This window comes from Flavobacterium sp., from assembly GCF_031423415.1.
Taxonomy (GTDB): Bacteria; Bacteroidota; Bacteroidia; order Flavobacteriales; family Flavobacteriaceae; genus Flavobacterium.
In genome coordinates this window covers 1-85,873 of record NZ_JANPFL010000046.1, presented here as the reverse complement: position 1 = coordinate 85,873, position 85,873 = coordinate 1, and the positions used below count along the sequence as shown (strand labels likewise).

Here is an 85,873-nt window from a genome sequence, read left to right as displayed (position 1 = left end):
TATTTTGCCTAACATATTGCCACTTTTTTATACCGAAATATACACTTTTTGGCGATTTAAAAGTACTGTTTTCAACTGAATTTAATCACAAGTTATTAACAATCAAATTGTTAATTCATTTTTAAGGAATGACTATTTAGTTCTCCTTTAATCCTCTTGTAAACAACATTTAATAAACTATCCATTTGAATATAATAGTTTTGAGAGCAATTAAGCATATTTACTCCTTTGTCAAGACATTCTTGGTTTTTCTTTTCTAATGCATCTATGGTTGGAATGCAATTTTGTGCTTGCATCTGAATCCCGATGAATAGTAACCAATAAAATAAACACTTCATTTTTAATATTGATTAACAGATTAAATTGTTCACACAAACAACACCTTAAATTCTCTAATTTTTCGGGTTTTTATTCTCCTAATAAAACTTCAACTTCTTTTTGTAAAACGGGCAAGTTTTTAATCACAATTCCCCAAATTACATCATCTGAAACAGAATCGTAACCGTGAATTATTCGATTTCGAACGTCAACAATTTTTCTGGAATTTGAAATTTGAATGTGGTTGTCTTCTTTAAGAATTCGGCTCATTGCTTCGCCAATAATTTCAATATTTCGTTCTACGGCTCGTTTTGTTCTCAAATCATTTTGATACACTTCAAACAATTTAGGAGTATCAACAAAATAGCTTTCAATTTCGTTTATAGAACCCAAAATATCATAAAGCCAAGTTTTAATAGTATCATCCATAAATCAATTTTTTATTTTGATTTACTGTTTTTCTAAAATAGGGGTTTTTGATGGCTTTTTCTTCAAGTAAGTCAACGTTTCTTTTTAGAATATTTTCGAGAGAAAATTTAAGATCATAATAATTGTCGCCATATTCTAAAACGTCAATGGGTTCAAAATCGACTATTAAATCGACATCACTTTCAGCATTAAATTTATCCGTTAAAACAGACCCAAATGCATACAAAGATTTGACCTTGTGCATTTTGCATAAAGTTAATATATCTTTATTTAGTTTTTCTATTAGTCTCATTTTTTGAAAAAAGTATTACCAAAAATACATAAAATAAGTTAAACTCAATTTTAAATTAATCTGTGTTTTAATTTTATGGTTTTTACACAAACAACGCCCTCAATTCCTGAGCATCTTTCGGATTCAATTTACCTGCCAAGACCAAGCTCAATGGTTTTCCGTTACATATTCTATTTAAAAGAAAAAGTCACTTTTTTCCCTAGTCCAATTTCTAAAAGTTTGTACAATGTTGAAAGTTGAATATCGCTATGTCCGTTTTCAATTCTGGATATGAAACTTTTTTTAGTTCCTGTTTTTTCGGCAAGCTGTTCTTGAGTTAAATGAGCCAGAAGTCTTTCTTCTTTAATCATTTCGCCAATTGAAAAAGCTTTGGCTTTAATTTCAAATTCGGCACGTTTTATAGAACCTACTTCACCATAACGTTTGTCCAAATGTTCTTCGAATGTTGTTGTGTTTTTTATCTTTGTTTCCATTTTATTTTTCATTAAAATATTCAACTTTTAATTTCTCGGCTTTATCAATTTCAGATTTTGGTGTTTTTTGCGTTTTCTTTTGAAAACCATTAAACAATACTACCAAGCGTCCTTCGTCAAAACAGCAAAATATTCTATAAATATTGCTGCCAAGTTCTACTCTAACTTCATAAAGACCATTGGTTCCTTCTATGTGTTTCAGGAATTTTCTTGGAACTCTTTCAATTACAGTTATTAAAAAAAGGACTTCATCTATTTTATCTTTCACTTTTTCGGATTGCTTTTCAAAGAAATCCTCAAAGTGCTTTTTATAATATAGAATTTGTCTGATTTTTTCCATGAAGCAAAGTTAACTAATTATGGAACAAGCAATGTGTTTTTTCTGTATATTTTTTAAATATTTAAAACATTGAAATAGACAAGTGTGTTTTACACAAACAACGCCTTCAATTCCGTTGCATCGTGAGGATTTAATTTTCCAGCCAATACCAAGCTCAACTCTTTTCTTCTCAAGGCGTCATTATAACGGTATTCTTCTAATTTGGTTTCGGGAATGATGTGAGGGACTTCAACGGGTTTTCCGGTTTCATCAACAGCAACAAAAGTATAAATGGCTTCGTTTGACTTGATTCTTTCGCCGGATTCGCGCTCTTCAATCCAAACATCGAGGTAAATTTCCATTGAAGTTTTGAAGGCTCTTGTTACTTTTGCCTCAATAACGACAACACTTCCCAAAGGAATTGCCTTGTTGAAAGCCACATGATTTACAGAAACAGTCACCGCAATTCTTCGCGAATGTCTTCCTGCAGAAATACTGGCCGCACGATCCATTCGAGCTAATAATTCGCCACCAAAAAGATTGTGCAAAGCATTGGTTTCGCTTGGTAAAACCAAATCTGTCAATACAGTCAAAGATTCAGAAGGATGTTTTGAAGTCATTTTTTATGTATTCTTTAACCATATAAGGCATATAAGGTCAATTAAGTTTGTTGTAATAAAAAGTATTGTACTTTTTGTTGAGCAAAACTACAAGTCTATTTCGAGTATGTAAGTCATTAATTAGTTTGTAAACCAACCTTTAACGACCTTATATGTCTTATATGATAAACCTTTTTCTAACTTAGCCAATAGACCGCCATCACGGCCGGAATAAAGTAGATAACAATTGTTCTGGCACCGTCATAATCTTTGGCCAATCGTTGTCCAAAAAGTAACATCAATAAAGTGATACTTGAAAAAACAGCGCCATACAAACCAAAAGTTCTTCCGTTGCTTACCAATAATTCGATGCAACCCACGATACACAAAACACCAGAAATTAATTCCAACACTAGAATGTGTCCCAAGGCTAAAGGCACCAGATTTTTGAGTTGTGTTTTGGCAAAATGCCCTTTTAACCAATCGAGGTTGTCTTTCCAATAAAACAGTTTGTCATAACCCGATTGTATAAAAGTGATGGCCAAAAAAACCAACAGCAAAATGGAGGCAGCGTTGTTCATATTCTTATTTTTTGTGGATTAAACGAGTGAGCTTTATAGATAAATCGGTTAGAATAATTTTAGCATTTCCGTTGCGCTCTATGTGGTAAATTGCGTCGGACAATTCTTGAAATATTTCGTGAATGTTGTTTCCATTGACAAAAGGTGCAAATTTTGCAATTGTGAAATTCTCAACCGTGGGTTCCATATAAATCAAACTCGGCGTTTCGTAATTGTGCAACAACGCCTGACGAAAAATATCGATACAATATTGCAAGAATTTCTTTTGGGTCTCTCTTCCCAAAGCGGCTATTTGTTCGCTCCATTGAATTAAATCCGCAATAACGGCGGCATTTTTTTTGGCTTGAAAAGCGGCACGAACCCAGACCACAAACCATTGTTCAAACGGAAATTCGTCATTATCGTCTAGGAGCAAATGCAAGGCTTTGTTGTAATTTCCTTGCGCTTGATGCGCGATTTTTGTGGCTAATTTTGGTTCAATATTTTCACGAGAAACCAAAGCTGTTGAAATAATTTGTTCACTCAATCCAATAAAATGCAAAACTTGGCAACGCGAACGAATCGTTTGAATAATATCTTCCTCACTTTCAGAAATCAGAATGAAAACTGTTCTTTCTGGTGGTTCTTCGAGTAATTTCAACAACTTGTTGGAAGCGGCGGTATTCATTTTATCGGCCATCCAAACAATCATAATTTTATAACCGCCTTCGTAGGATTTTAAGGCCAACGATTTTAGGATTTCCTGAGCATCATCCACCCGAATTTCTCCCTGCTTGTTTTGAACTCCTAAAACAGAATACCAATCGAACAAACCTCCGTACCGATTTTCAAGTATGAACTGCCTCCAATCCGCTATGAAATCAATGCTTTTGGGTTTTGTTTTGACATCTTCAGTGCTTACAGTTGGATACACAAAATGCAAATCTGGATGCGCAATTTTTTGGAATTTTAAATTGCAACTTTCATTCGCACCAGCGTTTTCCCCGTTTTGATTATTGCACAAAATATACTGCGCATAGGCAATCGCCATAGGCAAAGTGCCACATCCTTCGGGACCAACAAACAATTGTGCGTGGGGAATTCTTCCCAAATCGGCACTTCGTGTCAAATGATTTTTGATGTGTTCCTGTCCTAAAATTTCTGAAAACTGCATAGGGCAAATATAGGATAAAATGGACTAGACCTTAAAATTTAGTTTCTAAAATTTCTAAAAAGAAACGTTCTAAAAATTTTTAAAAAACTAATTGCAGGGTTTTTGTTGCTCAAAACCTACAAAAACAAAGAAATACTTGAAAAGAAGAAAAATTAAACTAATTTTGTTACTAAATATTCCCATTATGGCAACGGTAACCAATTTTTCTGACCTTGATTTAACAAAAGAATATACTTATTCAGACTATTTGCTTTGGCAATTTTCTGAACGAGTAGAATTAATCAAAGGATTCATCAGGCAAATGAGTCCTGCACCCAACCGATTTCATCAAGTGGTAGCACGAAATATTACGGGTATTTTTTTAAATGCATTTATAAAACATTCTTGCAATGTTTATTTTGCTCCTTTTGATGTTCGATTACCCATTCCGTCAAAAAAGAAAGATACAACAGTAGTGCAACCAGATATTTGTGTAGTTTGTGACAAAAGTAAACTAGATGATGCAGGTTGTAATGGTGCGCCTGAATTGATGATAGAAATTTTATCTCCCAACAATTCTAAACACGATGTAGATACTAAGTTCAAATTGTACGAAGAAGCAGGTGTTTTAGAATATTGGATTGTAGAACCTGTCGAAAAAATTATTTTTGTTTACACTTTGGTCAACGGAAAATACATTGGTTTAAAACCACAAACCGAAGGCGAAAATATCCAAAGTCCATTATTTCCTGATTTGAAAATTGCAATTATTGATGTTTTTGAAGAAGACTAAAAAAATGCAGAATTAGTGTAATGGTTGCACACAAGCCTTCAGAGCTTGCGACGTACCTCCAGTACGTAGGAGCGGGTTCGATTCCCGCATTCTGCTCAAAAACACGCCCGTAGTGTAAAGGCAGCACAACAGCTTTCGGTGCTGTACTGGGGCTTCCAACCCCTCGGTCCCGGTTCGATTCCAGGCGGGCGTGCTATTTAAACAAAGATACTTTCTTTATGAATGAATTATTAAAGTTGTTATCGCGTTACGAGATTGAGTCGAATACTAAAGATTTAATCCCTGTTTTGACGCATAATAGTTTTTCTGAAAAAAACAATTCAAGATACGTTTTCTTGGGGCAATTTGCTTATAGAGGAATCGTAGCTACTTGGGTTTTTGAAAATATTGCAGGAACTGGAACACAACTCCAACACTATTTGGGCAATTTACTAAGCCAAAAACGATTAGAAAGTTACTACGAAAAATGGAAGATTTCTAAAGTGAGAATAGCCAGTACAGCCCAAATCGATCAACAGAAACATATTTTTGTGTACGCTGTATTAGGCTATATAGTAGAAAATGCCTCAGAAGAACAGTTGCAAGAATTCGTTTTTAATCAATTTATTGCATCGGCAGATCATTTGTTGCCAAGTGTTTACAAACATAAAAACGAATGGGACAAATTGGTGTTTTTGTGCAAACAAGAATTCAATCAAAAACCAAAATTAATTACAACAATTAGCGATGATAAAACCAACAAAATCGAAGTATTCTTGAATGATGAAGTAATTGGTTTAGCCAGTTCTATTAGTTTTAAATATGCCAAAAAGAAAGCAATTACTGCTGCTTTGAAGCATATTACAATTGAAATTGAGAAAAAGCTAACAAAAAGTCCAGTTTATATCGAAAACGAAAAAATCAGGAAAGAAAATTTAGAAGTTGAAAAACTGCAAGTAAAACAGGTTCGACAAGAAAAACATTTGCTTCGCAACAAAACACACCAAGAAAAAATGGCAGTGCGAAGACAGTTGATAGAAAAAGAAGCCCAAGAATTAGACAGAAAGCGAAAAGAGGTTAAGCAAAAATTAAAAGAAAAAGCGTCCAAAAAAGGAGTAAACACGATTTATCGGGAATACACCGCCGAAGAAATTGCTGCAATGAGCGTCTCTAAACGGAGGAATTTGCAAGACAAAGGCATCATTTCAAAAGGAATAAACTAAATACACCAACTTTGTCACTCTGTAGGAGTCTCATCAAACCTTCGACTCCAGCTTTGTCTCGCTGTAAGCGTCTCAACGCAACTTGGCAGAGATTCCTACGGAATGACAAACAGTAGTATTGAAAATTTAAATTCAAAACTATTACTTAATTTTGATAAAAAATGATAGAATACACCGAAGGCATTTACAATTTCTATGTTTACATCATTACCAACAAAAACAAAACAGTCCTTTACACAGGTGTTACCAATAACCTGAAAAGAAGACTGATCGAACACAAAGAGAAGAAAAATCCTACTAGTTTCTCAGCTCGATACAATTCAGAATTTCTGCTCTACTACGAACATTTCGGTTGGATACAACTTGCGATTGCTCGTGAAAAAGAAATTAAGAATCTTAATCGTGAGAAAAAGTTAGACTTGATAAAAGAATTCAATCCAGAATTGAATTTCTTGAATGATTTGTTTTGAGACGATAATCTGTCCAATTTGTCACTCCGTAGGAGTCTCAACGCAACTTGGTAAGGATTCTTTCAGAATGACAAACCTGAGTACTAAAAATAAGTAGACAAACACTTTCTAGTTTCATTTGTCATTCTTAAAAAATCTCAACTCTCGTGTGTTGAGACGCTTACAGCGTGACAAACACTACTGAATGCTGATTGAAACTTCAAACTTGTCAAATCAAATTCGTCAAGTTTATTCTATCGATAACAACAATCTTGCTTCCAAGGTGTCGATCTTCGCTTGTTGAGATACATAGAGAGTAAAGAGGTTATCGATCTTAGTAGAGAGTTCTCTGATCGCTTCGATGATAGGAGCTATGAGGTTTCCGTATTGTACTGATTTGTAACCATCGGCATCAGTCAGGACGAGTTCTGGATAGACTGCTTCTACTTCTTGTGCGATCACTCCGAGTGTATCTTTTTTCTCCAATTTTGAATAGTAACTATATCCTGAGATCTTCAAAAGATTCGCAAGAGGAGAAGTCAAAACTTCGATATCTGACTTGTATCTACGATCAGAATTGTAATAGTACGCATCGGCTCTTGTGTTTCCGTTGATCTTAAGCTTGTCTGTCCCAGCACTTTCAGTAGATGCAAATCCTATAGTGAGTGAATCAGTGATAGCAGCATCTCCAGCTACATCGAGGGTCTTGTTTGCAATAGCAGTGTTGATACCTACTTTTACATTAGAGGTATAGTCATTTGTAAACGAGTATGTGGTTGGTAATCGAGTATTGATTGCGGCTTTTTTTGTAGAGCCAAAGTTTATGTTTCCATTGTTGGTAGAGATATCTAGTGCAGTATAGTTTGAACTCTGATCTATAGCAGTAGATGTACTTCCGTTATTAGCTTGTTTTACTGAGAGAGTACCACGAGATTCTACTCCACCTCCGATGAGTATAGATCTTGTACCTCCTAGATCTGGATCTTCAAGGTCAGCACTATCCATCCCGAGCAAGAGTGTCCCGTTGACAGCAGTATTACCAGCTACCGCTGCATTACCTACGACATCAAGTGTCGCTTGTGGTATACCAGTAGTATTGATACCAAGTTTGGTAGAAGCACCTTCTGCAGAAAACTTAAAAGAAGTATTTTGATCTGAAGAAGTAATATACCTGGATGTCATATTTACAATACCAGCTTCAGTATTCACATCAAGTTCTGTATAATTAGTAGATAGTTTTGCTTTAAGATTATTTCCTTGATTACCCAAAGATGCACTATTTTCTTTACGTATAAGAAGACCTCCACGAGATTCTACTGTACCAGCTACTATCATTGCGGTATCAGTTTTTGAAGGTGGGTCAAAGGCGTTTATATTATTGTCCGTTGCACCTACTCTTAATACTGACTGTGTATTGAAATCAGCCCCAACTTCTGATTCTGAACCATCTTTTTTTGCCAGAAAAATATTTCTTTCGTTACCTGCGCCAGAAGTTCTTTTGAAGACACCATCATCATTTGCTCCAGTATTTGAGACGATGACTTTACCTGTTGGATCGACTTTGAGCATACATCAAGATCATACAGGACAGTCGTATTTAGGATCTGTAAAAGTGAGATCTCATCCTACGGTAAAATTACCAGCTCCAGAGATACTACCATCAGTACCATCGAGCCATATTTTAGCTCTGGTGGCACTAGTGTTTGTATCTACTCAACTTGATGAGAGAAAAATCTTTTGGATAGTAATGACTGCATTTGATAGATTGGTTGGGATATTCAATCCTTGTGCTAGAGTGACACCTGCTCCTATTATTGATAATGTAAATACTGTACCGAGTACAAGAGCAGAGTTTTTTGAACTAAAGTGTGTGGTAGTCTTCATGAGTGTGGTTATAATAAAGAGTAAAAGTAATACTGTTTGGGTGTCATTGCGCAACGCAGCGATCTAGTCATTATATATTCAACTGAATACTAATAGACTGGTTCCTTCCTTAGTCAGGATGACGATAGATTTGTGGATTGCATCAATTGACGAGTTTTGTTAGTGGATTGCTTCGTGCCTCGCAATGACGAGTTACTAACAATACATAGAGTGTAATACTTTTTTGATAGAAATCAAAAAAAAACACTACCTGACGATAGATAGAGTTCCGTTTTTTTGTTTTTGTGATATAATTGTTTTTTGAGCAAACCCCTCTTACCTCCCCTTGTCCTCAAGAGGACTAGCCCTGCGTCGCAGGGGAAACATCCATAGGACTTCTCCTCCCTGTCAAGGGCGCTGCGAAGCAAGTGACCAAAGGAAATCCTCTTGAGGAACTCTTGGGGTGAGGGTGGGGTGGGTTTGCTAAACTAATATCGAGAGATTCCGGACCAAGCCCGGAATGACACAAGACCAAGCCCGGAATGACACAGGGGAGAAATTAGTTTTTGATAAGTTTTTTGGTTGTAGTCTTTTTATCCTCGCTCGTACTTTTGACAATGTAGTGACCATTTGCTAGCATACTGATATCGAGAAGTTCTCCTTCTTTATAACTACCATACCCTATCACCTGTCTACCAGTAGTATCGTAGATCTCTACATCGAGGGTCTCAGATGGTATATCATTGTTATTGTCCAAGGCGATAGATTCGTGAGCAGGATTTGGATACATCATGAGTTCTGGAGCTGGAGTAGTGACGAAATCATCAGTTCCCAAGTTCCCATCTGGTCCTATCTCTTGGAGATTATCAAACGAATTTCAATTAGGATCTACAGCAATTGATATCCATGAATTTTTAGCTTGATTTCGTTGAAAACCTATGCGCTTGGTTGAAATAGCAGTTGCTCAGGTATTGATATCTGCTCATCTACGAGAAGCACATATTACTATGAGTCCATCTGGTAGTGGACTACCGTCATTGAGAGTCTTTGGGAGAGTAAATTTGGAATACATCATATCGCTCAGAGTATTGTTGTCTTGTGTACTGTCTGCTCGTCCATCTTCTTGCGGGACAATGAGATTGAGCGTATTTCATGATCATCACCTAGCTATGAAATTTCTGTTATTACTTGTTTTGACAGTATTATCTCTAAACATGAAAGTGCCATTTCCGACTTGCTCAGAATCTTTTTGTGTTTCACCTGTTACTGCATTATCATCAGTATAACTATTTGCTATAGCTGGATTATATGCTATTACATTACCAGAATTATCAGAGGCTCCTGTATCGATGTTTTTTTCTCCAGTAGTGTTTGGTAATGAAGTACCATTACGGAGTACAAAAAGTTCTACTGTGGTAGCACTTGCATTATCTGTTATTCTTTTGAGGACCTGTTGTGCTTGTGTGGTTGCTACACCCGCGATGGTGAGTCAGGTAGCTAATCGGTTTTTAAGATTTTTCATGATAATTATAATTAAATAACTAAAATACACAGCGTGTATTACTTTTGGTAGTATTATATATGTTTTTTTGACTCTTACAGAGTGACAAATTTTGTGGTTAGTTTGTCATGCTGTAAGCATCCCATCAACCTCTTGTCAACAAATTTTGAGATTCCTACGGAATTACAAATGAAGAGTGACAAATAGGATCAGACAAACTTGCTCAAAAAAAATAATAATTTGCTGTTTCTTGGTTTATAGTTATGGTGTTCTATTTTTACAGTATTGTTTGTGTTCAACAAGCTTCAGGTTTTGGTAAAAAGGTTACAATCATTTATCGTGGTGTAAGAGTCGAGACTCTTACAGAGTGACAAATGGTGTATTAAAAACTTACTTTTTGTATTATGGCTTTGTTTGATAACGCAATTAGTCAAAACTTCAACTGGTATCCCTACCTTGTCTATTTAATGACCGCTTTTGCTATTTGCCTTTTCAGTTGTAATGCTGCTAAGCATCCTTTTGAATTTCCTATCTTCCAGCTAGTTATGAAGGCAACAACACCCTATAACTGCTTTTGTCTTGTGGTTTAGTTCAAATTTTTATGTAAAAGAACGTTTGTAAAATACAAATATTACGAAATGATTTTGTATTGTGCAAGTTTGCGTGTTTTTTTGTTTTCCAGTCCGCTGTAAGACTTGGCAAACACGAAACCACTCTCTTTGTCCATCCAGTTTGTCCGTCCAATTTGTCCACCCAATTTGTCACTCTGAAAGAGTCTCAACGCACAAAAGCAGGGATTCTTTCAGAATGATAAACGAACTGGAGAAGCAATTACAACGAAACCAATCTTTTTGCCCATCCAGTGCGTCCACCAAGTTTGTCACTCTGAAAGAGTCTCAACGCAATTGAGTATAGATTCCTACGGACACGAGAGCTTTACTCGAACTGGCGAAGCAATGACAAATAATACTGCCACGTTGGGCTCTCCAGAAAAACCAGTCTTTATTTGGCAATTTTGAATTTATTGCTAATCAAAAAATAGTATCTTTGCGTAGCAATATTCAAAATTTAAACTAAAATAAAAAAATAGACAATGAAAACTATTAACGATTTCGATTTCAAAAACAAAAAAGCGATAATCCGTGTTGATTTTAACGTCCCTTTAGACGAAAATTTCAATGTGACAGATGCTACCCGTATTGAAGCCGCAAAACCAACAATCGACAAAATTATTGCTGATGGTGGAAGTGTTATTTTAATGTCTCATTTGGGAAGGCCAAAAGGAGTTGATAGAAAATATTCGTTGGGGCATATTATAGAAAAGGCTACTGAAATTTTGGGTCAAATCGTTTATTTTTCTCCCGATTGTATTGGAAGTGAAGCTGAAAAAGCTGTGGCAAATTTAAAACCGGGACAAATCTTAATGTTAGAAAATCTACGTTTTTATAAAGAAGAAGAGGCTGGAGATGTTGCTTTTGCAAAAGAATTAGCTTCATTTGGCGATATTTATGTCAACGACGCTTTTGGAACAGCCCACAGAGCGCACGCTTCAACTACTATTATTGCACAGTTTTTTCCAGAATCTAAATGTTTTGGACTATTATTAGCCAAAGAAATCGAAAGCTTGAACAAAGTTTTAAAAGATTCTCAGAAACCAGTTACAGCAGTACTTGGAGGTTCAAAAGTTTCATCGAAAATTACAGTTATTGAGAATATTTTGGATAAAGTTGATCATATGATTATTGGTGGAGGAATGACTTTTACTTTCGTGAAAGCCCTGGGCGGAAATATTGGCGAGTCTATTTGCGAAGATGACAAGCAAGAATTAGCCTTAGAGATTTTGAGATTAGCCAAAGAAAAAGGAGTTCAAATCCACATTCCTGTTGATGTTGTTGCTGCAGATGCGTTTTCAAATGATGCCCATACTAAAATTGTTGATGTTCGTGAAATTCCTGATGGATGGCAAGGTTTAGATGCCGGTCCAAAATCATTGGAAGCCTTCAAAAAAGTAATTTTAGAGTCAAAAACCATTCTATGGAACGGACCACTTGGCGTTTTCGAAATGCCAACTTTTGCTAACGGAACCATCGAATTAGGTAATTTTATTGCTGAAGCTACTGCAAACGGAGCTTTCTCACTTGTAGGAGGAGGAGATTCAGTCGCAGCGGTGAAACAATTTGGTTTTGAAGACAAAGTAAGTTATGTTTCTACTGGTGGAGGAGCGATGCTAGAGATGCTAGAAGGTAGGATTTTACCTGGAATTGCAGCAATTTTGGACTAATAAATGCGTTTTTAACAATATTTAGTGAAATTTATAGTTTATACCTATTAGATTTGCAGCAAACAATTTTTTATAATTGTTTGTTGCATAATATGTTAATTATAAAAATATGAAAATAAAAAATATAGCCCCACTCCTTTTTTTGTTTTTTTCAATTCAAACTTTTTCACAAAAGTATTATGAAAACAAACCGATTACAAAAACAGAAACCCAAAACTTTTATTTAGATTCCATCAAAAAAACTTTTTTAAAAGACGATCTCGCTTCTTGTGTTGACAGTCTTTGGTTGAAGGAATTAACAAACCTCGATTTATTTAATGACCTCTCTGACGATATAAAAAATATCAATATCGACGAACAAGTAGATTATGAATTGCCTACCGAATTGCTCAAACAAAGACTGGCAGCAATGGACGCAAAATCCCCTTTTAATATTGAATACAATCCTGGTTTAGAAAACATTATTAAGGCTTTTTTAAAGAACAGAAAAAAATCTTTTGGCCGATTGATGGCTATTTCAGAATACTATTTCCCAATGTTTGAAGAGGCTTTGTCCAAAGAAAATGTGCCTTTGGAAATAAAATATTTGGCTATTGTAGAATCTGCTTTGAATCCAAAAGCCGTTTCCAGAATGGGGGCAACTGGACTTTGGCAGTTTATGTATCAAACAGGGAAGCAATATAATTTAAAAATTGACTCCTATGTTGACGAACGCAGCGATCCGTTAAAATCGAGTGAAGCGGCAGCCCAATATATGAGTAAAATGTATACCATTTTTGGCGATTGGGATTTGGTTTTGGCATCTTATAATTCTGGGCCAGGCAATGTTGCTAAAGCAATTCGTCGTTCGGGAGGGCAACAAAACTATTGGAATATAAGAAAAAATCTACCTAAAGAAACTCAAGGATATGTTCCTGCTTTTTTAGCAACAATGTACATTTACGAATACCGTAAAGAACACGGAATTAAGCCTGAAAGAGCCTTAGTACAACATTTTGCTACTGATACAATTATGATTAAAAAGCAAATGTCTTTCAAACAAATATCGGATTTGCTCGATGTTCCTGTGGCTCAACTACAACTTTTAAACCCTTCTTATAAAATGAATGTGGTTCCAGTTTATGGGGATCAAAATCATTTTTTAAGATTACCAAAGGATAAAATTGCCGTTTTTGTCTCAAACGAAGACAAGATTTATGCGTATGTACAACGTGATTTAGATTTTCGCGAAAAACCGTTTCGGGTTCAACAAGCCATTGTCTTGAATGATACACTAAATTACTCAACGCAACGAGTTACCCTCCCAAAAACTAAATATTACACCGTAAAAAAAGGTGATAATCTGAGTGAAATTGCCGATAAATATAGCGTAACGGTTGCTGACATCAAAAAATGGAATAGACTGAAAGGAAGTACTGTTGCCCGTGGAAAAAGTTTAAAAATAATGACAAATGAAAGTGTAGCACAAACGGTTAAAAAAGAATCGAAAACTACTATTGTTCCGGTAGAAATTAAATCAAATAATCAGCATATAGCTGCGTCAGAAAACAAAATTAATAAGGACGATAAGGCAACTAAAAGTGGTATAACCGATACTTTATCAACGTCGGGTGTTTCTTTATATGTAGTTCAAAAAGGAGATAATTTGACTAGTATCGCTAAAAAGAACAATGTTTCTGTCGCTGAAATCAAAGAATGGAATCACCTTTCTAATGCTCCTATTCAATTGGGAATGTCCTTGCAAGTAGCTAAAATTGAAGCAAATGAAGTGGAAGTAATCGCTTCAACAACTAAGACAGAAAATGTTGAATATATTGTTAAAAAGGGAGACAATCTTGGAAATATTGCAAAAAAATTCGGCAGTTCTATAGATGATTTGAAACAATGGAACAATTTGCAAGATAATAACATAGCAATTGGAAATTCTTTGATTGTGGCTAAAAGTGAAGTGGCGATTGAGAACAATACCGTTGCTAACACATTTGACAAAAAAGAAAGTTTAGCTTTAGCGTCAAAAAATAAAAATAACGATTATCTAGTTAAAAAAGGAGATTCATTATACAGTATTTCAAAAAAATATCCTGGAGTAAGTATTTCAGATATTAAAAAATGGAACAACATAAACGGGGAGGAACTTAAACCTGGAATGAAACTAAAAATTAACGGATAATACCCTAAACTTTTCTACATTTGGGTTTTTATATTGACACTGTTTTTTTGTGAATGGTATCATTTGTAACTAGATTATAATGAATAAAAACCTTGTTTTAATTTTATCCTTACTACCATTTTTATTTTTTTCTTGCGAAAAAAAAGAAGATAATTTACCGCGAAATGCCACTGGGAAAACGAACACAATTTCTGTAATTATTGACGATCAATTGTGGAACGGGGAAATTGGCGAAAGCATTCGAAACAAATTTGCTTCACCAGTTATTGGCTTGCCTCAAGAAGAACCTCTTTTTACTATAAATCAATATCCTGTAAAATTGATGGAAGGATTTATGACCGATAGCCGGACGATTATAGTAGTGAAAAAGGACAAAAAAACCCTATTTGAAATACAAAAAAATCAATACGCGTCGCCTCAGAACGTGTTTCATATTTCTGGAAAGACTAATGGAGACATTCTTGAAATCATTGAAAAACACACATCTAAAATCATTCAAATCATTAAGGAAACGGAAATTGCCGAAAGTCAAAGAATCAACAGACAATCCTTGATTAATCCGATAATTATTAGAAACAAATTCCAAATTGCTTTAGAAGTTCCTTATGGGTATTCGTACGCACTTCAAAAAAATAAATTTCTTTGGTTGAAAAAAGAAATCATCAGCGGAAACAGTAGCCTTTTGATATATGAAGTTCCCATAAAGTCGATTAGAAATAATGCTACTACTATTACCAATATTATCAGAATACGAGATTCTATTGGCAATTTATACATTAGTGGTGCCGAATTAAACACACCAATGATGACCGAAGAAGGATATTCTCCATATCTCTTTAAATTGAAGCTAAACGGCAAAGAAACTTATGAAACTAAGGGAACTTGGGAGTTGAAAAATGATTTTATGTCCGGTCCATTTGTCAATTATGCGATTGTAGATGAGCCACACAACCGAATTTTGATTTTAGAAGGATTTTGCTATTCTCCATCTAAAAAAGAGCGGGATTTAATGCACGAATTAGAGTCTATAATAAAATCTGTAGTTATTTTAAAGTAATATGGAAATACATTGGAAAATTAAGCCTTTCGAAACTCTTTCGACAAACGAGCTTTATGATATTTTGAAATTAAGAAGCGAAATTTTTGTGGTAGAACAGAATTGTGTTTACCTCGACTTGGATGGAAAAGATAAATTAGCATTGCATCTTATTGGCGAATTCGAAGGTAAAATTGTAGCCTATTCAAGGCTTTTCAAATCAGGAATTACTTTTGATAACGCTTCGATAGGAAGGGTGGTTGTTGATGCTAATTATCGTGATAATAAATGGGGCCACGAATTGATGCGTGAAGCAATTGCTGGGATCAAATCGCATTTTGGCGAAAACAAAATTACCATTGGTGCCCAATTATATCTTAAAAAATTCTATGAAAGTCACGGATTCGTGCAAACAAGCGAAATGTATTTAGAAGATGATATTCCGCATATTAAGATGAAAAGGGAATAGTTATTTGTTTTTATTCGGGTTTTGTCTAGTGTCAAAAATTCTGTTGATATAAATTTTTGTTTTCCCTTCACGATAGGTTATTTTACAATGACCATCAATAAGTTTTCTGTAATTTCTTTTTAAGTGAGTAAATTCAGTGTCTATTTGACCTATTTCACTAAAGTCATACTTTGGATTTTCTAATATTTCAGTGCCTTTTTGGATTTTGATAGCTAATTGCACCGCTTTCTTAAAACCATACAACAAGGCATTAAATCGAGTTGTTTTTTCTAAATCCTTAATTGCTCTAGTAGTCCAGAAAACGGGTTTAATTATTCTTTCCAACTTTCTATTATTTTTCGAACTTCATCTTGGTTATGTATTCTTCCGGACTTAATATCTTCTTCCGATTCGGCAATCATTTGGCTATTTTTCGATTTTTCGATATAAGCAGTAATAATGGCATAAAAACCTTCTACCAGATTCGTGTCGCTGTTGTCTATAATTTGATGTAGTTCATTTTTTAATTCTAAAGTACTCATAAATAAGAGGCATTTGTTTTCACAAAATTACAAAAATAAAGTTATGAAGATTATTTATAATTGAGTTATATAAAGTTCCACCCGTCTATCTTGAGCGGCTTCCTTTCCTAGCGGAAAACGATTTCCATAACCTTTGTAAGACATTCTATAAGGACTTATTCCTTTAGAGCGGAGATACATAAATACATTTCTAGCTCTATTTCCAGAGAGATCTCTGTCCTGAGTTTCCTTATCTATTGCATCAGAGTTTTTACCCGAGGTGCAACAAACGTGGCCCTTGACTTCGAAACGTACCGACTTGTGTTTCTTCAATAAAAGGACAGTTCGGTCTAATTCTATTTTTGCATTTGCTGATAGTTCGCTCGAACCTATGTCAAATGTAACGCCTTTTAAAATCACAACGTCTCCAATTTTTGGATCTTCAGGAAAAGTATAATAATCACGCTCTTTTTCAAAGATAATATCAACTCGTCTGTTTTTATACCGTATTTCTTCCAAATTATTTAGGGTGTCTGTTTCTAAAGTTACTTCACCTCGACCTTCGGCTATAAAAATTTTCTTTGGTTCAGCCCCTTTAGAAATTAATATTTTTTGAATATAAGTGACTCTGCTTTTTGACAATTTATCATTATATTCAATACTTCCTCGGTCATCACAATATCCATAGAGACGAATAGATTTACAAGTTGAAAAATCGATGGTTTCAAACGACTTCTCCATTTGCTGTATTTCGACTTGACTTAAAACTGATTTATCAACCTCAAAATATACGGATTGAACACTATTTTCTTGAGCTGTTAGACAGCAAAAATAAAAGAGAATAAGTATTTGAAACCCGTTTTTCATCACATTTTCAAAATGTTTTTATATTGAGCGCTACTATTCAAAACGCTGGTTGCTTTCTTGATTGCGGAATTATTTTTAAGATAATATTCATACAAACCTTCTTGATATTGGTAACGTTTAATTATTTCGTCAACGATTAAATTTTTGATTTCCGCTTTATTTTTATCCAATAAATTTTCTTCACTTTTTTGAAGCGCCAAAAATAATTGCTGGTATTCAGCGGCAATACTTTCGTCAATTTTATCTTTTTTGGCAACGGCCAAAGTGTTTTTCAAAGCCAGTTCTGTTTCCGTATCGAATGCAAATTTTTGGGTTTTTAAAAACTGTTTAAAATCTAAAAAGTCAGCGTCTGAAACCGTAGGGATAGTATTGCCAAGATTAGGGTTTTTATAATAGTAATCAGTCACATAATTGAAAATCCCATCGTTTTTTTGCAGAGCTTCGGTTATCGGACTCAATTTAGCCTCTTCCAACTCAATGTCGGGTTGAATACCACCGCCGTCATAAACGGTTCTTCCTTTTCGGGTTTTGAAGGCGTTATAATTTTTAGCTTCGGTTTTTATGGCGATTCCATTTTTGTCTTTGTGGGCATAATCTAATGCTTGAATACATCTTCCCGAAGGTGTGTAATAACGAGAAATGGTGACTTTTAATTGGGTTCCATAAGTCAAATCAATGGGTTTTTGCACCAATCCTTTTCCAAAACTTCGACTGCCAATAATTACGGCGCGATCTAAATCCTGTAAAGCTCCTGAAACGATTTCAGACGCCGAAGCACTTTTTCCATCAACCAAAATCACCAACGGAATTTCAGTATCTACAGGGTCTTTGTTGGTTTTATAGGTATTATTGTGTTTCTCGATTCTTGATTTTGTAGTTACAATAACTTCATTTTTAGGAACAAATAAATTACAAATATTAACCGCTTCATTCACAAGTCCTCCGGGATTTCCTCGTACATCAAGAACAATTCTCTCGGCACCTTCTTTTTTTAATTGCTCCAAGGCTTGTTTAGTTTCATAGGATGCTTTTTGATTGAAACGTGCCAAAACAATATAACCTGTTTTGTCATCTATTTTTCCAAAAAAAGGCACCGATTTCACTTCTACTTCATCTAGAACAATTTGAGCAGTGCTGGTCTTACCTTGACGGATGTATTTAACCACGATTTTGGTGTTCTTAGCTCCTCTAAAAAGTTGTGAAGCGTCATCTTTGAAATCAGATAAAAGGATATCCCCTATTTGAATCACTTCGTCACCCGCTTTTAAACCTGCTTTGTCGGCAGCAAAATTTTTGTAAGGTTCGCGAATGATTAACTTATCATTTTTTCGAGAAATTATAGCGCCAATTCCGGTGTATTCACCTGTGTTATTGATTTTGAATTTAACTACATCTTGCTCGTTAAAATATACAGTATAAGGGTCAAGGCTTGCCAGCATTGCCTTAATAGATTTATCCATTAAATCGCCTGGATTAGTCTCGTCGACATAGTTTTTGTTGAGTTCTTTAAAAAGCGTTGTGAATATTTCGATTTGCTTGGCAATTTCAAAAAAATCGTCTTTGAAACTAACGCCTACAAACAAAAACGCCGAAGCTATAACAGGAAGAATGTATTTTTTTTTGAAAAGAGAAGTCATAATTAGGGTTGGCTAAATTTTAAAGCACTAAAGTAGGAATTATTTATGAATATCAACATTTAAGTAAAAACAAAACGCTATTCCTCGTTTTTCAACTTTGAAACAAACTTTTCAAAGAGTTGAATGGTTTTGGTGTTGATTTCTTCGTAAGACAATCGTTCTTTTGTTTGGTAAAAAAACATAAAAGCATATTTTTTGTCCAAATTATCAATCAGGATGTGTTTGTTCAATCGATAGGTTTCGCGAAGTACTCGCTTGAAATAATTGCGATCTACGGCGTGTTTGAAGTATTTCTTAGAAACCGAAACGCCCATTTTTAACTTTTGGTCTGAATCTTCGGGAATGCCATAATCACTTTCTACAAAAACCAGTCGCAAAGGATATTTGGACACAGATTTGCCTTTGGAAAAAAGCAAATCTATTGTGATTTTGCTTTTAAGCTTTTCGGTTTTTGGATAAGTGAAATTCATTTAGTTTTGAAAAATAACATAGATCTTAAGGCGCAAAGGTACAATCTAAATCTAAAAAAAAAACATGTGCAAAAGTTGATTTTTAGATATTGAGCCGCGTTGCAAATGCTGCAATTTGTTTTCTAATGTAAAGCGGTACTGTTAGCAGAGCAGTTCAACGTGGATAAACGATTACCAATTGGAGCATTTTCATTTTGACATTGCAACTATGAAAATTGATTCGTTAAGTGACAGAAATACTTGCAGATACTTGTCAGTTTATTTCTCTCTTATATGTTTATTGAATCATAGATTTTTTGCAAGAGAAACAGTAACATTAGTAATTATTTAGGAATAAAATGTTACGTTTGTGATATTCTGGGAGACGTTTAGAGGTCAAAATCAAGAAAAATCTTAGAATTAAATCGCCGTCTCTTTTTTAGTAGTTTTGTATAACATTATTTTAACATCATTTTTAACCATGAAAAGTTTTCTAACATCAATATTATCAATGGCAGCGTTGCTTTTAATGGGTTTTCAAAGTAAAACTACCAATACCGATCCTTTTTATAAAGCCCAATGGATTGGGATGACAGAGCTAGATAACAGCATGAAAGTTGTGCCCGCCGTGCACGGTAAAGGAGATAAATTAGGCAATAAGGCAATTGAACGTTCAATTGTTCCCATGTTTCGAAAAGACCTTTATGAACCGAACGATGTTAAAAAAGCAACAATTTACATCAGCGGCCTTGGTCATTATAAATTATTTGTAAACGGCAAAACCATTGGAGACCAATTTTTAGCGCCTGGCTGGACTTTATATGAAAAAAGATGTTTGTACAATACTTATGATATCACTGAACAAATAAAAAAGGGAAATAATGCTATAGGAGTACTAGTTGGAAATGGCTTTTTTAATGTAAATCGCGAACGCTACCGCAAGATGGTTATTGCTCACGGTTATCCCCGACTAATTTTTAATATTGTCATTGAATTAAAAGATGGAACAATTAAAAATATCAGTTCCGATGCTACAACTAAAGTAACTCCATCGCCTATAACATTTTCAAGTATTTATGGTGGTGAAGATTATGATGCAAGGTTGGAGCAAATGGGCTGGAACGATGTTGGATTTAACGATTCTCAATGGAATAATTCAGTGGTGTTAAAAGATGCAATAGGAAAACTTTTCCCTGAAAAAGATAATCCACTTAAGATTATGCAGACATTTGAACCAAAAAATAGTACCGCCTCAAAAACAGGACGGAAAATATATGATTTTGGACAAAATGCTTCAGCAATTATTGAATTAAAAGTAAAAGGAAACAAAGGCGCAAAAGTAATTATTAAACCTAGTGAGCTACTTGACAACGATGGCAATGTAACTCAGGTTAGTAGTGGTATTGGTTATGAGTATAATTACATTCTAAAAGGAGGTGAAGAGGAAGTATGGCGGCCAATTTTTTCGTATTATGGTTTTAGGTATGCCGATGTAGAAATTATAGAACCCGAAGGTGCTACTACAAAAACTGAAATTGTCGAATTAAAAATGCTTCATACCCGCAATTCTGCCCCTGTAGTAGGTTCTTTTACTTGTTCAGATACACTTTTTAATCAAATATTTGAACTCATCAACTGGAGCATAAAAAGCAATATGGCCAGTGTTGCAACTGATTGTCCACATCGGGAAAAATTGGGATGGCTTGAAGTACCCCACCTTATTGGCGCTTCAATGCATTACAATTATGATATTCACACTTTTTATTCTAAGATTGTCGACGACATGATAGATTCTCAGACTGACAATGGATTGGTGCCGAACACTGCTCCCGAATATCATCAGTTTACTTATAATAAAGGATTTAGAGACTCGCCCGAATGGGGCAGCGCATCAGTAATTGTTCCGTGGTTAGTATATAAATGGTATGGTGATAAAGAAGTATTGGCCAAAGCATATCCTATGATGGAAAAATATATGAGCTATCTACAAAGCAGAACGAAAGATAATATCCTGAATTACGGATTAGGCGATTGGTATGATCTTGGCCCAAAAAAACCTGGCGAATCACAATTAACCCCCAAAGCAATTACTGCAACAGCTATTTATTATTACGATTTAAAGTTGCTTGAAAAAATGTCAGTGATTTTAAAAAAGAAAGAAGAAGTTAAACGGTATAATGAATTGTCTACAAAACTAAAATCTGCATTTATTGAAAAGTTTTACAATACAGAAAAAGGCGTTGTTTCAACGGGCAGCCAAACCGCTTATGCAATGGCGCTTTATATGGGTTTAATACCCGATGGTGATAAAGAAAAAGTATTTGAAAATCTTGTTGAATCAATTGCTAAAAATGAGTATCGACTGACTACTGGCGACGTAGGATATCATTTTTTAGTTAGTGTATTAAGCGCTAATGGTCGATCAGATATTCTTTTTAAAATGAATAACAGGTCAGATGTTCCAGGCTATGGATGCAATATAAAAGAAGGGGCAACTGCGCTTACTGAAAGCTGGACTGCAATTAAAACAGAATCTAATAATCACATGATGCTTGGCCATCTAATGGAATGGTTTTATAGCGGACTTGGAGGAATTTCACAAACAGAAAATTCAATTGCTTATAACAATATTATTATTGCACCAAAACCTGTTGGGGATCTAAAATGGGTTAAATGCTCTTATAAATCACCTAAAGGTATTATTACATCCAATTGGGAAGTAAAAGACGAGCGTTTTTATCTCAATGTAGAAATACCCAAAGATGCTAAAACCAAAATATTTATTCCTGTACAATACAGTAAAATTTCGTGTGTTGTTCAGAATATGAAATCCAATAAGCTAGTAAAAGTTAAAATAAAAAATGGGTCGTTTTCTATTGGTGCAGGCACATATCAGATTGTAGCACAGTAGTATTGGGAATTTCTTTGAATTTAATGGTGGTGTTGAATTACGAGTATGTTTCAAGTTGGTATTGTTTTAACCAAAAATTTTAATGTGGCATTATGTGTGAATTGTTAAGAATAATGGTTTAATTCTAAAATTAACAGCATTTAAAAATTTAAGTATTTGCGCGTTCCGCAAGCGGCGGGCTCTATTTAAACCATTTTATTAATTCGTCAGCAATCAGTTCGTGTCCTCGTTCATTTGGATGATTGACTTGAGACATATATTGGCTGAGTTGTACTTTGTCTGAATATAGAAATTCGAAAGCTTTATAACTGTCGACCAATGCAATTTGATTTTCAGTTGCAATCTTACGAATCTGATTGGTGTGCTTTTTCAACTCATTTTCAGGATTATCAAAATTGACAGTTTGGTCTGGTGAAGGTGTCAACAAAATAACTTTAATTCCCTGTTCCTTTGCTTGTTTAATCATAACATTCCAAGCGGAATATGCTTTTTCTAATCCAACTTTACGATCATTTAAACCGTAATCAATCATTATTAGATCAGGTTTATGAATCAATACATCCCTTTCAAAACGTTGCGCTCCCTTAACTGAATTTTCTCCACCAATGGCGGTAACGATTATGTTTATAACTGCGAATGGATAGATTTCCTTTAGTTTTTTTAGCGTCAAGTTAGGATAAGCTTGTAGTGTATTTACATTGGGTGTTTTAAAGTATCCTGCAGGAACGCTATGTCCGTGAAAAACAATGTTAATCGTTTTGTTTTTAGGCCATTCTATTTGCATTTTTGATTTCAAATCACTTAAGTAGGAATTCGAATCAGCAATTTGAGCATTTGACCAATAAGTAATAAGAACAGCTAATAAAATTAGAAATTTTTTCATAATGATTTAGTTTTATTTAAGTTCAATATTTTAACGAGGTCTATTAGGCCCGATTAATAGATATGTAACATAGTTCCTGTCAAGAATAACGCGGATTTGAAATCCGTACCCATTCCTGTAAGCCACAATAACAAATCTAAAACAATTTTTTAAAAAAGCTGTGCCGTTTTATAGATAAAGCTTTTTTGATTTGTTTTATGTGATCAACTTTGTGGGCACGGAATGCAATTCCGCGCTATCGCAGCTGAGAAAATTTATTCATATCCGAGCCATAGGGGGAATTCATTTATGTATTATTCGGATAATTTTGAAAGCAAAGGTACAATTAAACAGTAAACAGCATAATTGTGCGGTATTAAAATCTAGCGCTAAAATTATTTTATACTTTTGTTCCAAATTCAAAATGAATGAAAAAAGTTTTTTTGTTTCCAATATCACTAGTCTATTACTTTTTCTTTTTAATTGTAATGTGTGCATTTCAACCAATACTTTGGTTGTGTAATAAAATATTTGGATACCAAGGACTTAAAAAAACGTTTGATTTGGTTACTTTTTTATCCTTAAAATGTTCTCATATTTTAGGTTGCCGTTATACTTTTGAAAACATGGATTTCATTCCAAAAAATGTCCCAGTTATCTTTGTTTCTAATCATCAAAGCTTATCTGATACCGCAGGAATGAATTGGTACTTGCGTCGATTTCATCCTGCCTTTGTTACCAAAAAAGAATTAGGAAAAGGGATTCCAAGTCTCTCCTATTATGTTCGAAATGGCTCGTGTGTAATGATTGATCGAAATAATCCCAAACAAGCCATACCACAAATAAAAGCATTGGCAGAATACATCGAAAAGCATAAACGATCAGCAGTTATTTATCCTGAAGGTACACGGAGTAAAAATGGAGAGCCTAAAGAATTTGCGCAAAGCGGACTCAAAATATTATGTAAATATGCACCGTCTGCCTTTGTGGTTCCAATAACTATAAACAATTCCTGGAAAGTATATCAATACGGTTACTTTGCATTAAGTTTGGGACACCATCTAATTTTTACAGTCCACAAACCTCTGAAAGTCAATAATTATCTGTTTAATGAGTTGATGGCAAAGACTGAAAAAACTATTGTAGATGGGATTAAATTATAAAATATAGCTTTACAATTCTTGTTTTATGTTATTCAGTTTTTGAAATTACAGTTGTAATTGATAGTAACAATTAGGTGTTTTTGTAAATAGCTCAAACCCAAAAATATTTCTTATTTTTACCAAAAAATAATACAATGCAAAAAATTATATCGTATCCAATATCCTTTATTGCAATTCTATTGTTCTTATTAACTTTAGTGATTTTTCATCCCATTCAGTGGATTTGTTTCACTGTTTTTGGCTACCAAGCCCACAAAAAAAGTGTTGATTATCTTAACTTTGTTTTATTGAAAATTGGACTTGTTTTAGGAACTACTTTCAAAATCGAGGGAAGAGAAAATATTCCAATTGGAGTTCCGATCATTTTCGTCGCCAATCACCAAGGAATGTATGATATCATTGGAATGATTTGGTTTTTGCGAAAATTTCATCCAAAATTTGTTAGCAAAGCTGAATTAGGCAAAGGAATTCCGAGCGTTTCTTATAATTTAAGACACGGAGGCTCTGTGCTAATTGATAGAAAAGAACCAAAAACAGCGCTTCCAATTATCAAAGGTCTATCTGAATACATCGAAAAACACAAACGTTCAGCAGTCATTTTTCCGGAAGGAACCAGAAGCAAAACGGGTAAGCCAAAAGAATTTGCACAAAGCGGATTGAAAATATTGTGTAAATATGCGCCTTCGGCCTATGTTGTGCCCATTTCCATCAATAATTCTTGGAAGTTTTTTAGATTTGGTGCTTTTCCGTTTGGTTTAGGAAATCTTATTACCTTTACCATTCACGATGCTATGGCGGTAAAGGACTATCCTTTTGAAGAAATAATAGAAAAAACCGAAAATACTATCGTTCAAGGGATAAAACTTTAAAAATATACTAACTTTGCAGATTCTTGGGTAAATTGCAAGCCCAAGAAACAATAAACCAGAAATACAGATGTCAATTAAAAACATAAGATTAGAAGTAATGCAACTTCTAGAGAAAAACGTTAGCCACTATGTTGACCAATATTTGATTCCAGTGGAAAAAATATGGCAACCCTCAGACTTTTTGCCCAATTCAGAAAGCGATAATTTTCTAGAAGAAATAAAAGAATTGAGAGAAATCTCCAAAGATTTACCTTATGATTTTTGGGTGGCTATGGTAGGCGATATGATTACCGAGGAAGCTTTGCCAACCTACGAAAACTGGTTGATGGAAGTAGAAGGAGTTGATAATGAAGGAAGAAACGGTTGGGCCAAATGGGTTCGCCAATGGACTGGAGAAGAAAATCGTCACGGCGACTTGTTGAATAAATACCTTTATCTTTCGGGGCGTGTGAATATGCGTGAAATCGAAATGACAACACAACACCTTATTGGTGATGGTTTCGACATTGGAACTGGTAGAGATCCGTATAAAAACTTTGTTTATACGAGTTTTCAAGAATTGGCGACTTATGTTTCTCACAACCGAGTTTCACAATTGGCTAAAAGTTATGGAGACACCAAATTAGCAAAAATGTGTAAAATGATTGCTGGAGACGAAATGCGTCATCACCTTGCCTATAGCGAATTTGTAAACCAAATTTTCAAAATTGATCCAAGCGAAATGATGCTCGCTTTTCAATATATGATGAAAGCTAAAATTGTGATGCCAGCGCATTTCTTGAGAGAATCAGGGCAAAAAATAAGTTCTGCTTTCGAACATTTTTCGGATTCTGCGCAACGAATTGGCGTCTATACTGCAAATGATTATGTAGCAATTATGCAAAAATTGATTGAGAAATGGGAAATCGATAAAATAGGTAGTTTGACTGACGAAGCCGAAAAAGCCAGAGATTATTTGATGAAATTACCTGCTAGAATGGCTAGAATTTCTGAAAGATTGGTGATTCCACAAGAATCATTTCAATTCAAATGGGTAGAACCGGCGAGACTTTAGGTTTCAGATTTTACCATTAATATTGATTAAAATATTAAATTGCTGATTTTTAATGTAACATTTTAAAAATCAGCTTTTTTTATATAACCCTTCAAATATGAATAATGTAGATTTAATAAAAAAAACCATTCTTTTTGTTAAGGAAAAGCTAGAGAATGCCGAAGGAGGACATGATTGGTTTCACATTGAAAGGGTGTATAAAAACGCCCTGCTAATTGCCGATGGTGAAGTTTGTGATGATACAGTGGTAAAATTAGGAGCTTTACTTCATGATATTGCCGATAGTAAATTTCATAATGGAGATGAAACTATCGGTCCAATAATTGCCCGAGAATTTCTAGAAAGAGAATATGTTGACCAAACAACAATTCAACACGTTATAAATATTATAGAAAACATCTCATTTAAGGGCGGAAACACAGAAAAGACCTTCTCGTCTATCGAATTAGATATCGTTCAAGACGCAGACCGTTTAGACGCTATTGGCGCCATTGGAATTGCTAGAACATTTAATTATGGAGGATTTAAAAACAGACCTTTATACAATCCGAATATTGCTCCAAAGCTGAATATGAGCAAGGAAGAATATAAAAACAGCCAAGCACCAACCTTGAATCATTTTTACGAAAAATTATTGCTCTTAAAAGACAAAATGAATACCGAAACAGGAAAACAAATTGCCAAAGAACGGCATCGTTATATGGAAGGTTTCCTTTCTCAGTTTTATGCTGAGTGGGACGGGGAAAGATAGTGTTCAGTTTTTTAGTGTTCAGTATTCCGTTTTTGACTTTTCAGACTAACCACTCTTTATATTCCAACCACTGACCGCTAATCCCTAAGCTTCGGGACTGAGCACTGATCACTTTTCTCAAAGACCTTTTTCCTTCATTTCCAAAATCACATCCGAAGCTTTCTTAAAAGTCGGTGTTTGTTCGATAATACTTCCTACACGTTTTTTGTTGAGTTTAAAAGTGATATCGTTTTCTGTGGTGAATAATAATGCAGTCAAAAACGGATTGTTCATATACGGTGATAACACAAAAAAAGCTTCTTCCAAGGAATGAAAACTTTCTATTTCTTCGGTTTTATATCGTGCCGTAATTGAAAGGCTAAACACATCGTTTTCTAATAAAACAGGACGAACGTAAATGTTTTTCAATTCGGTGTTGCCAATGGTTTTTGCCAAAGTTAATTTGGCGTAGGTTCTATTTTCGATGCTTTCTTTTACTTTTTCCCAGAATTGGGCAAATACAGGTTGGAAGGACATAACAGTTATTTTTTAAATTTTAAATTATTGATTTTCAAAACAAATCTATGAGGTTTTAAAAGCATTATAGGTTTTTGGGGCGACCGCAAATAATCCCAAAAACTTCATTTGTAAATAACTTGAACGGTTTATAATTATTCAATTTCAGTGTGTTTTTATTTTTAGATAATCAACTGTGGCATATTGGACGTTTTTTTATTGATATGTTTCTTTAAGTTAATTTTTATAAATCGAACGGTCAGTTTGTAGATAGTCAAAATCACTTATTTTTTATTGATTTGTAACTATAAACATAACCAAAACTAAGCTCGGAGAAGTCAGCTTGCCCTAAGTTCGCATTAATGTTAGCGGCGACAAAAAAATTGTGAATAGGAGCTTTTTTGGTATCAAATGCGTAATACCTGAAACCCAAACGTGAAGATATTATTTGTTTTAATTTAGCGTTAAAATTTTGGTTTTTAACAACATAAACACCATTTTTCAAACTGCCATTATTTAAATACCAGTCAAATTTGTAACCCGGTTTGTATATATTTAGGCCCAATTCTGTTTCGACACTGAAATGATTCATTAATAGTTCAAAGTTTGAAAACACTCCAACAGCAGTAGAATTTTGAAACGGTTTATTTTTCAACTCAGAAAATTCTTTGTTAATAATCGCCCCGTTTTGTTTGATGTAATCATAATAGTCTTCATAAAAACGAAAATAGAATCCAACTCCATATTTATAAGTTTTATTTTTTACTTTACCTACTGCAAATGAAGCAGTGTACACATTTTTAATATTGTTATAATCTCGAGCCAATACTTTTTGTCCAAAACCAAATCGAGTCGAAAAATAGTTATCGGTTTCAAATTTGCTTATTTCACTTGTGTATAGTGGTACTATGTTTTTGTTTTTAACAAAATTGAATTCTGTTTTTATAGTTGACAAAATAGAATTTAAACCGTGATTGGGCAGTCGGGTATGACCATTCGAAAAATGAGTGAGGCCAGCGCCAAGTTTGATAGAAAAATCTTTTTTCTGAATAATATCGTAGTAAATAAAGGAACGAAAAGCCCAATTAAAATGGGTTGAAATACCAAAATTACCACGATTTGTAACTTTGTCGTAAATCACATTGTTATACGAACCTCCAAGACCCAATTGAAAACGTACTCTTTTGGTAAAACTATTCATAACCCCAAATTCTAAAAATGGAATTACAGATATTCCATAACCTACCTGTTTTGGGTTTCCAAAATCAGCGTACGAGAGTAAGAAACCACTTTTAGGATAATTCAATAGTTTTGCCCAAGTTTGGTTTTCATATGTTGTATTGCCAATAGTTAAATCAAAACTTTTTTGATTTTTTGTGTCTGGAAAAATGCTAATTGACGGAAGCGTTTTCCCCACGGAATATCCTAATCCTATGAAATTAAAGTTTTTTCTTGTTGCAAGGTCACTTTTTTGAGCTTCAGTTTTAAAGCAAATTATAAAAATAAATAGTAAAAATATCTTTTTTAGAATCATAACTTTTTTTTCGAAATTAGGCAAATATTGGTTCGAAGTAAATGGTTTAATTTTTTTAAATTGCAAACAATTGGTTAATTATACAAACCTATGAGGTTTTTATTTTAAATCAAATAATTCCAAAAATTTTCCTTGTGAATGACTTGAGTTGTTTTTGGATGGTACTTTTCTGTGAAAGATTTTGTAAAAAGCACTTTTTGATTCGGATTGTATTTGATTTCAAAAGCTTCGATTTCGTTGTTTTTCACTTCCAAATAATCAATTTCGGCTTGTTGTGTATTTCTCCAAAAATAAGTGTCTTTGAATTGATTTTCATATGATAATTTCTTTTTGCGTTCGCTGATAATAAAGTTTTCCCATAAAGCACCAACATCGTCCCGAAGTTCTATTGGATTAAAATTCTTGATAATTCGATTTCGTAAACCATTGTCCCAAAAATATACTTTTCTGCCTTTTTTGAGTTCGTTATCATGGTTTTTACTGAAAGCATTCAAACTAAAAACGATAAAGTTTTTCTCCAGAATACCAATGTATTTTTCAACTGTCAATCGGTTTATTCCTAAGTCGTTGGCGAGGGAATTGTAACTAATTTCGCCACCTATTCGATACGCCAGCATTTGAACCAACCGTTGTAATGTGGTTGATTTTTTTATGCCTTCCAAGTTCAGAATGTCTTTATATAGAAAACCTTCGACCAAATCATTCAGGATTTTTTCTTCTTTACCAACATTGGTAACCACTTCTGGATAATAGCCAAAAATCAAACGATGTGGAACTAGACGGGTTTCTTCGACAAAATTAGTGTGTTTGACCATTTCGCCATAACTTAGAGGAAAAAGTTGCAATTCCTGTTTTCTCCCAACCATAGATTCTTTGGTTTTGTCAGCCAATTCAAAGGCGCTACTTCCCGAAGCAATTACCTGAATCTCGGGATAATTATCGACCATCCGTTTAATTAATAACCCAATATTATGAATCATTTGCACCTCGTCTATAACCAATATTTTGTTATCTCCAATTAAAGCTTTTAGCCTATCGGCAGTGATGTTTTCTAATAAGAGTTGGGTGTCGGGTTCATCGCCATTGAGCCACAAATAGGATTGGTCTTTGATGGTGTTTTTTATCAAGGAGGTTTTGCCTACTTGCCTTGCACCAAATACCAAGATGGCTTTTCCTTTAAAAAGATAGCTGTCAATTTCGGTTTGTGCGGTTCTGTTTATCATTTTTGCATCCAATTACAATGCAAATATATAATAATTTGATATTACAATATCAAAAAAGTATAATAATTTGATATTACAATATCAAAAAAGTATAATAATTTGATATTTTACACTATAAATCTAATTCAACAAGGCGCTAATCACTAATTCCGATAGCTATCAGAACTGACCACTGATTACTTAAAATTAGCTTTTCTTTTCTCTAAAAAAGCCGTTGTTCCTTCTTTAAAATCTTCGGTAGCAAAACAGTCACCAAAATTTTTGATTTCGACATCAAATCCATTTACGCCCGAAATAAAGTTGGCATTTACCGCTTCGATAGCTTTAGAAATAGCAACTGGAGAATTTTTCATAATTCTTGTGGCAATGGTCATATAAGCCGAAAATAAATCTTCTTGTGGCACAACGTGATTCACTAATCCGTACATTTTTGCAGTATCAGCATCAATCATTCCTGCGGTTAGAATCATTTCCATCGCTCGGCCTTTGCCAACCAATTGAGCCAAACGTTGCGTTCCGCCATAACCCGGAATCACACCAAGCGAAGTTTCTGGTAATCCCATTTTGGCATTTTCGGAAGCGATTCTAAAATGACATGCCATCGCCAATTCCAATCCACCGCCAAGAGCAAATCCATTGATGGCAGCAATTACAGGGGTTTTCATTTTTTCAATAAAATCGAATAAAATTTGTTGTCCATTTGCAGCTAATAATGCTCCTTCTTCGGCAGAGAAATGAGCAAATTCGGCAATATCGGCTCCAGCCACAAAAGCTTTTTCTCCGCTTCCAGTAATAATAATCACACGAACATCGGGATTATTATCAATTATTGCTAAGGTTTCATGAAGCTCTTGAATCGTGGCTTTGTTTAATGCATTTAATTTTTCGGGACGATTGATATAAAGTGTAACAATGCCTTTTTCGTGTTCTAAGATGATGTTTTCCCGTGCCATAATTCAGTTTTTTATGTATTGATTATTGGAAGCGAAACAGTAAATGTTGTTCCTTTTCCTATTTGTGATTCAAGTGTAATGGTTCCTTTATAATTTTCGATAATATTTTTGATAATCCCAAGACCTAAACCCATTCCGCTAGATTTTGTTGTGAATTTAGGTTCAAAAATCCGACTGAAATCTTCGGATTTAATGCCAATTCCGTTATCGGCAACTGCAATAATGACATTGCCCGAGACCTTTTTGATGTTTACACAAACAGCTTTATTTTCTTGATTTTCTGGAAAGGCTTGAATGGCGTTTTTGACTAAATTGGTAATAATTCGAATGAGTTGCGCTCTGTCGATTTTCGAAATAATTTCTCCTTCTTCGGCTTTAAAATGGACGTAGTCCTCATTAAAAATATCCATTGTCAATTCGACAACTTCTACCACATTCAAGGTTTCATTTTGTTGCGCTGGCATCGATGCAAAGTTGGAAAATGCCGAAGCTACGGAACTCATTGTATCAATTTGCTGAATCAAGGTTTCGGAATAATCGTTGATTTTTTGTTTGAGATTAGGGTCGTTCGCATCAAATTTTCGCTGGAAACTCTGCACTGTCAATCGCATTGGCGTCAGCGGATTTTTGATTTCGTGCGCCACTTGTTTGGCCATTTCTTGCCAAGCTTCTTCTCGCTCGCTTTGGGCTAATTTCAAGGCACTTTCTTCGAGTTCATCAACCATTGCGTTGTAGGCATTAATCAAAAGGTTGATTTCTTTGCTACTCGCTTCAAGAACAATTTTTTCGTTTTTTTGGTTCAACGTAGTTTCGCTCAATTTATCCGAGATGGTTTTTAACGATTTTGTAATGTAGGAAGACAGAAAATAAGCCACTCCAAAAGCCACCAAAAGCATAAACGAATAAACCTGTGCTAATCCCATCAAGAAATTTTGCAATTCGGTTTGATAATAACTATCGTCTTCTACATAAGGCAAATTCAGGATTCCAAGAGGTTTGAATTTATCATCTTTAATAAGACTATAAGAAGAACGATTCTTTTTTCCGTCGCTGTTTTTGATATCGACATAGCGTTTTTCGATAGAAGATTGAACCAGTTTTAGAATGTATTTCGGAACTGGCGGAGCAGCAGCATCGATAGAAAATCTCGATTTAGAAGATTTTAACAAATGCCCATCTAAACTGTAAATGTTAATTTCAAGATTGTGAATATCCGATAATTCGTGAATTTTATCTTTGAATATGAGTGCTAAATTATCGGGCGTAAGCGGATAAGTAGTGTTGCTAAGTACATAATTGATATTCTCTTTTATGGCGTCTTCTTTGTGTTCTAATCGTTCCTGATGGTATTGTTTGGCTTCATTCTTGAATTGAATAATCGAAATAGATGCTAAAACAATTGATGCTACAACAATCAATACAATCATCGAAAGGAAAATCCTGATTCGCAACGAAAGCATTGATATTTTGAAGTTTTTTAACATAGTGTTCATTATTCAGTCATCAGTGTTCGGCAATTAGTGTTCGGTTAGCAACTTGCGTTCCATTTTTAGTCCTATATCAGAACACTAAAAAACTGATTACTGACCACTATTTCGCTCTCGAATTCGTTTGTAAAATTTAAAGCCTAACATTATCAAAACCGAAAACAATACAATTCCGACAACACCATAAATCCAGTTTACGGCGTTTTTCAGAATGACCAAAAACACAACGGCAAACAGAATAATGGTAGCGCCTTCGTTCCACAAACGCATATAATTTGTGGTGTATTTTACTTGGTCATTTTGCAATTCTTGGTATATTCTGTGGCATTTATAATGGTACAAATACAGCGCAAAAACAAAGCTAAGTTTCACGTGCATCCAAGGCATTTGCAACCAAACTTTCCCTAAATCGGTAAAAAACAACATCCAAAACGCAAAAAAACTAGCCAAAACGGCTGACGGCCAAGTGATAATGTACCACAAGCGATAGGTCATTATTTTGTATTGTTTTTGCAAGATTTCTTTTTCGGGCGAAGGTTTGTCGTTGGCTTCAATTTGGTACACAAACAAGCGAACAATATAAAAAAGTCCTGCAAACCAAGTGATGACAAAGATGAGATGAAGAGATTTTAGGTAGTTGTAAAGTTCCATTTAAAGTCTATTTTCTATCTATTCACTTTTAGTTCTTTCTTTGAAAATTCTCAATCCAACTCGCTACCACATTACACCATTCTTCCTCATCATTTAAGCACGGAATTGCCAGAAATTCTGTTCCACCATGATGTAAAAACTGTTCTTTAGCTTCCATGGCAATTTCTTCTAGGGTTTCTAAACAATCTGACACAAAAGCCGGCGTTACTACTGCTAATTTCTTGATACCTTTCTCAGGCATTTTGTTGATTTCAACATCAGTATAAGGAGTCAACCATTTGTCACCTGCCAATCGAGATTGAAAGGTTTGGCTGTATTTATTTTTAGGAATATTCAAATATTCTGTCACTAGTTTTGTGGTTTCATAACATTGATGGCTGTAGCAAAACTCATGTGCTGGCGATGGTGTGCTGCAACAAGTACGATCTATTTTGCAATGCGATTGGGTAATATCGGTCTTGCGAATATGTCGTTTTGGAACGCCGTGATACGAAAATAACAAATGGTCATAATCAAATCCTTCCAAGTGTTTTTGAATGCTTTCGGCCAAAACTTTAATATAATCCGGTTTATTGTAAAATGCAGGGACAATGGTAAATTTCATATCCGGAAAATGTTTTTGGCGCAGTTCTTCAGCCAAAACTAAAATTGTTGTGGTTGATGCCATAGCGTGCTGCGGATACAAAGGAAAAAGCATTACTTCATTTACGCCCTTATCGTGCAATTCTTGCAAACCTTTTAGAATAGTTATAGTCCCATATCGCATCGCCAATGCAACAGGTATTGCTGATTTCGCAGCCACTTTTTGATGCATTTTTTTCGAAAGGACAATCAATGGCGAACCTTCGGGAGTCCAAACTCGGCTATAAGCCTCAGCCGATTTTTTAGGTCTAGTTTGAAGAATAATACCACGAACTAGCAATGCTCGCAACAAAAACGGGACATCAATCACGTATTTATCCATTAAAAATTCGTCTAAATACGGTTTTACGTCTTTTGCAGTTGGACTTTCTGGTGAACCGAGGTTGACTAATAGTACTCCTTTCATATTGTGGATTTAATTATTTGATAAAAGTAAACAAACTTACTTTTTGTAAATTGTGATTAACTATTTTTTATTGATTGTTGAATATAGTAAGTAGATTAATTTAGTAATATATCTCATTACATATTCGGATTAATAGCCATCAAATATTTCTTTGGTGTAGTTCCGAATTTTTTCTTGAAAGCCGCAATAAAATGACTTCCTGTGCTGTAGCCAATTTTCAATCCCACTTCGTTGACATTATAAGAACCGCTGTCTAATAATTTCCGAGCGGAATCCATTTTGTAATCAAAAAGAAAACCATAAACAGTGTCGCCATAAATTTGCTTGAAGCCCATTTTCAGTTTTTTCAAAGTCAGTCCCACTTCGTCTGCTAATTCCTGCAAACTTGGTGGTTCGATCATATTAGCAAGAATAACTTCTTTAGCTTTTTTTATTTTTAAGACGTTTTCTTCGTCAATCAAAAACGGACATTGCTCTGCGTTTGGATCTTCGGTTCGGTTGAAATACAAACTCAACAATTCGTATCCTTTTCCTTTGTAATACAAGTTTTTTATGGATGGATGCAAGTTGTAATGAAACAATTGGGTAAGAACAATTGCCATCGAAGGACTGATGTCTCCTTCTTTATAATATTTTTTGTCTTTATTGTCCTCACTCAAAAAAGTGATATAATTGGCTTCGGAAGAAAACAAATTATGAAATTTTTTAATAGAAATAATCACCGAAATTACCCAAGAATTGGGAGCTATTTCTAGGTTCAAAGGAAGTTCTTTTTGAGGGTTGTATAGCAATAATGACTTCTCTTCTTTTAAGTCTAAGGCGTAACTTCCTTGATTGAAAAGAAATTTGGCTTTTCCTTTTAGACCAAAGTGAAATTGTATCAATCCGCTTTTGACTTCACGTTGGGTACAATACACCTCGTCACTGTCATTTTGAAAACGAAGTAGGGTAAAATCGTCTTCAATTGTTATAATATCCTGTGAACTCATTGCGACATTTTTTTTATTTAATATAATAATTATCAGGGTTTTGTTAATAAATAAAATTTACAATTATTTTATAAAAGCCTGATTTCATTACAAAAATAGTGTTTTTTAATTAATTTTTATGCTTATAAACAAAAATCATTTGGCGACACAAATAGTACTTTGAGCGTTGTTTTAATAAAAATTGTAGTTCTAACTTTGTAAATTCTATAACTAATATATACTTATGCAAAACCTAAACCTGGCTAAACACAAAACTTTCTACTCTGTAGGATTAAGTTACAGGAAGGCAGATGCCGAAGTAAGAGGTAAATTTAGTTTAGATGCCAAAGCAAAAACCAGAGTTTTACTTCAAGCCAAAGAGGAAGGGATTGAGAGTTTAATCGTGACATCAACCTGCAATCGTACCGAAATTTATGGCTATGCCGATCACCCTTTCCAATTGATTAAATTGATTTGTGATAATAGTAATGGAACTGTCGAAGAATTTCAAAAAGTAGGTTTTGTGTATAAAAGCCTTGAGGCAATAGATCACATTTTTCGCGTTGGAACAGGTTTAGACAGTCAAATTCTTGGAGATTTTGAAATTATTGGCCAAATAAAAAACAGTTTTGAAGAGTCTCGTTCTTTGGGTTTAATCAATGCTTTTTTAGATCGATTAATCAACACCGTTATTCAAACCAGCAAAAGAATAAAAAACGAAACCGAAATTAGTTCCGGAGCAACTTCTGTTTCTTTTGCAGCTGTGCAATACATCATCAGAAATATAGAGAGCATTGGAAATAAAAACATTTTGCTTTTTGGAACTGGGGAAATAGGCAAAAACACCTGCGAAAATTTAGTGAAACATACTAAAAACGAGCAAATCACTTTAATAAACAGAACAAAAAGTACCGCCGAAATTCTAGCAGGAAAACTGAATTTAATCGTGAAAGATTATTCCGATTTACACCTCGAATTACAAAAAGCCGACGTTTTAGTTGTGGCAACTAGCGCACAAAACCCAACCATAGACAAAACATTATTGAATCTTAAAAAAGAGTTGCTGATTTTGGATTTATCCATTCCGAAAAATGTGAATGCCAATGTGCAACAAATTCCAGGAGTGACTTTAATTCATATGGACTATTTGTCTCAAATGACAGATGATACACTCGAACGAAGAAAACAACATATTCCCGCCGCAGAAGCCATTATCGAGGATATGAAAATGGAATTGAATACTTGGATGAATGGCAGAAAATATGCGCCAACCATTCACGCATTGAAAGCTAAATTGAACGATATTGTTGCCGGAGAATTAACGTTCCAACGTAAAAAATTATCTAATTTTGACGAGGAACAAGCGGAACTAATCACCTCTAGAATTATTCAAAAAATTACCAATCATTTCGCCAGTCACCTCAAAGACGAAAACACTTCGGTTGACGATAGCATCGAGTTTATTGAAAAAGTTTTCCAAATAGGATTGCAAACTCCGCAGAAAACAACTTCTCCAATTGAAGAAAAATACAAAATCAACCTGTCTTAGTAAAAATCTTAATGAACCTTACTATCTCTATGGTTTAAAAAAAAGAAAAAAGGTTTAATGAATTCAAAAAAAACAATACGAATAGGAACTCGCGAGAGCGAATTGGCGCTTTGGCAAGCCCATACCGTTCAAAAAAAACTAAACGATTTAGGCTACAAAACCGAAATTATTGCTGTAAAATCGCAAGGCGACCTCCTACTCGACAAACCTCTTTACGAACTCGGAATCACCGGAATTTTCACAAAAACACTCGACATCGCTATGCTAAATGGCCAAGTCGATATCGCTGTGCATTCAATGAAAGACGTGCCAACGGCTTTACCTATTGGGATTGTTCAAGCAGCTGTGCTCGAAAGAGCCAGTACTTTGGATATTTTGGTTCACAAAGGAAACCTCGATTTTCTCGAAGGAAACGGAACCATCGCCACTGGGAGTTTGCGTCGTCAAGCGCAATGGTTGAATAAATATCCCAATCATAAAGTAGTCGGTTTGCGTGGAAACGTGAACACTCGAATGCAAAAAATAACAGAAAGCGATTGGAGCGGAGCCGTTTTTGCAGCTGCAGGTTTAGAAAGAATAGGCCTCACCCCCAGCCCCTCTCCGAAAGAGAGGGGAGCCAAGCCTGATCTTGATTACATTAATCTTGATTGGATGATTCCAGCTCCAGCACAAGGCGCAATGGTAATTGTTGCGATGGGCAAGGATGATTTTACTTTGGATGCCGTTTCTCAACTCAATGATATCGAAACTGAGATTTGCACTTATATCGAAAGACAATTCCTGAAAACACTCGAAGGCGGTTGTACTGCGCCAATCGGAGCATTGGCAAGCTATTGTGAATTAGAAGATAACTTTACTTTCAAAGGTTCTTTGTTGTCTATTGATGGGAAACAAAAATTGGAAATCGAAAAAATTGTTCCAGTTGAAGAATGGAAAAAATTAGGTTTCAATTGTGCTAATGAAATTTTGGAAAATGGCGGAACGGAATTGATGAAAACTATTAAGGAAAGTTTGAAGAAGTAAAGGAATACTAAAATCATTCGGATTTAAAAGTATATAATTAGAATTAGAAAATTAAATGTGGGAGATTATTATGTTTTATTTGGCTTAACAGTATTTTTAGTTGTTTATTTTTGGATTGATAAAAAAAATCTTAAAGGATTTTTTTGGAAAGATTCATATGAACAATTTAATGCTGTGAGATTATATTTCATATTGATTGTAGCAATAATTGTTTTAACCTTAAAAATTTTAAAACCTTTTTAGATAAAATTTTATTTTATTTCAAACCAAAAACACGCATTGCAATAAAAATGAACAACCTAATCACCATTCTCTCCACAAAAATACTTTTGAGCCATCAAAAGCAAGCCTTGCGGGATGCAGGTTTTTCAGTTACTGAAGCTAATTTTATCAAAACCGAAAACTCAGATTTTGATTTAAATGGAATCAAAGACAATTTGATTTTTACCAGTCAAAATGCGGCTCAGAGCGTGTTGCTTCATCCAAAAGTTGAAGTATTAAAAGCTGCAACTGTGTTTTGCGTAGGCATAAAAACCAAAGCTTTATTAGAAGAAAACGGTTTTAATGTTGATGTTTACGTTGATTACGCTTCTGATTTGGCCGAAATTATCACCTTGATTTATTCTACTGAAAGTTTTACTTTTTTCAGCGGGAATTTGCGAAAAGAAACCTTGCCAAAAGCACTGAAAGCCGCCAAAGTCAATTTCAATGAAATTCAAGTATATGAAACGACTTTAACGCCACAAAAAATAAAAATGGCAGTTGATGGAATTCTGTTTTTCAGTCCGTCTGGAGTGGAAAGTTATTTGCAAGACAACAAAATAAAAAACGAAATTTGCTTTTGCATTGGCGAAACCACGGCAAGTGCATTAGCTAAAGTAACCAGAAATGTAATAGTCGCTCATCAGCCTTCGGTTGAGAATGTAATTGAGGATGTAATAGAGGAATTTAAGTAACTTTAAAAAATGAAAAAAATAATTTACCTATTTCTATTTTTCAGCAGTCTAGCATTTGGTCAAGTTACTTTAAAAATAACTCAAGTTCCTGCGAATACACCACAAAACTCCATCATAAAAATGCCGTCAAGCCTTAATAATTGGAATGCTTCAGAAACTCCATTAGAATCGTTAGGAAACGGACAATATCAAATTGTAATTCCAGAAGCAACTGGAACCGTTGATTTTAAATTCACTCGTGGCAGTTGGGCAACTGTAGAAGGTAATGCGAATGGCGGTTATTTACCAAATAGAAGTTTTACTTTTAATGGAACTCCTCAAGTTATAAACTTAACCATTCAAAGTTGGGAGGATTTGGGAGGATCAGCAATAAGCACAGCTGCAAGCAATGTATCTGTTTTAAATGCAGCTTTTTATATGCCACAATTAAATAAGTATCGAAAAATATGGCTTTATCTTCCACCAGATTATTATACTACAACAAAAAGATATCCCGTGCTTTATATGCAAGACGGACAAAATCTTTTTGATAATATAACCTCATTTTCTGGTGAATGGCAAGTTGATGAAACATTGAATTCATTATTTCTAAAAGGAAATTATGGCGCTATTGTAATAGGAATTGAGAATGGAGGCGGTGATCGTTTAAATGAATATTCGCCTTGGAATAATCCATCTTATGGCGGCGGACAAGGAGATTTATACAGCCAATTTATTGCCGAAACTTTAAAACCATTCATTGATTTAAATTATAGAACAAAACCTGAACCACAGTTTAATGCCGTTTTAGGAAGTTCAATGGGCGCATTTATTTCGTCTTATATAGCTGCAAAATATCCAGCTGTATTTCAAAAAGTAGGGAATTTTAGTTCAGCTTATTGGTTCGCAAAGCCACAATTAATAAATTATATCGCTACAAATACTCAAAATTACTCCACCTCGAGAATGTATTTTGTTGCTGGCTCAAATGAATCTTCAACTATGGTTTCGAATAATAATGAAATAAAAAACACGTATCAAAACAAACTATTGGCTACAGAAAACACTATTACCAAATACGATAGTTATGGTACCCATTCAGAGAGTTATTGGAGAGGAGAATTTGAAGCAGCCTATTTATGGCTTTTTCAAAACGAAACATTAAATTCAAACTACTTTCAAAAACAAAAAACCACAATTTTTAAAACGGCAACAAATGAACTTTTTGTTGCTGGATTAACTAAGCCAGAAACCGTAACTATTTATTCGATAGAAGGTAAAAAAGTAGGTCAAATGGCCTTAAACAATGGTGTTAATTGCATAAATCTAGAATTTCAAAAAGGCATTTATCTATTGAAAAATGCTGATATAAATATAAAAATAATTTTTTAAGATGATCAAAAATGACTTATTCCTGAAAGCATTAAGAGGAGAAACTGTAGAACGTCCACCAGTTTGGATGATGCGTCAAGCTGGAAGATATTTACCAGAATTCATCGCTTTGAGAGACAAATATGATTTTTTCACCCGTTGCGAAACGCCAGAATTGGCAGCAGAAATCACCGTGCAACCCATTCGTAGAATTGCGCCGGATGCTGCGATTTTGTTTTCGGATATTTTGGTTGTGCCAAGAGCAATGGGAATTCACGTGGAATTGAAAGACAATTTGGGACCTATTATCCCCAATCCAATTCGCACGATGGAACAAGTAAACCAGGTTTATGTTCCAGATGTAAATGAAACTTTAGGCTATGTTTTTGATGCCATCAAATTGACCAAAGAAATGTTGAATGATGAAGTACCATTAATTGGTTTCGCAGGTTCACCTTGGACAATTATGTGTTATGCAGTAGAAGGAAAAGGTTCAAAAAGTTTTGATACTGCCAAAGGATTTTGTTTCTCAAACCCAATAGCAGCGCACACTTTATTGCAAAAAATCACAGACACGACCATTTTATATTTAAAAGAAAAAGTAAAAGCAGGTTGCAATGCCATCCAGATTTTCGATTCTTGGGGCGGAATGCTTTCGCCAGTAGATTATCAGGAATTCTCTTGGAAATACATCAACCAAATTATAGAAGCTTTAGCGGATGAAACCCAAGTCATTGTTTTCGGAAAAGGATGTTGGTTTGCGCTTGGAGAAATGGGGAAAAGCAGAGCTTCGGCATTGGGTGTAGATTGGACTTGTACGCCAAGAAATGCCCGTTATTTGTCTGGAGGAAACATCACGTTGCAAGGAAATTTCGACCCATCAAGATTGCTTTCACCAATTCCTGTAATCAAGAAAATGGTTCACGAAATGATTGACGAATTCGGAAAAGATAAATACATTGCCAATTTAGGTCACGGAATTTTACCAAACATTCCTGTAGATCACGCCAAAGCATTTGTGGATGCGGTAAAGGAGTATAAGCAGAAATAAGAGTCATAGTTTTCAGTAAACGGTTCCTGCAAGGTCTTTTTTGACCTTGTAGGTGTTTTTTGACCTTGTAGGTGTTTTTGAAAACCCCGATCTAAAAGGAATACCTACAAGGTTTAAAAAAAACCTCGCAGGAGATAAAACCTAATTATTGAACTATGAAATTAGAAGTTTTAGAAAAAGAAGGTTATTATCATATTTATAACAGAGGGATAAACAGTTGTTTAATCTTTGAAAACGATGAAAACAAAAAATTCTTTCTGAAGCAACTTGCAAAATATCTATTGGGTAAAATCTCAATATTTGCTTATTGCTTAATGGATAATCATTTTCATCTGGTTATTCGATTAAATGAAGAAGAAAAAACAGTTACACAGGCGTTTTCTAATTTTTTTAATTCCTATGTAAAAGCTTTTAATAAAGATGTTGATAGAACAGGAAGTCTTTTTGAAAAACATTTCAAAAGAATAAAATTGAATGACGAAAATTATTTGAAACAATTAATAATCTACGTTCATTTGAATCCAAAACATCATTTAGATTTAAAATTCGAAGATTACAAGTATTCATCCTTTCAGGCTTTTATTTCAGATAAAGAAACTAAAATTCAAAGAGAAGAAGTATTGAGATTGTTTGGAGGTTTAGAAAATTTCGTTTTTTGTCATCATCAAAAGAATGATATTTTAACTGAAAAACATACATTTGAGTAATGAGATTCTCCTGCAAGGTCTTTTTCAAACCTTGTAGGTATGTTTGAAAAAAATTGAGCTAAAAAGTAATACCTACAAGGTTTGAAAAAGACCTTGCAGGATTGAAATTCAAAATGAAAAATAAATTCTACCAATACATACAAAACCTTCAAGACCAAATCTGTAAAGGATTGGAAGCTGCTGACGGTACAACCAAATTCCGTGAGGATGTTTGGACTCGAGTCGAAGACGAACAGGGCGAAGCCAAACGAGCTGAAGGCGGTGGCGGACGAACACGCGTAATAGAAAACGGAACTGTTTTCGAAAAAGGCGGAGTCAATATTTCTGCAGTTAACGGAAAATTACCCGAAAGTATGCAGAAATTGTTCAATGTGGGCGAAGCTGATTTTTTTGCCTGCGGATTGAGTTTGGTTATGCATCCAAAGAGTCCAATGGTGCCAACGGTTCACGCCAATTGGCGCTATTTCGAAATGTATGATGCTAACGGAAACGTAATCCAGCAATGGTTTGGTGGCGGACAGGATTTAACGCCTTATTACTTGTTTGAGGAAGATGCAAAACACTTTCACCAAACCTGTAAAACCGCTTGTGACAAGCATAATTTGGATTTTTATCCAAAATATAAAAAACAATGTGATGGGTATTTTTGGAACGCTCATCGCAATGAAGGGCGAGGAATTGGCGGATTATTTTTCGATTATTGCAAAGCGAATGAGCAAATGTCAATGGAAAATTGGTTCAACTTTGTAACTGAAATCGGCAACAGTTTTTTGGAGGCTTATGTTCCAATTGTCGAAAAAAGAAAAAATTTATTATATTCGGAAGCCAAAAGAACTTGGCAAGAAATTCGTCGCGGTCGTTATGTCGAATTTAATTTGGTACACGATAAAGGCACGTTGTTTGGTTTAAAAACTAACGGCAGAATTGAAAGCATTTTGATGAGTTTGCCGCCGCATGTTCAGTGGGTTTACGACCATCATCCAGAATCAGGAAGCGAAGAAGAAAAATTATTGAAAGTATTACAACAACCAAGAAATTGGATTTAGATTTCAAAAATCTAAAATCTAAAATCTAAAATCTAAAAATAATATGTTCCCACTACAAAGAAATCGCCGTTTAAGAACCAACGAAAGCATTCGTTCTTTAGTTCGAGAAACAACATTAAGTCCAACCGATTTTATGTTTCCAATGTTTATTGCCGAAGGCGAAAATATAAAAGTTGCCATTCCATCAATGCCAGGAATTTTCCGCCGTTCAATTGATTTAACAGTTGAGGAAGTCAAAGAAATTTATGCTTTAGGAATTCGAGCCGTGAATATTTACGTAAAAGTAGGCGAGAATTTGAAAGACAATACTGGTGTCGAAGCTTGGAATCCCAACGGATTAATGCAGCAAGCTATTCGCGCCATCAAGGCGGCTTGCCCCGAAATGATTGTGATGCCCGATGTTGCGTTAGATCCCTATTCTATTTATGGACATGACGGAATTATTGCCAATGGAGATGTCGAAAATGATTCTACTGTTGCCGCTTTGGTAAAAATGGCGGTTTCTCATGCCCAAGCCGGTGCCGATTTTGTAGCACCTTCAGATATGATGGATGGTCGCGTTTTGCGTTTACGCGAAGGATTGGATGCAGCAGGATTTCACACTGTTGGAATTATGAGTTATTCAGCCAAATATGCTTCGGCATTTTACGGACCATTTCGTGATGCTTTAGATAGTGCGCCACGCGAAGCTGAAGTAGAAGTGCCTAAAGACAAAAAAACCTATCAAATGGATTATGCCAACCGCATCGAAGCCATTAAAGAAGCCTTGTCAGATGTTGAAGAAGGAGCTGATATGGTGATGGTAAAACCCGGAATTGCCTATCTTGATATCGTTCGCGAGGTAAAAAATGCAGTAAATGTTCCTGTTACCGTTTTCCACGTTTCTGGCGAATATGCAATGATAAAAGCCGCTGCCGAAAGAGGTTGGCTCGATCACGACAAGATTATGATGGAACAATTAATGTGTATCAAAAGGGCTGGAGCGAGTTTGATATCGACCTATTTTGCCAAAGAAGCTGCTATCCTTTTAAAAAAATAAATATGGAAAAAACAGTAGTAGTATCAGTTCTATTAGCAGGAATGCTTTCGTTGGTTTCTTGTAAAAAAGAAAGCTCAGATGAATCTTTTGGCAAACCTGAAAACACCTCCGAAATTCAAAAACCAGAAGATTTAGGAAAGGAAATTTTTAACGGAAAAGGCGCCTGTATTGCTTGTCACAAACCCGATGTAAAACTTATAGGGCCAAGTTTGCATGACATTGCAAAGATATATAAAGAAAAAAACGGTGATATGATAACTTTCCTTAAAGGCGAAGGTGAACCCATTGTAGATCCGACCCAATATGAAATTATGAAGACTAATTTTGCAATCACAAAAGCGATGTCCGATACCGAATTGAAAGCCATAGAAGCGTATGTTTATTCAACTCTAAAATAGACATTTAATAATAAGGAGCTATTCCTGCTATCCGCTGTATCCACGCTGAAAAAGCGTGGGATGCCGCTTCTATCAGGGCTAAAAAAACAATAGCAGTAAACAAAACCAATAGTTTTTGCGATTTAAACAAACGTATCTTCATAAACTTTGTGCCTTCGAAGAAAACTTTGCGGTTATTTTTTTACTTTTATAAAATGGAAACCACTTATATCAAAACACCTCTAGGAATTGCAAAAATAACAGGCGATGAAGAAGGTATTTCCGTAATTTCCATATCGGATGAAACAGATTCTTCTCCAACTATTCCAGTTGTTTTGCAAGAATCTGCTTCCCAACTCAACGATTATTTCGAGGGGAAAAGAACTCATTTCACCTTCAAATTAAATCCATCTGGTACCGAATTTCAACAGAAAGTTTGGAAAGGATTACTCGAAATTCCTTTCGGAAAAACAATGTCTTATCTTGAATTGTCGAAAAAATTAGGCGATGTCAAAGCGATTCGCGCAGTGGCGTCGGCTAATGGTAAAAACCCGTTATGGATTGTAGTTCCTTGTCACAGAGTCATCGGAACCGATGGTTCGCTAACAGGTTATGCAGGTGGTTTGTGGCGCAAAAAATGGCTGCTCGAACACGAAAATCCTGCTACACAACAAAGTTTGTTTTAAAATTTGTGAATAATTACTTTCAAATTTTATCAACAAACAATAAATTTATGTAAATTCGTGGAAAAGATAATCTGCGTTAGTCTGTTAAATCAGCATCATCTGCGTTCCAATATTTAACTTATGATAGAAAAAATCAACCTCAACAACATCCTGTTTCTTGACATAGAAACCGTTCCAGAAGTAGCCGATTTCAACTCTTTGGACGATGAAATGAAAACACTTTGGGAACACAAAACCCAATACCAACGCAAGGACGAATATACCGCCGAAGATTTTTATGAACGAGCCGGAATTTGGGCCGAGTTTGGGAAAATTGTCTGTATTTCCGTGGGTTATTTTACCATAAAAGGTGACATTCGAAATTTCCGGGTGACCTCTTTTTTTGGTGAAGAAATGAAAATACTGCACGATTTTAGCAACCTTTTGAACAATAACTTCAACCAACCGCAGCACGTTTTGTGTGGTCATAATGCCAAGGAATTCGATATTCCGTTTATTGCTCGGCGAATGATTATTAACAATATTGCCATTCCCAATAAACTCAATTTATTTGGCAAAAAACCTTGGGAAATCCCCCATTTGGATACATTGGAATTATGGAAATTTGGTGATTACAAACATTTTACTTCTTTAAAATTGATGTGTAAAGTCCTTGGAATCCCATCTCCAAAAGGCGATATCGATGGTAGTCAAGTAGGTCACGTTTTTTATGTAGAAAAAGACATCGACAGAATTGTAACTTATTGTGAAAAAGACACTATTGCCGTGGCACAAATTTTCTTGCGTTTGCGACGGGAAGATTTGCTGATTGAGGAGGAAATTGTTCACGTTTAATTCGATATTTAACCCTGACAGGGTTTTGAACCCTGTCAGGGTTAAACTAAATTATTACATTTACAAAAATTAAATATTATGGTCTTGAGTAGATTTTGGTTGGTAATTTTTATTTCGTCAATTGCATTTGTAATTTTCAGTTTGTTTTCTGGTAACAGCTACACCATAGACAATGTTTTAAATGGAAAAAAAGACGACCCTATTCTAATTTCTGAAAAATATATCGATCAGATTCCGCCTTTTATAAAAGACAGCATCAACAAATCGGACGATAAAACCTTTATAATCAATAGAGATACATTAAACGCTGATACTACTTATGTTTACAAAAATAAAACCGTTAAAATTTTTAGCGGCGTCCAGAAATCAGATGGTTTATTACCCACTTGCAAAAGTACCTTACTCGATTTGATCTTGCCACTTATGGCTTATTTGGCTTTTTTCTGTGGACTGATGGAGCTTTTAATCATTTCTGGGGCATCAGAAAAACTAGCCAAAGGATTGAGTCCAGTATTTGTAAAAGTGTTTCCAAGTATTCCTAAAAATCATCCGTCTATTTCATATATGACTTTAAATTTTGCTGCCAATTTCTTAGGATTGGATTCTGCGGCAACTCCTTTCGGATTAAAAGCGATGGAAAGTTTACAAGAAATAAATCCCGAAAAAGACAAGGCGAGTGATGCCCAAATTATGTTTATGTGTTTGCACGCTTCGGGACTTACTTTAATCGCAACTTCAATCATTGGTTATCGTGCTGCTGCTGGTGCTACTAATCCTGCCGATGTGATGTTGCCTTGTATCATCACTTCTTTTATTGGTACAATTGCTGCATTCTTGATTGTTGGTATTAAACAAAAAATCAATTTCAAAAGTGCTTCTTTGGTTATTGGATTAATGGTTTTAATTGCTGCCATTATAGGTTTGTTGATGTATGTAAACCATTTGGATTTAATTGGTAAAAACTATTTCACCTCTAATCTTTCAGCTTTGATATTGGTTGGAATTATTGTTTTTACTTTAATCTTTTCATTTATTAAAGAGAAAAAATTCACAGAAGCCAATACGACTGTTTATGAGTCTTTTGTGGTTGGAGCCAATAATGGTGTAAAAACTGGCGTCACCATTTTTCCTTATGTTTTAGGGATGTTGGTTGCTATTTCTTTATTCAGAAACAGTGGTTTATTTGAAATTATTAGCAACTGGATTGCTTTTGCTTTTTCTAATATGGGAGTTAGTAAGGAAATCACCGATGCTTTACCAGTAGCTTTACTTAGACCCTTTAGTTCTGCAGGATCACGAGGGTTTTTGATAGATTCGATGAATACTTTTGGTGCTGATTCTATGACGGGAAGATTAAGCAGTATTTTTCAATGCAGTGCCGAAAGTACTTTTTATGTGATTGCGGTTTACTTTGGTTCGGTCAATATAAAAAACACCCGATATGCTTTAGGGACTATGCTTGTGGTTGATTTGATTTGCGTGATTACGGCGATTTTTGTGGCAAGCTGGTTTTTTTAGTTTTTATGCTTTGACAACTGGACTGAAGTCCAGCCTTACAAAATGTTTCGAGCCGATGGCTCTGTAAAATGTAAAAGTTCCGTAGGAACGACAAATATTGTAGCAACGGATTTCAATCCGTTGATGATATCAAATAATAAGAAATTGAGTTCCATAGGAACGGTACATATAAATATGGCAAACACCTATCATCAAGTTTATATTCAAGTTGTTTTTGCTGTTAAATACCGTGAAGCTGTTATTACTAATGAATGGAAATCTTTAGTATTTGGTGTAATTGGTAATTTAATAAACGAAACAGGTTGTAAAACCATTATTGTAAATGGAGTTGAAGATCACGTTCATTGTTTTATAGGGTTAAAACCAACGGTTTCCATCTCGGATTTAATGAAAACTGTAAAAGCAAAATCATCCAAATATATTAATGACCATCATTTGACTAAATCAAGGTTTGAATGGCAGGAAGGTTATGGTGCATTTTCATACAGTCATTCTCAAATTAATTCTGTTTATAAATACATAGTCAATCAAGAAGAACATCATAAAAAACAAACATTCAAGGAAGAATACTTGGAGTTTTTAGATAAATTCGAAGTTCCTTTTGATGAAAGATATATTTTTGAGGATTTGAAATGAACCGAGCCTACGGCTCTCATTTGGATAGATTAGTTAGGTAACTGGACTAAAGTCCAGCCTTACAATATGTGTCGAGCCAATGGCTCTTTAAAATGTAATAGTTCCGTAAGAACGATTTATATTGTAGCAACGGATTTTAATCCGTTGGAATAGGAACAATCCATATTATAGCAATGAATTAATTTCCGTTGGAAAGTTTTAATTTATAACAATTCTAAAGGATAAGTTGACATAAATCACAATGAATTCCTTCTATAATTCTTATATTTGACGTTCTAAAAAAACTCGTATTATGGACTTTATATACTCGGATCCTTATCCAATTTTAAAAGACGATACCAAATACCGCAAAATCACTTCTGATTTTGTAACAACCGAAAAACTAGGCGAAAGAGAAATCTTGATAGTTGACCCAAAAGGGTTAGAATTGCTTTCGCAAGAAGCGTTGAAAGATGTTTCTTTTATGTTGCGAACGGCACATTTAGAAAAGCTAAAAGCCATACTTGACGATCCAGAAGCAACAGACAACGACCGTTTTGTGGCTTATAATTTATTGCAAAATGCCGTTGTTGCCATCGACGGTGAATTGCCTTCTTGCCAAGACACCGGAACAGCGATTGTAATGGCCAAAAAAGGGGAAAATGTATATACAGGAGTCGATGATGCCGAATGGCTATCCAAAGGGATTTTTAACACCTACCAAGAAAGAAATCTTCGTTATTCCCAAATTGTACCGATTAGTATGTTTGAGGAAAAAAACTCCGGTTCGAATCTTCCGGCTCAGATTGATATTTATGCCAAAAAAGGAGCTTCTTATGAGTTCTTATTTCTAGCAAAAGGTGGAGGTTCTGCCAATAAAACCTATTTGTACCAACAAACGAAATCTTTATTGAATGAAAAATCTTTGGATGCTTTCATCCGTGCCAAAATAATGGATTTGGGAACTTCAGCTTGTCCGCCGTATCACTTGGCTTTAGTGATTGGAGGAACTTCTGCGGAAGCGAATTTGGCCACGGTTAAAAAAGCATCCGCAGGTTATTTTGATCATCTTCCAACTTCTGGAAATATGGCAGGTCAGGCTTTTCGTGATTTGGAATGGGAAGAAAGAGTACAGTTAATTTGCCAGCAAAGTGCTATTGGAGCTCAATTTGGCGGTAAATATTTCACGCACGACGTTCGGGTAATTCGTTTGCCGCGTCACGCTGCTTCTTGTCCAGTTGGATTGGGAGTTTCCTGTTCAGCCGATAGAAATATCAAAGGGAAAATCACCAAAGACGGTATTTTTGTGGAGCAATTGGAAGTAAATCCACAACGGTTGTTGCCAGAAACAGCACCACATTTGGAACCCGCTGTCGAAATTGATTTGAATCAACCAATGGCTGAAATTCTTAAAAAATTATCACAATACCCCATCAAAACGCGATTGAAACTAAACGGAACGTTGATTGTAGCTCGTGATATTGCCCACGCTAAAATTAAAGAATTATTGGATGCCGGTAAACCAATGCCGGAATATTTTAAAAACCATCCTATTTATTATGCTGGGCCTGCAAAAACACCTGAAGGAATGGCCTCGGGAAGTTTTGGACCGACGACTGCCGGTAGAATGGATGTTTATGTCGAAGAATTCCAAAAAAATGGTGGCAGTATGGTTATGCTAGCCAAAGGAAACAGAACCAAAGAAGTAAAAGAGGCTTGCCTAAAATATGGTGGATTCTATTTGGGTTCCATTGGAGGCCCAGCAGCAATCTTAGCAAAAGAGAACATCCTTTCAGTTGAAGTAGTTGATTTTGAAGAATTAGGAATGGAAGCGGTTCGAAAAATCACCATTAAAGATTTCCCAGCTTTTATTATCACAGATGATAAAGGAAATGATTTCTTTGAGAATTTGTAGATTTTGATTAAATAAATGCATCAATACTTTCTATTTTTGTACAATTCTGAACTTTTAAAAGTAAATGCTTACAAACCAATTCAATTATTTAACAACTAAATTTTAACATAATGAAGAATATATTTATTACAATGATTATTGCTTTCGTATCGACCACATTTTGTCTAGCTCAAAAAATTGATGTCGAAAAAGTAGCAGGCGGTCATAAATTTTCCCAAAATGGAGTTGTACTGACTATTGATAATCTGTCTAGTAAAGTGGCATCTAATGAAGAATCCTTACGCTTGATAAATAAAGCAAAATCAGCTGGTACATTCGCAACTATTTTAGGATATGCTGGTGGTGGGCTTATTGGTTGGCCATTGGGAACTGCCATTGGTGGTGGAAAAGCAAACTGGGGTATTGCAGGTATTGGCGCTGGCCTTGTTGCAATTGCCTTTCCCATTGCAGCAGGTGCTGACAAAAAAACCAAACAAGCTGTAGAATTATATAATGCTTCTTTAAATCCTACTTCTTATTTTCGCTCCAAGGCGGAATTCAATGTTGTTGCTAATGCTAACGGAATAGGACTTTCGATGAGTTTTTAATACTAATTAAAAAATTAATTATGTGATTTAAATGAAGAGTTTTAAATCGATTTTTTGATTAGAAAACGCAATCTACTAAAACGATTTGTTTGCTTAAATGATGCTTTTAGAACTGGTTTTTAATTTCCTAAAATAGTATAAAAGCAACGTGCCAAATTCAAAAGTATGAACCAACATCTTTGTTTTAGGATTGTTTTGTCAGTAGCATTTCAAGGATTTCTCCTTCGACAATTTGATTTGATTAGGTGGAAGCGATTTTTAAGCACAAAAACGCAAAGTTCACAAGGATTTTTAACTGCAGATTGCTTCGCCTATTCGCTATCGCTCAGGTCGCAAATAATTTCAAAGTTTTTGAGATTTAAAATTTGCTAATTTGCGGTTTTTAAATCGCCTCAAACAACTTCCCTGGCAAGGGTCGAATCACGCCTTTCAGTTCCATATTCAAAAGCATTCCCGAGATTTTATAAATGGGGAAATCACATCGCAAAGCAATAATATCCATCAATTCTTTTCCGTTTTTTAAGAGATAATCATACACTTTTTGTTCATCAACTTCGAGTGTGACAAACAATTGTTTTTGCACGGGTTTTGTTTTGCTTTCAATATCCCAATTTAAGATATAAATCAAATCGGCAGCACTTGTTAGCAGGTTTGCTTTTTGGATTTTGATTAGATTATTGCAACCTTGACTGTATTTATCAGTGGTTCTTCCCGGAACAGCAAAAACATCGCGATTGTAATCGTTGGCAATATTTGCCGTAATTAGCGAACCTCCTTTTTCGGCTGATTCGATGACGATTGTGGCTTCTGAAATTCCTGCTACAATACGGTTTCTTCGAACAAAATTCTCCTTTTCTGGGTTAGACGAACTCCAAAATTCCGTCATAAAACCTCCATTTTCTTCGACTTTGGCAACATATTTCTTGTGCGTTTTAGGGTAAATTTGATTTAACCCGTGAGCCACAACGCCAATCGTTTGCAAATCGTGTTCCATCGCCAATTGATGCGCAAAAATATCGACTCCATAAGCAAAACCACTTACGATTACAGGATCAAGCGGCGCCAAATCTTCAATCAATTTTCGACAAAATTCCATGCCGTAAGACGTGATTTGTCGCGTTCCAACGATACTGATGGTTTTTTTATTCTTCAAGTCTATATTTCCCGAAGTAAACAGTAAAACCGGTCCATCGATGCAATGTTTTAACCGTTCTGGATAATTTTCATCAAGAAAATAAGCGACATTTATTTCGTTGGATTGGATGAATTGAAGTTCTTGTTGTGCTTTTTCGAAAATGGTTTTATCTTTCAATTTTTGCAATAAAACAGATCCAATTCCATCAATAGCAGCGAGTTGGGAAGTTTTGGTTTTGAAAACTTCGGTAGCATTTCCGCAATGATTAATTAATTTTTTGGCCACAATATCGCCCACGCCTTCTACTTGTTGCAGTGCCAATAAATGAAATAAATCTTGGTCAGTCATACTAATTGTTTGAGGCTGAAATGTATAAAATTTTAGGCGGATTGTTAATAAAAATTGTGAATAAAATTTTGATAACTATTTTCAATGTATAACTTTGTAACTATGAACATCGAACACCATATCTCACAGCTTTTGTACCGTTACCAATGTGTAACCGTACCTGGTTTTGGCGCTTTTTTGACTGAAATTCAGTCGGCTCAATTAATTGAAAGTTCCAATTCGTTTTTCCCTCCAAAGAAAATGATTTCTTTCAATGCCTATCTCAAAAACAACGACGGATTATTGGCCAATCATATTGCACAAGCCGAAAAAACTTCTTATGAATATGCCGTTAGCGCCATTCAATACGAGGTTCACAATTGGAAAAAATCGTTGCAAGAAAACGGAATATTTTCCATAAAAAACGTAGGAAATTTTTCGGTTAACGCTGATAAAAATTTGATTTTCACTCCTTATGACCACATAAATTATTTGACAAATTCTTTTGGTTTAAGTGCCTTTGTTTCTCCAATGGTAAAAAGAGAATTATTCGAACAAAAAATCGAGGCGCTTGAGGAAAATATCAAGGAAACTGAAGTAATTGCTTTAATTCCAGAAAGAAGAAAAACCAGTGCTTATTTGAAATATGCAGCTGTTTTTGTTTTGGGATTAGGTTTAACGGGAGCAATTGGTTATCCTGTTTACCAACAACAAATTGCGAATGAAACTATACTTGTTGAAAAATCGGTTCAGAAACAAGTTCAAAATAAAATTCAAGAAGCTACTTTCTTTATCGAAAATCCTGTTCCTGCAGTTACGCTTACGGTTAAGGAATCAAAAATGTCCTATCATATAATGGCTGGCGCTTTTAGAGAAGAAAGAAATGCTCAAAAAACGTTTGAAAAATTATCTAGGCAAGGCTATAAAGCGCGACGCATTCCACAAAATAAATACGGGTTATTTCCCGTTCTTTACGGAAGTTATGCCACTTTTGCTGAAGCCGAAAAAGCAAAACAAGAAATTCAAAATACGGTTAATCCTGACGCTTGGGTTCTGGTTGAATCATTATAAAAAAAGAAAGCCATTTTTAATCGAATGGTTTTTTTATGCTCATTTAATTTAAAATCGCTCTAAATATTTATATTTCGTCAAAACGATAAGAGCGTATATCCATTAAAACAAAGGCAAGAATGCTAAATAGCATAAAAAAAGTAGAGACAAAAATATTAGACATCAAAAAAGTTCTAAAAACAATGTACGCAGTTACGCCTGAAAGCTTTCTGATAAAAGTGACTTAATTTGTTTGTTGACCCCAATTAAATAAATTGATTCACTAACAATTTGAATTACAAACTAATCATTTTTTAAGTTTTTATAAAATGAAATCCACGAGAGAAATATTCAAAACCAACCCTTCCCTACTCGACGAACCAGAAGTAGTACAGCTTTTAGACTATTGTGAGCAACTGCAAGATGAAATCGTTGAATTCAAATTTCAGAAAACGAACAATAAAGAATTGGCGATGCTCGATATGCTCAAAGAAGTCATCAAAGGCTGCAAAACCATACAAAAAGAACAAATGGAACATGAGCGTTTTGGTTTTGAAGCTCCTGCTTATCAAGAAACTATTTCAAACTTGCAACGTTATATTTTGAAACGTTGTCAGGATGAGAAAATTTATTTGTGAACGAAATTATAATAAAGATTTCCAAGCTCGAAGTAGATAAAAAAACATTACGGAATTTAACCTAAACGGTATTCAATAATGAATCTGAACTCCTTGGTGGTTGATGTCCATTTCTTTAGCTTTTAATAAATGTGTGTTTGACTTCACCATTTCGCCTATGCCTTTGTTTCCTAATCCCATCAAATAATGACAATGAATCTTATTTCGGAAGGTTAAGTCATCATCCCAAATCAATAAATCTGGTAATGAAACTGCAAAATAATCGAGTTTCACCGTTTCATTCAAATGTTCTTGTCCAAAAGAAATCAAGGAATTAAATCGTTGTTTTGCTTCCTCACCACGATTTAATTTTAATAAAGCCAAACCTTGATAAAATATTTTATCTGGTTTCTGATCATTATAAAAAATTGCGGCGGCAGGTTCTGTATTTCCGCTTTTTGCCAACTCCCAATATCTATTTGCTTCATCTATTTGATTTAATCCTTCATAACAACAACCCAACCAATAGTTAAAATCATTTTCTTGTGCTCCAGAAAGTCTTCCTTCTCCTAGACTGTCTGGATATTGAAAACATTCTTCCAATAATTCTAGGGCAGATTCGTACTCGTTTTTTACTAACTTTTGTTTTGCCAATTCTACTCGTGCCAACTGATATTGTGCTGTTACTTTGCCTTCACCGCCTTCCCATGGGTGAAAAATCCGATTGTTAATCAAATCCATTGCTCTAGAGAAATTCCCTAATTGATTGTTGAGCGTTGCATATTCTAAATACACGTCATCACGTTGCACAACTAAATCTAAATGTTTTTCTAGAAACAACAATCGTTCTGCGTGGGGTTTGCAAATACGTTTGTACAATTGATCCAACTCCATTAAGATTCTAGAGTCACTGGCATCTAAAGAAAAAGCCTTTTCCAGATATTCAACTGCTTTTTCTTGCTGTTGCAATTTATTGAAATATCCTAACGACAAATTTCTTAATACCGTGGGGAATGTTCCGTCAATTTCTGCCGACTTTTCCCAGCAAGCAATAGCTTCGGGATACTGGCGCTTATCATACCATAAATTTCCTAAATAATAAGGCGCTTTTGAATCTTTTGGGTTCACTTTTTGAGCCACTTCTAATGCTAGTATGGCTTCTAAACGATTAGGAAAACAATATTCTGGTGCGTGAGTTGCAGCTATTTCAAATACGTCCTTAGAATCATCATTGGCTAAACTTAATGCCCAACCCATATAGTAATACGTCATTGGCGTAGTTGGACAAACTTTGATTCCCTCCTTGAGCAAACGAACTGCTTCGTCATACATTCCTGCTGCAATATAATCTAAAGCAACTATTTCATAATTATGTATTTCGCCGCGCATCAGCGTATTCATTTCCACTAAAGCATTTGCCGAATTTAATATCAGATAATGTTCAAAACGACATCCAAAATTGAATAAATCTATTTGTAGCGAAGCGTCTATTAGTGCTAAAGCCTCTTTTTCCTTTCCTAATTTTCTAAAAATGGCGGTTTTCAAGGAACGAGCTTTATGGTTGTGCCAATTGCGTACTAACGATTTATCAATCTCAAGAAGTGCATCAGTTAGATTGTCATTTTTAAGTGAAATTAAAGCACAAGCAAAATATCCTATATCTTGCATAGCCGCATTCCAACAGGATTTATAGAAAGCAGCATAAGCCTGTTTGCTTTTGCCTTGAAATTCTAATGCCAAGCCAAGATTATAATGCGGCTCACCATCATAAGGATTTGGATTCGTTTGTAATTGTGTATCAATGGCGGCTTTAAAATACTTTTCGGATTCGGCAAATTTTCCTCTGCGCAGCAGCCATAGTCCTAAGGCGTTGCTATTTCTTAAATCGGAAGGGTCGCGTTTCAAGGCTTCCTTGTAATAATCAGTAGCCACGTATGTAGCGTGCCTGTATTGTTCTAAGTGTAAACCTGTTAAATACAATTGCTCGCAAGTTGCCGTTTCTTCTGGAGTAAAGGCTGCTTTGGCAGGATTTGGAGTTAGTTGTATTTCTTTTTTTTCTGATTTTATGCTTAATAATTCCCTTCCGTTTTCTTGAAGTACTTTTAGACATAATTCTGAAAATGGCACATCGCCCACATCGATTTTTTTCTCATAAACTAGTTCTGGGGTTAAATCTATGGTTTCATCTAAAAAACCATCCAAAATAATTCTGGCCTTTTTCTGCAATGAGGTTGCAAAAATCTTAATTATGGCTTTGTCTCCTTCTTTGTCTAGATTTAAAAGCAAATCTTGTGAAGCATTTTTCACTATGCCCAACTCTCTATAAGGTAGAAAATATTGGGTAAATGTTTTTTCTTCATACGGTTGCATCCAACTAAAATCAGGTTGATTATCTGTAAAAACACCCGCCATCAATTCGATATAAGGTCCATCTTCGTCAGTAAGGTTTCTGTCCCAAGCTTTTCCAAAATCTCCATTTCCCCAAGTCCATTGCTTTTTTCCGGGTGAAATATGGTGATTGGCAACATGCAGTACTCCGGCTTTAGTGTCATTCTCGTAGCCACCCATAAAATTAAATTCTGAATTGATAGCCATATACGATGTTGGGACAGGAATATTTTTATAATTCGAAATATCAACTCCTGCAGAATAATCTACTTTATAATAAGTTCCTGTTGCAATAGGAAATGTAGAAACGTCTCTTTTACCATGATCGAAAACCGCATGCACATCAGGGGGGAAAACCGATTGATAATGCTCGTTTACTGCTACAGCGGGATTTGCCCACCAAAGAAAAGTCTGAGGAACAGGTGTTGGATTATACAATTTTCCTGTAATTTCGAGATAAGCTCTTCCGGGATGTAACGTAAATCCCGCCATTCCTTTTTGGTGAAACATTTTTTCGTTTTCACTCACCCAAACAGTCACACTACCATCTGCATTGTTTTCAATAGTGTGATCAACTGGTAGAAAGGTACTCGGACGATGGTGCTGAGGCCAGTTAAATTCTATTCCGCCCGAAATCCAAGGCCCTGTAAGCCCAACTAGTGCTGGTTTGATTACTTGATTGTAATAAATAAAATGACGTTGTTTGATTTTGTCATAAGCCATTTGTACGCGTCCGCCCAATTCAGGCAGAATCATTACTTTGATGTATTCATTTTCTAGATAAACCGCTTGATATACTTTGTCTGATTTTTTATCTTCTATCTTTTCTACAACTGGATAAGGATATACTACACCACTACTGCCTTGATATACTCTTTTTTCAAGAAAGATTGGATTCTTTTCCGGTTTCCCTATTTCGTAAGTCGGGATCATTACCGATTCTTGCCAGGCTTTAACACTCATTTCTTTTATTTAGAAGTCATTTTTTTTATTATTTCTATATCAACTGCTACTAAAGGGTTGAAGTCTTTGCTTGCCATATACTTTGTCAAGCTAAAAAGCAGTTGTTGTGCTTCAGGACGTTTTTCCATATCCTGATTGAAATCAATTCCAGAGACAAGTAACTTTCCTTTGCCTACTTTTACTTCAAATAGTAGCGCTAATGAACGGTTTGTGACCCAATCGTCAATTACTCGCACTATTGGTTTTATTTCTGTTGAAATTGGTTCAAGCATAATTGCATTGGAATGAGTCATCGCATCCCACCACTGCCAATTACTATGATATTCGGTTGGGAATGACGCTAAAGCTTTATCATTTGGATTACATAAAATACCTAGTGTAGTAGGTTTTTGACCACCTGTCCAAGCGGTATTCCAAAAAATACTCGAAAACCCTATTCCAATTTCGCCGCCAAATTCTGGCTTTAAAGCTCCTTTCTTTAACGTAAGTAGCACTGTTCCTCCTTTTTCGAGGTATTGTTGGCTTAACGAATCAAAAGATGAAATTACTTTTATAGTTTCCGAATCTTTAATTACTTCTTTTTGGGCAGGATAAACCCAAAAATCCCAGTTATTAGAAAAGGTTCCTACGCTAACTTCAAGAATCAATTTTTCTGGATTTTTGATGTCTGTCAAAGAAACTGAAATCGTGCCCAATGGAAAACAATTACCTAATTCGATAGTCGCTTTGGGTAAAAAGCCTGAGAAAAATGTTTTTCCAGCACCGTTTGTAATCTTCCAACTAGGAATGACATCTTGCATCGACCTGTCGCCATAATGAGCCACTTCAACATTTGCAGAAATTGTTTCGTTATTAGTGTATATCAGTTTATCTAATCGAACTAAAGGCACAGTCGAATTGCAAAATTTACTGTATTCTTGGGGCGAAATATATCCTTTTTCATCCCAAAAAGCATCAAGTACTCCCACTAATGCTGTTCCTTGTCCGGGAAAATCATGAAGATCGAGTAATTGGAAACCGCCGAAATCTTTGGTGCGTAATGCAGCCTCAATATCTGCTTTGTAACATAAGGCCTGTAATTTTCCGGAAGCCAGTAAAAAACTATCCCCTAGTTTCTCCATGCCATGCTCTTTTAATGTTTCTTGAAAAATCTCAAAGTTTTTAGCTCTTACAACTCCTGTATATTTTTTTATTTCTTTAAAATTCGGATATACACACCATTGACCAATTTCGTGGCTTACCATAGGCTGTGTAAATTTGGTAATTCTAGACGACCAGTCAATTTTAGTTGACGGAATTTGTGAATTGATACTGCTTTTCAAACCATCACCCCATCGTTGAATTCGTGGATTTGGATCACTCAAAAAATCATTTTCATTTAAGTTTGGCCATCCTGCTCCAGAGGTATAAATTCTTCTTGTGTCTTTATTTTTCCAAAAACTAACGAAAGAGGATAAAAACTTTTTGAAATTTTTACCTCCAGGTTCATTGCCATAAGCCATCATACAAAACGAGGGATGATTGCCATAGGTTTCAATCATTCTCTGACTTTCTTCATATAAATAGCTGTCAAGTGGCTTTCCGTCTCCTAAAGTTGTCGATTGATTTGCCCATGAGGAACATTCGATTTGAAGATAAAAACCGGCTTGATCCGCTGCTTCAAATGCAGCTTCAGGCGGACACCAAGAATGAAAACGAAAATGGTTCAATCCGTGCGCTCGAGCTATACTGAAAATACGAAGCCATTCTGCTTTATCGGTTGGAGGAAAACCAGTTTTAGGAAAGATAGCACATTCCAGTGTCCCACGTAAAAATAGTGGCTTCCCATTTATTAGTAGTTGTTTACCGCTTACCTTAATTTCACGCATTCCAAAACTAGTATTGTATATATCACTAGATTTTTTTGCGATTATTTGGGCTTGTAAGTTATAATTACTAGGATGAAACTCACTCCAAAGCTGTATGTTGTCACCCATTGGAAATTCTATATTCAATGAGTCTATGCCTGTTGCAACAATTACTTTATAGCTTTTGGTTAACATTCCAGAGTTTCCTGAAACATTCAAAGTAATAGTTGCATTTTGTTTTTTGGTAGTTGCATTGTCGATTTTAATCTTCGCAAGAACTAATTTTCTCTGAACATCCGGAAACAACTGGATGTTATTTATTTTGATTCGTGGTTTTGCTTCAAGATAAAGTTGACCTACCATACCGTTCCAATTGGTTTGCGTATGATCAGAAATACTATGTGAATTATGTCCTGGGTCAATTAATTTAGTTCGATTGTCCACACAAATAGTGATTCGATGTTTTCCCGGACTAAGAACATCCGATAATTTATAAATATGTGGCGTGCCTAATGAATTTCGCATACCAATTTCTTTGTCGTCTATCCAAAGTCGGGTTTCCCAATGGCACCGTTCCAAAAAAAGTGAAATACTTTGATTTTTCCATTGTTCGGTTATTTCTATATCTTTTTGGTACCAGGCTGCTCCTACATAATACCTAACAGGTTGTAACCAAAATGGCATTTTTATATTTCCAGAGACTCTATATTTAGCGTATTCCGGTTTTTTATAGTACGAACTGTCTATTAATTGAGCTGTAAATTTTGTAGCAACAGTTACTTCTTCTCCTTTACCATTGGTAGCCATAGAACCCGGTAGTTGTATTGTTTCGGATAGTGCCTTTTTGAACCATTGTTCAGAAATGCCTTTATCAGTTGGGTCAATAGCAAATTTCCATTCTCCCGCTAAGTTGATTCTTGATTGAGAATGCACCATATTTATTGGAATCAAAGCCAATACAAATAAGATTAAAAAAGATATTTTATTCATAGCATTATTTTATTCGTTTCTCTTAACTTTTTTTTACTTCACTAATTCATTCTCAATCTCTTCCAAACTTTTACCTTTTGTTTCGGGTAATCTTTTTAAAATAAATAAAAATCCTAAAAAGCATAGTACTGCATACAGCCAGAATGTTCCCGACACACCAAATCCTTGGTTTAAAAGTGGAAAAGAATAAGTGAGAATAAAACAGGCAATCCATAAAGCAAAAGTCGCCAAAGCCATAGCCGATCCTCGAATTTGATTTGGAAATATTTCAGATAATATAACCCAAGTAACAGGTGCGAGCGACATAGCGTAAATACCAATACCCATAACTACCACAGACAACACGGCTATCCCTTTTAGTTCAAAATAAAAAGCACTACCAAGTAGAATATAGATAATAGCAAGACCAACCGAGCCAAAAATCATCAATTTTTTACGTCCCCATTTGTCAACCATAAATATGGCTATTAGGGTAAAAATTAAATTGACGCTTCCTGTAATTACAATATTGAATAAGGTGTCACTTACACCGTATCCTGCGGCTGTAAATATCTCATCGGCATAATTGAAAACTATGTTGATACCGCACCATTGCTGAAAAACAGCTAGCACAACACCGATAATTAATACCTTTCTATACTTTGAATTCAGTAAGGTCTTAAAATCTACTTTTTCAGAAACATCATTCAACGTTGCTTGAATATTCTTGATTTCATCCTGAGCATATTCAACGCTTCCAATTTTTTTTAACGTAGGGAACGCTTTCTCTTGCTTACCCACTTTCATTAGCCAACGAGGGCTTTCGGGAAGGGCAAACAATAGTAGAAAAAAAGCAACAGAAGGAACAGCACAAGCAAAAAACATCCAACGCCAACCCGTTTGTCCGTTCCAAGAATCACGAATAAACACATCTGAAACTCCAACTGGAACTTTCTCAGCAATAATCAAATTGACAATTTGTGCGGCAAGAATACCAATAACTAAGGTCATTTGATTGATTGAAACAAAACGACCTCTTAAATGCGAAGGAGCAACTTCTGCAATATACATTGGCGAAAGTGCTGATGCTAATCCAATTCCTACTCCGCCAATTATTCTAAAAACAACAAATAAAAAATAACTTGACGCAAATCCTGTTCCTAGTGAAGCCACTGTAAACAAAAAAGCAGAGAGTAGTAACGGCCATTTGCGCCCAAATTTATCACTGATTACACCTGATACCACTGCCCCAATAATACAACCAATCAAAGCGGAACTCATAGCCCAAGCTTGAAGGTTTGGCAATGAAGTAATATCAAAAAAACGTTCATAAAAAGGTTTTGCACCGCCAATTACGACCCAGTCATAACCAAAAAGTAATCCTCCCATAGCCGAAACCATAGAAATAGCAAACAAGTAATAGTTGTTAAACTTCTTCATCTAGTATAAAATTATGAAATACAAATTAACTATAAATTGTAATTCACTCAAATAGAACAAACCACTATAAATATGGATTATATTATTATATAATGCCTAAAAAAGCTATTTTTGAATAAACCTAAAAATATTCGATGATATGGCACAAATTAAAAGCGGATTTATGGGAGAACGTGCTATTGTTTTGCCTATTTCAATTATTGATGAATACAAAAAAACCGAACTAGGATCACTATTACACATCACAGATATAGGGTTTTATCCTAAAGCAAATTTTCACTATAGAAAGAGAACCAAAGCCGAAGTTTCCCAGTATATTTTAGTTTACTGTGTTGAAGGTGAAGGATGGTTTGAAATAAACAATCAGGTCCAAAAGGTTCAGGCCAATCAAGCATTCATTTTGCCGAAAGAAGTGCCGCACTCATATGGGAGCAAAAGCAAAAAACCATGGACGATCTATTGGGTGCACTTTGATGGAGAAAAAGCAGGTTTTTTTGCCGATGGCTTTGATAAACCATTGCTTATATTACCAGAAAAAGACTCTAGGATTGAAGACCGATTTAAGTTATTTGAAGAAATCTTTTCTACTCTAAAAAAAGGATACAGTAAAAGTAATCTGGATTTTAGTGTAACTTCTTTGTTTTACTTTCTTGGATCTTTAAAGTATTTAGGCACTTATCGCGCTTGCAATAATCAAAACCAGAATACATTGCAAAGAGACATAATTGAAGAAGCCATTCATTTTATGCGCGAAAACGTAAGAAAACGTATTACTTTGAAAGAAATAGCTCAATACGTAGCATATTCACCTTCGCATTTTTCAGGCTTATTTCAACGAAACACTGGTAGTTCTCCTTTAAATTATTTTATTCATCTTAAAATCCAAGAGGCTTGTCACCAACTTGACTTTTCAGATATGAAAATTAACCAAATTAGTATGTTGGTTGGCTTTGAGGATCCGCTGTATTTTAGCAGAATGTTTTCCAAGATTATGGGTAGTTCTCCAAGTGCATATCGCAAGAAGAAAAAAGGATAAGTTTTGTACTAATTTCATTTAATCTTTTGTTTATAGCGATAGATTTACGACAACACTAGAGCAATAATTTTCTCGACAGAAATCGTTCGCATTGCACTTTCATAACCTGCCACTATTTTATTTCCGTACACTGAGGTGGGTAATTTTGGAAACAAATTTCTATCCGAAACCAAAGCGTTTTCCAAAGGCTGATTCAAAGGCGAAAATCCAGCAAACGGATGTGTTGCGCCCCAAAGTGTAATGGTTTTTACACCTAACATCGCCGCAATATGAGCATTTCCGGAATCCATCGAAAGCATTATATCAAGATTAGAAATCAGTTGCAACTCCTGCTGAAAATTGAGTTGCCCGGCTATAACAACTACATTCTCTTTGCCTCTTGAAAGCGAATCCAAAAGTTCAATTTCCTTTATTCCACCACCAAAAAGTAAGATTTTATGAGTTTTGTTTTCTGCTAATTTATTAATAACTTCCTGCATTAAATCCAAAGGATAGATCTTGGAATCGTACTGGGCAAAAGGTGCAATTCCAATTTTAATTCCCGCGAAATCGGGAATCCTTTCATTTCCAACTAGCATTTTCAAAATATCATTCGATAAAACTGCCTTTTTAGGGAATGTTGGATTGGACAAATCTACTGTAAAACCGAGTTCATTAAACACTTTTACATGTCTTTCGAACATCGTGGGTAATGGTTTGAAAATTTTATTTTCAGCTCGTGTTAAAGCTGCTTTTTCAGCTCTTCCTTTATCAACAAAAGCAGTTTTTTTTCCGTTCAGGGCGAAAAGTGTTCGAACCACTTTAGATCGCAAAACGTTATGTAAATCGGCAAAAGCGTCGATGTGTAATGCTGATAAATCATGGAACAATCGCAACAATCCAATAAATCCTTTGTGACGCTGTCTTTCGTCGAAAGCAAAGAAAGATAAATTGGGAATTCCGTCAAAAAAAGGTTGGAAAAACGGTCTAGAAATTACTGTGATTTTCACATCCGGATTTTGTTCTACAAAAGCCCTTAAAACAGGAACCGTCATAGCGACATCTCCCATTGCGGAAAGTCTCATGACGGCTATATGTTTGATTTTTTTTGACAATTTAAACTTGTCGAAACTTACTTTTTATTTTGATACAAAACCGGATTCAAATCATCGTCGTTGTACATCTTCATTTGTTTGTACACTTTCATGAATTTATTTCCATTTTCGATGTCGGTTAGCAAGTCTTCAATTGCTGTGAACAAATCGGTTCTTTGCTCTAATAAAATGTTCAATTTTGTTTGGCATTTGTCTTTGTGCTCTTGCGAGGCTTCTGCTCGAGTGGCTTCTTCTTGCATATGATAAATTTTCAAGGCTAGAATAGACAATCGATCAAATGCCCAAGCGGGACTTTCGGAGTTAATTTTAGCATCATTTTTAACTGCAACCTGAGCATATTTTTGAAGAAAATAACCATCGATATATTCTACCATATCGGTACGTTCCTGATTAGAAGCGTCAATTCTTCTTTTTAAAGTCAATGCTGCAACTGGATCAATATTGGGATCACGAATAATATCTTCGAAATGCCATTGAACAGTGTCAATCCAGTTTTTTAAATATAATAAATGCTCTATTTTTTCTTTTGGAAAAGGATTATTGATAGGTTGATCTACATTATCAAATTGATGATAATCTTGAATACTTTGTTCAAAAACGGAATAAGCTAATTTTGAAAACATATCTTTTAAATTTTATAAATACAAAGATAGTTTTTATACATTTACAATGAAACTTTAGACTTTAAACTTTAAACATCAAATATGCAAACACATTATTTATCCGAAGACAATAGTATTCTGAATCATTTTTTGGGACAAATTAGAAACGTGAATGTTCAAAATGACAGCATGCGCTTTAGAAGAAATATCGAACGAATTGGCGAAGTGATGGCTTATGAATTGAGCAAAGATTTGCAGTATAGAGCTATTGAAATTCAAACACCGCTTGGTATCAAAAAAACCACCGAAATCGAAGATAAATTGGTGTTGTGTTCTATACTTAGAGCTGGTTTACCGCTCCATTTGGGGTTTTTAAATTATTTTGACAATGCCGAAAATGGTTTCGTTTCTGCTTACAGACATCATCCCAACAACGATGCGTTTTTTGATATTTTAGTCGAATATCAAGCCGTTCCTACTATTGAAAATAAGACCTTGCTTTTGATAGATCCTATGCTTGCCACAGGACAATCGATGGTGGCTGTTTTTAATACATTATTAGAAAAAGGGTTGCCAAAAGAAATTCATATTGCCGTAATCATTGCTGCTCCAGAAGGAATTGCCTATCTTGAAAAGCATTTGCCAGATTCCTGTCATCTGTGGGTTGCCACTTTGGATGAAAAATTAAATGATAAAAAATACATTGTTCCAGGATTAGGCGATGCTGGCGATCTAGCTTACGGGAACAAATTATAATTGGGAGAAAAATGCAAACAAACTACAAAGAATTAGTATTCCTAAAACCAATTCTTGTTTTAGTTGCAGTTGCTTCACTTCGATGTGGCTCGTTGCCATTATTGACAACGGCGCAATAGTATAAATCAATAAATCATTGCTTTTGTTCGCCGATATTGCAAAAATCACTATTGCAATAAAAAAAGAAGCGATAATTTTTTTGTATGACGAAAGTAAAAATAAAAGTTTGCTCGAAAGTGATGCAAACATTGAAATTACAAAAAACAAAGCAACAGTCAAATAAATTGAAAAAGCTACGTTCTGATACGTATTCGTAAAATAATCACTATCGAAGTTGATAACAGCATTTTCAGTAATGTATCCAATAATATTTTTGCTAAACAGTAATGAAACGCCTACAGAAATTATTCCCACAGCAAAAAAAGCGATAAACGGCAAAACCCAGTTTCTGTAATCTCTTGCAACGTGAAAAATGATAGATATAAAAACTAAAACTATATAGAGAATGCTCCAGAAGTGGAATAATGCTGCAACAAAAATCCATAACGAAGCGTCAAATATTTTTTCTTTCGATGCTTTTAAGGATTGCAAAGAAATCAATCGTCGAAGTGCTAATAAAATAAAAAAATTAGATAAAAGTAAATTTATGTTACCAAATACTGAAGGAAAAAAAAGCAAAAACAAAAAACAAAAAAACATCGTATAACTACTGTCTTTGCTTAATCCGTTTTTCTTGGCAACAAAATTTGTAATAAAAATAGAACCCAGCAAAATAAAGAATAAACCTCCTTTTTTTACTATTAAAGCCCCTGAATTTATCCAAGGTAAATCTTGAAAAATCTTAATGAAAAAGAAAACTAGCATTAAAATTACAACCAAAATTAAATTTAATGGTGTAGATTTTTTAAAAACACTTGTTATCATAAGGATATTTTATACTTTTGTGACTGTAAATATAATACTTGTACAAAGATGAAACGAGCCAAGTAATTTTTTTTTCAATAAAATAAATACAACTGCGAGTTACATTACCTATAATTAATTAATAAAATTAAAAAGATGAAAGCATTTTTTGAAGGAATTCAATGGTTATTTGAAAACGTTTTATTCATACTACACAATTTTCTAAGAGAATTAGAACTCAACCACTGGTTCTTAGCTAATATCATTAACTGGGGATTTATGATAATCTGTTCAGTTGCCATCGTATATTGGTGTAAACAATTAAAATTGCATGAAGACCAAGGCGAAGAAAACCAAGATACCACAGCTCACTCTTTCTTGAAATAATATTTTAAGAAATTTGAAACCATACATATTGGGTACTATTTTAAATCGTTTCCAATATCTTTTCTAAAATACATCTTATCAAAATGTAGCTTTTCTATGTTTTGGTAGGATTTTTTTATGGCCTCTTCAAAATTGTCTCCGTAAGATGTCACGGTCAAAACTCTTCCACCATTGCTCACTATATTTCCGTTATCCAGTTTTGTTCCTGCGTGAAAAACAATTGAATCCTCAATAGTGTCTATTCCCGAAATCACTTTTCCTTTCTCAAAATCTTCCGGATAACCGCCTGAAACCAACACAATTGTTGTGGCGCTTCGTTCGTCAATTTCTAGTTCAAATTCATCTAGTTTTTCATTGGCTACAGCCAAAAATAATTTCACCAAATCCGATTTCATTCTTGGAACAACCACTTCCGTTTCAGGATCGCCCATTCTCACGTTGTACTCAATTACGATGGGTTCGTTGTTCACGTTAATCAAACCAATAAACACAAATCCTTTATATTCAATTCCATCCTTTTGAAAACCTTCAATTGTTGGTTTAACAATGCGTGTTTCGATTTTCTCCATCAAAACGACATCTACATAAGGAACTGGTGAAACTGCGCCCATTCCGCCTGTATTCAAACCGGTGTCGCCTTCGCCAATGCGTTTGTAATCTTTGGCCGTTGGCAAAATTTTATAACTTTTTCCGTCTGTCAAAACGAAGCAACTCAATTCAATTCCGTCTAAAAATTCTTCAATTACCACTTTAGAACTGGCTGCACCAAATTTTTGGTTAACCAACATATTTCTTAATTCTTCCTTGGCTTCAGCCAAATCGTGAATGATCAAAACGCCTTTTCCTGCCGCCAATCCATCAGCTTTCAAAACATAAGGAGATTGTAAAGTTTCCAAGAAGTCGCATCCTTCTTCAACAGTTTCAGCCGTAAAACTATCGTAAGCCGCTGTTGGAATATTGTGTCTGAACAGAAATTCTTTGGCAAACTCTTTACTTCCTTCAAGAGTTGCACCAAGTTTTGATGGCCCAATAACTGGAATGTTATTTAAATCGTTGTCATTTTTAAAAAAATCAAAAATTCCTTTTACCAATGGATCTTCGGGCCCAACAACTACCATTTCTACTTTTTCCTGAAGTACGAATGCTCTTATAGCCTCAAAATCCGTAGGGCTTATGTCAACATTGTTGGCTATCGAAGCAGTTCCAGCATTTCCAGGAGCTACAAAAAGTGTTTCGCAAAGCGGACTTTGAATCATTTTCCAAGCAAAAGCGTGTTCCCTTCCTCCTGAACCTAAAAGTAAAATTGTCATCGTGTAGTGGTTAATTTTGGCAAAAATAATTGCTTTTAAACTGTAAAAATAATTAATTTTTAAAAAGTTGTTGGTTGTTGGTCATTAGTGGTTGGTAAATATTATTTTTGGTGAAATATTTTTGCAATAATGTTTCCACTTTTTGATTTTTCGCTAAAACTAAATGGTTTCCCGATGAAGGAAGCCAAAGCCGAGTTGCAAAAAATTCAGGCTGTTCCCGAGCAGGTATTTGAAACTTTTATTGAAAATAAAAAACTAGAAATTGTTGATTATCATTTAAAAAATAATTCATCTTATAAAAAACTCTTTGGCAAAACCCCTTTCACTACTTGGAACGATTTGCCAATAATGACCAAGAAAGACTTTCAGAAACCATTGATCGAAAGACTTTCAAACGGTTTTTCTCTTGCAACTGTTTACGTCAATAAAACGTCTGGTTCGAGCGGCGATCCTTTTATTTTTGCCAAAGACAAGTTTTCACACGCTTTAACTTGGGCAAACATTATCAACCGTTTTGGCTGGCACGGAATTAATTTCAATTCGTCTTACCAAGCTCGTTTTTATGGAATACCGTTGGATTTTATAGGCAACAGGAAAGAACGCTTCAAGGATTTTTTGACCAATAGATTTCGGTTTTCAATTTTCGATTTATCGGATAAAGTTTTGGAAGAGTTTTTGAAAAAATTCGAAACAAAAAAATTCGATTACATCAACGGTTATACGAGTTCTATTGTTTTGTTTGCCAAATTTTTACAGCAGAAAAATATTGTTTTAAAAGAAATTTGTCCAACTTTGAAAGTCTGTGTAGTCACTTCAGAAATGCTTTTTGAAGAAGACAAAATCCTGTTGGAAAAACAATTTGGTGTTCCTGTTGTCAATGAATACGGCGCTTCTGAACTTGATTTAATCGCTTTTCAAAATCCTGAAGGAGAATGGCAAGTGAATTCCGAGACTCTTTTTGTGGAGATTTTAGATGAAAACAATACTGTTTTGCCTTACGGAAAGGAAGGTCGAATTGTAATCACTTCCTTGTTCAACAAAGCGCATCCGTTTATTCGATATGACATTGGCGACATTGGGATTTTAGATGAAAAAAGCACACCGAAAAAACCTATTCTTCAGCAATTAATTGGTCGGACCAATGATATTGCTATTTTACCAAGCGGAAAAAAATCGCCTGGACTGACTTTCTATTACGTGACCAAAAGTATCATAGAAGATGATGGCAATGTAAAAGAATTTGTCGTCAAACAAACAAAAATCGATACTTTTGACATTGAATATGTAAGCAAAACCGAATTAAATTTGGAGCAAATCCAAAAAATTGAAGCTGCAATTGCCTTATATTTGGAAAAAGGATTGGTTTTTAAATTCATCAGAAAAGAAAAACTGGAACGAAACAAAAGCGGAAAATTGAAACAGTTTGTTTCGAGCCTCACCCCAACCCTCTCCTTTGGAGAGGGAGTTATAAGTAAATAATCGGATGTCACAAAATGTAATCTCCAAATTCAATCTTGATGTCACAAATTGTGACTTCAAGACGTTCAAGATCACAATTTGTGACCTTAAAAATTATTAAAGAATACTTTATGGAAAACGAAATACTACTTTCTGAAGAATTAATTTCTAATAAAATTTACTTTATTAGAAACCAAAAAGTGATGCTGGATCGTGATTTAGCAATGCTTTACGGTATTGAAACCAGAGTTTTAAAACAAGCCGTAAAAAGGAATATATCTAGATTTCCCGAAGATTTTATGTTTGAATTGACTGAATTAGAATATAATTCTTTAAGATCACAATTTGTGACCTTAAAGAAAGGAAGAGGTCAACATCAAAAATATTTACCTTCCGTTTTTACGGAACACGGGGTTCTTATGTTGTCTAGTGTGCTAAATAGCGACAAAGCTATCCAGACCAATATTCAAATTATGCGGATATTTAGCAAAGTGAGACAAATGCTTTTAGACACCGCCGATTTAAAAATAGATATTCTCCAAATTCAGAAAAAATTAGAAAATCACGACAAGAACATCGAGTTGGTTTTCTCCTATTTGGATGAGTTATCCGAGAAAAAAGAAAATGAACCGCCAAGAACAAAAATTGGTTACAAAAAATAACATCCAATGAAAATCACCATAGTTGCAGGTGCAAGGCCTAATTTTATCAAAATCGCACCCATTATCAAAGCGATTGAAAAAAAGCAAAAGGAAGGAGCGAATATTTCCTATCGTTTGGTACATACAGGTCAGCATTATGACAAAAACCTCAGCGATACTTTTTTCGAGGAATTAAATATTCCGAAACCCAACAGCAATCTGGAAGTAAAAAGTGGTTCGCAAGCCGAACAAACAGGAGCCATTATGGTCGCTTTTGAAAAAGAATTGCAGCAACATCCTTGCGATTTAGTTTTGGTAGTGGGCGATGTCAATTCGACGATGGCTTGTGCAATTGTGGCCAAAAAACAAAACCTAAAAGTCGCTCACGTTGAGGCTGGAATTCGCTCCGGCGATATGACAATGCCCGAAGAAATCAACAGAATTGTTACGGATAGTATTACCGATTATTTTTTTACGACCTCAACCACAGCATCAGAAAATTTGTTGAAATATGGCGTTGAAGAAGCTAATGTTCATTTCGTTGGCAACGTAATGATTGACACTTTATATCAAAATTTAGAAAGAATTATTAAACCTGTTTTCTGGAATGAATTCCAATTAGAAACTGCGAATTACATCATTCTTACTTTGCATCGCCCTTCAAACGTAGACGAAGAACAATCGCTTATTCAATTGCTTCAAGGCATAGATAAATTGGCTGGCGATAAAAAAGTGGTTTTTCCGATTCATCCAAGAACAAAAGCAATTTTAGGCGAAACCAATCTAAAGTTAAAAAACATTCTTTTTCTAGAACCGCAAGGGTATTTAAACTTTATGTACCTCATCAAAAATAGTTTTGCCGTGATTACTGATTCTGGTGGGATTTCGGAAGAAACTACCGTTATGGGAATTCCGTGTTTTACGATGCGAAACAACACCGAAAGACCCGAAACACAAAGCATTGGGACGAATACTTTAGTAGGAACTTCTATAGAAAGTTTAGAAAAATTATTTGGGAAATTTATTATAAATGGAAAACGAAAAGCAGGAATTCCAGAACTTTGGGACGGAAAAGCTTCAGAACGAATTATTGATATTTTACTATCAAAATGATAAAAGATTAAACACGAATTTCACTAATTTACACGAACTTTTAATAACTAAAAATTTCACTACTTCGTGAAATAATTAAACATACTTGAATTAGTGTCAATTCGTGAAATTTGTGTCAAAAATCTGAAATAAATTCAGTTTAACATATGGAGCAGTAATGGAAAAAATCCTCATTATATCAAATTATTATCCGCCTGAAAAAGGAGCTGCGGCTAATAGAATTGAACAATTGGCACTGAAATTACATCAAAATAATTATAAAGTTACTGTACTTTGTCCATTAGGTAATTACCCAAAAGGGGAATTGTTTCCAGAATACAAAGGTAAATTTTTAGTAACCGAAAAGCTTCAAAATATTACCGTAAAACGACTTTGGATTTATCCTAGCGTCAGCAAAAATATCTTTAAGAGAACGCTTTCGGTTTTGTCTTTTGCGTCGGTATTGTTTTTCTATTTATTATGCAAAAAAACACCAAAAAAAGTTGTGGTTCAATCGCCGCCACTATTGTTATCGTTTGTGTCTGTTTTGGTACTTTCGCTAATGCGAAAAAAAATAATATTAAATGTTTCCGATTTGTGGCCTTTGGCGGCTATTGAATTAAAAGCTTTGAAATCAGAGAGTTTTTCGCATCAAGTTTCTTTGTTTTTTGAACGTTTCATTTATAAAAATGCCACTTTAATCTTTGGTCAGTCCAACGAAATCATAGCACACATTCATTCAATTTTTCCAGAAAAAGAGTGCCATTTATATCGTAATTTCCCTGATCATCAAGTAGGCAAAATGGATTTGGTCGCTAATGCCAATGAACCTATAAAACTATTTTACGCAGGATTGTTAGGTGTTGCGCAAGGTGTTTTTGACTTGTGCCAAAAAATCGAATTACAAAATCTAAACATTGAATTACACATTTTTGGAGATGGTGCAGAAAAAACTCAAATTGAAGAGTTAATCAGCAATAGTCCAGAGAAAAAAGTCTTTTTTCACGGAATGCTAGAAAGGAATATGCTACATGAAAAACTCAAAACTTTTGATATTGCCATTATTCCATTAAAAACAAGAATTTACGGCTCTGTTCCCTCCAAAATATTCGAATATTGTGCTTTGGGATTTCCTGTACTTTATTTTGGTGGTGGTGAAGGTGAAACGATTGTTACAGAAAACAATTTGGGTTGGATTGCCCCAGTAGGAAAATTTGAAAGCCTAAATTCCTCTTTAATCGAAATATCAAAAACAGGAAAAAGTGAAATCCAAAAAATGAAACAACATGTTTTTGATACTGCGGAAAACCATTTCAATCTGGATTTTCAAATTAAAGATTTAATCCTCAAAAACGTGTTTTAAAAGGCTTTTTCGTCTCCTTTTATAATATTATAAATGGTTTTGAGTATGATTTCGATATCTAATAAAATAGACCAATTTTCCATGTAAAAAATATCATATTTTACTCTATTGATGATATCTTCGTCTGTTTCTACTTCGCCGCGAAAACCCTTTGTTTGCGCAAGTCCTGTGATTCCTGGTTTAACAAAATGACGTACCATAAATTTATCTACTTTTAGAGCATATAAATTAGCAACACTTACCATATGTGGTCTTGGTCCAACTACTGACATTTCGCCTAAAATAACATTCAAAAACTGAGGTAATTCATCAATACTGGTTTTTCGGATAAATTTGCCCACTTTAGTTATTCGGATGTCATTTTTTGATGCCAAATCCACATCGGCTTTATCGTTAATAAACATCGATCGGAATTTATAACAATTGAATTCTTTGTAGTGTAATCCATTTCTCTTTTGTGTAAAAAATAGCGGTCCTTTTGATTCAAATTTTATTATTATGGCTAAAATTGGCGTAAGCCACGACATTACTCCTACGATAATCAAGAAGGAAAAAACAATGTCAAAACCTCGCTTGATTATTTTGTTTATCGTTTCGTCTTGCAAAATATTCCGTAGCGAAATAACAGGAATATAATCGTAGTATTCGAATTTAGCTGTTCTTGAAAAAATTTGTTTTTCGTCTGGAATAAATTTTAAGGTTTTCAAGTTATTATCGGCAAAATCTATAACATCAGTAATTTGACTCTGCGATAAATCAGCCATCGAACAATAAATTTCATCGGTTTGACTAGAAATCACATAGGAAAAGCATTCGTTAATTCTTTCATTTTTATGGTTTTCCAGCGTGAATATTTTCATCAATCTGTATCCATAATCTGGGTTTTCAGTAAAAAAGTTTTTTAACGGGTTAATACTTTTATTATTTCCCAATAAGACCACACTTCGTGAATTTCCTCCGTATAAAATTCTAATCCGTCTTAACAAAAAATAAATAGAAAGTTTGAAGAAAAGAATGATTGCTATTGAAACAAATACGAAGAAAACAACTCGTTTTTGAAAATAAAAATCCGAATAAAACAGCTCTAAAGCCAAACAAAATAAGGAAAATAAAATGAACTGCTTTAATGCGCAATTTAGGATTGCAATAACCTTTGTGTAACGATACACTTCATAAAAACCGAGGTAAATAGCTATAGCAATCCAAGCAAAACTGATTAAGATGGAATAAACAATTTCGTTAGAGTGAAAGAAAAATATATAAAAAGCCGCTACATTGATGATTATCAAATCAATCAAGTATGAAAATGGCCTAATATATCCTGAATATCTTCCCGTTTTAGTTTTCAACTATTTGATGTACTTAGAAAAATCTTTGTGCTCTTCTTTTAACAATTCTTCGGTTGACAATGATTTGAAATAGTCATAGGTAATCTTCATCCCTTCTTCTCTTGAAACCTTGGCTTCCCAACCCAATAATTCCTTGGCTTTGGTTGTATCTGGCTGACGTTGCAGAGGATCATTTATTGGCAAAGGATAATATACTACTTTTTGAGTTGTTCCTGTAAGTTTTATAATTTCATTGGCAAAATCCTTGATGGTAATTTCGTCTGGATTTCCGATGTTTACAGGAAGTGAATAATCAGAATGCAATAACCTGAAAATGCCTTCTACCTGATCATCGACATAACAAAAAGAACGGGTTTGCATTCCGTCACCAAAAATAGTTAAATCCTCACCACGAAGTGCTTGTCCGATAAAAGCTGGAATAACTCGACCATCATTGAGACGCATTCTTGGTCCATAAGTATTAAAAATTCGAACAATTCTAGTTTCAACACCGTGAAAAGTATGATAGGCCATGGTGATGGATTCTTGAAAACGTTTGGCTTCGTCATAAACTCCTCGTGGCCCTATGGTGTTTACGTTTCCGTAATATTCTTCGGTTTGTGGATGGACCAATGGATCTCCGTAGACCTCGGAAGTAGATGCAATAAGAATTCTGGCTTTTTTGACTCTTGCCAAACCTAAAAGATTGTGTGTCCCCAATGAACCTACTTTCAAGGTCTGGATTGGAATTTTCAAATAATCTATTGGACTTGCTGGTGAAGCAAAATGAAGAATATAATCTAAATTGCCGGGAACGTGCACAAACTTGGTAATATCGTGATGATAAAATTCGAAATGTTCTAACTTGAACAAATGTTCTATGTTTTTCAAATCTCCAGTAATCAAGTTATCCATCCCGATAACAAAATAGCCTTCTTTAATAAAACGGTCACAAAGATGTGAACCCAAAAAACCTGCTGCGCCTGTAATAAGTATTCTTTTCATATTCTTGTCGTTGCGAAAAGTTGCGAGGCACGAAGCAAGGCAATCTCGTCCTTTAGTTGTAAATTTATTTTACGTTAAATATTTGTTCCAATATCTTGATAGTAATCAAATAAGTTGGTTTCACACCTGTTGTTCCTAAGCCACCTGAAGCTAAGGTACTTCCAGTTTCTAACGGATTATCCGAAGCATAATAAGCATACCTCACTTTCACATCTTGAGGAATACTTTTCCTGATTTTTGAAGCCGACTGAATAGCTTTTTGATAATAAGATCCTTCCATTTCCAGTCCAATTACACCCCAAGTCGATTCGTGGAAAAACTTTAATAAATCTTTATTTTGTAAAGAGGTTCCTAAAACGGTAACCATTGGCCCTTCAAAAACGGGAATATCATCATTGATAAACATTTCACCTTTTAATTCGTTTTCGAAGAAATAATTATCTGCGGTTCCTTCATTGATATGCGCAATTGGAATCATAATATCGCCTTTTCCGCCTTGAAGAATTCCGGCTTTTCCCATAATAGAAACCGATTCTACATTCAATAAAATGTCCTTTTTGTAGGGTTTCAATAATTCGTCTATGGTTTCATAAGCTTGCTCGCCAAAAGCATAATCCATCACGATTAGTACTGGTTTTTTGTCTCCAATGCTTGCTTTGGGAAAGGATGATTTTGTCCAATCTATTTTGGCGGTGTCAAAAATTTGAACATCAATATTAGTTCCTGAATCATCTGGAAGCGAAATCATTCCGTATTGTTTTGCAAATGCTGAAACTTTATCTCTCACCCCATGCGCTCCCGATTTACTCAATTCTTCATAAATAAAGAAATCCGATTTGTCTTTGAACTTAGTTTTTAGGACAGTTGTGGCAAAAATAGAGTTCATCACACTGTGCATATTGGCACTAATAATATGAATTGGTCGATTTAAAAGTTGGTTCTTTTTTAAGACTTCTTTAATATTTGTTGCCCAAATCTCACCGTGAATATGATGTCCTAGTCGTTCTCTTAAAATTGGACTGAAAGTTATGGTTCGCTTGTTGTCATCGGTTATTTCTTCAATCGCTAATTTTCCTAACCAATAAATTACGTGCAAAAACCGATCTGGAGATGCTTCCGATCCAAAAGCATCATAAATATCCAAAACTTCAATAAATGTTCTTCCCAGAATATTTGCTGCGTGCGAAACAGCTTTCTCCTTTTCAATTTGAGTAAGTTTTTTCTTTTGTGCAACTGTCATTTCTAATTTTTGCCAATCGCGAGAAACTTCACCAGCGTCATCAAGTAAAACGCGGTTTCTTATCTTATGTGATTCGATGAAAATAAACGTCAAATGTGTCAAAATATCATAAATATCCGAACGTCCTCTTGTGATTTCAACATTCATTTGTTCTTCGTCAATGCGATAACAATTTCGTCTTCTTTTTGGAGGAACAATCGCCTGAAAATGGGATTTTGAATACCCTTCATCCGAAGTTAAATTGATAAATCGACATTCCTCAATTCCTATTGGAAGACGCTCAATAACGTATAAAAGGCCGTTCAACTCTACTTTTTCTTCGCCTATATTTCCATAAATTTCTGGTCGCAAAGCTAACAAAGCTTCTCTTAAAGTATCGCCAGAAATGCCCATTGGTTTATAAAAACCACGGTTAAACAAATGGCGCATTGTAATGTACATTTTTTCAATTGCCGCAGAGGATTCTTGCGCTCTAGATCTTGATATGTTTTTTATTTCTTTCATTTTTTTGTCATTACGAGGAAATACTTGTTCGCCGTGGCGAAAACAATCTTAATTCCTTTTATTAGTTTACTTTTTGTAACCTACAAATGTATGGTTTTTATGTATTAGTTACTTAAAATTAATGTTATCACAGGTTCGTTTATCATCATTTTACTTGGGGAGTCGCCATCGTCTTGTTTTGATTTTCTGGTCCATTTTCCGCCTGAGAAAGTATATAAAAATTCTCTTTCAACGTAATTGTACAGTACAAATGGAAAATAAGTCTTTTGTATTTGGGTGATATTGGTATTCGAATCGGTAATGGTTTTCTCGAATTTATTCTTTTCTATCATTAACTTTTCGAAGCCCACAAAAAGACCGTTTTTTGGGAATTTTAAATTAAAGTCCATTAAATCAAAACGGTTCGTTCGTGTTCCTTTTTTAACGGTAACTACAAAGTCCTTGTCGAGCAATTCTTCGCCTGGAAAACCATTAGAATCAACTTCATAAAAATGAATTTTAATTATAGCATTTTCGATTCTGCTGTCGGTATAAATACTAACTTGCTTTAAATATTTTGTTCTTTTATAAGACGAAATATAAGGGAAGAACTTGGTGTCAATCTTAGGTCCGTTATCAAATGCTTGGTAAATTTCATTATTATTTTTACCAATTTCAATTTGTTTTGTTCCAATACTTTTTGAAATCACAACTTCATTCAACAAATAAGCTGTCGGTTTTAAAAACACTTCCGAAGCTAAAGAAGCATTAATAGTCTTCTTTTCGTATCCCAAAGTTGAAAAAATTAATTTTTTTCCGTTTTCAGTTGAATTGATAAAAAACATTCCATTTTCCTCCGAAGTCGATCCAATATTTTCGTTCTGAACCCAAATGTTTACAAAAGGAATTGGTTTGCCGGTAAGGCTGTCTTTTACAACTCCTTTAATCTGTCCCGAAAGAGAAAACGTAACCAAAATCAATGCTAAAAAAAGTCTTTTTTGTGTCATTTTTTCTATTCTTTTTGTAGCAAATCGACAATTTTTCTATCGTTGCTTAATCTTGGAATTTTGTTTTGTCCGCCGAGTTTTCCAATGGATTTCATATAATCTTGAAAACCATTTTTAACCACTTTTGTAATCACCACTTTTCGCAACACATTGCCCACAATCAAATCATCGTAATAAATATTTTGTTTTCGCATCGCATTATCTAAAGCTTCCGCAAAAGCATCGAAGTTTTCAGGTTCTCCCGAAACATCGGGATCAAATTCAATGAACCATTCGTGATACGGCAAACCTTCGTTTGGAGTGATTTGTGGAGCAACGGTAAATTCGTTGATGCGAATAGTTGTTCCAATAATAGCTTCCTGCAAAGCGCTTTCGACTTCTTTGCCAATCACGTGTTCGCCAAAAGCCGAGATATAATGTTTGATTCTTCCCGAAACTATTACCCTATAAGGTTTCAAGCTCTTAAATTGAACGGTGTCTCCAATGTTGTAGCCCCAAAGTCCAGCATTTGTAGAAATTATCAACACATAATTTACATTCAATTCTACTTCGCCAATGGTATATCTCTTTGGATTTTCTGTGTAAAATTCGTCACTTTTTATGAATTCGTAGAAAATTCCGGAGTTCAGTAGCAGCAACATTCCTTCTTCGTTTTTGGTCCCGAAGTTTCGGGATTGGTACGCAAAAAACCCTTCGGAAGCCGGAAATAATTCGATACTGTCCACTTTTCGTCCAATCAAATTTTCAAATTTGGCGCGATACGGTTCGTAATTCACGCCACCATAAATAAATAAATTGAAGTTTTTGAAAATTTCGCCCACGGGCTTTCCTCCTTTTTGCGAAAGCTTTTCAAAATACATTTGCACCCAAGATGGAATCCCAGAAATGACAGTCATCTTTTGATCGAATGTTTCTTCGACAATCGCATTTACTTTAGTTTCCCAATCTTCTATACAATTGGTTTCCCAAGAAGGAAGTCGGTTTTTTTGTAAATATTTCGGAACAAAATGCGCCACAATTCCTGATAATCTTCCCAGTTTAATTCCGTTCTTTTCGTCGAGAATTGGACTTCCCTGCAGAAAAATCATTTTTCCATCAACAAAATCGGCGTTTCCTGTTTCGTGAATGTAATGCAAAATGGCGTTTCGAGCCGCTTCGATGTGAAAAGGCATCGATTCCTTGGTCAGCGGAATATATTTTGCACCTGAAGTTGTTCCTGAAGTTTTGGCAAAATAAAGCGGTTTGCCTTTCCAAAGCACATCTTCCTCGCCTTTCACCACTTTATCAATATAAGTTTTTAAATCTTCGTAATCCCTAATCGGAACATTTTTGGCAAAATCTTCGAAGGTTTTTATTTTATCGAAATGATGATCTATTCCAAATTGGGTGCTTTTCGCTTGACGAATTAAATCCTCCAAAACTCGTTGTTGCGTTTCTATTGGATTAGTTGCCCAAATTTGGGTTTTTCTATAGATGTTGTGCGCAAATATTTTAGCGAAAAAAGGTTTTAAAGACATTATAAAAGTTTTATTTTTTTTTCGCTTTTGATGCGTTGGATTGGGAATTTTTTTCTTCTTTAGCTACCTCTTTTCTTAATTTCAATTCTTCTTCTGACGCGGATAAATCAAATTTAGAAGGTGTTATTTCACTACTAGCAAGAATGGAATCTTTATTGAATTTGGCATATTCTAATTGTCCTGTTAATACTTTTTGGATGGACTTGATATAGGCTTCGTTTTGCTGTAAAGCCAGAGTTAAGGAATCCGATTTTAATGCTAATTCGGTGGCGTCTCTTTTGAGTTTTGAGGAAGAGTATCCCGGAATAAATTCTCGCAACGGAGTAAAAGCTATAATAAAAGTGGTAAACGTTATTAATAAAATAGCGCCTGAAGTTGCTGCCACAAAAACATTCATTAGATTCAATTTGAAGGAAAAAAGTTCTTCAAAAGTATCTTCATTCAAAATAACCAATCGGTTTTTTGTGAATAATTTGTTGTGGAGTTTTCTTCGTTTAAGTCTATTGTCAGACATCTTTTGTGTTTATGTTACAAATATAATAATTAATGCAATCTTTCGACTGTTTTCTTATTTGCGTTTGTGTTATGGCCTTTTTTACCAAATTTTTAACGCATTCGAACCTAAATAAATAGCGTAAAATGACTTTGAGTATAGTATTTCTATTTACCTTTGTCGAACGATTTATTACAAATTTGCTTCGGCAATAAATTATTATAGTATGGGAAGATTAGGTGTAACGGAAATACTTATTATTTTGGCAGTTGTTTTATTACTTTTTGGAGGTAAAAAAATTCCAGAATTAATGAAAGGATTGGGTAGCGGAATTAAAGAATTCAAAAATGCTGCTAAAGACGACAAAACAGCTGATAAAAAAGAAGAGGAAACTAAGTAAATATTGTTTTTAGTTTTCAAAATTTAAAGTTCCAAACCATTATCGTGGTTTGGAACTTTTGTTTTAAAAAGCTTTTTTTTCGAATCTTTGAGTGAAATTTAATACAAAATTTAATTTGGTTTATAAACCTATTTTTTTACATTTGTACTATATTTTTTAAAAATTCAAAATGAAAAAATTTGTATTATTAGTGACATTAGTATCAATTGGATTCACAAATGCTCAAACTAAAAAGAAAGGAACTATTGAAATTACTCCAAAAATTGGAGCTTCAAGTTTTTACGAAAACAGTGAATATGATTCAACTAAGTACAACTCAGGTGTTCAATTTGGGGTAACTTCTGATTATTATTTTAACGATAGATGGAGTTTGCGTTCGGGTTTGATTTTTGATAAAATGGGAGGAACAAATATTGATGCGGAGGATAAATATGAAGATAAATTAAACTATTTGAGCATTCCAATCAATGCCAATTGGCATTTTGGGAGTACACGTAAATGGAATTTGAATTTTGGATTAAGCCCTTCGTTTTTAACAAAAGCTGATTTTTTAAAAAATGGACAATCGCAAACGGGTTTAGATAACTCAATAAAGTCTTTTCAATTAGGATTTACATACGGAATTGGATATAAAATTGGAATTACTGAAAAATTTGGAATTCTAATTGATGCACAATTCTTTAATGGTTTAACTTCTATTAATAATATAATAGGTGTACGAGTTTTAAATGCTGGTTACAGCTATAATATTGGTGGCGTAATTCAGTTATAAAAAATGAATTCTACAAATAAAGCCAGTTTCAAAAACTAATTGAAACTGGTTTTTATGTTTTACAAAACCATCGTCAACTGAATTCTCTTTCGATCTTCATCAACTTCCGTGACTTTTACGGTAACGTGTTGGTGAAGTTTCACTACTTCATTCACATCGCTCACAAAGCCTGCTTTGAGTTGGGAGATATGTACCAATCCACTTTCTTTTAAACCAATATCAACAAAGCAACCAAAATTAGTAATGTTGTTGACAATTCCGGGTATAATCATTCCAATTCGGAGATCTTTTATGGTTTTTACATTCAGGTCAAATTCAAAAACTTTGGCTGATTTTCTTGGGTCTAATCCTGGTTTTTCGAGCTCTTTGATGATGTCTTTCAATGTCAATAAACCAATTTCAGGTGTGATATAGATTTCAGGTTTAATTAAAGCTGTTTTTTCTTTGTTGGAAATTAAATCATTAACGGATAGCTTTAAATCTTTCGCTATTTTCTCTACAATACCATACGCTTCTGGGTGAACGGCAGAATTGTCCAACGGGTTTTTTGCATTAGCAATCCGGATAAAAGCAACACCTTGTTGATAGGCTTTTTCGCCCAAACGAGGCACTTTTTTCAACTGTTTTCTATCTTCAAATGGTCCATTTTCCGAGCGATATTGCACGATATTTTCGGCCAGCTTCTCCCCTATTCCACTCACGTAGCTCAGCAAATGCTTGCTCGCTGTATTGATGTTAATTCCAACCGAATTCACGCAACGAATCACGGTGTTATCCAGTTCTTCCTTGAGTTTGGTTTGATCTACATCATGTTGGTACTGCCCCACTCCTATCGCTTTCGGGTCAATTTTTACCAGTTCCGCCAAAGGATCTGATAATCGTCTCCCGATAGAAACCGAGCCACGGACTGTGACATCATAATTTGGGAATTCCTCACGTGCAATTTTCGAAGCGGAATACACCGATGCGCCAGCTTCTGAGACAATAAAAACCTGAACCGGTTTGTCGAAAGCAATTTTTTTTATAAAGAATTCGGTTTCTCTTGAAGCTGTTCCGTTCCCAATGGAAATCGCGTCAATTTGATAGGCATTGACCATCGAACGGATTTTTTTCATCGCCATTGCAGTTTCGTTTTGTGGCGCGTGCGGATAAATATTTTCGTTGTAGAGCAAATCGCCTCTTTCATCCAGACAAACTACTTTGCAACCCGAACGAAATCCAGGATCAATCGCTAAAATTCGTTTTTCGCCCAAAGGCGGTGCGAGCAATAACTGACCTAAATTGTTTGCAAAAACCTGAATCGAATTGGCGTCAGCCTTGGCTTTGGCTTCTTGCAAAGCTTCGTTTGAAATCGCGGGATTTAGTAGTCTTTTATAACTGTCTTCGATGGCTAATTGTACGTGCGGCGTAGTTTTATTATTGCCTTTTAAAACCAATTCGTCAATAATATCATAAGCTTCCTCAATGTCGACTTCTATTTTAAACTTGATGAAACCTTCGTTTTCAGCACGAAGCATCGCCAACAATCTATGCGAAGGCGCTTTAGTTAAAGCTTCTGACCAATCGAAATATTGATTGAATTTTTGGGCGTCGTGTTCGTCTTTTTTAGTTTTTACCACTTTGGTTGTGATGGTTGCTTTTCGTTGAAAAAGTCTTCGCAATTGTTTACGAACATAAATATTTTCGTTAATCCATTCAGCGATTATGTCGCGTGCGCCTTGCAAAGCGGCGTCTTCGTTTATCACATTATCGTTCAAATATTTCGTGGCCAAGAAATCGACGTCGTCGTTGTTTTGCGCCATTATGATTTTTGCCAAAGGTTCTAATCCATTTTCGCGAGCGACGTCGGCTTTGGTTTTTTTCTTTTTTTTGAATGGTAAATAAATATCCTCCAATTCCTGTAAATCGAAACTCTGTTGGATTTTTTTATCCAATTCAGGTGTTAAAGCGTTTTGCTCTTCAATCGATTTTAAAATCGCTTCTTTTCGTTTTACGATGACTTCATACTCCTTTTGAAATTTGGCGATTTGCTCGATTTGAACTTCGTCAAGATTGCCGGTTTTGTCTTTGCGATATCTTGAAATAAAGGGAATCGTGCAATCTTCTTCTAATAATTGAACGGTATTTTGAATGTTTATTGCTGCTGTCGGGACAGACTTGGCGATGAATTGTATGTTGGTCATTTTTTGATTTTTTTCGGAAAGCTAAAATAATATCTTTGGAACTTAATTTTAGTTAAATGAATGTTTTATTCTACTATTTTTTGATTTTAAATGGAATTGCTTTTATACTAATCGGATATGACAAACATTTAGCAAAAGCACGAAGACAAAGAATTCCAGAACTACTACTTTTAAGTATTGTTTTTTGGGGAGGAACAATTGGTTCGGGTTTAGCGATGTTTGTTTTTAGGCACAAAACGTCTAAAACGTCCTATTTATGGAAGTATTGGGGAATTGTATTCGTTCAAGCTCTATTTGTTTTTTTGTGGATTAGGTACTAATCCTGAACAATAAAATCCTTAGAAACTTCTTCTACATTGTATTCTGGTTGAATATTAACGTGATCAATATGGAATTTATAGAACAAAATATGCCTCATTTTGTGCAAAATCTCATTGAATTCAGATATTTTTATATCTTCCCTACAATCCAAATGTGCTTCGAATTGCAATTCATGATCATTAAGATGCCAAATGTGAATGTGGTGTAATTTTTCAACACCTTCTATTTTATGTATTTCGCTAATAATTTTATTGATATCAATGTTTTTTGGGGTAAAAAGCATCAACATTTGGGTAGATTTTTTAAGTAAATCAAACCCAACTAGTATTAAATAAATAGCAATAATAAATGTCAATACACTATCGACCCAAAACCATTGAAAATATTTCATCAACAGTCCGCCAATTAAAACCGCAACCGAAGCCAGCATATCAGTAAACAAATGCAAGTAAGCTGATTTCATATTCAGGTTTTTCGCTGCATCATTTTTTAGCATTAATGCAGATAAACCATTGACAACAATTCCTAAAATAGAAAGCCAAATTACTAATTCAGAAGCGATATGTTGTGGATTGAAAAAACGTTCAATTGCTCCATAAATTAAAAACAAAGCCACAATAATTAAGGTTATTGCATTGACAAAAGCCGCTATAAGTTCGGCTCTTTTGTAACCAAAATTTTCATTTATAGCAACTTTTTTCTTCGATAATTTATGCGCAACATAGCTAAAAACCAAAGAAAGAACATCTGAAAAATTATGTAGCGCATCAGATATTAAGGCTAAACTTCCTGAAATAAGTCCACCGATAACTTGTGCAATTGTAATTATAAGATTTAAAACAATAGAAAATAGTAGGTTTTTACCTTGGACTTGGTGGTGATGGTGGTGTCTGTGATCGTGGTGATGGTGATGTTCCAAAATATTAACAACTAATTTTATCTACTCTGGTTTGATGTCTTCCGCCTTCGAATTCGGTGGTCAAAAATGTTTCGACAATTTCTACAGCTTGTTGAATGGAAGTGTAACGAGCTGGAATACTTAGAACATTGGCGTTGTTATGCAAACGTGTTAAATAAGCAATTTCTTTTGTCCAACACAAACCTGCTCTTACTTTTGGATGTTTATTCACCGTCATTGCTATTCCGTTTCCTGAACCACAAATAACGATTCCATAATCGGCATTCCCGTCCGAAACATCAGTAGCAACCGGATGACCAAAATCTGGATAATCTACAGAGGCATCGCTATCTGTTCCGTAATTTGTTACTTCGTGTCCTTTTGATTCTAAATACTGAACAATTGCTTTTTTGTATTCTGGACCTGCGTGGTCGTTTCCTATGGAGATTTTCATAATAAATGCATTTTATTTTGTGTTGCAAATTTACGTAAACTAGAGCTTATTTTTAGAATTATACTATTAAATCTGTTTAGAGTTATAACATTAATCTTGTGTGTTTTAAAGAATTTAAAATAAGTAACAATATTTATAAAATATTGATTAATAATGATTTAAATAAAAAAAATGTGCCATTGTTAATAGTAAAACCTAAACGCTTGATATTCAGTTAACGTTAAATTAACATTGAATGTTGATAACTTGAAATAGAAAATTAGAACTATTTCTTGTTAGTATCAAATAAAAACGTAATCCAAAACCGGAATGAAATAACCAAATTTAGTTTGGTGAATTTTTAGAAAAGTTATTGATAGAAAAAATCGTATTGTTAACAAAATTTCAATCTTAACTTATTTACAAAAACATTACTTTTTTAATTATGAACAGTTGTTAATATTTATTTAAAAAAGTCTAAAAATAAACCTTTTAAAGTCGCAATTCTATGTTAATAAATCATTATAAAAAACTATAACTATAAAATCGTTCTTTTAAAAATAAACTTATTGTAACTATTAACACCCTATAATAACCATCAAAAAAATAATTTAAATTTCTTTTTCTTTTTGTTGTTTTTAATAGCTGTTGACAACTTCAAACAGTCATTGCGAGGAACGAAGCAATCTATTCCACTATTTTTAAATTAGTATTCAAATTATCTAAAATCTTTTGAACTCTTTCGAAATCATTTCTGTGCACTTTAAGATGAATGCCACCATAAGCAATACTAGCAAATGGATCAATTGAGATTAGATTCTCGTTTTGAAACAAAAAAGGAATTCCTTCATTTTGTAAAATAGATTTCAAAACTATAATTTCGTGTGCAAAATTGAATGTACAAATAGTTTGAAAATCTTCCATTTTTTAATTTTTTATAAAGATACAAAAGTTATTTTTTAGATAATTCTTAATACTTCCTCGAAATTTTAGACTTTTAAGAAAAGATTTACGATTAAAAAAAAAACAATTATCTAAAAAAGTATAAAAATACTTGCATAAAATGCTAATACCGATTTTAATTTATACTTTTATCCCTACAAATAATTAAAATTAAATAAATTATGAAAAAAGTACTTTTTTTTACTTTACTTCCTTTACTAAGTATGGCACAGACACAAATAGGAGCTAATATAGACGGAGAAGCTGCTGGTGATCATAGTGGTTATAGTGTTTCCCTCTCTAATGATGGAAACATTGTAGCTATTGGAGCTTATGGAAATGATGGAAATGGAGAAACTGCTGGTTCTGTTCGTGTGTATCAAAATGTATCGGGAATTTGGACAAAAATTGGAACTGATATCGACGGAGAAGCTGCTAATGATGCAAGTGGAGAAAATGTTTCCCTCTCTGGTGATGGAAGCACTGTAGCTATTGGAGCTAGAGGAAATTCTGGAAGTGGAATTAGTGCTGGTTCAGTTCGTGTGTATCAAAATGTATCGGGAATTTGGACGAAAATAGGAGCTGATATCGACGGAGAAGCTGCTTCTGATTTTAGTGGTGTTGTTTCCCTTTCTAGTGATGGAGCTATTGTGGCAATTGGAGCTATCCAAAATGCTGGAAGCGGAGGTAATGCTGGTTCGGTTCGTGTGTATCAAAATGTATCGGGAGTTTGGACAAAAATAGGAGCTGATATTGACGGAGAAGCTACTGGTGATTATAGTGGTTATAGTCTTTCCCTTTCCAGTGATGGAAGCATTGTAGCTATTGGAGCGTACTTAAATAATGGAAGTGGGACTTATGCTGGTTCGGTTCGTGTGTATCAAAATGTAT

Annotated in this window: 81 protein-coding genes, 1 tRNA gene and 1 pseudogene; 41 read left to right on the top strand and 42 right to left on the bottom strand. The window is 34.6% G+C overall.

The window, feature by feature from the left end:
• Positions 1 to 110: 110 nt before the first annotated feature.
• From RMO83_RS04995 to RMO83_RS04960, 8 genes are all read right to left on the bottom strand, one after another.
• Positions 111 to 338 carry a hypothetical protein gene (locus RMO83_RS04995; protein WP_310558579.1) on the bottom strand — a complete coding sequence of 76 codons (228 nt, stop codon included), beginning with the start codon at positions 336 to 338 and terminating at the stop codon, positions 111 to 113.
• Positions 339 to 408: 70 nt separating this feature from the next.
• The gene (locus RMO83_RS04990; protein WP_310558578.1) at positions 409 to 747 is read right to left on the bottom strand and encodes a HepT-like ribonuclease domain-containing protein; all 339 of its coding nucleotides are present in this window, start codon (positions 745 to 747) and stop codon (positions 409 to 411) included.
• Positions 740 to 1,039 carry a nucleotidyltransferase domain-containing protein gene (locus RMO83_RS04985; protein ID WP_310558577.1) on the bottom strand — a complete coding sequence of 100 codons (300 nt, stop codon included), beginning with the start codon at positions 1,037 to 1,039 and terminating at the stop codon, positions 740 to 742. Before RMO83_RS04985 ends, RMO83_RS04990 begins: the two co-directional genes overlap by 8 nt.
• Before the next feature lie 170 nt (positions 1,040 to 1,209).
• Positions 1,210 to 1,512, bottom strand: coding sequence for a helix-turn-helix domain-containing protein (locus RMO83_RS04980; protein WP_185964804.1), 303 nt, complete (start codon positions 1,510 to 1,512; stop codon positions 1,210 to 1,212).
• Position 1,513: 1 nt separating this feature from the next.
• Positions 1,514 to 1,852 (bottom strand): type II toxin-antitoxin system RelE/ParE family toxin, encoded by a 339-nt coding sequence (locus tag RMO83_RS04975; protein WP_310558576.1) that lies wholly within the window; start codon positions 1,850 to 1,852, stop codon positions 1,514 to 1,516.
• 89 nt (positions 1,853 to 1,941) lie between these two features.
• Positions 1,942 to 2,451 carry an acyl-CoA thioesterase gene (locus RMO83_RS04970; protein ID WP_310558575.1) on the bottom strand — a complete coding sequence of 170 codons (510 nt, stop codon included), beginning with the start codon at positions 2,449 to 2,451 and terminating at the stop codon, positions 1,942 to 1,944.
• Positions 2,452 to 2,627: 176 nt separating this feature from the next.
• Positions 2,628 to 3,011, bottom strand: coding sequence for a DoxX family membrane protein (locus tag RMO83_RS04965; protein WP_310558574.1), 384 nt, complete (start codon positions 3,009 to 3,011; stop codon positions 2,628 to 2,630).
• A gap of 4 nt (positions 3,012 to 3,015) precedes the next feature.
• Positions 3,016 to 4,164: a DNA polymerase III subunit delta' gene (locus tag RMO83_RS04960; protein WP_310558573.1), complete on the bottom strand. Its 1,149-nt coding sequence runs from the start codon at positions 4,162 to 4,164 to the stop codon at positions 3,016 to 3,018.
• A gap of 184 nt (positions 4,165 to 4,348) precedes the next feature.
• Here RMO83_RS04960 and RMO83_RS04955 point away from each other — a divergent pair, with 184 nt between their 5' ends.
• The 4 genes from RMO83_RS04955 (at position 4,349) to RMO83_RS04940 (ending at position 6,608) form a co-directional block, all read left to right on the top strand.
• Positions 4,349 to 4,936 (top strand): Uma2 family endonuclease, encoded by a 588-nt coding sequence (locus RMO83_RS04955; RefSeq protein ID WP_310558572.1) that lies wholly within the window; start codon positions 4,349 to 4,351, stop codon positions 4,934 to 4,936.
• 103 nt (positions 4,937 to 5,039) lie between these two features.
• Positions 5,040 to 5,129, top strand: a tRNA-Arg gene (locus tag RMO83_RS04950).
• A 25-nt stretch (positions 5,130 to 5,154) separates the two neighbouring features.
• Positions 5,155 to 6,138 (top strand): hypothetical protein, encoded by a 984-nt coding sequence (locus RMO83_RS04945; RefSeq protein ID WP_310558571.1) that lies wholly within the window; start codon positions 5,155 to 5,157, stop codon positions 6,136 to 6,138.
• Positions 6,139 to 6,299: 161 nt separating this feature from the next.
• Positions 6,300 to 6,608 (top strand): GIY-YIG nuclease family protein, encoded by a 309-nt coding sequence (locus RMO83_RS04940; protein WP_310558570.1) that lies wholly within the window; start codon positions 6,300 to 6,302, stop codon positions 6,606 to 6,608.
• Between the two features lie 228 nt (positions 6,609 to 6,836).
• On the opposite strand, the gene RMO83_RS04935 is transcribed toward RMO83_RS04940, so the two are convergent.
• Both RMO83_RS04935 and RMO83_RS16980 read right to left on the bottom strand, forming a co-directional pair.
• A complete protein-coding gene (locus RMO83_RS04935) occupies positions 6,837 to 8,156 on the bottom strand; it encodes a tail fiber domain-containing protein (RefSeq protein WP_310558569.1) in 1,320 nt (439 codons plus the stop codon).
• 853 nt (positions 8,157 to 9,009) lie between these two features.
• Entirely contained in the window at positions 9,010 to 9,240 is a 231-nt protein-coding gene (locus RMO83_RS16980; protein ID WP_409024998.1) for a T9SS type A sorting domain-containing protein, read from the bottom strand.
• A gap of 1,804 nt (positions 9,241 to 11,044) precedes the next feature.
• On the opposite strand from RMO83_RS16980, the gene RMO83_RS04930 reads away from it, so the two are divergent.
• From RMO83_RS04930 to RMO83_RS04915, 4 genes are all read left to right on the top strand, one after another.
• The gene (locus RMO83_RS04930; protein ID WP_310558568.1) at positions 11,045 to 12,232 is read left to right on the top strand and encodes a phosphoglycerate kinase; all 1,188 of its coding nucleotides are present in this window, start codon (positions 11,045 to 11,047) and stop codon (positions 12,230 to 12,232) included.
• A 109-nt stretch (positions 12,233 to 12,341) separates the two neighbouring features.
• Entirely contained in the window at positions 12,342 to 14,402 is a 2,061-nt protein-coding gene (locus tag RMO83_RS04925) for a LysM peptidoglycan-binding domain-containing protein (RefSeq protein ID WP_310558567.1), read from the top strand.
• 79 nt (positions 14,403 to 14,481) lie between these two features.
• Positions 14,482 to 15,459, top strand: a complete 978-nt coding sequence (locus RMO83_RS04920; protein WP_310558566.1) for a DUF4837 family protein — start codon at positions 14,482 to 14,484, stop codon at positions 15,457 to 15,459.
• Between the two features lies 1 nt (position 15,460).
• The gene (locus RMO83_RS04915) at positions 15,461 to 15,907 is read left to right on the top strand and encodes a GNAT family N-acetyltransferase (RefSeq protein ID WP_310558565.1); all 447 of its coding nucleotides are present in this window, start codon (positions 15,461 to 15,463) and stop codon (positions 15,905 to 15,907) included.
• On the opposite strand, the gene RMO83_RS04910 is transcribed toward RMO83_RS04915, so the two are convergent.
• From RMO83_RS04910 to rnpA, 5 genes are all read right to left on the bottom strand, one after another.
• The gene (locus tag RMO83_RS04910; protein WP_310558564.1) at positions 15,908 to 16,231 is read right to left on the bottom strand and encodes a type II toxin-antitoxin system RelE/ParE family toxin; all 324 of its coding nucleotides are present in this window, start codon (positions 16,229 to 16,231) and stop codon (positions 15,908 to 15,910) included.
• The gene (locus RMO83_RS04905) at positions 16,219 to 16,428 is read right to left on the bottom strand and encodes a hypothetical protein (protein WP_310558563.1); all 210 of its coding nucleotides are present in this window, start codon (positions 16,426 to 16,428) and stop codon (positions 16,219 to 16,221) included. The genes RMO83_RS04910 and RMO83_RS04905 overlap by 13 nt, the downstream gene beginning before the upstream one ends.
• 54 nt (positions 16,429 to 16,482) lie before the next feature.
• Complete coding sequence (locus RMO83_RS04900; protein WP_310558562.1) at positions 16,483 to 17,274, bottom strand: OmpA family protein; 792 nt, start codon at positions 17,272 to 17,274, stop codon at positions 16,483 to 16,485.
• Positions 17,274 to 18,911, bottom strand: coding sequence for a S41 family peptidase (locus RMO83_RS04895; protein WP_310558561.1), 1,638 nt, complete (start codon positions 18,909 to 18,911; stop codon positions 17,274 to 17,276). The genes RMO83_RS04900 and RMO83_RS04895 overlap by 1 nt, the downstream gene beginning before the upstream one ends.
• A 77-nt stretch (positions 18,912 to 18,988) precedes the next feature.
• Positions 18,989 to 19,381 carry a ribonuclease P protein component gene (gene rnpA / locus RMO83_RS04890; RefSeq protein ID WP_310558560.1) on the bottom strand — a complete coding sequence of 131 codons (393 nt, stop codon included), beginning with the start codon at positions 19,379 to 19,381 and terminating at the stop codon, positions 18,989 to 18,991.
• Positions 19,382 to 19,841: 460 nt separating this feature from the next.
• Between rnpA and RMO83_RS04885 the strand changes: the two genes are divergently transcribed.
• On the top strand, positions 19,842 to 22,271 hold the full coding sequence (locus RMO83_RS04885) for a family 78 glycoside hydrolase catalytic domain (protein ID WP_310558559.1): 2,430 nt from the start codon (positions 19,842 to 19,844) through the stop codon (positions 22,269 to 22,271).
• 181 nt (positions 22,272 to 22,452) lie between these two features.
• On the opposite strand, the gene RMO83_RS04880 is transcribed toward RMO83_RS04885, so the two are convergent.
• Entirely contained in the window at positions 22,453 to 23,154 is a 702-nt protein-coding gene (locus RMO83_RS04880; protein WP_310558558.1) for an SGNH/GDSL hydrolase family protein, read from the bottom strand.
• 407 nt (positions 23,155 to 23,561) lie between these two features.
• On the opposite strand from RMO83_RS04880, the gene RMO83_RS04875 reads away from it, so the two are divergent.
• The 4 genes from RMO83_RS04875 (at position 23,562) to RMO83_RS04860 (ending at position 26,970) form a co-directional block, all read left to right on the top strand.
• Entirely contained in the window at positions 23,562 to 24,296 is a 735-nt protein-coding gene (locus RMO83_RS04875; protein ID WP_310558557.1) for a lysophospholipid acyltransferase family protein, read from the top strand.
• Between the two features lie 134 nt (positions 24,297 to 24,430).
• Entirely contained in the window at positions 24,431 to 25,165 is a 735-nt protein-coding gene (locus tag RMO83_RS04870) for a lysophospholipid acyltransferase family protein (protein ID WP_310558556.1), read from the top strand.
• Between the two features lie 67 nt (positions 25,166 to 25,232).
• Positions 25,233 to 26,219, top strand: coding sequence for an acyl-ACP desaturase (locus tag RMO83_RS04865; protein ID WP_310558555.1), 987 nt, complete (start codon positions 25,233 to 25,235; stop codon positions 26,217 to 26,219).
• A gap of 97 nt (positions 26,220 to 26,316) precedes the next feature.
• Positions 26,317 to 26,970 carry an HD domain-containing protein gene (locus RMO83_RS04860; RefSeq protein ID WP_310558554.1) on the top strand — a complete coding sequence of 218 codons (654 nt, stop codon included), beginning with the start codon at positions 26,317 to 26,319 and terminating at the stop codon, positions 26,968 to 26,970.
• Between the two features lie 117 nt (positions 26,971 to 27,087).
• Here the strand turns inward: RMO83_RS04860 and RMO83_RS04855 are convergent, their stop codons facing one another.
• The 8 genes from RMO83_RS04855 to RMO83_RS04820 all read right to left on the bottom strand — a co-directional run bounded on the left by RMO83_RS04855 (position 27,088) and on the right by RMO83_RS04820 (position 35,350).
• Positions 27,088 to 27,486 carry a hypothetical protein gene (locus RMO83_RS04855; protein WP_310558553.1) on the bottom strand — a complete coding sequence of 133 codons (399 nt, stop codon included), beginning with the start codon at positions 27,484 to 27,486 and terminating at the stop codon, positions 27,088 to 27,090.
• 259 nt (positions 27,487 to 27,745) lie between these two features.
• On the bottom strand, positions 27,746 to 28,999 hold the full coding sequence (locus RMO83_RS04850; RefSeq protein ID WP_310558552.1) for an acyloxyacyl hydrolase: 1,254 nt from the start codon (positions 28,997 to 28,999) through the stop codon (positions 27,746 to 27,748).
• A gap of 104 nt (positions 29,000 to 29,103) precedes the next feature.
• Positions 29,104 to 30,222 (bottom strand): ATP-binding protein, encoded by a 1,119-nt coding sequence (locus RMO83_RS04845; protein WP_310558551.1) that lies wholly within the window; start codon positions 30,220 to 30,222, stop codon positions 29,104 to 29,106.
• Between the two features lie 176 nt (positions 30,223 to 30,398).
• On the bottom strand, positions 30,399 to 31,175 hold the full coding sequence (locus tag RMO83_RS04840; protein WP_310558550.1) for an enoyl-CoA hydratase-related protein: 777 nt from the start codon (positions 31,173 to 31,175) through the stop codon (positions 30,399 to 30,401).
• 11 nt (positions 31,176 to 31,186) lie between these two features.
• Positions 31,187 to 32,659 (bottom strand): HAMP domain-containing sensor histidine kinase, encoded by a 1,473-nt coding sequence (locus tag RMO83_RS04835; protein WP_310558580.1) that lies wholly within the window; start codon positions 32,657 to 32,659, stop codon positions 31,187 to 31,189.
• 96 nt (positions 32,660 to 32,755) lie between these two features.
• The gene (locus tag RMO83_RS04830) at positions 32,756 to 33,313 is read right to left on the bottom strand and encodes a CopD family protein (RefSeq protein WP_310558549.1); all 558 of its coding nucleotides are present in this window, start codon (positions 33,311 to 33,313) and stop codon (positions 32,756 to 32,758) included.
• A gap of 28 nt (positions 33,314 to 33,341) precedes the next feature.
• Positions 33,342 to 34,361 carry a ferrochelatase gene (gene hemH, locus RMO83_RS04825; protein WP_310558548.1) on the bottom strand — a complete coding sequence of 340 codons (1,020 nt, stop codon included), beginning with the start codon at positions 34,359 to 34,361 and terminating at the stop codon, positions 33,342 to 33,344.
• A 116-nt stretch (positions 34,362 to 34,477) separates the two neighbouring features.
• Entirely contained in the window at positions 34,478 to 35,350 is an 873-nt protein-coding gene (locus tag RMO83_RS04820; protein WP_310558547.1) for an AraC family transcriptional regulator, read from the bottom strand.
• Between the two features lie 223 nt (positions 35,351 to 35,573).
• On the opposite strand from RMO83_RS04820, the gene hemA reads away from it, so the two are divergent.
• From hemA to RMO83_RS04745, 15 genes are all read left to right on the top strand, one after another.
• Complete coding sequence (gene hemA / locus RMO83_RS04815; protein ID WP_310558546.1) at positions 35,574 to 36,878, top strand: glutamyl-tRNA reductase; 1,305 nt, start codon at positions 35,574 to 35,576, stop codon at positions 36,876 to 36,878.
• Positions 36,879 to 36,935: 57 nt separating this feature from the next.
• Entirely contained in the window at positions 36,936 to 37,901 is a 966-nt protein-coding gene (gene hemC / locus RMO83_RS04810; protein ID WP_310558545.1) for a hydroxymethylbilane synthase, read from the top strand.
• Between the two features lie 290 nt (positions 37,902 to 38,191).
• The gene (locus RMO83_RS04805; protein WP_310558544.1) at positions 38,192 to 38,857 is read left to right on the top strand and encodes a uroporphyrinogen-III synthase; all 666 of its coding nucleotides are present in this window, start codon (positions 38,192 to 38,194) and stop codon (positions 38,855 to 38,857) included.
• A 9-nt stretch (positions 38,858 to 38,866) separates the two neighbouring features.
• Positions 38,867 to 40,228 carry an alpha/beta hydrolase-fold protein gene (locus tag RMO83_RS04800; RefSeq protein WP_310558543.1) on the top strand — a complete coding sequence of 454 codons (1,362 nt, stop codon included), beginning with the start codon at positions 38,867 to 38,869 and terminating at the stop codon, positions 40,226 to 40,228.
• 1 nt (position 40,229) lies between these two features.
• On the top strand, positions 40,230 to 41,258 hold the full coding sequence (gene hemE, locus RMO83_RS04795) for a uroporphyrinogen decarboxylase (protein ID WP_310558542.1): 1,029 nt from the start codon (positions 40,230 to 40,232) through the stop codon (positions 41,256 to 41,258).
• A gap of 155 nt (positions 41,259 to 41,413) precedes the next feature.
• Complete coding sequence (locus RMO83_RS04790) at positions 41,414 to 41,965, top strand: hypothetical protein (RefSeq protein WP_310558541.1); 552 nt, start codon at positions 41,414 to 41,416, stop codon at positions 41,963 to 41,965.
• Positions 41,966 to 42,078: 113 nt separating this feature from the next.
• A complete protein-coding gene (hemF, locus tag RMO83_RS04785; protein ID WP_310558540.1) occupies positions 42,079 to 43,011 on the top strand; it encodes an oxygen-dependent coproporphyrinogen oxidase in 933 nt (310 codons plus the stop codon).
• Between the two features lie 43 nt (positions 43,012 to 43,054).
• Complete coding sequence (gene hemB / locus RMO83_RS04780; RefSeq protein WP_310558539.1) at positions 43,055 to 44,050, top strand: porphobilinogen synthase; 996 nt, start codon at positions 43,055 to 43,057, stop codon at positions 44,048 to 44,050.
• A 2-nt stretch (positions 44,051 to 44,052) separates the two neighbouring features.
• Positions 44,053 to 44,448, top strand: a complete 396-nt coding sequence (locus RMO83_RS04775; RefSeq protein ID WP_310558538.1) for a c-type cytochrome — start codon at positions 44,053 to 44,055, stop codon at positions 44,446 to 44,448.
• 194 nt (positions 44,449 to 44,642) lie between these two features.
• A complete protein-coding gene (locus RMO83_RS04770) occupies positions 44,643 to 45,113 on the top strand; it encodes a methylated-DNA--[protein]-cysteine S-methyltransferase (RefSeq protein ID WP_310558537.1) in 471 nt (156 codons plus the stop codon).
• Positions 45,114 to 45,233: 120 nt separating this feature from the next.
• Positions 45,234 to 45,947: a 3'-5' exonuclease gene (locus tag RMO83_RS04765; protein ID WP_310558536.1), complete on the top strand. Its 714-nt coding sequence runs from the start codon at positions 45,234 to 45,236 to the stop codon at positions 45,945 to 45,947.
• A gap of 78 nt (positions 45,948 to 46,025) precedes the next feature.
• Positions 46,026 to 47,465, top strand: coding sequence for a nucleoside recognition domain-containing protein (locus RMO83_RS04760; RefSeq protein ID WP_310558535.1), 1,440 nt, complete (start codon positions 46,026 to 46,028; stop codon positions 47,463 to 47,465).
• A 42-nt stretch (positions 47,466 to 47,507) separates the two neighbouring features.
• On the top strand, positions 47,508 to 48,101 hold the full coding sequence (tnpA, locus tag RMO83_RS04755; RefSeq protein WP_310558534.1) for an IS200/IS605 family transposase: 594 nt from the start codon (positions 47,508 to 47,510) through the stop codon (positions 48,099 to 48,101).
• Positions 48,102 to 48,393: 292 nt separating this feature from the next.
• Positions 48,394 to 49,995, top strand: coding sequence for a fumarate hydratase (locus RMO83_RS04750; protein WP_310558533.1), 1,602 nt, complete (start codon positions 48,394 to 48,396; stop codon positions 49,993 to 49,995).
• Between the two features lie 110 nt (positions 49,996 to 50,105).
• Positions 50,106 to 50,582: a hypothetical protein gene (locus tag RMO83_RS04745; protein ID WP_310558532.1), complete on the top strand. Its 477-nt coding sequence runs from the start codon at positions 50,106 to 50,108 to the stop codon at positions 50,580 to 50,582.
• A 382-nt stretch (positions 50,583 to 50,964) separates the two neighbouring features.
• Here RMO83_RS04745 and dprA read toward each other — a convergent pair whose 3' ends face one another.
• Positions 50,965 to 52,065, bottom strand: a complete 1,101-nt coding sequence (dprA, locus tag RMO83_RS04740) for a DNA-processing protein DprA (RefSeq protein WP_310558531.1) — start codon at positions 52,063 to 52,065, stop codon at positions 50,965 to 50,967.
• 102 nt (positions 52,066 to 52,167) lie between these two features.
• Here dprA and RMO83_RS04735 point away from each other — a divergent pair, with 102 nt between their 5' ends.
• Complete coding sequence (locus RMO83_RS04735; protein ID WP_310558530.1) at positions 52,168 to 53,115, top strand: SPOR domain-containing protein; 948 nt, start codon at positions 52,168 to 52,170, stop codon at positions 53,113 to 53,115.
• Positions 53,116 to 53,423: 308 nt separating this feature from the next.
• Complete coding sequence (locus tag RMO83_RS04730; protein ID WP_310558529.1) at positions 53,424 to 53,732, top strand: hypothetical protein; 309 nt, start codon at positions 53,424 to 53,426, stop codon at positions 53,730 to 53,732.
• Between the two features lie 72 nt (positions 53,733 to 53,804).
• Here the strand turns inward: RMO83_RS04730 and RMO83_RS04725 are convergent, their stop codons facing one another.
• The 3 genes from RMO83_RS04725 to RMO83_RS04715 are packed head-to-tail and all read right to left on the bottom strand — an operon-like array spanning position 53,805 to position 61,318.
• A complete protein-coding gene (locus tag RMO83_RS04725; protein WP_310558528.1) occupies positions 53,805 to 57,062 on the bottom strand; it encodes a DUF5107 domain-containing protein in 3,258 nt (1,085 codons plus the stop codon).
• A gap of 5 nt (positions 57,063 to 57,067) precedes the next feature.
• Positions 57,068 to 59,899 carry a sugar-binding domain-containing protein gene (locus RMO83_RS04720; RefSeq protein ID WP_310558527.1) on the bottom strand — a complete coding sequence of 944 codons (2,832 nt, stop codon included), beginning with the start codon at positions 59,897 to 59,899 and terminating at the stop codon, positions 57,068 to 57,070.
• Between the two features lie 33 nt (positions 59,900 to 59,932).
• A complete protein-coding gene (locus tag RMO83_RS04715) occupies positions 59,933 to 61,318 on the bottom strand; it encodes a sugar porter family MFS transporter (RefSeq protein ID WP_310558526.1) in 1,386 nt (461 codons plus the stop codon).
• A gap of 139 nt (positions 61,319 to 61,457) precedes the next feature.
• On the opposite strand from RMO83_RS04715, the gene RMO83_RS04710 reads away from it, so the two are divergent.
• On the top strand, positions 61,458 to 62,354 hold the full coding sequence (locus tag RMO83_RS04710; RefSeq protein ID WP_310558525.1) for an AraC family transcriptional regulator: 897 nt from the start codon (positions 61,458 to 61,460) through the stop codon (positions 62,352 to 62,354).
• Positions 62,355 to 62,398: 44 nt separating this feature from the next.
• Here the strand turns inward: RMO83_RS04710 and RMO83_RS04705 are convergent, their stop codons facing one another.
• Both RMO83_RS04705 and RMO83_RS04700 read right to left on the bottom strand, forming a co-directional pair.
• Positions 62,399 to 63,418: a glycosyltransferase family 9 protein gene (locus tag RMO83_RS04705; protein WP_310558524.1), complete on the bottom strand. Its 1,020-nt coding sequence runs from the start codon at positions 63,416 to 63,418 to the stop codon at positions 62,399 to 62,401.
• A gap of 47 nt (positions 63,419 to 63,465) precedes the next feature.
• On the bottom strand, positions 63,466 to 64,071 hold the full coding sequence (locus RMO83_RS04700; protein WP_310558523.1) for a DUF4254 domain-containing protein: 606 nt from the start codon (positions 64,069 to 64,071) through the stop codon (positions 63,466 to 63,468).
• 81 nt (positions 64,072 to 64,152) lie between these two features.
• Here RMO83_RS04700 and upp point away from each other — a divergent pair, with 81 nt between their 5' ends.
• A complete protein-coding gene (gene upp, locus RMO83_RS04695) occupies positions 64,153 to 64,806 on the top strand; it encodes a uracil phosphoribosyltransferase (RefSeq protein ID WP_310558522.1) in 654 nt (217 codons plus the stop codon).
• Here the strand turns inward: upp and RMO83_RS04690 are convergent.
• Positions 64,801 to 65,730 (bottom strand): DUF6427 family protein, encoded by a 930-nt coding sequence (locus RMO83_RS04690; RefSeq protein WP_310558521.1) that lies wholly within the window; start codon positions 65,728 to 65,730, stop codon positions 64,801 to 64,803. The two genes, upp and RMO83_RS04690, sit on opposite strands and share 6 nt — an antisense overlap.
• 135 nt (positions 65,731 to 65,865) lie before the next feature.
• On the opposite strand from RMO83_RS04690, the gene RMO83_RS04685 reads away from it, so the two are divergent.
• Positions 65,866 to 66,096, top strand: a complete 231-nt coding sequence (locus RMO83_RS04685; RefSeq protein ID WP_310558520.1) for a DUF6341 family protein — start codon at positions 65,866 to 65,868, stop codon at positions 66,094 to 66,096.
• 35 nt (positions 66,097 to 66,131) lie between these two features.
• Here RMO83_RS04685 and purD read toward each other — a convergent pair whose 3' ends face one another.
• Positions 66,132 to 67,406 carry a phosphoribosylamine--glycine ligase gene (gene purD, locus RMO83_RS04680; protein ID WP_310558519.1) on the bottom strand — a complete coding sequence of 425 codons (1,275 nt, stop codon included), beginning with the start codon at positions 67,404 to 67,406 and terminating at the stop codon, positions 66,132 to 66,134.
• A gap of 129 nt (positions 67,407 to 67,535) precedes the next feature.
• Between purD and RMO83_RS04675 the strand changes: the two genes are divergently transcribed.
• The 4 genes from RMO83_RS04675 to RMO83_RS04660 all read left to right on the top strand — a co-directional run bounded on the left by RMO83_RS04675 (position 67,536) and on the right by RMO83_RS04660 (position 71,960).
• A complete protein-coding gene (locus tag RMO83_RS04675) occupies positions 67,536 to 68,885 on the top strand; it encodes a phenylacetate--CoA ligase family protein (RefSeq protein WP_310558518.1) in 1,350 nt (449 codons plus the stop codon).
• Between the two features lie 38 nt (positions 68,886 to 68,923).
• On the top strand, positions 68,924 to 69,526 hold the full coding sequence (locus tag RMO83_RS04670; protein WP_310558517.1) for an ORF6N domain-containing protein: 603 nt from the start codon (positions 68,924 to 68,926) through the stop codon (positions 69,524 to 69,526).
• 6 nt (positions 69,527 to 69,532) lie between these two features.
• Positions 69,533 to 70,618, top strand: coding sequence for a non-hydrolyzing UDP-N-acetylglucosamine 2-epimerase (wecB, locus tag RMO83_RS04665; RefSeq protein ID WP_310558516.1), 1,086 nt, complete (start codon positions 69,533 to 69,535; stop codon positions 70,616 to 70,618).
• A gap of 157 nt (positions 70,619 to 70,775) precedes the next feature.
• Entirely contained in the window at positions 70,776 to 71,960 is a 1,185-nt protein-coding gene (locus RMO83_RS04660) for a glycosyltransferase family 4 protein (RefSeq protein ID WP_310558515.1), read from the top strand.
• Here the strand turns inward: RMO83_RS04660 and RMO83_RS04655 are convergent.
• From RMO83_RS04655 to RMO83_RS04630, 6 genes are all read right to left on the bottom strand, one after another.
• Entirely contained in the window at positions 71,957 to 73,309 is a 1,353-nt protein-coding gene (locus RMO83_RS04655; protein ID WP_310558514.1) for an exopolysaccharide biosynthesis polyprenyl glycosylphosphotransferase, read from the bottom strand. The two genes, RMO83_RS04660 and RMO83_RS04655, sit on opposite strands and share 4 nt — an antisense overlap.
• Positions 73,310 to 74,293, bottom strand: coding sequence for an SDR family oxidoreductase (locus RMO83_RS04650; protein ID WP_310558513.1), 984 nt, complete (start codon positions 74,291 to 74,293; stop codon positions 73,310 to 73,312). It lies immediately after the preceding gene.
• Positions 74,294 to 74,357: 64 nt separating this feature from the next.
• Positions 74,358 to 76,037 (bottom strand): DUF6909 family protein, encoded by a 1,680-nt coding sequence (locus RMO83_RS04645; protein WP_310558512.1) that lies wholly within the window; start codon positions 76,035 to 76,037, stop codon positions 74,358 to 74,360.
• 104 nt (positions 76,038 to 76,141) lie between these two features.
• Complete coding sequence (locus tag RMO83_RS04640) at positions 76,142 to 77,023, bottom strand: carboxypeptidase-like regulatory domain-containing protein (RefSeq protein WP_310558511.1); 882 nt, start codon at positions 77,021 to 77,023, stop codon at positions 76,142 to 76,144.
• A 5-nt stretch (positions 77,024 to 77,028) separates the two neighbouring features.
• Positions 77,029 to 78,540, bottom strand: coding sequence for a GH3 auxin-responsive promoter family protein (locus RMO83_RS04635; RefSeq protein WP_310558510.1), 1,512 nt, complete (start codon positions 78,538 to 78,540; stop codon positions 77,029 to 77,031).
• Between the two features lie 10 nt (positions 78,541 to 78,550).
• Positions 78,551 to 79,054, bottom strand: coding sequence for a peptidase (locus RMO83_RS04630; protein WP_310558509.1), 504 nt, complete (start codon positions 79,052 to 79,054; stop codon positions 78,551 to 78,553).
• A gap of 205 nt (positions 79,055 to 79,259) precedes the next feature.
• On the opposite strand from RMO83_RS04630, the gene tatA reads away from it, so the two are divergent.
• Together tatA and RMO83_RS04620 are read left to right on the top strand one after the other, a co-directional pair.
• Positions 79,260 to 79,433 carry a twin-arginine translocase TatA/TatE family subunit gene (gene tatA, locus RMO83_RS04625; RefSeq protein ID WP_310558508.1) on the top strand — a complete coding sequence of 58 codons (174 nt, stop codon included), beginning with the start codon at positions 79,260 to 79,262 and terminating at the stop codon, positions 79,431 to 79,433.
• 169 nt (positions 79,434 to 79,602) lie between these two features.
• A complete protein-coding gene (locus RMO83_RS04620) occupies positions 79,603 to 80,205 on the top strand; it encodes a porin family protein (protein ID WP_310558507.1) in 603 nt (200 codons plus the stop codon).
• Positions 80,206 to 80,264: 59 nt separating this feature from the next.
• Here the strand turns inward: RMO83_RS04620 and RMO83_RS04615 are convergent, their stop codons facing one another.
• Positions 80,265 to 82,388 (bottom strand): Tex family protein, encoded by a 2,124-nt coding sequence (locus tag RMO83_RS04615; protein ID WP_310558506.1) that lies wholly within the window; start codon positions 82,386 to 82,388, stop codon positions 80,265 to 80,267.
• Positions 82,389 to 82,444: 56 nt separating this feature from the next.
• On the opposite strand from RMO83_RS04615, the gene RMO83_RS04610 reads away from it, so the two are divergent.
• Positions 82,445 to 82,708 (top strand): DUF1294 domain-containing protein, encoded by a 264-nt coding sequence (locus RMO83_RS04610; RefSeq protein WP_310558505.1) that lies wholly within the window; start codon positions 82,445 to 82,447, stop codon positions 82,706 to 82,708.
• Here RMO83_RS04610 and RMO83_RS04605 read toward each other — a convergent pair.
• The 3 genes from RMO83_RS04605 to RMO83_RS04595 all read right to left on the bottom strand — a co-directional run bounded on the left by RMO83_RS04605 (position 82,705) and on the right by RMO83_RS04595 (position 84,964).
• Positions 82,705 to 83,628, bottom strand: a complete 924-nt coding sequence (locus RMO83_RS04605; RefSeq protein ID WP_310558504.1) for a cation diffusion facilitator family transporter — start codon at positions 83,626 to 83,628, stop codon at positions 82,705 to 82,707. The genes RMO83_RS04610 and RMO83_RS04605 overlap by 4 nt on opposite strands.
• 4 nt (positions 83,629 to 83,632) lie before the next feature.
• Positions 83,633 to 84,061: a ribose 5-phosphate isomerase B gene (gene rpiB / locus RMO83_RS04600; protein ID WP_310558503.1), complete on the bottom strand. Its 429-nt coding sequence runs from the start codon at positions 84,059 to 84,061 to the stop codon at positions 83,633 to 83,635.
• Between the two features lie 666 nt (positions 84,062 to 84,727).
• Positions 84,728 to 84,964 carry a DUF2007 domain-containing protein gene (locus tag RMO83_RS04595; protein ID WP_310558502.1) on the bottom strand — a complete coding sequence of 79 codons (237 nt, stop codon included), beginning with the start codon at positions 84,962 to 84,964 and terminating at the stop codon, positions 84,728 to 84,730.
• A 200-nt stretch (positions 84,965 to 85,164) separates the two neighbouring features.
• On the opposite strand from RMO83_RS04595, the pseudogene RMO83_RS04590 reads away from it, so the two are divergent.
• A pseudogene (locus RMO83_RS04590) lies at positions 85,165 to 85,873 on the top strand (FG-GAP repeat protein); the annotation flags it as partial.

Excerpts from the sequence above, each read along its gene's own strand:
- RMO83_RS04945 (WP_310558571.1), top strand. The coding sequence starts at position 5,155 with ATGAATGAATTATTAAAGTTGTTATCGCGTTACGAGATTGAGTCGAAT.
- tnpA (WP_310558534.1), top strand. The coding sequence starts at position 47,508 with ATGTTTCGAGCCGATGGCTCTGTAAAATGTAAAAGTTCCGTAGGAACG.
- RMO83_RS04630 (WP_310558509.1), bottom strand. The coding sequence starts at position 79,054 with ATGTCTGACAATAGACTTAAACGAAGAAAACTCCACAACAAATTATTC.
- hemF (WP_310558540.1), top strand. The coding sequence starts at position 42,079 with ATGAAAAATAAATTCTACCAATACATACAAAACCTTCAAGACCAAATC.
- RMO83_RS04845 (WP_310558551.1), bottom strand. The coding sequence starts at position 30,222 with ATGATAAACAGAACCGCACAAACCGAAATTGACAGCTATCTTTTTAAA.
- hemH (WP_310558548.1), bottom strand. The coding sequence starts at position 34,361 with ATGAAAGGAGTACTATTAGTCAACCTCGGTTCACCAGAAAGTCCAACT.
- upp (WP_310558522.1), top strand. The coding sequence starts at position 64,153 with ATGCAAACACATTATTTATCCGAAGACAATAGTATTCTGAATCATTTT.
- purD (WP_310558519.1), bottom strand. The coding sequence starts at position 67,406 with ATGACAATTTTACTTTTAGGTTCAGGAGGAAGGGAACACGCTTTTGCT.
- RMO83_RS04995 (WP_310558579.1), bottom strand. The coding sequence starts at position 338 with ATGAAGTGTTTATTTTATTGGTTACTATTCATCGGGATTCAGATGCAA.
- RMO83_RS04895 (WP_310558561.1), bottom strand. The coding sequence starts at position 18,911 with ATGACTTCTCTTTTCAAAAAAAAATACATTCTTCCTGTTATAGCTTCG.
- RMO83_RS04990 (WP_310558578.1), bottom strand. The coding sequence starts at position 747 with ATGGATGATACTATTAAAACTTGGCTTTATGATATTTTGGGTTCTATA.
- RMO83_RS04635 (WP_310558510.1), bottom strand. The coding sequence starts at position 78,540 with ATGTCTTTAAAACCTTTTTTCGCTAAAATATTTGCGCACAACATCTAT.
- RMO83_RS04650 (WP_310558513.1), bottom strand. The coding sequence starts at position 74,293 with ATGAAAAGAATACTTATTACAGGCGCAGCAGGTTTTTTGGGTTCACAT.
- RMO83_RS04615 (WP_310558506.1), bottom strand. The coding sequence starts at position 82,388 with ATGACCAACATACAATTCATCGCCAAGTCTGTCCCGACAGCAGCAATA.
- RMO83_RS04705 (WP_310558524.1), bottom strand. The coding sequence starts at position 63,418 with ATGAGACTTTCCGCAATGGGAGATGTCGCTATGACGGTTCCTGTTTTA.
- RMO83_RS04905 (WP_310558563.1), bottom strand. The coding sequence starts at position 16,428 with ATGAGTACTTTAGAATTAAAAAATGAACTACATCAAATTATAGACAAC.
- rnpA (WP_310558560.1), bottom strand. The coding sequence starts at position 19,381 with ATGAATTTCACTTATCCAAAAACCGAAAAGCTTAAAAGCAAAATCACA.
- RMO83_RS04645 (WP_310558512.1), bottom strand. The coding sequence starts at position 76,037 with ATGAAAGAAATAAAAAACATATCAAGATCTAGAGCGCAAGAATCCTCT.
- RMO83_RS04975 (WP_310558576.1), bottom strand. The coding sequence starts at position 1,852 with ATGGAAAAAATCAGACAAATTCTATATTATAAAAAGCACTTTGAGGAT.
- RMO83_RS04915 (WP_310558565.1), top strand. The coding sequence starts at position 15,461 with ATGGAAATACATTGGAAAATTAAGCCTTTCGAAACTCTTTCGACAAAC.
- RMO83_RS04880 (WP_310558558.1), bottom strand. The coding sequence starts at position 23,154 with ATGAAAAAATTTCTAATTTTATTAGCTGTTCTTATTACTTATTGGTCA.
- RMO83_RS04985 (WP_310558577.1), bottom strand. The coding sequence starts at position 1,039 with ATGAGACTAATAGAAAAACTAAATAAAGATATATTAACTTTATGCAAA.
- RMO83_RS04775 (WP_310558538.1), top strand. The coding sequence starts at position 44,053 with ATGGAAAAAACAGTAGTAGTATCAGTTCTATTAGCAGGAATGCTTTCG.
- RMO83_RS04870 (WP_310558556.1), top strand. The coding sequence starts at position 24,431 with ATGCAAAAAATTATATCGTATCCAATATCCTTTATTGCAATTCTATTG.
- RMO83_RS04855 (WP_310558553.1), bottom strand. The coding sequence starts at position 27,486 with ATGTCCTTCCAACCTGTATTTGCCCAATTCTGGGAAAAAGTAAAAGAA.
- RMO83_RS04900 (WP_310558562.1), bottom strand. The coding sequence starts at position 17,274 with ATGAAAAACGGGTTTCAAATACTTATTCTCTTTTATTTTTGCTGTCTA.
- RMO83_RS04920 (WP_310558566.1), top strand. The coding sequence starts at position 14,482 with ATGAATAAAAACCTTGTTTTAATTTTATCCTTACTACCATTTTTATTT.
- RMO83_RS16980 (WP_409024998.1), bottom strand. The coding sequence starts at position 9,240 with ATGTATCCAAATCCTGCTCACGAATCTATCGCCTTGGACAATAACAAT.
- RMO83_RS04725 (WP_310558528.1), bottom strand. The coding sequence starts at position 57,062 with ATGAGTGTTAAAGCCTGGCAAGAATCGGTAATGATCCCGACTTACGAA.
- RMO83_RS04735 (WP_310558530.1), top strand. The coding sequence starts at position 52,168 with ATGAACATCGAACACCATATCTCACAGCTTTTGTACCGTTACCAATGT.
- RMO83_RS04790 (WP_310558541.1), top strand. The coding sequence starts at position 41,414 with ATGAAATTAGAAGTTTTAGAAAAAGAAGGTTATTATCATATTTATAAC.
- RMO83_RS04620 (WP_310558507.1), top strand. The coding sequence starts at position 79,603 with ATGAAAAAATTTGTATTATTAGTGACATTAGTATCAATTGGATTCACA.
- RMO83_RS04860 (WP_310558554.1), top strand. The coding sequence starts at position 26,317 with ATGAATAATGTAGATTTAATAAAAAAAACCATTCTTTTTGTTAAGGAA.
- dprA (WP_310558531.1), bottom strand. The coding sequence starts at position 52,065 with ATGACTGACCAAGATTTATTTCATTTATTGGCACTGCAACAAGTAGAA.
- RMO83_RS04745 (WP_310558532.1), top strand. The coding sequence starts at position 50,106 with ATGAAGAATATATTTATTACAATGATTATTGCTTTCGTATCGACCACA.
- RMO83_RS04640 (WP_310558511.1), bottom strand. The coding sequence starts at position 77,023 with ATGACACAAAAAAGACTTTTTTTAGCATTGATTTTGGTTACGTTTTCT.
- RMO83_RS04965 (WP_310558574.1), bottom strand. The coding sequence starts at position 3,011 with ATGAACAACGCTGCCTCCATTTTGCTGTTGGTTTTTTTGGCCATCACT.
- hemC (WP_310558545.1), top strand. The coding sequence starts at position 36,936 with ATGAATTCAAAAAAAACAATACGAATAGGAACTCGCGAGAGCGAATTG.
- RMO83_RS04820 (WP_310558547.1), bottom strand. The coding sequence starts at position 35,350 with ATGAGTTCACAGGATATTATAACAATTGAAGACGATTTTACCCTACTT.
- RMO83_RS04610 (WP_310558505.1), top strand. The coding sequence starts at position 82,445 with ATGAATGTTTTATTCTACTATTTTTTGATTTTAAATGGAATTGCTTTT.
- RMO83_RS04760 (WP_310558535.1), top strand. The coding sequence starts at position 46,026 with ATGGTCTTGAGTAGATTTTGGTTGGTAATTTTTATTTCGTCAATTGCA.
- RMO83_RS04830 (WP_310558549.1), bottom strand. The coding sequence starts at position 33,313 with ATGGAACTTTACAACTACCTAAAATCTCTTCATCTCATCTTTGTCATC.
- RMO83_RS04685 (WP_310558520.1), top strand. The coding sequence starts at position 65,866 with ATGAAAGCATTTTTTGAAGGAATTCAATGGTTATTTGAAAACGTTTTA.
- tatA (WP_310558508.1), top strand. The coding sequence starts at position 79,260 with ATGGGAAGATTAGGTGTAACGGAAATACTTATTATTTTGGCAGTTGTT.
- RMO83_RS04660 (WP_310558515.1), top strand. The coding sequence starts at position 70,776 with ATGGAAAAAATCCTCATTATATCAAATTATTATCCGCCTGAAAAAGGA.
- RMO83_RS04980 (WP_185964804.1), bottom strand. The coding sequence starts at position 1,512 with ATGGAAACAAAGATAAAAAACACAACAACATTCGAAGAACATTTGGAC.
- RMO83_RS04720 (WP_310558527.1), bottom strand. The coding sequence starts at position 59,899 with ATGAATAAAATATCTTTTTTAATCTTATTTGTATTGGCTTTGATTCCA.
- rpiB (WP_310558503.1), bottom strand. The coding sequence starts at position 84,061 with ATGAAAATCTCCATAGGAAACGACCACGCAGGTCCAGAATACAAAAAA.
- RMO83_RS04960 (WP_310558573.1), bottom strand. The coding sequence starts at position 4,164 with ATGCAGTTTTCAGAAATTTTAGGACAGGAACACATCAAAAATCATTTG.
- RMO83_RS04690 (WP_310558521.1), bottom strand. The coding sequence starts at position 65,730 with ATGATAACAAGTGTTTTTAAAAAATCTACACCATTAAATTTAATTTTG.
- RMO83_RS04970 (WP_310558575.1), bottom strand. The coding sequence starts at position 2,451 with ATGACTTCAAAACATCCTTCTGAATCTTTGACTGTATTGACAGATTTG.
- RMO83_RS04940 (WP_310558570.1), top strand. The coding sequence starts at position 6,300 with ATGATAGAATACACCGAAGGCATTTACAATTTCTATGTTTACATCATT.
- hemB (WP_310558539.1), top strand. The coding sequence starts at position 43,055 with ATGTTCCCACTACAAAGAAATCGCCGTTTAAGAACCAACGAAAGCATT.
- RMO83_RS04840 (WP_310558550.1), bottom strand. The coding sequence starts at position 31,175 with ATGGCACGGGAAAACATCATCTTAGAACACGAAAAAGGCATTGTTACA.
- hemA (WP_310558546.1), top strand. The coding sequence starts at position 35,574 with ATGCAAAACCTAAACCTGGCTAAACACAAAACTTTCTACTCTGTAGGA.
- wecB (WP_310558516.1), top strand. The coding sequence starts at position 69,533 with ATGAAAATCACCATAGTTGCAGGTGCAAGGCCTAATTTTATCAAAATC.
- hemE (WP_310558542.1), top strand. The coding sequence starts at position 40,230 with ATGATCAAAAATGACTTATTCCTGAAAGCATTAAGAGGAGAAACTGTA.
- RMO83_RS04750 (WP_310558533.1), top strand. The coding sequence starts at position 48,394 with ATGGACTTTATATACTCGGATCCTTATCCAATTTTAAAAGACGATACC.
- RMO83_RS04765 (WP_310558536.1), top strand. The coding sequence starts at position 45,234 with ATGATAGAAAAAATCAACCTCAACAACATCCTGTTTCTTGACATAGAA.
- RMO83_RS04730 (WP_310558529.1), top strand. The coding sequence starts at position 53,424 with ATGAAATCCACGAGAGAAATATTCAAAACCAACCCTTCCCTACTCGAC.
- RMO83_RS04595 (WP_310558502.1), bottom strand. The coding sequence starts at position 84,964 with ATGGAAGATTTTCAAACTATTTGTACATTCAATTTTGCACACGAAATT.
- RMO83_RS04800 (WP_310558543.1), top strand. The coding sequence starts at position 38,867 with ATGAAAAAAATAATTTACCTATTTCTATTTTTCAGCAGTCTAGCATTT.
- RMO83_RS04670 (WP_310558517.1), top strand. The coding sequence starts at position 68,924 with ATGTCACAAATTGTGACTTCAAGACGTTCAAGATCACAATTTGTGACC.
- RMO83_RS04930 (WP_310558568.1), top strand. The coding sequence starts at position 11,045 with ATGAAAACTATTAACGATTTCGATTTCAAAAACAAAAAAGCGATAATC.
- RMO83_RS04700 (WP_310558523.1), bottom strand. The coding sequence starts at position 64,071 with ATGTTTTCAAAATTAGCTTATTCCGTTTTTGAACAAAGTATTCAAGAT.
- RMO83_RS04715 (WP_310558526.1), bottom strand. The coding sequence starts at position 61,318 with ATGAAGAAGTTTAACAACTATTACTTGTTTGCTATTTCTATGGTTTCG.
- RMO83_RS04850 (WP_310558552.1), bottom strand. The coding sequence starts at position 28,999 with ATGATTCTAAAAAAGATATTTTTACTATTTATTTTTATAATTTGCTTT.
- RMO83_RS04710 (WP_310558525.1), top strand. The coding sequence starts at position 61,458 with ATGGCACAAATTAAAAGCGGATTTATGGGAGAACGTGCTATTGTTTTG.
- RMO83_RS04885 (WP_310558559.1), top strand. The coding sequence starts at position 19,842 with ATGAAAAGTTTTCTAACATCAATATTATCAATGGCAGCGTTGCTTTTA.
- RMO83_RS04675 (WP_310558518.1), top strand. The coding sequence starts at position 67,536 with ATGTTTCCACTTTTTGATTTTTCGCTAAAACTAAATGGTTTCCCGATG.
- RMO83_RS04835 (WP_310558580.1), bottom strand. The coding sequence starts at position 32,659 with ATGTTAAAAAACTTCAAAATATCAATGCTTTCGTTGCGAATCAGGATT.
- RMO83_RS04955 (WP_310558572.1), top strand. The coding sequence starts at position 4,349 with ATGGCAACGGTAACCAATTTTTCTGACCTTGATTTAACAAAAGAATAT.
- RMO83_RS04865 (WP_310558555.1), top strand. The coding sequence starts at position 25,233 with ATGTCAATTAAAAACATAAGATTAGAAGTAATGCAACTTCTAGAGAAA.
- RMO83_RS04925 (WP_310558567.1), top strand. The coding sequence starts at position 12,342 with ATGAAAATAAAAAATATAGCCCCACTCCTTTTTTTGTTTTTTTCAATT.
- RMO83_RS04935 (WP_310558569.1), bottom strand. The coding sequence starts at position 8,156 with ATGCTCAAAGTCGATCCAACAGGTAAAGTCATCGTCTCAAATACTGGA.
- RMO83_RS04805 (WP_310558544.1), top strand. The coding sequence starts at position 38,192 with ATGAACAACCTAATCACCATTCTCTCCACAAAAATACTTTTGAGCCAT.
- RMO83_RS04875 (WP_310558557.1), top strand. The coding sequence starts at position 23,562 with ATGAAAAAAGTTTTTTTGTTTCCAATATCACTAGTCTATTACTTTTTC.
- RMO83_RS04770 (WP_310558537.1), top strand. The coding sequence starts at position 44,643 with ATGGAAACCACTTATATCAAAACACCTCTAGGAATTGCAAAAATAACA.